A 111742-nucleotide genomic window follows, 5' to 3' on the forward strand; every position below is an offset into this window, starting at 1 on the left:
ATCTGATCGACGGCTCGATGCACCAGGTCCAGCAAGGCCGCAGCCTGGCCGAGCAGGTGCAGGAGACCATGCAGGAGATGGTGCGCAACGCAGGCGACATCTCGCGGATCATCCGGGAGATCACGGAAGCGAATAGCGAACAGAGCGCAGGCATAGACCAGATCAATTCGGCCGTCGGACAGATCGACACGGCCACGCAGCAGAATGCCGCGCTGGTCGAAGAGACGGCGTCGGCTGCCATGTCGCTGCAGGAGCAGGCGCGCACGCAGGCCGATGCGCTGACCTACTTCCGCTTCGACACCACCGATCGCCACGCCGCGCCCATAACGGAAACGGCCGGCAACCGGCCGGCCGGCACGCTGCGCCTGGCATCCGCGTAGCAACACGCGCGCCAGACCGATTCGAAACGGCCCGCTTGCGCGGGCCGTTTCACCTCGTCACGCCAGATCGTAGCGGTCCAGGTTCATCACCTTGGTCCACGCGGCGACGAAGTCACGCACGAACTTCCTCTCGCCGTCGGCGCTGGCATAGACCTCGCCCAGCGCGCGCAGTTGCGCATGCGCGCCGAACACCAGGTCGATGCGCGTGCCGGTCCACTTCTTCTGGCCCGTCTTGCGGTCGAAGCCCTCGAACAGATCGCGCTCGGGCGTCACCGGCTTCCATTCCGTGGCCATGTCCAGCAGGTTGCGGAAGAAGTCGGGCGTCAGCGTTTCGGGGCGGTCGGTGAAGACACCATGTGCGTCCTTGCCCACGCGCACGTTCAGCACGCGCAGGCCGCCCAGCAACACCGTCATCTCGGGCGCGGTCAGCGTCAGCAGTTGCGCCCGGTCCACCAGCAACGCTTCGGCCGGAATGCGGTACTTGGCTTTCGTGTAGTTGCGGAAGCCGTCGGCGAGGGGTTCCAGCGCGTTCACCGAATCCACGTCGGTCTGTTCCTGCGACGCATCCATGCGGCCCGGCGTGAAGGGCACCGTGACGCGATGGCCCGCCTTTTCCGCGGCCTGCTCGATGGCGGCGCTGCCCGCCAGCACGATCAGGTCGGCCAGCGAGATCTTCTTGCCGCCCGACTGCGCGCCGTTGAACTCGGCCTGGATGCCTTCCAGCGCCTTCAGCACCTGCGCCAGCTGCTCGGGCTGGTTCACTTCCCAATCCTTCTGCGGAGCCAGGCGGATGCGCGCGCCGTTGGCGCCGCCACGCTTGTCCGACCCCCGGAAGGTGGAGGCCGAAGCCCAGGCCGTGGACACCAGTTGCGACACGGACAGTCCGGCAGCGGCGATCTTCTGCTTCAGCGCGGCGATGTCCTGCTCATCGACCAGCTTGTGGTCGACGGCGGGAATCGGATCCTGCCAGTCGAATTCCTGGGCCGGCACTTCGGGGCCCAGATAGCGGGCGCGCGGACCCATGTCGCGGTGGGTCAGCTTGAACCAGGCGCGGGCGAAGGCGTCGGCGAATTCCTGCGGATTCTCGTAGAAGCGGCGCGAGATCTTCTCGTAGGCCGGGTCCATGCGCAGCGACAGGTCGGTGGTCAGCATCGTGGGCAGCAGCTTCTTCGATGCATCGTGCGCGTGCGGAATGGTCTCCTTGGCGTCCTTGGCCACCCATTGGTGCGCGCCGGCCGGGCTCTTGGTCAGCTCCCATTCGTATTCGAACAGGTTGGCGAAGAAGCCATTGCCCCATTGGGTGGGCGTGCTGGTCCAGGTCACTTCCAGGCCGCTGGTGATCGTGTCCGCGCCGCGGCCGGTGCCGAATTTGTTGTGCCAGCCCAGGCCCTGGTTCTCCAGGTCGGCGGCTTCGGGCTCGGCGCCCACATTGTCGGCCGGGCCCGCGCCGTGCGTCTTGCCGAAGGTGTGGCCGCCGGCGATCAGCGCCACGGTCTCTTCATCGTCCATCGCCATGCGGGCGAAGGTCTCGCGGATGTCGTGCGCGGCGGCGATGGGATCGGGGTTGCCGTCCGGGCCTTCCGGGTTGACGTAGATCAGGCCCATCTGCACCGCGGCCAGCGGATTCTCGAGACGGCGATCGTCGTTGCGGCTTTCTTCCTGGCCATGCATCTGGGCATCGGCCACCAGCACGCCGTCGTCGCTGCCATCGCGGCCCGCGGCGCCCTTGCCGTAGCGCACGTCGCCGCCCAGCCAGGTCTTCTCGTTGCCCCAGTAGACGTCGTTGTCGGGTTCCCAGGTATCCACGCGGCCGCCGGCAAAACCCAGCGTCTTGAAGCCCATGGTCTCGAGCGCGACGTTGCCGGTGAGGACCAGCAGGTCGGCCCAGGAAAGCTTACAGCCGTACTTCTGCTTGACCGGCCACAGCAGGCGGCGGGCCTTGTCCAGGCTGACGTTGTCGGGCCAGCTGTTGAGCGGCGCGAAACGCTGCTGGCCGCGACCCGCGCCGCCACGGCCGTCGCCGATGCGGTACGTGCCGGCGCTGTGCCAGGCCATGCGGATGAACAGCGGACCGTAGTGGCCGAAGTCGGCCGGCCACCAGTCCTGCGAATCGGTCATCAATGCCGCCAGGTCCTGCTTCACGGCGGCCAGGTCCAGGCTCTTGAAGGCTTCGGCGTAGTCGAAGTCGCGGTCCATCGGATCGGACTTCTCGGAGTGCTGGGCCAGCAGGTCCAGGCGCAGCTGTTGCGGCCACCAATCACGGTTGGTCGTACCGCCGCCGGCGGCATGGTTGAACGGGCATTTCGGGGCATTCGACATGGGACTCTCCTGGCGCAACGGTCGCTTGATCAAGGATGAAGGCGCGTGCGGGCACGGGCTACTCGAGCCTCAGAGCGTAAAACAAAGCCGTCGCAGGGGGAATCAGCCCTTGGTATGGCGAAAGCGCGCAATCGTCTATGAAGACGGGCGTCTTCAATGGCGGCGATAAGAAAATAAAATCGGCGGTCATGGCAATGCCACGGCATCGTCATGTCGGAATCGGCCCGGCATCGGCCTGCTTCCGGCAAGCGCGCGAATACTGGCCTGGAAAGCGGAGCGGCAGCACATCCGCACGCGGCAGGGTTCATCGCCGGCAGGCCGATCATGTCGCGCATGTCACGTCCGCGTCGACTCCCGCTCGACGATCTCGAACCCCACGTCGATCGTGCGTTCGGCGATCTCCTGTCCCGCGAAGCGCGCCATCAACAGTTGCGCGGCCAGTTCGCCAATGCGCGCCCCATCGACGTGGACCGTGGTGAGCGACGGCGCCAGGTGCGCCGAGAAATCCGCGCCGCCGAAGCCGCACACGGCAACGTCTTCCGGCACGCGCCATCCCTGGACCCGCGCCTCGGTCAGCACGCCTTCGGCCAGGCCGTCCGAACTGCAGCAGATCGCCTGCAGACCGGGATGATTCCTCAGCAGTTCCGCGCAGGCGCGGCGGCCCGACGCCACGCTGCTGGGGGCGGGCACCACCGCGGTCGGCACCTCGCGCCCCATCGCCGCGCGGAAGGCGTCGGCGCGCATCACCGCGCGGCGGTCGTCGCCGATGGCCAGGCCCACGCGCGTCCAGCCCTTCCCCAGGAAATACTCGGCCACCGCGCGGCCCACCTGCCGATGCGAGAAGCCCACCACCATGTCCACGGGGTTCTCGACCGACTCCCAGGTCTCGACCACCGGAATGTCCGATTGCCGCAGCCGCTGCGCCGCGGGGGAATCGCCCAGCATGCCCGCCACCACGATGCCGTCGACACGGCGTCCCATCATCGCGTCCAGCAGCGCGGCCTCGCGGGAGCGGTCGTAGCCCGCCTGGCCCAGGATCAGCTGATAGCCCTCGCGGTCCAATGCCGCCGTCAGCGCCTGAATGGTGGGCAGGAACTGCGGCACCGACACGATGGGCATCAGCGCGGCCACGGTGCGGCTGCGGCGCGTCTTCAGGCCGCCGGCCAGCAGGTTGGGCACATAGCCCATCTGCGCGGCGACGGCCTGCACGCGGGCGGCCGTGGCCTGCGACACGCGGCCGGGATTGCCGAGGGCGCGCGAGGCAGTGATCAGCGATACGCCGGCTTCGCGCGCGACGTCGTGCAGGGTGATGGATTTGGGTTTCATGGCGGGCGCACGGCGCGGAGCACGGGTTTTCCCCAGCTTCTCCACGCGAAATGGACAACGTTATCCTTATTCTACCGAGTCAGTTGCGCAAGCGGGCGAGCGTGCCGGATCAACCGGGCGCCTCATCTGCCGCGAACCGGAATTTTCCCTTCGATCGCAGCCGGCCGGTGTTTTTATTTATCCATTATGGATAACGTTGTCCATCCATCCGGATAGGGCCGCGGAGACAACCTGGACGCACCGTCATGATCTCTGATTCCCCCGCCGATCGCATCGCCTGGATGCGGATCTCCTCCTGCTACCTGCCCCTGGCCACCCCCATCAGCGACGCCAAGGTCTTCACCGGCCGCCAGAAGCCGATGACGGAAGTCGCCATGCTGTTCGTCGAACTGCAGACCGAGAACGGCGATGAAGGCCTGGGCCTGAGCTACTCGAAGCGCGCCGGCGGCCCCGGCCAGTTCGCCCATGCCAAGGAGATCGCCCCCACGCTGATCGGCGAGGACCCCAGCGACATCGGCCGCCTGTGGACCAAGCTGTGCTGGGCCGGCGCCTCGGTCGGCCGCAGCGGCCTGTCCACCCAGGCCATCGCCGCCTTCGACGTCGCGCTGTACGACCTGAAGGCGCGCCGCGCCAACCTGCCGCTGGCCAAACTGCTGGGCGCCTACCGCGACTCGGTGGCCTGCTACAACACCTCGGGCGGCTTCCTGCACACCCCGCTGGAGCAGTTGCTGGTCAACGCCAGCGCCTCGCGCGAACGCGGCATCGGCGGCATCAAGCTGAAGGTCGGCCACCCCGATCACCAGCATGACTTGAAGCGCGTGGAAGCCGTGCGCAAGCACCTGGGCGACGACGTGCCGCTGATGGTCGACGCCAACCAGCAATGGAACCGTCCGGCCGCGCAGCGCATGTGCCGCACCTTCGAGCCATTCAACCTGGTCTGGATCGAAGAGCCCCTGGACGCCTACGACCACGAAGGCCACGCCGCCCTGGCCGCCAGCTTCGACACGCCCATCGCCACCGGCGAGATGCTGACCAGCGCGGCCGAGCACTTCGACCTGATCCGCCACCGCGGCGCCGATTTCATCCAGCCCGACGCCCCGCGCGTGGGCGGCATCACGCCGTTCCTGAAGATCCTGGGGCAGGCCGAGCAGGCCGGCTGCATGCTGGCGCCGCACTTCGCCATGGAACTGCACGTGCACCTGGCCGCGGTCTACCCGACCGAGCCGTGGGTCGAGCACTTCGACTGGCTCGAACCGCTGTTCAACGAGCGCCTGGAAATCCGCGACGGCCGCATGCGGGTGCCTTCGCGGCCCGGCCTGGGCATGTCGCTGAGCGAGCAGGCCCGCCGCTGGACCCGCGAGCAGGCCGAGATCGGCAAGCGCGCGTGACCGCCTCATTGCCGGCATGAAGCCGCTTTTCCGGTACCCGCCCCCAACGCCCCGAGCGCGGATACGCCCTCGGGGCGCTGTCGCGGCCGGGCCATGAACCCGGCGGCAGCCTTGCCGCCATCCCGCAGAACCGGCGCACAGACGCCACGACGCACAAGAATGGAGAGACAGATGAAACGCCTGCTGAGCACCCTCGCATTGGGCCTGGCCGCCGCCACGACGGCGCTGCCCGTCCTGGCCCAGAACGCCCCCTGGCCCACCAAGCCCGTCACCTTCCTGGTTCCCTTCCCGCCGGGCGGCTCCACCGACCTGATTTCCCGCACCGTCGGCGCCAAGCTGCAGGAGAAACTGGGCGGCACCTTCGTCACCGAGAACCGTCCGGGCGCCGGCGGCACCGTGGGCACGGCGCAGGCCAAGCGCGCCGCGCCGGACGGCTACACCATCCTGGTGTCGTCGCTGGGCCCCTTCGTCATCGGCCCGCACCTGGTCAAGGACCCCGGCTACGACGCGTTGAAGGACTTCGACTACATCACCGTCGCCGTGCAGGCGCCGAACGTACTGGTGGTCAACGCCAACTCGAAACTGAATTCGGTGCGGGACGTCCTGGCCGCGCTCAAGGGCAAGAACGGCCTGACCTTCGCGTCGGCCGGCAACGGCACGTCGGATCACCTGACGGCCGAACTGTTCTGGCAGGAGACCGGCACCAAGGGCACGCACGTGCCGTACAAGGGCGGCGCGCCGGCCATCATCGACCTGATCGGCGGCCAGGTCGATGCCAGCTTCAGCAACATCAACACCTGCCTGACGCACGTGCAGTCGGGCAAGCTGCGCGCCCTGGCCGTGACCAGCGCCAAGCGTTCGCCGCTGCTGCCCGACGTGCCCACGATGGAAGAGCTGGGCTTCAAGGGCGTGACCGTGACCTCGTGGCAGGCCTTCGCCGCGCCCAAGGGCATTCCCGCGGACATCCGCGACAAGCTGCGCCACGGCATCGTCGACAGCCTGAACGACCCGTCGGTGAAGCCGAAGCTGCTGGAACTGGGCTTCGAGATCGTGGGCAACACGCCTGCTGAATTCACCAGGTTCCAGGCGCAAGAGTTCGCGCGCTGGAAAAAGGTGATCGAAGTGGGGCAGATCACGGCGAATTGATGCCGAGGCGGCGCCGCGGCCGTTGCCAGCCGCGGCGGCCTGCCCCACGCATCCGTGCCGGTGCTGCTCGGCGCGGATGCCCGCCTGCTCGATCAGGCGTGTCCGCTTGGCCACGTCCGCGCGGATATGCCGATCGAAAGCGGCCGCGCGCTGGCGGCCGAAGGGCTGGGCATCGCCATCGTCGAAAGCCTGGGCGCCCACCACGCCAGCAGGCAAGGCTTGGTGACCCGGCAACCTGCCAGGCTGGATGATCCGGTACTGGCATCAGGCCACGTTACGTTCAAGGCAGGCGATCAACGAGGGCCGCCATTTCGCTGGATGCGAACAGGCCCCCAACCAACGTGCCGGCTTCGGGGCCGGCACGCCACCGCGCCTCCTACGCCTTGTCGTATGCCAGATAATCCATATGGATCCCGATATGGTCGGCGATGTACTTCGCGTCGTGCCACACGCCCCAGATGAAAGACGAGGACCGGTTCGTCAGGTTCGGCAGGCCCAGGAAATAGATGCCTTTCTCGGCCGAGATGCCGCGCTTGTGCACCGGGTAGCCGTTGGCGTCGAACGTGTCGATGTCCATCCAGCTGAAGTCCACCTTGAAACCGGTCGCCCATACCACCGACGTGATGCCCGCCTCGGCCAGGTTCAGGCTGAGGATCGGGTTCTTCAGGCATTCGGGATCGTCCAGCAGCTTCCAGGCTTCGGGTTCCGGCGGCAGGTCCAGGCCGTTCTGCTCGATGTAGGCGTCGGCCTCGCGCAGCACCTCGAAATAGTCCTCGTCGCCCTGCGCCACGTTCCTGGCCAGGCCATCCTCGAAGGTGACGGTGCCGTTCTCATAGCCCTGGGTGATGCCGACCAGGGTGATGCCGGCATGCGCCAGGCGGCGGAAGTCGATGGTCTTGCCGCCCTCGTAGCCGCTGACGGCGAAGGCGACGTGCTCGCGCTTGGGTTTCTTTTTCACCTCGTCCCACATGCCCAGCGCGCCCAGCCACCAGCAGTAGTCGCGCTGGCGGTACGAGCGCGGCGGACGGTAGTGCTCGCCCACCGACAGATAGACGCGCTTGCCCGCGCGGCGCAGTTCCTCGGCGATCTGCGAACCGGACGCGCCCGCGCCCACCACCAGCACCGCGCCCTCGGCCAGTTGGCCGGGGTTCTTGTACGCCGAGGAATGCAGTTGCTGCACGCTGCCCTCCGGCAGCAGCTTGGGATAGCTCGGCACCTGGAACGGACCGGTCGCCGCCACCACGTGCTGCGCCTCGATCACGCCCGCCGACGTCGTCACCGTGAAGCCGGGCCGCTTCTCGTTGCGCCTGACGCCCGTGACCTCGACGCCGGTGCGCACCGGCGCCTCGATCATCGCGGCGTAGTCCTCGAAGTACTGGGCCATGCGTTCCTTGGGCGGAAACACCTCGGGACCCACGTCGTCGAATTTCAGGCCGGGAAAGCGGTCATGCCAGGCAGGGCCATTGGCCACCAGCGAGTCCCACCGCTCCGAGCGCCAACGTTCGGCGATGCGCTTGCGCTCCAGCACGATATGGGGAATGCCCATCCGGCCCAGGTGCTCGCTCATCGCGACGCCAGCCTGGCCTGCGCCGATCACCAGCGTATTGGTTTTTTCAACTGACATGTAAGAGTCCTAAGAAGAATCGAGACGTGATCTGTGTGGCGTCCGGCGCGAGGGCGCCGGTGGCGTTCCAGGAAGTCGTCCGAGGGCGCGGACGTGCGCGCCGCTCAGGGATGCGGCGCAGTGTGAGCCGGATTCTTCAAGTTGATAACTTCGATTTTTGGACGCACGGCTTAGGAAAAAGCAAATGACTCGCCGATGCGTATGGCCGGGCGCGCCCTTTCGTTTTTTCCGATGGACCGCATCAATATCCACAAAGCGCCAGCGCGGGACGCTTGCCGTACGCTGCCAAGCATCCCCAGTTCCCAGCTCCGTTGCCAGCCGCCATGCAGAACAGCCACTCGTCCCCGGATTCCACCAGCGCGGTCAGCCTGGAAGGCGTCGTCAAGAAGTACCGCGAGCAGACGGTGCTGCACGAGCTGTCCCTGAAGATCCGCCCTGGCGAATTCCTGACCTTGCTGGGGCCGTCCGGCTGCGGCAAGACCACGCTGCTGAACCTGATCGCGGGCTTCGCCGAGGCGGACAACGGCGAGATCTTCATCGACGGCCAACTGGTCACGGCGCTGCCGCCCTACCAGCGCGAGATCGGCATCGTGTTCCAGAACTACGCGCTGTTCCCGCACATGACGGTGGAACGCAACATCGGCTATGGCCTGCGCATGCGCAAGGTACCGGCGGCCGAAATCGCGCAACGCGTGCAAGACGTGATGGCGCTGGTGAAACTCGACGGCCTGGGCCAGCGCAAGCCCCGCGAACTGTCGGGCGGCCAGCAGCAGCGCGTGGCGCTGGCGCGCGCGCTGGTCATCCGCCCCAAGGTGCTGCTGCTGGACGAGCCGTTCTCCGCGCTGGACAAGGGCCTGCGCGGCGCCATGCAGGTCGAGATCCGCGAAATCCAGCGCCGGCTGGGCGTGACCACTGTGTTCGTCACGCATGACCAGGGCGAAGCCTTGAGCATGTCCGATCGCATCGCGGTGATGTCCGCGGGCGTCATCAAGCAGATCGCCACGCCCGACGAGCTCTACCGCAATCCGCGGGATCCCTTCGTGGCCTCGTTCCTGGGCGACGTCAACATCCTGCCCGCGCACTATCACGGCGCGGATCCGGACGGCATCCAGCTGCGGCTGGGCGCGGGCCTGATCCACGTGCCGCGCGAGCGGCTGGTCGGCGGCTCGCACGAGGGCCGGCGCCTGGACATCTACGTGCGTCCGGAGCAGATCCGGCTGGAGACGCTGCACGGCGGTTCGGTGCTGAGCGGCACGGTGGTCAGCCACGTGTTCCAGGGCGACCACATCGATTCGTACATCGACGTCGACATTCCCGTGGCGGGCAACCAGCGCGTGATGGTGCGCAGCGCGGGCCTGGGCGCCATGCGGCAATGGCCGGTCGGCGCCGTCGCCGGCCTGGCGCTGCCCGACCAGGGCATCAGCGTCTTCAACGCCACGTCCTGATCCCGGCATGCATCCGGCGCGCCAGGCCGTACCGGAGCCCCTGCCCAGGGCCGCGCCCGTGCGCGGCCGTTTCCATTGACCCCCGGCCTTTCCCGACGTCCATGTCTACCCTCCCCTCGACCATGCAAGCCATCATCGCCCGCGAACCGGGCGATGCCAGTGTCCTGACCCTGGCCACGCGGCCCGTGCCCGCGCCGGGCCCCGGCGAAGTGCTGCTGCGGGTGCTGGCCGCCGGCGTCAACCGCCCCGACATCATGCAGCGGCAGGGCCTGGCCAGGCCCGCGGAAGGCGTGACGGACATACTGGGCCTGGAGGCGTGCGGCGAAGTCGTGGCCTGCGGGCCCGGCGTACCCGAATCCCTGCTGGGCCAGCGGCTGATGAGCCTGCTGCCCGGCGGCGGCTACGCCCCCTGGTGCGTGGCGCGCCTCGACCATTCGCTGGCCGTGCCGGCCGAGCTGGACGACGCCGCCGCGGGCGCCTTGCCCGAAGGCCTGTTCACCGTCTGGCACAACCTGTTCGAACTGGGCGGCCTGCGCATGGGCGAGACCGTGCTGATCCACGGCGCGTCCGGCGGCATCGGCACGCTGGCCGTGCGCATGGCGCACGCGGCCGGTGCGCGCGTCATCGCCACGGCCGGGCGCACCGGCCGCCTGGCCGAACTGCGCCGGATGGGCGCCTTCCAGGCGATCTGCTATCGCGACACCGATTTCGTGGCGACATGCCAGGACTACACCGGCCGGCAGGGCGTGGACGTGGTGCTGGACATGGTCGGCGGCGACTACGTGCGCCGCAACCTGCAGGCGCTGGGGTTCGGCGGGCGCCACGTCAGCCTGTCCTTCCTGCAAGGCTCGGCGGTGAACATCGACCTGCTGACCCTGATGCAGAAGCAACTGAGCCTGCATTCCTCCACCATGCGCCCGCAAAAGGCCGAGGAAAAGGCCCGCATGGCCCTCGCGATCGCCAGGCACGTGCTGCCGCTGGTGGCCGACGGCCGCGTCTCGCCGCGCCTGCACGAATGTCTGCCGCTGGCCGAGGCGGCTCGCGCGCACCAGCTGCTGGAAAGCGGCGACGTCTTCGGCAAAGTCGTCCTGCTGCCCTGAACGAGGAGAGAACCGTCATGATGAAACTGCTCTACGCCCCCACGTCTCCGTATGTGCGCAAGGTCATGGCGTGCGCGCACCTGTGCGGCGTGGCCGACCATATCGAATGGCTGGACAGCGCCGCCAACCCGGTGAACCGCGACATGCGCATCGCCGCCCACAATCCGCTGGCCAAGGTGCCCACCCTGATCCTGCAGAACGGCCGGCCGCTCTACGACAGCCGCGTGATCTGCGAGTATCTGGCCGACCTGTCGGGCAACGACCATCTGTTTCCCATCGATGGCGACGCGCGCTGGCAGGCCTTGACGCTGCAAGCGCTGGGCGACGGCATGCTGGACGCCGCCATGCTGGCCCGCTACGAACTGACCGCGCGTCCCGCCCAGTGGCAGTGGCCAGCCTGGCGCGAGGCCCAACTGGTGAAAGTGGCGGCCGGCCTGGATGCCATTGAATCGATGGCCTCGACCCTGGGGGTCGACCATCCCAGCATGGGGGACGTCACGCTGGCCTGCGCGCTGGGCTATCTGGATTTCCGTTTTCCCGAACTCGACTGGCGCGCCAGCCATCCACAGGCCGCGCGATGGAACGCGTCCATCCAGGCCCTGCCCGCCCTGCAGTCCACCATTCCCCACGTCTGAGGTTCCCGACCATGACCGCTTCCTCTGATCGACCCACGCTCTGGTTCCTCAACGGCCCCAACGCCAACCTGTACGGCCTGGACGCCAACCAGGTCTACGGCACGCAGAGCTTTCCCGCGTTGAAGCAGCGCTGCGAAGAGAAGGCCGCCAGCCTGGACCTGAAGCTGAACTTCGTGCAGTCCAACCACGAGGGCCAGTTGATCGACTGGATCCAGGAGGCGCGCGGCCAGTCGCCGGGCATCATCATCAACGCCGCCGGGCTGACCTACTCGTCCGTGCCCATCCTGGATGCGCTGCTGTCCTTCCCCGGCAGGATCATCGAAGTGCACATGAGCAACATCTGGAAGCGCGAGAGCTTCCGGCACCACTCCTACATCTCGAAGGCGGCCCACGGCGTCATCGCCGGCCTGGGCGGCGAGGGTTATGAACTGGCCATCGAAGCCATGTCGCGGCTGATCCGCGGGGCGGATTGACAATGCGCACACAGGATTCGGACATCCCCTCGGGCTCGCTGGTCTTCTACAGCGAGTTCGACGACTACGCCACGTGGAAGCAGGCCCTGCAGGCCCGATTGCCGCAGTTGGACATTCTGCATTCCAGCGAGCTCACCGACCCGTCCCGCGTTCACTATGCCCTGGCCTGGAAGCCGCCCGAAGGCTTCTTCGGCGGCATGCCGGACCTGCGCCTGATCATCAACCTGGGCGCGGGGGTCGACTCGCTGGTCGGACGCCAGGATCTGCCGGCCGGCGTGCCCGTCACGCGCCTGACCGATCCCGACATGGCCCGCATGATGGCGGGCTACGTGCTGTTCGCCACCCTGCGCCACGCGCGCGACATTCCGTATTTCGAGCAGGCACAGCGGCGCGGACAGTGGGCATACCGCCATCCGCGCTCGCCCCAGGACATCCGCGTGGCCGTGCTGGGCCTGGGCGAACTGGGCGCCTGCGCGGCCAGCGAGCTGCAACGCCAGGGGCTGACGGTGCTGGGCTGGTCGCGCAGTGCGCGCGACATCGAAGGCGTGCGGTGCTACTCGGGCATGGACACGCTGGATACCGTGCTGAGCCAGGCCGACATCCTGGTGGTCATGCTGCCGCTCACGCCGCAGACGCGCGGCCTGCTGGACCGCGAACGCCTGCAACGGCTGCCGCGCGGCGCCTCGCTGGTCAACGTGGCGCGCGGCGCGCTGGTCGATCAGGCGGCCATGACGGCACTGCTGCGGGAAGGCCATCTGGGCGCGGCCACGCTGGACGTCTTCGAACGCGAACCGCTGCCCGCGGACGATCCGCTGTGGACGATGGAGAACGTGCTGATCACGCCGCACCTGGCGTCGGTGGCCATTCCATCGTCGGCCGCGGGTCAGATCGCCGACAACATCCTGCGCGTCTCGCGTGGCGAGGCGCCGGCCAACGAAGTGGACCCGGCACGCGGATACTGAAACGCCGGACGGGCGGCCAGCGGCTGCGTCGTGACGGAAAAACCGGGACCCGCCGCATGGCCGGTCCCGATCTTCTTGCACCGGGCAGGCCTAGTGGTTCTCTTCGATGTTGAGCACCTTGCCCAGCCCCAGGAAGTAATTGGCCACCGTCAACAGGGTGGCCGTCACCGCGATGTACACCACCGACAGGGCCGCCAGCGTGGGATCCGCGAACTCGCGCACGTAGTTGTACATCGCCACGGGCAAGGTCTGCGTCGCCTGCGTCGTGATGAACAGCGACGCGGTGAACTCGCTGAAGGACATGATGGCGGCGAACAGCCAGCCGCCGAACAGCCCCGGCGCCAGCAGCGGTACGGTCACCGTGAACAGCACGCGCAGCGGCGAGGCTCCCAGGCTGGCCGCGGCCTGCTCCAGCCGCTCGTCCAGGTTCTCCATCGACACGTAGACGCTGCGCATGACGAAGGGCAGCACCAGCATGACGTGGCACACGATCACGATGGCATAGCCGCGCGCCAGGTCCAACTGCGCCACCAGGATCAGCAAGCCCAGCCCCAGCGTGAAATGCGGAATCACCAGCGGCGACAGCAGGATCGCCTGCAGGGTTTCCTTGCCGGGAAACGCCATGCGCTTGACGGCGATGGCCAGCGCCGTGCCGATGAACAGCGCCAGCAGCGACGACCACAGCGTGACGACCAGGCTGGACTTGAAGCCCTGCTGGAAATCCGAATAGGTGAACACCCGTTCGAACCAGCGCAGCGACCAGCTGTCCGGCGGGAACGTCAGCAGCGCCTTCTCGTTGAACGAGGCCAGCGTCACCACCACCACCGGCAGCAGCAGGAATGCGATGATGGCGATGACCAGCGCGGGGCCGCCCACGCGCAGCGGCAATGGCAGGGAATGTCGGATCTTCATGCTAGTGGCCTCCCAAGGCCTTCAGTCGGCGCGTCGCGCGGCCCAGCAGCGCCAGCGACACCACGGTCAACGCCAGGCCCGCCATGCTCAGGCTGGCCGCCAGCGGGAAATTCATGGACGAGAAGCCCAGTTGATAGACCAGCGTGGACACCGTGGGCACGCGGCCGCCGCCGATCATCTGCGGCGTGGCGAAGGCGCTGAAGGTCCAGGCGAACGAGGTGGTGATGCTGGCGATGATGCCCGGCATCGACAGGGGCAGCGTCACCGTCAGGAACACCCGCACCGGCCCCGCGCCCAGGCTTTGCGCGGCCTTCTCGTAATCGCGGTCGATGTGCGAGATGGCGGTGGCCAGCATCAGCACCACCACGGGTATGGTCACGTGCACCAGCGCCACCAGCACGCCCAGGTGCGTGAACATCAGGTTCAGCGGCCACTCGATCACGCCCAGCCCGCGCAGCACCGTGTTGATGAAACCGTTGCTGCCCAGCACGATGATCCACGAGTAGGTGCGCACGATCTCGCCCAGGAACAGCGGCGTGATCGACACGATCAGGATGAACGACTTCAGGAAGCGGTTGCGCACCCGCACCAGCGCGTATGCCAGCGGATACGCCAGCAGCAGCGAGAAGATCGTCGTCTCGATGCTCAGCAGCAGCGTGTTGGCGAACGCGTTCACGTAGATGGGCTTGTCCAGCCCCGTGAAGTTCGCCAGCGTGAAGCCGCCCACCTCCAGCGACCCGGGAATGAAGGCCCGGACGCTGTACTGCAGCACCGTGACCATCGCCACGCAGATGCACAGCGCAATGAAACTTGCTGGCGAGACCAGCCATCCTCTCAGCCTGGAGCGCGCGTCCATGATGTTCCGTCGTTTGAAGCTAAAGGGAACGCCGGCCTCCCGCGGGCGGGAAGCCGGCGCCTCGGCGATTCGCCGGCAATCAGTTCATGATGTTTTCGGTGAACCACTTGCGCCATTCGGCGGTCTTCTCGGCGCGCAGCTTGTCGTCGATGACGATGGCCTGCTTGTCCCATTGTTCCTTGGTGGTGAACACGCCGGGCAGGGCGGCGTCCTCGGCGGACACCTTGGCGTTGTCGACCACCGGGCTGGCCTTCTTGTAGGCCACGATCTTCGACTGCACCTCGGAGGACAGCGCGATGTTCATGAACTTGTACGCGAGGTCGGCCTTTGTCGTGCCCTTCATGATGCCCATGGTGTCCACCCCCAGCACCGCGCCTTCCTTGGGCATGACGACCTTGATGGGCACGCCCTGGCCGATCATGTAATAGGCGTTCATCGACAGCAGGATCTGCACGGGCGTCTCGCCGGTGGCGATCAGTTGCTGGCTGTTGGCGTCATTGGTGTAGAAGGCCTTGAAATTGGGCTTGAGCGCCTTGAGCTTTTCCTCGCCCTTCTGCCACGTGGCCGCATCGCCACCCGACAGCAGGGCCGCCACGTTGATGATGTGGCTGGGATCGAAGTCGGGTGCCGACAGCTTGCCCTTCAGCGCCGGATTCCACAGATCGTTCCAGCTGTCGAACTTGATGCTCTTCGGCACCAGGTCCGGCCGGTAGCCGATGGTGTAGACATAGGCCCAGCTGCCGATGTGGTAGGGGCTGATCTTGGCGCGGTCGACCAGGTGCGAGTAATTCGGCAGCTTGGCGGTGTCGAGCTTCTCGAACAGGTTGCCGTTGGCGTACAGCCAGCCGATGTGCGAGGTGGTGAAGGTGATGTCGCTTTCGGGCGTGGTGGCCAGCTTGGCCTTGTTCAGGCGGTCGATGGTGCCGCCGGTGATGTACTTGACGGGCACGCCCGTCTGCCTGGTGAATTCCTTGCCGATGTTTTCATCGATCAGGTCGCGGAAGCTGCCGCCCCAGGTACTGATGACCAGCGCATCCTCCGCATGCGCGAAGCTGGCCAGCATCGCAGTGGAAAGAATACCGACCGACACGAGCTTTCGAATCATTGCAAACCCCTTGTGATGTGTTGACGCGCCGGGATCTTCCGACTTGAGCGATGATGATCCGAGAGAGCCCTGGCCGGGCCAAGTCGCCTTTTCCTTAGGCATGGCTCGCATTTCCTGAGGAGCCCGCCGGCCGGGCGCAGCGCCCCGTCGCTCGGAAATTCCGAGACAGTCCCCCGGAAAAAACAAATAGGCGTCGCCACGGGTTCGGCCGAGGATGGCAGCCAGGCATGACGGTGGGCGCGCCCCGGCCACCCGCCCCCCAATTTCTTCCCAGGCAACCATGAAACACACCCGCATCCGCACGTTCAACACCAAGGCCACCTACCCCGAGCAGAACCTGGACAACGACCTGTGCCAGGCCGTCGTCGCACGCGGCAGCACGGTCTTCCTGCGCGGCCAGATCGGCCAGAACCTGGACACCTCCGAGAGCGTGTGCATCGGCGATGCCGCCGGCCAGGCCGAGCAGGCGATGGCCAACATCGCCATGCTGCTGAAGGAAGCGGGCGGCGAGCTGCAAGACATCTGCAAGATCACCATCTACATCATCGACCCGCGCTACCGCGAGGCGGTGTACCGCGTGGTGGGCCGCTGGCTGAAGGGGGTTTACCCGGTGTCCACCGGCATCGTGGTGTCCGCGCTGGCCCGCCCGGAGTGGCTGGTGGAGATCGACGCCACCGCCGTCATTCCCGACTGACGCAAGCAAAGGCCTCGCCATGACCTTCTCCATCATTGCCCGCTGCCCCGAGTCGGGACAGTTCGGCGCCGCCGTCTCGTCCTCGTCGCCGGCCGTCGCCTCGCGCTGCATCCGCGCCCGCGCGGGCGTGGGCGCTGCGGTCAGCCAGAACATCACGGATCCCGCCCTGGGGCCGCTGGCGCTGGATCTCTTGGCGGCCGGCCACACGCCCGAGCAGGCGCTGGCGCAACTGCAACAGCGTCCGTTCATCGACTATCGGCAGTTGATGGCGATCGACGCCGTCCATCCGCCCGCCCTGTTCACCGGCGCCAGCGCCCTGGGCACGCTGGCCAGCGCCGCCGGCACCCACGCGGCCTGCGCCGGCAACATGCTGGCGTCGCTGGACGTGCCCGCCGCCATGCTGGCCGCTTTCGAAGAGGCGCAAGGCCCGTTGGCCGAGCGCCTGATGCAGGCCCTGCTGGCCGGCCAGGCCGCGGGCGGCGAGGAAGGGCCGGTGCACTCGGCCGGCCTGCTGGTGCATGGCGCGCTGGATTGGCCCATCGTGGACTTGCGCCTGGACTGGGTCGAGCACAACCCCGTCGAGGCGCTGTACGAAGTCTGGAAGGTCTACGAGCCCCAGGTCGAGGCCTACATCACCCGCGCCCGCGATCCTCGCGCGGCACCCAGTTTCGGCGTGCCGGGCAACCTCTGAGCCCGTCGCGAATCCCCCGTTGAGCGCCTCCGTCGAACGCCTTGCGCCGTTACATGGGCATAGTGAATACACTGCGGGATCGTGCCTGGCGGATCGAACCGCGGTTTGTCCAGCCCACCGCTGACAGCGCCGCGCCGGTCCGCGGTCCAGCCGATCCTGCTTCCTTTCATCGGACCATGCTCAATCGCATTTCGCTACGCCAGATGGAGTACTTCGTCGCCACTGCCAAGCACGGCAGCATCGCGTCGGCCTCCGCGCAGATCCACATCTCGCCCCCGTCCATTTCCGCCGCCATCGCCCACATCGAGACCGAGCTGGGCGTGCAGCTGTTCGTGCGCCATCCCTCCAAGGGCCTGGCGCTCACGCCCCTGGGCACCCAGGTCATGCAGGAATGCGAGGACGTGCTGGAACGCGCCTCGCGCCTGTACGAGATCGCCTCGGTTTCCAGCGACACCATCCAGGGCGTGCTGCGCGTGGGCTGCTTCCAGCCGCTGGCCGCGATGATCGCCTCGGAAGTCATCTTCGGCTTCTCGCGCGCGTTCGAGAAGGTCGAACTGCACATGATCGAGGGCGACCAGCAGGAACTGATCGACAAGCTGCACACCCTGGAGATCGACGTCGCGCTGACGTACGACCTGCAACTGGGCGAGGAGATCGAGTTCGAGCGGCTTGCGCACCTGCCGCCGCACGTGCTGGTCAGCGAACTGCATCCGCTGGCGCAGCAGTTGGCGGTCACGCTGGACGAACTGGCGCCGCAGCCCATGGTGCTGCTGGACCTGCCCATGAGCCGCGAGTACTTCATGTCGATCTACGCCAAGGCGGGGGTCGAACCCAACATCGTGGCGCGTTCCCGTTCGGAAGACGTGGTGCGTTCCATGGTGGCGAACGGCATCGGCTACGCCCTGTTCAACGTGCGGCCCAAATCCACCCAGTCGCTGGACGGCAAGCGCTTCGTGCGCCTGCGCCTGGCGGGCGAGCATCGTCCCATGCTGCTGGGCCTGGCCACCTACAAGCCCATGAAGCCCTCCCGGCTGGCCCAGGTGTTCATGCAGCGCTGCCGGGCCTATATCTCCGATCAATACATCCCCGGCATGAGCGCGGCGAGCTTCTTCGATCCGTACATGTCCGGCGGGGCGGAAGGCTCGCCGCCTTAGGGCCTGCCAACACGAAAAGGAGCCACTCCATGTCCCATCCCGCGCCCTCCAGCAGCCTGGATCTGCTGCGCGAACTGATCGCCTTTCCGTCGGTCACGCTCACGCCCAACGCCGAGCTGATGGCCCGCGTGCAGGGCCTGCTGGGCGAGGCCGGCATCGAGTCCATGCGGGTGCCCGATCCGCAGGACGCCTCGCGCTGCAACCTGTTCGCCACGGTCGGGCCGCGGGACGTGCCTGGGATCATGCTGTCGGGCCATACCGACGTCGTGCCCGTCGAGGGCCAGCCCTGGAGCTCGCCGCCCTTCGCTCCCACGGAACGCGAGGGCCGCCTCTACGGACGCGGCAGCGCGGACATGAAAGGCTTCGTGGCCTGCGCGGTCACGGCCATGATCGCCGCCGCCGGCAAGCCGCTGAAACGGCCGCTGCAACTGGCGTTGTCGTTCGACGAAGAGATCGGCTGCGTGGGCGTGCGGCACCTGATCCGCGCACTGCGCGACATGCGGCCCGCGCCCATGCTGTGCCTGGTCGGCGAACCCACGCTGATGAAGATCGGCACGGGCCACAAGGGCAAGGCGGCGTACCGTGCGCTGTGCTGCGGGCAGGCCGGCCATTCTGGCCTGGCGCCGCGGTTCGTCAATGCCATCCACACGGCCGCCGACCTGATCGAGGCGTTGCGCGACGTGCAGCAGGACCTGGCGGAGCAGGGCGCGCGCGAAGACGGTTATGCGGTGCCCTACACCACCGTGCATGCCGGCACGATCCGCGGCGGCAAGGCGCTGAACATCGTCCCCGCCGACTGCGAAGTGAGCTTCGAGATCCGCAACGTGTCGGGGGACGATCCCAACGAGATCCTGGACCGCATCCTCGAACGCACCCGGTCGCGCATGCGCGACGACCGCGCGCAGCCGCCCACCGTCGAGCAGGTCAATGCCTATCCCGGATTGACCACCCCGGCGGACGCCCCGGCGGTGCGGCTGCTGGCCTCTCTGCTGCCGCCGGACACCGAGCTGACCAAGGTGGCGTTCGGCACGGAAGGCGGCCTGTTCCACCAGCAATGGAACGAGACGGCCGTGCTGGTGTGCGGACCGGGCAGCATCGAGGTGGCGCACAAGGCCGATGAGTACGTGGAGATCTCGCAGATCGAAGCCTGCGACCGGATGCTGGACAAGCTGACCGATTATCTGTGCCTGGGCTAGGGCCTGTTGACATCAAGGAGCCTCGCACAGCCGGGGAATCGGACGGCAGGCCAGGCGTGCGGGCTGCCGCAGAGAAGGGCCCGCCGCCCGCCTATCCCAGCTTGCCGAGCAATTCGATCAGCTGCCGCCGTTGCGCGGCCGTCAGCCTGGCGCTGACCCGCTGGTCGTGCGCCCGCACCGCCTGCGTGATCTCGGCCAGCGCGAGCTGGCCCGCCGGCGTTGCCCGCAGGGCATAGGCGCGCCTGTCTGACTCGGTATCGCGCCGCTCGACATACCCCAGCGCCTGCAACTGGTCCACGATCTGCACCGCTCCCGATCGTGCGATGCCCAGGGCGCGCGCGACCTCGGTCAGCTTCATCCCCTCGTTCTCGACGACCAGCGTCAGCGCGGAAAAGCGCTGGGGAGTGATGTCCCACGGCTCCAGCGCCGCGAGGAAGTCTTCGTAGATGGATATCTGCGCCCGGCGGATGGCGTAGCCCACCAGGTCGTCCAGCGCGCCGTAGCGCACGCCGGGCACGTGCGGTTCGAAATGCTCGCCGCGCGCGGCGGGGCGGCGAGCCTGCAGGGAAGGAGTACCGGCCATGGGAACGTCGTGGAAAACAGGCGCCTACCCTAACCCGGAAGCCTTCGGCACGCCAGTGATTCGCGGGTAAACCCCCACCATCCGGACGCCGCCATTTAGTTATGATGCATAACAAATAGAATATGCCCCGATCCCGGATCGGGACTGGAGAAGACACATGCACATCGCCATTGCGGGTGCAGGCATCGGCGGGCTCACGCTCGCACTGATGCTGCACCAACGCGGCATCGCCTGCCGCCTCTACGAAAGTGCCCAGGAACTGCGGCCATTGGGCGTGGGCATCAACCTGCTGCCGCACGCGGTCGACGAACTCGAACAGCTCGGCCTGGCCGACGCCGTGCGCGAACGCGCCATCGAAACCACCGCGCTGCACTACTACAACAAGCACGGCCAGGCCATCTGGCAGGAACCGCGCGGCCTGGCCGCGGGCTATCCGGTGCCGCAGTACTCCGTGCATCGCGGCGAGTTCCAGATGCTGCTGGCCGAGGCCGTGATCGAGCGCCTGGGACCGCAGGCCCTGGTCACCGGCACGCCGCTGGAGAGCGCGCGCAACGAAGGCGGCCAGGCCGTCGCCGTGCTGCGCCAGCGCGACGGCCTGGCCACGCAAGAGGTTCGCGCGGACGCGGTGATCGGCGCCGACGGCATCCACTCGGCCCTGCGCCGGCAGATGCATCCCGCAGGCGACGCGTTCCGCTTCTCGGGCCGCATGCTGTGGCGCGCCGTCACCGAAGCCGAACCGTACCTGGACGGCCGCACCATGTTCATGGCGGGCCATCAGGACCAGAAATTCGTCTGCTATCCCATCTCGGAGCCGCTGCGCCGGGCCGGCCGCTCGCGCATCAACTGGATCGCCGAACTGGCCGTCCCCGACGGCACCTTGCCCGCCACGGACTGGAATCGCCGTGTCGACAAGTCGGTGTTCGCCGACCGTTTCGCCGACTGGCGCTGGAGCTGGATCGACATCCCCGCCGTCATCGCGGGCGCCGAGGCCATCTACGAATTCCCGCTGGTCGACCGCGACCCGCTGCCGCGCTGGACCAACGGCCGCCTGACCTTGCTGGGCGATGCCGCGCATCCCATGTACCCCATCGGCTCGAACGGTTCGGCGCAGGCCATCCTGGACGCGCGCTGCCTGGCCGATTGCCTGGCGCAGGCGCAATCCGGCGTACTGCGCTCCCTGGAAACCGCCCTGCTGGAGTACGAGGCGCTGCGCCTGCCGCCCACCGCGGGCATCGTGCTGCGCAACCGCCTGAACGGTCCCGAGCAGGTGATGCAACTGGCCGAGGAGCGCGCGCCGCACGGCTACGCGCACGTCACCGACGTGATCGGCCAGGAAGAGCTGCAGGCCGTCTCGCTGCGCTACAAGCGCCTGGCGGGCTTCGATCCCGCCGCGCTGCGGGCCAGCCGGGAGCAGCGCAAATGAGCGCGCCAAACCAAGCGGACGGTTTCGTCTACGCCGGCCCGACGCCTGCCCTGGAACACCTGGCCACCGTGGTGGTGCAGGTCGATCCCCCTCAGGAAGTGGGCGACACGCCACAGGGCAGGCGCCGCCTGATTCCCATCACGGGCGGCACCGTGCAAGGCGCGCGGCTGCGCGGCCGCATCCTGCCGGGCGGCGCGGACTTCCAGCTGATCCGCAGCGCCACCTTCACCGACATCCATGCGCGCTACCTCATCGAAACCGATGAAGGCCACCGGGTGTACGTCGAGAACACGGGCATCCGCACCGGCTCGGCCGAGGACATCGCCCGGCTGGCCAGCGGCCAGCCGGTGGATCCCGCGCGCATCTATTTCCGCAGCTATCCGCGCTTCGAAACGGCCGAGCCCAGCCTGGCATGGCTGAACGACAGCCTGTTCGTGGGCACCGGCGCGCGCTATCCCGACCGCGTCGAACTGGTGTTCTTCCGCCTGGGCTGACCGCCCCGGCCACGCATGCCCCCCACACTCACCAACAAGAACGATGAACGTTCGAGGAGACAACCATGTCCGCATCGCTGCGCCGCCTGCTGGGCGGCCTGATTTCATCCGTGTCGTTGTGCCTGCCGCTGGTGGCGGGCGCCGCGTCCTATCCGCAAGGCCCCGTGCGTTTGAACGTGGGCTTCCCGCCGGGCACCGGCCCGGACATCGTGGCCCGCACGCTGGCGCAGCACCTGGGCACGCGCCTGGGTGAAAGCGTCGTGGTCGAGAACAAGGTGGGCGCGGGCGGGCAAATCGCCGCGCAGGCCGTGGCGCGCGCCCCCGCCGATGGCCAGACGCTGCTGCTGGGCGAGGTCGGCTCCATCAGCATCGCCCCGGCCACCTATGCCAATCTCAATTACCAGCCCGAACGCGACTTCGCGCCCATCTCGGAAGTGGTGCGCGCCGACTTCGTGCTGGTGGTGCCGGCCAACGCCCCGTATACCGACCTGGCCGGCTTCGTGGCGGCGGGCAAGAAGGCCAGCGACCGCATCAACTTCGCCACCTTCGGCGCGGGCACGCCAGGGCACTTCGGCGCGGAACTGTTCGCGCGCGAGGCGGGGCTGCGCATCGAACCCGTGCACTACCGCTCGACGGGCGACGCGATGACGGCGGTGGGTTCCGGCACCGTGCAGGCGGCCTTCGTCACGACGGCCCTGGCCGCCTCGCAGATCCAGGGCGGCAAGATGCGCGCGCTGGCCACCACGGGCTCGCGCCGCTCCAGCGCCTTGTCCGATGTGCCGACTTTTGCCGAGAAGGGCCTGCCCGCCGTCAATTTCGGCGCCTGGTTCGCGTTGCTGGCGCCCGCCGGCACCCCTGCCGCGGTATTGGACAGGCTGCAGGCGGACAGCGCGGCGGCCCTGCGCGAACCCGCCGCCGCGCGCCTGCTGAATGAAGCCGGCTTCGTCGTGGTGAGCAGCGACCGCGCCGCGATGCGCCAGTTGATGGACCAGGAAACGAAGCGCTGGTCGGAAGTGGTGAAGGCGACGGGATTCAAGGCGAACTGAACCGGCACGTGAAGAAGCCGGGCACATCAGGGGACCGTATCACCCAATGAGGCCAACACCGCCCATGGCGATCGCTTCCGTCGACCTGGCCGCGTCCTCGATCATTGCCTCGGAGGCCGCCGCATCCTTGCGCGCCTCTTCGTCGCCGCGCTCGGTCATCAGCCTGGCCAGGGACAGCAGCGCCTTCAGATCACGGAGCACTTCGCGCAGCGTCCTGGCATCTTCCTCGCGCTGGCGGGCTTGCGCCCGCTGCAGGCTTGCGGCGTCCGTGGCGCCGGCCGGGACAACGTCCTCGTCCGCGGCGCCAGCCCCGGATTTCTCGGACGCCTGCGCGCTGGCGGCGGCACTCCCGGCGCCCTCGGCATCGTCCGTGCCGGACGCCTGCTGCGCGGCCGGGTCGGGCGTCGCGCCCGTTTCCGCACTGACTTTCGCATAGGCCGCAGCCGCCTGCGCGCCCTGGCCCGGTGCGCCGCCCGGGGCATCCGCCTGCTCGCCGCCGCCCGCGCTGGCCTGCGCCGCGTCCGCCGCCGCTTCGCCACCCGGCGTTGACGCCGCCGTTGCCAAGGACGCGGGCATCATGCCCACGCCCGTTGCCGACGAGGGCATGCCGCCCGAGCCTTCCTTCAGCGTTTCCGCCGCCGCCGCCAACTGGCCGGCCAGCTGGCGGATCTCGCGCAGCACGCTCTTGGCCGCGGCCGGTCCCATCATCGCCAGCATTTTCTTGAGCATGGCGATGCGCTTCCTGATCTCTTCGATGCGCGCGCGGGCCAGGTTCTTCTTGGACGCCACCGTCTCGGTGGCCATGCGGGATACCGCCTGGCTGTCATCGAACATCCTCTTCAACGCGTCGTCGCTGAGCGTGACACGCGAGGACAACTGCTGCGGCTCGTCGTCCTGGTCGCCTTGGGACGCGGACGAGGCAATCGCCTTGCCGGCGTCCGCATCCCTGCCGGAAGACTGTGCCGTCGAATTGAATGCGTTCTTCTTGATCGACAAGTCCGACGCCATGTGTGACTCCCTTCCGATTGCGTTGACCGGCCATCCGCGCCGTTGATCCGACGGGCACGAACTTTTCAGCAACTACGGCCGGCCTGCAAATTACTTAAGCCCGGAAGGGGCGCGTGTTCAGCCGATGGGCGCTTCGGGCCAGCGGTGTCTCCAACCGCCACAATCTTGCGAACTATCGCGGAAGATGGACAACCTCTTGACACTTCACACCTAGGCGGTGGAGAGCCTGCCCACGCCCGTCCCGCTCACTGACAGCCGTTGCCATCGCACTCAGCACGGCGGGGGACGCGGATCAGCACTCGACGATGTTCACCGCCAAGCCGCCACGCGCCGTTTCCTTGTACTTGGTCAGCATGTCCGCGCCCGTCTCGCGCATGGTCTTGATGACCTTGTCCAGGCTGACGTGATGCGAGCCGTCGCCATGCAGCGCCATGCGCGCGGCATTGATCGCCTTCACCGACGCGATGGCATTGCGCTCGATGCATGGGATCTGCACCAGGCCGCCCACGGGATCGCACGTCAGGCCCAGGTGGTGCTCCATGCCGATCTCGGCCGCGTTCTCGGCCTGGGCCGGCGTACCGCCCAGCACGGCGCACAGCGCGGCAGCCGCCATCGAACAGGCCACGCCGACCTCGCCCTGGCAACCGACCTCCGCGCCGCTGATCGACGCGTTCTCCTTGTACAGGATGCCGATGGCGCCCGCCGTCAGCAGGAAGTCGACGACGCCTTGTTCATTGGCATGCGCGATGGCGTGCGTGTAGTAATGCAGCACGGCGGGGATGATGCCGGCCGCGCCGTTGGTGGGCGCCGTCACCACGCGGCCGCCCGCGGCGTTCTCTTCGTTCACCGCCATCGCCCACAGATTCACCCAATCGAGCACGCGCAGCGGATCGTCGGGGTGCGGCGAGAACGCCCCCAGCCGCTGGGCCAGGTCGGCCGCCCGGCGCCTCACCTTGAAGCCGCCCGGCAGCACCCCCTGCGTCTTGCTGCCGCGCTGCACACAGGCCTGCATCACGCGCCAGATATTCAGCAGGCCGGAGTCGATCTCGTCATCGCTGCGCCAGTGCTGCTCGTTGCGGCGCATCAGGCCAGCGATGCTCAGGCCATGCAGGCGCGTCAGCCGCAGCAGCTCGTCGCCGTTGCGGAACGCCAGGGGCAACACCGTGACGTCGGGCGCGATGATCTTCTGCCTCTGGCCATCGGCGGCCACCGCATCGCTGACGACGAAGCCGCCGCCCACCGAGTAATAGACGGCCTCGCGCAGCAACGTCCCGTTGGCGTCGAAAGCTTCGAAACGCATGCCGTTGGCGTGGAAGGGCAAGGCCTTGCGGTAGAACAGCAGGTCGCGCTTCTCCTCGAACCCGATCGCGTGGGTATCGCCCAGGCGAATCGACCGCGTGCCGCGGATGGCTTGCAGCAGGGCGGGAATCCGTTCGACGTCTACCGTGTCCGGGCCGTGCCCGGCCAGGCCCAGCAGCACGGCGGTATCGCTGCCATGGCCCTTGCCCGTGGCGCCCAGCGAGCCGTGCAGCGAGACGCGCACCCGGACGACGGCGGGCATTTCGCCGTGGGTATCCAGCGCGCGCGTGAACAGCCGGGCGGCGCGCATCGGTCCGACCGTGTGCGAACTGGACGGACCGATCCCGATCTTGAACAAGTCGAACACGCTGACTGCCATGGCATTGCTTCCTTCCTGATGCGTCGAAAATGCCTGCCGCCGCCGCGGCCGGGCCTATACGCTCATGGTAGGAATGGCTTATCGTCATGTCCACTGATTTAAATTAACGATATTAGTTAGCCAAACTGTTGGATTGCATAAATTTGCGGACATGGATCTGAACCGCTTGCTTACCCTGCGCGAACTGGCGCGCTGCGGCACGATGGCCGCGGCGGCGGAATCGCTGCACCTGAGTCCATCGGCCATCTCCCAGCAGATCGCGCAGTTCGAACGGGAACTGGATACGGCGCTGACCGAGCGCCGTGGACGCGGCGTGGCGTTGACGCCCGCCGGCGAGGCCCTGGTGCGCCATGCCGAACGCATCATGGGCATCGTGGACGAGGCGCGCTCCGAACTGGCGCAATTGCGCGACGACGTCGCGGGCGAACTGCGCGTGGCGGCGTTTCCGTCGGTGGCCGTGGCCGTGCTGGCCCATGCGGTGCAGGCGTTGAAGCTGGAGCATCCGCGCCTGAACGTGGTCGTGCAGGAAATGGAGCCGCAGGAAGGTCTCTCGGCGCTGGGGGCCTGGCACACCGACGTGGCGATCATCGACGACCTGGCGGCCGATCCCAGCGGCCGGCACGATGCCTACGAACTGCTGCCATTGGCGCAGGATGCGATGCATATCCTGGTGCCGGCGGGACATCCGCTGGCGCAACGCCCCTTCCTGCGCGTGGCGGATCTGCGGGATGAATCCTGGGCGCTGGATTCGACCTACAGCTCGTTCGGGGAATTCATCGGGAATCTATGCCGTAGAGCCGGATTCGCGCCACGGATCAATGCGCACTGCACGGGGTTCGAGATGGTCGCGGCGATGGTGGCGTCGGGATGCTCGGTGTCGATCGCGTCGGGCATGCGGATGGTGAGACCGCTGCCCGGCGTGAGGGCCATCAAGATGCGGCCGGAGATACAGCGCAGAATCCTGCTGGCAATCCGAAAGGGCGAGCGGGATCACCCGGCGGTTCAAGCCTGCGTGCAGGCGCTGCAAACCAGCGCGGCGCTTGCCGTGGCAAAGCGGTCGGCCGCGCAGGCCAGCCAGGATCAGGCGCCCGAGTCGCCAGCCCCTTGCCGCGGGCCTGCTCCAGCACGGCGAAGGGCAACGATACGGAAGGCGTTCTCGACATGAAGCCAGCGAGGAGGCATTGGACAGAACACAGCGCGGCGCTACGGCACGGTCAATGTAGGGAACGTGACGTCGAACCGTACGCCACGGCCGCCGAATCCCTCAACTACCGTCACCGTGGCCCGGTGATGGCGGGCGATGCGCCACACCAATGCCAGGCCGATGCCGCTGCCATGGCTGCCGGCGCCAGGCACGCGGTAGAAGGGATCGAAAATCCGCTCTCGCTCCCGCGGATCGATACCGGGACCATTGTCGTTCACCGTCAGGACCACGGCGCCGCCTGTCTGCGCGATGCGCACATTGATCGTGCTGCCCATCCCGCTGTAGCGGCCCGCGTTGTCCACGAGGTTGCGCACCAGGGTGCCCAGCGCATCGATCTGCCCATGCACGCAGCACGGCCGCGCATCGACGATCACGCGCTGGTCCCGCTCATCGAAAGCGGACTGCATGTCGCTCACCACCAGATCGATCACCGCGGAAAGATCCACCAGGCTGAACCTGACCTCGCTCTGGTCGCCTTCCATGCGCGCCAGATCCAGCAACTGCTCGACGATGCGGGAACTGCGCCGGGTGGTGTCTGAAATCTTCTTCAGCAGCAGTTTCGTCTTCTCGTGATCGTGCGTGCGGTAGGCCGTGTCGGCATAGACAGCCAACACCGCCAGTGGCGTGCGCAGCTCATGGGCCGCATCGCCGATGAAACGCCGTTCGTTCATCATCAACGCGCACACCTTGCGCTGCCGGGCGTTGATGGCACGTATCAGCGGCTTGATTTCCTTGGGCACGCGGCTTTCGTCCAGGTCGGAATGATCGCCCGCGCCCCGCATGGAAATGTCCGCGCCGATATGCGACAGGGTGCGCAGCGACCGCCGCACGACCAATACCGTGACCCCGCCGATGCCCATGAACATCAGCAGCGTGACCAGCGCGCCGAGCCGGAACCGCTTGGTGAGCTGCTCGTTGAACTGTTGAACCGGCGTGCCGGCGACGATCTCGAAGCGCGCCGAAGGGTCCAGCCCCGAGTACACGCGCCACAGCTCGCCATCGACCTGGACGGTCGCGAAGCCCGCGATATCGGCGGGTGACAGCCGCCCTTTCGGCGCGGCGCGCGAGGCAAGCACCAGCCTGCCGGCGAACAGATCCCATATCTGGAACTCGGCATAGCTGCCCGCCTGGTGCAGCAGGAAATCCGGCGCGGGACGCTTGCTGCCGATTTCCTGCATGGCCGGCACGAACTCGAGAAAGAAGGCCAGGCTGCCGACCACCGAGCGCAAGCCGTGGTCGCGCACGCCCGACTGTTCACGGGTCACGCTTTCCCAGTACAGGCTGAATTGCAGCAGCCATGAAATCATCAAGACCGTCAGTATTCCCAGCAGGACCCTGGCCCGAAGCGATTTCGCGAGCCACATGATCAGATACGCTTTTTGCGCATGCGATAGCCTTGCCCATGCACGTTCTCTATCGCATCGCCGCCCAGCTTCTTTCTAAGCGAGTGGATGAACACGGCGATGGTGTTGCTCTCGCCGTCATACCCGTCGCCGTATATCTTGGAACGCAGTTCTTCCCGCGACACCAGCCGGTTCGGATGCCGCAGCAGGATCGCCAGCGTCCGGAACTCCTGCTCGGAAAGATGCACTTCGCTGCCATGCACGGACAGCGCGCGGCGCCTCAGGTCGAGCCTGATATGCCGCCAGACCAGCACCTGCGGACCCGCCACGCCGCTGCGGCGCAGCAGCGCACGGATCCTGGCGAACAGTTCGGTGGGCTCGAACGGCTTGATCACATAATCGTCGGCGCCGACGTCCAGGCCCCTGATGCGATCGCTCAGCGAGTCCCGCGCGGTAATGACGATGACGGGCACATCATCATTGCGCGCGCGCAGAAACCGCAGCACGTCCAGCCCAGACCCGCCCCGCAGGCCGATATCCAGCAACACCGTCGAGAACGCGTGTCCAAGCAGCAACACCTTGGCGGCCTCCACCGCCTGAACCAGCGTGACCGTGAAATCCAATTCTTCGAGCGCGAGCGTCAATGCGTCGGCAAACATGGCGTCATCCTCGACCAACAGGATTCGCATCTGAGTCAGAACTCCCCTCAATCGCGCCCAGGCTTCGCACACCGGGCGCACCATCGATTCACGCGATACGTTCCGGCGTCATCATGGCGACAGGCTCGATCTCGCCGGCATCAAGGCTTCTTCAGTTCCAGAAGCCGCATCCGTGCGGCATCCATCAGCGCCAGAAGCGTTTCCAGCGACACGTGAGAGCGCCCGAGGCTTTTTGCAAGCGCGTTGCCGGCCACCGGCCGCATGTCTGCGCCGCAGATGATATCCGCAGCGGTTTGAGCCGAATAGCCGGGCGTGGCGGCAGGGCGACACTCGATCGCCCCCCTTCGCCAGCGCGGTATGCCGCCGTCATCGCGCCCGCCTCAGAGGCTGGGGCCAGCCAGCGCCAGGCGATCGTACCGGCCTGCCTGGGGCACGGAAGCCGATGCGGCGTGGCGCGCGGTCTTGAAGGCCGCAACCGCCCGCAGAAGCTCGCGCGCCTGCGTCGACATCGCACTGGCCGCCGCCGCCGACTCTTCGACCAGCGCCGCATTCTGCTGTGTCATCGCGTCCATCTGCGAGACCGCCACGTTGACCTGTTCGATGCCACTGGTCTGCTCCCGCGATGCCGTGGCGATCTCGACGGTGACCTCTTTCAGCTTGGCCACCGCGGACAGCACCTCGTCCATCCGGCCGCCCGCGTTGGCCACCAGCGCGGTGCCGCCCCGCACGGCCTCCTTGGAGTTCTCGACCAGGCCTTTGATCTCCTTGGCGGCGACGGCGCTGCGCTGGGCCAGCGCGCGGACCTCCGTGGCCACGACGGCGAATCCACGTCCCTGCTCGCCCGCCCGGGCGGCTTCCACGGCCGCGTTCAGGGCCAGGATGTTGGTCTGGAAGGCAATGCTATCGATAACAGCAACGATCTCGCCCACGCGCCCGGCGTCGGAAGAGATGGAAGCCATCGAGTCCACGACCTGCTTGACCACCTGTCCCGCCTGCGCGGTCAGGTTGGAGCAGTCCAACGCCAGTTCGCTGCCGCCGGCGGCGTTGTCCTGGTTCATGCGCACCGTGGAGGTCAATTCCTCGATGCTGGCGGCGGTCTCTTCCAGCGAGGCCGCCTGCTCTTCCGTGCGTTGCGACAGATCGGCATTGCCCTCGGCAATCTGCGCGGCCGCGGTTGAAATGGACTCGGCGGCGGAGATGATCGTGCCGACCGTGGAAGCAAGCTGCCCCCGCATCGCCTCCAGCGAGTACATCAGGCTGGAGGTGTCGCGCGGGTCCAGCGTCAACGCGGTGGTCAGGTCGCCGGACGCGATGGCGCCCGCCAGCCGCTGCGCGTCGGCGGGCTCGCCGCCCAACTGCCTGAGAATGCCGCGGGTGATCAGGACCGCGGCGGCCACGCCGAGCAGCAAGCCGATGACCATGATCGCCACGATACCGGACCGCAGGGCCTGCGCCGTCGCCAAGGCCTGATCCGCCGCCTCGGTGCTGAGTTTCGACTCCAGTTCGGCCAATGCGGAAAGGCTGCTCATCCAGGCACTCTGCTTGGCTCTCAGCTCTTCCCGCAGGATTCTCGCGGCCTCGGCCGGATCGTTCTGGCGGCCGGCCTCCATGGCGCGCGCATAGATCGGCTCGGCGGCGACCCGCGCCTGCCTGGCATCCCGGATCAGCCGGAACTCTTCCTCCGAGGTGGAGGGGTCCGCGGTGAACATCTTGTCCAGCCGCTCGGCGGCTGCGAAATACGCCTTGGACGAGCGGTCCGCCCGCGCGATCTCTTCCGCGACCGCCTGCGGGTCGGTCAGCAAGGCCACGTTGCGCACCGCGATCGCGCGGTCCTGGACCGTATCGCGCATCGTGAACGCCAACTGCAACTGCTGGCTGTTCACCGCGACGATGTCGTAGATCGCTCGATCCAACGCCCTCATGGCATACAACGAAATACCTCCCAGCGCGACCAGCGCCAGGATCAGAGAAAGAAAACCGATCGCGAGGCGGGACCTCACTTTCATCGCTGCCAGACTCATGTTTCGCCTATTTCAATAGCACATCGACAATGGCTGATCCGCCGCATTCACATGGCGGCGCCAGCAGTCCGGGAGAGCCCGTTCTGACCGCCGGCTTCGACTGTACTTCCAAATATTTAACGAATAGTTAATGCATTTCGGTGTGTGGATTTTTCCTGGAAAAAAGCAGCGGAGGCGATGCGAACGCGGAGACCTTAAAGCCTCGGGTTATATGTCAGTGAATACTTGCACTGTTTTCATCTGCCCGGATGCAAGGCCAAACCCGCTCGGATGGCCAGGTCGATTACCTTGGGCCGCGGGAAAGTGGACAAAAGGTTCGGCCACCCGGACTCCAGGCGCAACGCGCCAAATGGACACCGCCGAAATGGCGCGCCAGCGTGTTTACTAGCTGCGAAGACTCCCCGACCGGCAGGCAGTCCGGCGGCAGGACCCAGGCCGGAGAATGCGACGGACCTCGCGGGCGCGCCCATTGGCGGCCGTCGCGGCCCCCCGGGAACGTGAACGTGCAATACGTGCGGAAGAACGCGGGCGAGCCTCATCCAGATGGGGAATTGCGCTGGGCGACGGTCCTGATTTCGGCATTGGCGACGGTCCCGGCCCTGGCTGCCGACGGAAACACGGACCGGAAGTGGTCGAAGAACACCACGATAGGCTGCAGTTCCGTCGCGCCGGCGTGCCAGTCATCGGCGTGGTCGACTACGCATCCCTCAAAGGGTCGCGGAATCCGCCGTTTCCTGCGATCTGGAGATCGGACATGGCGATTCCCCGCATGGTCCCCGAGCGGCCGGCTGGAGCAGTTCCACACGGACCTGCGCTGGCCCGGCGGGCGCGAAGACATCGCGTGGCCGTTGCGCCGGCACCTTTGACCGGGGCATACCGATAATGCCGCCGGACAACAGCCAGCGGCATTATTCATCCATGGTGCGCCATTGAAATAATCGTTGATTATCGAATATCCATTTCATTGCTTTTGTCGCATTAGCATGAAGATCAGTGAAAACCCTAATGCCAAATAAATGTTAATAGATAAGACTAGGCAAGCACCTGAAACAACCGCTTTTCCGTCCATCCGGCCTCCCCAGTCTTCCGTAGCTTTCATCGATCGCAGTCATTAACAAAGCGCTCGGTTCAAGCGGATATCTCGTTTAATCCGGAGCCCCCATGAAACCCGGTGACATTGTCCCCCTTTCGTTCCAAGACGGCCTGCTGCTGCTGTCTTTCGTGATCGCGCTGCTTGGTTCCTACGTCGCCCTGAGCGCCGCCGCCCACATCCGCGACAGCGTGCGCGAAGGCGAATCCTGGCACGGCTACGCCGTGATCGGCGCCCTTTCCATGGGCGGCATCGGCATCTGGGGCATGCACTTCATCGGCATGCAGGCCCAGAACCTGCCCTTCGACGTGGAATACGCGCTGATCCCGACGCTATTCAGTGCCCTGGTCGCCATCGCATTCTCCGGCGTGGCGTTCTGGTATGTCGGCCGACGGCCGTTCTCGCTGTTCCGCTGTGCGGTGGCGGGCCTGCTGGCTGGCCTGGCGGTGGCGGCCATGCACTACATCGGCGTCAGCGCCATGCGCATGCCGGCATTCTTCCAATGGAATGTCGGATTGGTCGTGCTGTCGGTCGTCATCGCGGTCCTGGCCGCCACGGCGGCGGTCTGGCTGGCCTTCAACGTACAGCGCGAATGGCAACGCATCCTGGCGGCGGGCCTGATGGCCATCGCGGTATGCGGCATGCACTACACCGGCGTGGCCGCGGCCGTGGTGGTCTGCACCAGCGCGGTGGGCAGCGAAGGCGGCCTGCGCGTGGGCGGACTGTCGCTGCCTTACGTCGCCTTCATCGGCGCCATCCTGATCCTGATCGCGATGCGCTGGCAGTTGTACCGCAGCTACAAGAAGTACCAACGGCGGCTGGCCAACCGCATGGACATACTGCTGAGCGACGGTCGCACACCGGTGCGCTGAGACTGCGGACATCCGGGCAGCGTGAACCGGCGGGCGGCACCTTGTGCCGCCCGGTTCCGTTTGGCTCTTTCGCATTGTTTGGGCTACGCAAACAGTGCTTGCGCGAACCGCCGGTTTATCCCCGGCCGGCGAAATCCTAAAGTGGCAACGTCTCCAACCACTTCCAAGGAACGCCCATGACTACCCGCGACGCCGTCTTCCCGCCCAACCGTCACGCCCTGTACGAGCAGCACCGCTACTCCCCCGCGATCCGCGCCAACGGCCTGCTGTTCGTCGCCGGCCAGGTCGGCAGCCGTGCCGATGGCACGCCCGAGCCGGACCTCGACGACCAGGTGCGCCTGGCCTTCAAGAATCTCAACGCCATCCTGGCCGCAGCCGGCTGCACCTTCGACGACGTCATCGACGCGACGGTATTCATGGTGGACCCGGACAAGCACTTCGAACGCGCCTGGCAGGTGGCCGCGGAGTATTGGGGCCAGGCGCCGTATCCGGCCGCGACGGCCATCGGCGTGACCTGGCTGTCGGGCTTCCAGTTCGAGATCAAGGTCATCGCCAAACTGCCAGAAACGGCCCTGGCATGACATTGCCCGATGGCCGGCGGTGGCACGGCCCGCCCTTGCGCGGCGCGTTCCCGTCTCTTGAAACGCGGCCCGTCATGCCGGTCCCATGCGCGGCGTGACGGGCCCGGCCACGCCGCATGCGGATCGAAGGGGCTAACGACGCGATTCCACCCGTTCCGCCAGTAATTCGTAGAACAGCTTGGCCACGGGGTTCAGCGTCTTGCCTCTCGGATGGATCAAACCGATCGTGCGCGTGACGGCGGGTTCCCGCAACGCGATGCTGACCAGCGCGCCATGATCGGCGCGCGGCATCGCCAGGCGCGGCACCACGCCGATGCCCAGCCCCGCCTCGACCATGCTGACCAGGGCCGGCACGTGCTGCACCTCGCAGAAATGGCGGGGACGCTCGACGTTCATCGCCAACGCCTGATCGATCAGGAAGCGGTTGCCGCTGCCTTGCGCCAACGAGATGTACGGATAATCGGCCAGGTCCGACCACTTCAACGACCTGCGCCGCGCCAGGGCGTGGCCCCGGCTGACCGCCGCGACGAACGGCTCTTCCAGCAGGGGCTTGAACTCGATCTCGGCATCGTTGGTGCCGATGTAGGTCAGGCCGAAATCGGCATCGCCGCGCGCCACGGCCGTCAGCACCTGCGACGAGGATTCATCGATGATGCGGATGCGGATGCGCGGGTACTGCGCGTGATAGTCGCGGATGACGTCGGGCAGGAAATAGGCCACCGCTGAAGGCACGCAGGCAATGGTCACCATGCCGGACAAGCGTTCGGCCACGTCCTGGATGCCCACCAGCGCGCTTTCCAGCTCGTTCAGCACGTTGCGCGCGCGCGGCACGAAGCCGCGCCCGATGGTCGTCAGCTCGACCTTGCGCGTGGTGCGCGTGAACAGCTGCACGCCCAGCGCCGCCTCGAGTTTGTCGGCGCGACGGGACAGCGCGGATTGCGACAGATGCAGCGCTTCCGACGCCGCGCGAAAGCTTCCCAAGTCCGCCACGGCCAGGAAGGCGCGCAGATCGCCCAGATCGAATTTCATGCGTTTTGAACAAGAATAGATCGAATTTTTGCACTTTACTCGATCCAGCCGCGTGGGCACGATAGCCCGCAGCCGCTCCGAGAGGCGGCGCCCGCTGGATGGCGTCCCATGCCATTCGCCCTGGTGGCGGCCCGGCGGGCTCATACGGAGACCCGATCGATGTCCACGCTTCAAAGCCTGTCCTGGCGGTGCCTGGCCGCCGCCGCCTTCACCGCGCTGGCCGCCAGCGCACCGTTCTCCCCAGCCCTCGCCGCCTGGCCCGAACGCCCCATCCGCCTCCTGGTGCCTTACGGCCCGGGTGGCAGTTCCGACGTGGTCGCCCGCGCCGTCGCCGCCGAGATGTCGCGCGACCTCGGGCAGCAAGTGATCGTGGAGAACAAGGGCGGCGGCCAGGGCACCATCGCCACCACCGAGGTGGCGCGCGCCAACGCCGATGGCTACACCCTGATCCTGGGCCACGTCGGCACGCTGGCCGTGAACCCGGCCATGATGCCCAAACTCAACTACGACGCGCGCCGCGACTTCGCGCCCATCGTGCTGCTGGCCAAGCTGCCCATGGTGTTCGCGGTGGGCGGCAAGGTGCCCGCCAAGACGCTGCCGGAGTTCGTGCAGTTGGCCAAGTCCAAGCCGGGCGAACTGAACTACGGATCGGCCGGCAACGGCAGCGCCGGCCACCTGGCCTTTGAAATGCTGAAGACGGCCGCCGGCATCGACGTGCTGCATGTGCCCTACAAGGGCACCGGCGCGCAGGTCAACGACCTGCTGGCGGGCAACATCGACGCGGCCGCCGCCGGCACGCCGGGCCTGTTGCCGCATGCGCAGGCCGGCAGCATCCGCATCATCGCCGTGGGGTCCGGGAAGCGCCTGCCCGTGCTGCCCGACGTGCCTACCGTGGCGGAACAAGGCTATCCCGGCTTCGAGAGTTCGCAGTGGTTCGGCCTGCTGGCGCCCGCCGGAACCCCCGCCGCCGTGATCGAACGCCTGCACCAGGCCGGCGTCAAGGCGCTGGCCACCGATGCCGTGCGCACCCGCCTGGCGCACGACGCCAGCGAGCCCTCGGGCGCCGGCCCCGCCGAGTTCGCGGCGTTCATCGACGCGGAAGAAAAACGCTGGGGCAAGGTCGTGAAAGACGCCCGGCTCTCCATCGAATGACTTTCCTCAATCCTCATCGGAAGAATCAGCATGGCCAATACCCGTGAAAAAGTCGTCGTCCCGGAAACCCGACTGAAGGCGCTGGGCGTCCAGGCCTTCATGGGCCTGGGCCTGCCGCAGGAAGATGCCACCGACGTGGCCGAGGTGCTGGTGCTGGCCGACCTGTTCGGCCTGTCCACCCACGGCCTGTCTCGTATCGAATCGTATGGCGAGCGCCTGCAAGTGAAGGGCATCAACGCCCGCGCCAACATCCAGGTCGAGAGCCCCGCGCCCGCCATCCGCCTGATCGACGGCGACAATGGCGTGGGCCCGCTGGTCGGCATGCATGCGCTGCGCGCCGCCATGGCCGCGGCCGAGACGAACGGCGTGGGCATCGCCTTGGCCCGCAACAGCAACCACTTCGGTCCCATCTCGCCCTATGGCCTGCTGGCCGCCGAGGCAGGCTTCGCCAGCATCATCGGCAGCAACGCCACCACCACCATCGCGCCCTGGGGCGGCACCGACGCCCGCGTGGGCAACAGCCCCATCGGCTTCGGCGTACCCAACCCGGACGGCAGGCACTTCCTGCTGGACATGGCGATGAGCGTGGTCGCCCGCGCCAAGATCCGCAATGCGTTGAAGGCTGGCACGCGCATTCCGGACTCCTGGGCCACCGACGCGCAGGGGCTGCCCACCACCGATCCCAAACAGGCCCTCGATGGCTTCCTGCAGCCCATCGGCGGCCACAAGGGATATGGCCTGGCCCTGATGGTCGACCTGTTTGCCGGATTGCTGTCCAACGCGGCCTATCTGACCCGCGTGAAGTCGTGGGTCGATGCGCCGGACGAGCCGCAGAACCTGGGCCATTTCTTCCTGCTGATCGATACGCGTCGATTGGGCTCGCCGCAATGGCTGGCGGATCGCATGAACGACTTCGCGGCGATCCTGCATGGCAGCCCGCCGGCCGATGCCTCGCGGCCGGTCATTCAGCCGGGCGAGATCGAGCTGGCGCGCATGGCTGCGCAGCGTGCCGATGGCATTGCCATCGATGCGGACGTGATGGCGTTGCTGGAGCGGCATGCGGGTTGATCGATCAGGCGCGCCCGATGCCGGCGCGGCGGACAGCCCGGCGCGCGCCATGGCGGCGCAGCGTATCGATCCGTGCCGTGCCCCTCAACTGAAACGCTTCAGCGTTTGATCAACAGAGTTTTTAGCCATGACCATTGCATCCGGACTCGCTTCTGCTTTCACGCCCACTGGCACCCTGCGCGCCACCATCAATGTGGGCAATCCCATTCTTGCGCGGCGCGATGCCGATGGCGCGCCGGCTGGCGTGTCGGTGGATCTGGCCCGTGCGTTCGCGCAACGCCTGGGCGCTGCGTTGGAACTGATCGTGCTGGAGAGCGCGGGCGAGGCCGTGGATACGGTCTCGCGGGAAGCCGCGGACGTCGGCTTCTTCGCCATCGATCCCAAGCGCGCGGCCAGCATCACGTTCACCGAAGCGTATGTGCTGATCGAAGGGGCGTATCTGGTGAAGGACGAGTCGCCGCTGCGATCCATGGACGAAGTGGATCGGGCTGGACATCGTGTGACGGTGGGCAAGGGCAGTGCCTACGACCTGTTCCTGACGCGGGAACTGAAGCACGCCACGATCACGCGCGCGGCGACGTCGCCGACGGTGGTGGATACGTTCCTGGCCGACGGCAGCGACGTGGCTGCGGGAGTGAAGCAGCAGTTGGAGATGGATGCACGGCGTCATGCGGGGCTGCGCCTGCTTCCCGGCAGCTTCATGACGATCCGGCAGGCGATGGGATTGTCGAGCGGACGGGGGGCTGCGGCGGCCAAGCTGTTGCACGGCTTCGCCGAGGACATGAAGCGCAGCGGGTTCGTCGCCGAGGCGCTGGCGCGGCACGGTATCGAAGGCGCGGCGGTGGCGCCTTGATGCCTGCCTGTAGGCATCGGCAGACATCCGTGTAACCCGCATGGACCGGCCCGGGCGGCAGGCAAGGCCCGTCCCGGTACCGGCCCCAAGGCTGGCCTCGGGCCCCATCCAGGCCGGCACATAATTCCGTACTATTACTCCTCGGCAAAGCCCGCATGGGCCCCAAGGAGTTCAAGCATGAGTACAGCGCCCCACGGCTCGGAAGCGTCCACCTCCACGGCAGAGACCGCCCCTTACGGCGGCCCCCCCAGCGCCCCAAGAAGAAAGACCACGCCGCTGAAGATCGCAAGGATGCATGCCGAAGGCGAGAAGATCGCGATGATCACCGCCTACGACGCGACCTTCGCGGCCGTCGCCGACGCCGCCGGAATCGACTGCATCCTGGTCGGAGATTCCCTGGGCATGGTGTGCCAGGGCTTGACGACCACCGTGGAGGTCTCGCTGCAAGAGATGAGCTACCACACCCGGTGCGTGGCCGAAGGCGTGCGCCGCGCGGGCGGCACCGCCCTGGTGATCGCGGACCTTCCGTTCGGCAGCTACCAGCAGTCCCGGGAGCAAGCCCTGGCATCCGCGATCCAGTTGATGCAATCGGGCGCTGAAATGGTGAAACTCGAAGGCGGCGGATGGACGGCCGACACCACGCGCTTCCTGGTGGAGCGTGGCGTGCCTGTCTGCGCGCACCTGGGACTCACGCCGCAAACCGTTTCGTCCCTGGGCGGGTTTCGTGTTCAAGGCAGAACGGATGAGGAAGCCCGGCGCCTGCGCACGGACAGCCTGGCGCTCCAGGATGCCGGCGCCACGATGGTGGTGTTCGAGATGGTTCCCGCCGCATTGGCCGCGGCACTTTCCCAGGAACTGACGAACTGCGCCACCATCGGTATCGGCGCGGGACGCGGGACGGCGGGTCAGGTGCTGGTGCTGCACGACATGCTGGGCATGAACCTGGGCCGGGTGCCGAAGTTCGTGCGCGACTTCATGGATGGCGCGGCGAGCATCCAGGGGGCCATGGAAAACTATGTCCGCGCCGTCAAGGACGGGACATTTCCGGACGACGCCCGGCACGCCTGGTAGGGTCGCGGGCTGCGGGGATCAGCCATGAGACCGCGCGCAATGACAGACATGCCGGGAACCGAGGAATGAAGCGCGCCGAACCTCATTGAAGTGTCTACTGAACCTTGATGTGCCGCTCCTTCACCAGCACCGCCCACTGCGCGGTCTCCTTGGCGAGATGATCACGCAGCTCGCCGGGGCTGCCACCGATGGGTTCGGCGCCGATCGAGGCCATGGCGTCCTTGACTTTGGGATCGGCCAGCGCCTTGCGCATCGAGCTGTTCAGCCGCGCCACGATATCCGGCGGCGTGCCCGCGGGCGCGAAGGCCGCGAACCACGGCATCAGTTCGTAGCCGGGCAGGCCTGCTTCGGCGACGGTGGGCACGTCGGGCAGGGCGGACGAACGTTTGGCGGTGGTCACGGCCAACGCGCGCAGCTTGCCAGCCTGGATGTGCGGCTTGGCCGAGGTGATGCTGTCGAACATGTAGTCGACCTGGCCGCCAAGCAGGTCGGCGATGGCGGGACCGCTGCCTTTGTAGGGCACGTGCAGCATGTCGACCTGCGCCAACGACACGAACAGCTCGCCCGCCAGGTGGATCGAGGTGCCCACGCCCGCAGAGGCGTAGGTGTAATGACCGGGCTTGGCCTTGGCCTGCGAGATCACGTCCTGCACGCTCCTGGCGGTCGTGCGGTCAGGGTTGGCGACCAGCACGTTGGGCACGACGGCCAGCAGCGAGATCGGCGCGAAGTCCTTTTGCGGGTCGTAGTTCATGTCGCGATAGAGGGCGGGATTCACGGCCATGCCGTTGGCCGCGATCATGATCGTGTAGCCGTCGGGCGCCGAGCGGGCAACCGTGGCCGCACCGATGTTGCCACCCGCGCCGGCACGGTTCTCCACGACGAACGTGGTGCCGAGTTCGCGGCCCATCGCTTCGCCCAGCGTGCGGGCGATGCTGTCCATGGCCCCGCCCGGCGGGAACGGCACCACCCATTTGATGGGACGATCGGGGTAGCCGGCGGCCTGCGCGGCCAGGGCGGCGGCGCACAGCGTGAGGCCGGTGGCCAGGCGCACGAGGGTTTGCTTGATCTGCATGGTTTGTCTCCTGTGTTTATCGTGGCCCGCGCCGCGGCGTGCGCGTCGCCGCCGTGACCGCTGCGGGGGCGTTCAGTCTTTGCGGCGATAGAACGCCAGTTTCTCTTCGTCCAGCACGATGCCCAGGCCCGGGCCCGGCGGCACATGCATGACGAAATCGGTGAAGGTGGGCGGCGTCGTGACAATATCGTCTTTCAGCAGCAGCGGGCCGAACAGCTCGGTGCCCCAGGCCATGGTGGGCAGCGCGCAAAAGGCGTGGGCCGACGCGATGGAACCCACCGAGCCCTCGAGCATGGTGCCGCCGTAGAGCGCCATGCCGGCGGCGTCGCCGACCGCGGCCACCCGAGCGACACCCGTGAGGCCGCCGGACTTGGCGATCTTCAGCGCCAGCACATCGGCCGCGCCCAGGCGTGCAAGCTCAAGCGCGTCCTCCGGCGTGCACACGGCCTCGTCGGCCATGATGGGCACCACGAAGCGCGCGGCCAGCCGTGCCATGCCGGCGCGATTGTCGCGGGCGATGGGCTGTTCGATCAGGTCGACGCCGGCGTCTTCGAGCTTCGCGATCGCGACCGCTGCGTCTGCTTCGTTCCAGGCCTGGTTCACGTCGACAGTCACGCGGGCCCGGTCACCCAGCGCGCGCTTGATCTCGGCCACGTGCCGCACATCGTCGGCGACCGCGCGGCGCCCGACCTTGAGCTTGAACGTGTTGTGCCGGCGCGCTTCGAGCAGGGCCTGGGCTTCGTCGATGTCGCGCGCGGTATCGCCGCTGGCGAGCGTCCACAGCACGGGCAGCGAGCTGCGCACTGCGCCGCCCAGCAGGGTGCTCACGGGCACGCCGAGGCGTTTTCCCTGCGCATCCAGCAGCGCGGTTTCGAGGGCGGACTTGGCGCAACGATTGCCCCGCGCGATCTTGTCGAGCCGGCGCATCGCGGCGTTGATGTTGGTCGGGTCCTCGCCGATCAGCGCCGGCGCCAGGTAGGTGTCGATCGCCAGCTTCATGCCTTCGGGGCTTTCTTCGCCGTAGGCCAGGCCACCGATGGTGGTCGCCTCGCCGATGCCTTCGATGCCGTCGCTGCCGCGCACGCGCACGATCACCATCGTCTGGCGCTGCATCACGGCCATGGCGAGCTGATGCGCCCGGATGGTGGGCAGGTCGACCAGCAGGGTTTCGACGGAATCTAGGGTGATGGCAGCCATACCTGAAACGGTAAAAAGTGGATGACCGCCAGTATCACCACGCACGACGAGGCCGTCCAAGACTATATTGATCTCTATCCATACCTTTAAGGTATCCATTGATGGAACTTCGTCATCTGCGTTATTTCCAGGCCGTGGCGCGCGAAGGCAGTTTCACGCGCGCGGCCGCCACGCTGCACATCGCGCAGCCTCCCCTATCGCGCCAGATCCGTCAGCTCGAAGAAGAATTGGGCGTCGTGCTGTTCGAGCGCGCCCCGCGCGCCCTGCGGCTTACCGAGGCCGGGCGCTATTTCTACGAACATTCGTTGCAGCTCACGGCGCGTCTCGATGACGTGGTGGCCGGCACGCGCAGGCTGGGCGCGCAGGCCACGCGCTGGTTCGGGATCGGCTTCGTGCCTTCGTCGCTCTATGGTTTCGTGCCGGAGCTGATCCGGCAGGTGCGTCAGGCCGATGCCCGGGTCGAGGTCGGCCTGACCGAGATGACCTCGCTGCCGCAGATCGAAGCCCTCAAGCGCGGTCATATCGACCTGGGCATCGGGCGCATCGCGTTCGATGACCCTGACATCGAGCGCCGCGTGCTGGCGAACGAGCCGCTCGTGGCGGCGCTGCCGATGGCGCACCGGCTGGCGGGCCGCACCCGTGTGGCGGTAGCTGCGCTCGCGGCCGAGCCGTTCGTGCTCTATCCAGCCCGGCCGCGGCCCAACTACGCCGACCACGTACTGGGCCTGTTCCGCGAGGCCGGGCACGCGCCGCAGGTGGTACTGGAAGCGAATGAGCTGCAGACTGCGCTCGGCTTGGTGGCGGCAGGGATTGGCGTCACCGTCGTGCCGGCCTCGGTGCAGCGCGCGCATCGCGCCGATGTGCGCTACGTGCCCATCGCGGCAGCGCGCTTCACCTCGCCGGTGATCGTGAGCTATCGAAAGGACGACCGTTCGGCCTTCCTGATGCGTGCGGTAGCCACCGCCGAGCGGCTGGCGCGAGGGGATTGACGCGCTGCCAGCCTGCGTGAGATCCGCCCGGGCAGGACCGCCGTCTCCATCGAAAACCTACGCTTTTTAGCGTCAGCCGCCGAGGTCGAAGCACCTGGGCCTGACCCACTGCGGAGCCCCTGCCATCCCCGAAGACCGGGCTGCTCCACCCTGCTGATCCTCTGGCGCTAACCTGCCAGTTTGTCGGCGGCCTCTTGAAGGCCGTTGAGGATGCAGTCGGCCACGTGCATGGGGAATCCAGCCGGCAGTAGCGCGCGGACGGTCTTCACGGCTGCGGGCGTGCGCGCCACCAGGTCGTCGAGGACGTGCTCCACCCCCTGACCGTTTTGATCCACTACGCCATGCTCGGTGCCCATGGCAATCCAGTGCCGACGCAGGATGTCGCGCATGACCCAGTGGGGGTTTTTCGAGCGCACGGCCATGGCCATCTTGGCGTCGTACGGAGACAGCCGATTCGCACCCTTGCCGATGATGGGGTAAGCGGAAAGCACGTCGTACAGCGGGGTGAGTTCGTAGGTGCCGCCCTGGCGCAGGAAAATGCTGAAGTTCTTCGCGTGACCATCCGTGGCGCGCAGCATCCAGAAGAGGACCTGGGCCTGGAAGAACGTGCGGCGGTCACGGTCGGGAGCGCGCGACGTGGCCAACAGCCTCATGATTTGGCGCACACCCGGCCCGCCGTCGGACTCGTACTTCAAATGCGGCGGGGTTCCCGTCGCCTGGCACATGTCTTCCTGCGGCAGCCGGATGAGCCAGCGCCTGCCCTCCGGGTTCTCCCACCACATCCGGTCGAAGCGCTCGACCGCCAGCACCTTCATGTCCTCGAACATCAGGGGCGCGGTGCGCGCCACCGGCATTTGGTAGGCACGCAGGACTTCGGAGCACAGCCACTCGTTTTCGACCGAATCGCTCATGTCGAACTTCATGTTTGCGACCAGGCCCAGTGGCAGCTTGAAGATGTGAGTGGTCGGTGTCGCGCCATGCGGCCGGCACCATCGCCCGTCGTACCAGAGCATGGCCGACTTTTCCTGTGCTCCGGCAATGGAGATGCGGAAGGCTTCATCCTCGGCGGCGTCCCGGCCCAGGGGGCCTGGCGTCAAGGTGTTGCGAAGCAGTTGGGCAATCTCGGCGTCGGTCATCGGAACCGCGTTCACCTCTTGAACGCCGTCCGGCGCCTCGGGGCCCGGCACCACCTGCAGCGCGCCGGCGCAGTCCCGGCCGACTTCAGCCAGCAGGGCGAACGCGTGGGTCGAACCGGCTTGATACCGACGTGCAACGCGCTCGCGGATTTCCTTGCTGTCCGGCAGCAGGTTTTCGAAGTAGGTGCGCACGGCTTCGCCACGGTGCGGCGGGTTGCCCGGGGTGAAAGGGAGGGACAGCGACAGCGGGCGCCCCTGGCCGGAAGCCACCCAGGCGTCGGCATACTGCAGGACTTCTCCGGCATGCGGTTGCACGCTCCAGGTGCCGACGAATTCGCCATTCATCCAGAGATTCAGGGTGCGGGTGTGCGAACGCCGACCCATGGGTTCACCAGTTGGGGCCCACCGACGCCTTGGGCGACGGCGATTCGCTGGTCTTGCGCAGCACGAGCTCGACGCCCAGGATGCTCAGAAGCTCCAGCAGGCGATCGGCGCTGACCTTGTCGGCATGGCGCTCGAGATTGGACAGGGCCTGCTGGCTGACGCCCAGGCGCTTGGCCGTATCCGCTTGGGTCAGGCCGGACTGTTTGCGAAAACCCCGGAGCAGTGCTGGCAGCTGCTCCGCCGTACGGACGGTGAAGTCGGGCATACAAGTCTCGGGTTGTTTTTTCTATTTACAAATTCTACTCAGTAAAATTGAAATACGCAATTAGAGTTGTAAAGCAAGAATACAACTTTAAAGTTGTATTCTTGCTTTTACAATTCATGAGTTGTGAAAGACCCAACACGTTGCGCGCGACGGTCTTCAGTGCACTGGCCGTTGGCGCCGTGGCCGCAATGCCATTCAAGGCCGTGTCATCAGCCGGGCATTGCCAGAAACGCGGATACCTTCGCCGCTTGCCGCGCCGATGTCGGCACGAATACGGCAGGGCACGCCCATGTCGTCGCCTTGATCAATACGGATGCTTGCCCCATGAGGCCAGCCGATATCACGCAAATAGCCGCCCAGCGCGGCGGCGGCGGCGCCGGTGGCAGGGTCTTCAAACACGCCGCCCAGCGGGAACGGATTGCGCACATGAAAGTGTTGATCCTGTTCGGCGTAGACCAGGCAAAACGTAGTCAGGTCTTCACGGCTGGCCAAGGCTTGGCCTTGCGCGATGTCGTAGTTCATACGCCTTAGCGCGTCGCGCGACCGTAAGGCCAGAACAAGATGGTTGGCACCGGCATGGGCCAGCGCGGGCGGTATCCGTGGATCAAGGTCGGCTTGATGCAGTTTGAAGAGCGCCAGGGCCTCTTGCAGCAAGGGCTGCGGTGCGCCGCCGCTTCGCGTGGGAGGCGACCGAAACGATGCGCTCCACCCCGCCTGCGAGTCGTATCCATCAACGGTGATTTCCGCCTGATTGAGTTGAAGCGCGAACGTGCCCGAACCCTGTCGTTTCGCCAACGCCGCGCCCAGCGCGATCGTGGCGTGCCCACAAAAGTCCACCTCGACCAGCGGCGAGAAGTAGCGCACCCGCCACCCGTCTTGCAGCGGCGCCGCAAACACGGTTTCCGAATAACCGACCTGCTGGGCAACGCGCTGCATTTCATCCGCCGGGGGCAACGTTTCGCAAATAACGACCCCTGCGGGGTTGCCGCCGGACGATGCGGCTGAGAATGCCGCAATATGCTGAACGTCCATGTCTTTCCTTTGTGTCATACGGCCACGAGCACCGCCAGGCGCTTGCATCGTCTCGATCGGATACGGCTGGCGCCCAGGCTTGCCTGCCTGCGGGTAATGTTTGGCGATCTCGCCTGCAAGATAGTCCCACGGCACCGTACGCTCCATCTCGCCCAGAAACTTCTCGCGCCGCGTCTGCTTGCGCTTGCCGCTGAACTCCGCTTCCGAAAAACTCAGTTGGCTCATGACTGACTCTTCAAAGACTGGTGCCTGAATTATGGCTCACGGGCAGCGTTATTCAGAGCGTCCTTAAAGATGAACTGGCACAGGCATGCCGAAAAGCATTCACCGGATTTGAAAAGAACGACCGTTTGGAACTGGTCGCGGCACTTGCCGAAGATGTTGTGTTTGAATTTTCTGATTCCTTGCCCTACGGCGGAAGCTACAAGGGCAAGAAACAGTTTCTCCAATTTTGGGCGAATGTGTATAGCAAGTATGAGTACTTCAACTACGATGCACACGCCGTCTTGGTCGCTGAAGACTACATCATCGTTCCTGTCGAGGCGCGCGCGAAGACGAAAACCGGCTTCTCGATGAACAATGAGCATTGCTTTTTGTTTCGCGTCAAGGACGGCCAAATTGTCTATGGGCGCATCTACGCAGACACGGCGCGAGGGCGCGATGTGCTAGAGGGTCGAGAACCCCGACGTTACCCCCAGATGGATCTGGGCTAAGCCGCCATCGCCGTGCCTCGCCAGGCGCGTCTTGCCGCTCCACGCCACAATTCGGGATATTGAAGGGTCGCCTGCGTCCGGCCGTAGCTCGCGCCTAAACGCAGGCGAGTGACCTGCCGCGTTACACCGTGCCTAGAGCCGGTGATCCGGTGGCTGCGCGATCCAAGTGCCGGCCCACGCACATCGAAGGCCAGCGTGGCCTTTTCGGCGCACCGCGTGTTCTTGCATCAAGACATCGAGGAGGTAGGGGTCAACGCGGGAATCCGGGAAAACACTTCCGCAATGAAATCCATGAACACGATCGCACGAGTCGGCAGCAACCTGCTCGCCACATAGACGATCTGTACAGGGACAGAGGGTGGAACGTGCGCGGTAAGAATGCGTCGCAGGCGACCGCTCTTGAGCCCGTCCTCGAACAGCCAGGCCGGACCGTGCGCAATCCCAAGCCCTCCAACGGCCGCCACGCTGGCCGCGGACGGCGAATTCACTTTTATCCTGCCGGATACCGGAATGTCGACGTCGCGCAGTCGCCACGTCGCGCCGGACGATAGCAGCGTGTAAATCACGCAGTCGTGATCGCGCAGGTCGTCTGGCGTTTCCGGCACGCCGCGCCTGGCCAGATAGTCCTCGCTGGCCACGAACACGCGTTCGTATGACCCTATGGGCCGGGCGCGCAACGAACTGTCTTGCAGGTGTCCGATCCGGATAGCCAGTTCGCTCCCTTCATCGACAAGATCCACATAGCGATCATTGAGTTGCAGATCCAACGTCAGCCCCGGATACTGCTGAAGGAATGCCGGCACGTGGGGCATGACGAATGCATGACCGAGCGCCGTCGGGCACGCAACGCGTAAAAGTCCTGAAGGCTCGGTGCCATCCCGGAACGAGGATTCCGATTCGTCTACCGCATCCAGAATTCGCCGAATATCGGCGTAGTAGCGTTCTCCTTCCGGCGTAAGAGACAGCTTGCGTGTGGAGCGGTGAAGCAGCCTTGCCTGCAGGTGATCTTCCAACGCCGCCACATATCGGCTCACATTGGGTTGGCCCAGACCGAGATCGCGTCCGGCAGCAGAGAAGCTTCCCGTCTCCACGGCGCGCGCAAAGCAGGTCATCAATAGAAATCGATCCATAAGCCCATCCCGAGATTCATGCCTTTATTGCATGAAACGTATTCAAAATATCCATCTTATCGAACATTCAGCATGAACATACATTTCTTCTGGTGGACCGATAGCGGTCAATATTCACGGAGAAAAGTATGTCGCGCTTGCAAGGTAAACGTACGCTCATCACGGGCGGCACCAGTGGTATCGGCCTGGAAACGGCCAAGCAGTTCCTGGCCGAAGGCGCTCGCGTCATCGTCACAGGCGTCAACCCCGATTCGATCGCCAGGGCGCAGGCCGAACTCGGTTCGGACGTGCCGGTACTGCGCGCGGACTCGGCCAGCGTCGCCGCCCAGAAGGAACTGGCACAGGCGGTCAAGGATCGCTATGGGCAACTCGACGTGGCTTTTCTGAATGCTGGGGTTTCAGTCTGGTTGCCGATCGAGGAATGGACGGAAGAGATGTTCGATCGTTCCTTCGACATCAACGTCAAGGGCCCGTATTTCTTGATGCAAGCCTTGCTGCCCGTGTTTGCGAACCCGGCATCCGTCGTCCTCACCACGTCGGTCAGCGCCCATGCCGGGTCGGACCGCTCGTCCGTGTACGCCGCCACGAAAGCCGCGTTTCTGAACATGTCAAAAACGCTTTCCACCGAGCTGTTGGCACGGGGCATCCGAGTTAACGCGGTGAGCCCGGGACCGGTCCAGACGCCCCTCTACGACAAGCTCGGCATTCCCGCCGCCTACCGTGAGCAGGTCAACAAAGAGATCGCCGCGAGCATTCCGCTTGGCCGGTTCGGCACCGCCGAGGAGGTCGCCAAGGCCGTCCTTTATCTCGCTTCCGATGAGTCGCAGTGGACCCTCGGATCGGAAATTGTTCTGGACGGTGGGCGCTTGCTCAACCGCTGAACCCTCTGCGGACGCAGCCCCTTTTGAGATCAGACATTGCGAGCGGGACGCGCGTCCTGCGCCCGCTCCGCAATGCAGACAAAGAACGTGATGAACTCGCTCATCTTAATCAGTCACCCTCTCTGCCCATTTGTTCAGCGTGCCGCCATTGTGCTGCTGGAAAAACAGGTGCCATTCGAACGCATCAACGTGAATCTGCGTGACAAGCCCGCGTGGTTCCTCGAGCTGTCCCCGAGTGGCAAGGTGCCGCTCCTCCAGGTGCGTCGCCCAGACGGAACGACGGTCGTCCTGTTTGAGAGCATGGCGATCTGCGAGTATCTGCTTGAGACGCAACCTGGTCCGAGCCTTTATCCGGATGACGCATTACTGCGCGCCATGAATCGCGCATGGATCGAGCTGAGCACCACAACGCTCGGAGATGCTTGGGCGTTCTTGAATGCAAAGGATGCTCAGGCCGCCAACGCTTGGGCGATCTCGTTGGAAAAGAAATTGGCTCAGTATGAACGGGTGCTGGAACACGGCCCTTTCTTCAACGGGGACCGGTTTGGCATGGTGGACGTGGCAATGGCCCCGGTGTTCCGCTACTTTGACGTTTTGCAGCCAGCCAGCTGGGCACCACTATTGACCCGATACCCTCGCATCGACGCTTGGCGCCGAGCCATCCTGAGCCGGCCCAGTGTCATCGCGGCGGTCACGCCTGATTATTCGAGGCTTCTGCGCGCACACTTCAAAGAAGCAATTAAAAGCACCTGACCATAGCCGCCACCCGTGCTGCTATGGTTCGCAAGGCAACAGCCAACACGCCCCCCGGCTGATCCGTCGAGCCGATCACTTTGCTTAGTCCATAAAGACAGGGCCGCATCCGCGGCCCTGACAAAACACAGATTTAGCAAACCTTTCAGCAAAAATAGCAGGCTTTGACCGAAATTGTCGCCGTACCGACTTTATTCCTAAATACAGACTTTATCTATCGTTTTCAAGCCTCCGCGATACCCGGGGCGGTTCACTCCACCGTCACGCTCTTCGCCAGATTCCGCGGCTTGTCCACATCCGTCCCGCGCGCGCATGCCGTGTGATACGACAGCAACTGCAGCGGCACCGTATGCAGGATCGGCGACAGCAGGCCATAGTGCTCCGGCATGCGGATCACGTGCATCCCTTCCGCATTCGCAATCTTGCTGTCCGCATCCGCGAACACATACAGCTCCCCCCCCCGTGCCCGCACTTCCTGCATGTTGGACTTCAGCTTCTCCAGCAGCGCATCGTTCGGTGCAATCGTCACCACCGGCATATGCTCGGTCACCAGGGCCAGCGGGCCATGCTTCAGCTCACCGGCCGGATACGCCTCGGCGTGGATGTAGCTGATTTCCTTCAGCTTCAACGCCCCTTCCAACGCGATCGGATAGTGCATGCCGCGGCCCAGGAACAGCGCGTTTTCCTTCGAGGCGAAACGATCCGCCCACGCCATGATCTGCGGCTCCAGCGCCAGCACCGAGCCAATCGCCGACGGCAGATGGCGCAGCGCCTTCAGCCCCTCGGCCTCCTTCTCGGCCGTCAGCAACCCACGCGTCTGCGCCAGCGTCAGCGTCAGCAGGAACAGCGCCGTCAGCTGCGTGGTGAACGCCTTGGTCGACGCCACGCCGATCTCGACGCCGGCACGCGTGATGTAGGCCAGTTCGCATTCGCGCACCATGGCGCTGGTGGACACGTTGCACACGGTCAGCGTGTGCTTCATGCCCATTTCGCGCGCATGCTTCAGCGCGGCCAGGGTATCGGCGGTTTCGCCGGATTGCGAGATCGTCACCACCAGGGACTTGGGATTCGGCACGCTGTCGCGGTAGCGGTACTCGCTGGCGATTTCAACGGACACCGGAATCTTGGCCACGGACTCGATCCAGTACTTGGCGGTCAGGCCGGCGTAGTAGCTGGTGCCGCACGCCAGGATCAGCAGCGAATCGATGTCCTTGAAGATCTTGTGAGCCTTGTCGCCGAACAGTTCCGGCGTGATGGACTCGATGTCCTGCAACGTGTCGCCCACGGCGCGCGGCTGCTCGAAGATCTCTTTCTGCATGAAGTGGCGGTACGGGCCCAGCTCGGCTTCGCCGGTATGGACCTGCACCGTGTGCACTTTGCGCTCGACGCGCTTGCCTTTGCCATCGACCACCCACACGCGGGCCAGTTGCAGGTCGACGACGTCGCCGTCCTCCAGGTACAGGATCTGGTCGGTGGTGCCGGCCAGGGCCAACGCGTCCGAGGCCAGGAAGTTCTCGTTTTGGCCCACGCCCACCACGAGCGGCGAGCCCTGGCGTGCGCCGACCACACGGTGCGGCTCGTCGCGGCAGAACACGGCGATGGCGTAGGCGCCCTGCAGGCGGCGCACGGCCTGCTGCACGGCGTCGAACAGGTCACCCTGGTACAGGTGGTTGACCAGGTGGGCGATGACTTCGGTGTCGGTCTGGCTTTCGAAGACGAAGCCCGCGCCCTGCAGCTCCTGGCGCAGCTCGTCGTGGTTCTCGATGATGCCGTTGTGGACCAGGGCGATGCGCGGCTCGTCCTTGCCGATGGCGGAGAAGTGCGGGTGCGCGTTGTGCGTGGCCGGGGCGCCGTGGGTAGCCCAGCGGGTGTGGGCGATGCCGGTGAAGCCGGACAGCTTGTCTTGCGCGGCCTGGTCAGCCAGCTCGGCCACGCGCTGGGTACTGCGCGTGCGGCGCAGATGGCCGTCCATGTACAGCGCGACGCCGCAGGAGTCGTAGCCACGATACTCCAGGCGCTTGAGGCCTTCGATGAGAATGGGGGTGATGTCGCGTTGCGCGACGGCGCCGACGATGCCGCACATAGAGGGTTCTCCTTAAAGGGCTTGCCGCATTGTGCCTGCCATGCAAAGAAATTGGATTTCTTTATCTACTTAGTTATGTAATTTTATTTACTTACAAAAACGTGATTAAATATTCTTCCATTTCAAATCAAAAAATGGACGAATCATGCAAGAAATGGCCGCTTCTTTCGTTCTGGACGACCTGGACCTGCGCATCCTGGAATTGATGCAGCAGGACAGCTCGCTGACCAACCAGGAATTGGCCGCGCGGGTGCATGCCTCGCCGCCCACTTGCCTGCGCCGGGTGCGGCGCCTGGTGGAGTCCGGGGTGATCACCCGCCAGGTGGCCATCGTCGACCCGGCCCGGTTGGGCACGACCTTGACGGCCATCGTCGAGATCACGCTGGACGTGCAGGCGGCCGAAGCCATGGATGCCTTCGAGCAACTGGCGCAGGCCGAGCCCGCGGTGCTGCAGTGCTACCGCGTCTCGCCGGGGCCGGATTTCGTGTTGATCGTGCAGGTGGCGGACATGCCCGCCTACCATGCGCTGGCGCACCGGGTGTTCACCGGGCACGCCAACGTGCGCAATGTGCGCACGTTCTTCTCGGTGCACCGCGCGAAGTTCGAGACGTGCGTAGCGACGCGGGTACCGACACGGGTACCGACGCGCACACCGATGGCCTGATGCCTATTGGTCCGGCCCGCCGCGCCGTTGCAAGGACAGCAGCTTGATGTACCGGAAGAAGCTGCCCGACGCCCCCGCGCAGGCCACGATCAGGCCCTGGCTGCCGTCCAGGAAGCCACGGCGCATGAGGTAGATGCGCACGAAGGTCCAGAAGCCATGTCCCAGCGCGCCCAATGCGGTGGTGCGCTTGCCGCGCCGGTACATCATCAAGGCCGCATCGGACGAATAGCGGTTCACCTTGGTCAGCAGGGCTTCGATGTTGGCGTACGGGAAGTGCAGCAGGTAGCCGCGCAGCGTGCCGACCTCGCCTTCGGCCTGCACTTTCTCATGCACGGCGGCATCGGAAAAGCGTGCGCTGCCGCGCTTGAACAGCCGCAGCACGTGGTCGGGCCACCAGCCCGTGTGCCGCATCTGCCGGCCTTCGAATTCGGACAGGCGCGCCACGCGATAGGCCTGCTGCGTGGGCGCCGCCAGCAAAGCCTGGATCTCGGCGGCCAGTTCCGGCGTGACGCGTTCGTCGGCATCGAGGGACAGCACCCAGTCGCCCGTGGCGCGATCCAGCGCACGGTTCTTCTGCGGCCCGAAGCCGGGCCAGTCGGCGGTGACGTGCACCTGGGCGCCGCGCGCGCGCGCGATGTCGCAGGTGCCGTCGGTGCTGCCCGAATCGACGATGATGATTTCGTCGGCGAACGCCACGGAGTCGAGGCATGCGGCGATGTGGCGCGACTCGTTCATGGTGATGATGATGACCGACAGCTTCGGCCGGGCGGTATCAACGCTTGCCATGACGCTCCAGCAGTTCCTTGTAAAGCGACAGATACCGCAGGCCCATCTCGCGGATGCCATGCTCGCGCCGCGCATAGTCGCGTCCCCGGCGCGCGGTGTCGCGGCGCAGGGTTTCGTCGCCCAGCATGCGGTCCAGCCCGGCGGCCACGGCCTCGTGGTCGCCGATGGGGCACAGGATGCCGCGGCCATCGGCCAGGCTTTCCTTCTGGCCGCCGGCATCGGTGGACACCACCGGCACCTCGCGCAGGAAGGCATCGAGCACGCTGGTGCTCAGGCCCTCGAGCCGGGACGTGAGCACGAACACGTCGGCCAGCGGATACAGGCCCTCGGGCTGATCCTGGAAGCCCACGTAGCGGTAGTACGGTTGCAGGCCATGCGACTGGACCAGGCTTTCCACGGCGGGCCGCGACGGACCGTCGGCGCCCATGTGGACCAGGACGAAGTCCTGCCGGCGCTGCGCCAGCGCGGCCACGGCACGCAGCAGCGTCTCGGGATCTTTCTCGCGCGTCATCGATGCGGCGGTCATGATGACGCGCCGGCCTTGCAGGCCGTGCTCGGCGGCGAAGGCCGCCAGGCGCGCCGGGTCGGCCGGCTGCGGATCGGGCACGGCGCTGTGCACCACGATGGGATGCGAACCCAGGCGGCGCGGCTCGTCGGCGGCGCTTTCGCTCACGGCGCACAACAGGTCGGCATGACGCCATTTGAACGCCGTGGCGCGTTCGCGGCGCGTCACCGGCATGGCGGTACGGCGGGTGACCACCAGCGGACGGCGATACAGCCACTTTGCGCCGACCGCCCAGCTCAGCGTGTTGGCCGTCTGGCAGTGGATGATGTCGTAATGGCCGCCATGCAGCGCCAGGAAGGCGCCCATGGCCCCGGGCTGCTGCCGTGCGTGCACGGTGAAGCCTTCGGCCGCGGCCCGCTCGGCCAGGGGAAAGCCCTCACGGGCCAACAGCTCGACCTGGTGGCCTTCCTGGCGGAAGACCCGCATGCAGAACATGGTCTGGCGCTCGCCGCCGCGCCAATCGCGCTCGAAATTGAGCTGCAGAATCTTCATGCGCGGCCGATACCCTGGTATTCGAAGCCTTGTTCGGCCATGTCCAGCGGTTCGTACAGGTTGCGGCCGTCGAAGATCACGGGGGCTTTCAGCAGGCTCTTGACGCGGTCGAGGTCGGGCGCGCGGAACAGCTTCCATTCGGTGAGAATGAGCAGCGCATCGGCGCCATCGAGCGCCTGGTACATGTCTTCCACGAGCTTGACCGACGCATTGCCCTCGATGGCGCGGGCAGCCTGCGACATGGCGACCGGATCGTAGGCCAGCACCCGCGCGCCGCGCGCGGTCAGATCGGCGATGGCGGCCAGGCTGGGCGCCTCGCGCATGTCGTCGGTGTTGGGCTTGAAGGCCAGGCCCCACACCGCGAACGTACGGCCGGTGAGATCCTCGCCGAAACGCTTGACGACCTTCCCGGACAGCCGCAGCTTCTGCGCGCCATTGGCCTCTTCCACGGCGTGGATCACGCGCATGGGCATGCCGTGTTCCGCCGCCATGCGTTCCAGCGCCTGCACGTCCTTGGGAAAGCACGAGCCTCCGTAGCCCACGCCGGGATACAGGAAGTGATAGCCGATGCGCGGATCCGCGCCGATGCCGCGGCGCACGTGCTCGATGTCGGCGCCCAGCACTTCGGCCAGGTTCGCCATCTCGTTCATGAACGAGATGCGCGTGGCCAGCATGGCGTTGGCCGCGTACTTGGTCAGTTCGGCGGAGCGGACATCCATGACCATCAGGCGCTCGTGCGTGCGCTGGAAGGGCGCATACAAGCGGCGCATGACGCCGATGGTGTGTTCGTCGTCGGCGCCGACCACGATGCGGTCGGGCCCCATGAAATCCTTGATGGCGGCGCCTTCCTTCAGGAACTCGGGGTTCGAGGCCACGCTGAAGGGAATGTCGACGCCGCGCTCGGCCAGCACGGCGGTGATGGCCGCGCGCACCTTGTCGCCCGTGCCCACCGGCACGGTGGACTTGTCGATGACGACCTTGCGGCTGGTCATGTGGCGCGCGATGTTGCGCGCCGCGGCCAGCACGTAGGAAAGATCGGCGGAGCCATCTTCGCCCGGCGGCGTGCCCACCGCAATGAACTGCAGGTCGCCGAATGCCACGCTTTCCTCGACGTCGTCGGTGAAGCGCAGGCGGTTGCCCGAGGCATTGCGGGTGACCAGTTCGTCCAGGCCCGGCTCGTAGATGGGGATTCCCCCTTGGCGCAGCATGGCGACTTTGGCGGAGTCGGTATCCAGGCAAAGAACCTGGTTGCCCATTTCAGCCAGGCAGGCCCCGGTTACCAAGCCGACGTAACCGGTACCGATGACGGTAATTTTCATGCGACGAACGCCCTTGATTCCGGCGGAACCACATGCCCCGCCGCAGTGCCGCCGATTATAGAAGCCTGTCTCTACGGATCCATTTCAGGCCGAACGGGCCGAACGAACGGTATTGACGGCCACCGCCGCCGCCGCGCAGACCGCCGCCAGCACCAGGGCCACGGTCGGCCCCTGGCTGGGAATGACCCCGAAGGCCACCGCCACCAGCGCGGTGCCGAAGCTCTGGCCGAAGACCCGCGTGGTGGCCTGCAACCCGCCCGCGGCGCCGCTGCGCTGCCGAGGCGCGGCCCCCAGCATGGCACGGTTGTTGGGCGTCTGGAACAGGCCGAAGCCCACGCCGGCCAGGAACATGCCGGCCATGATCCAGGTGTTGGACGCATCCAGCGGCAACGCCGCCAGCCAGATCAGGCCCAGCACCATCGCGCCCGCCCCCGTGCCGCTGAGCGCAGCCGCGGAATAGCGGTCGGAGATACGGCCGGCCACCGGCGCGATCAGCGCGGTGCCGACCGGCCACGCGGCCATCAGCAGGCCGACCTGCAGGTGCGGCCGGCCCAGCACCTGCTGGAAGTAGAAAGGCAGCGTGACGTAGGACGCCATCTGCGCGGCGAAGGTCGCCGCCGACGCGGCCACCGCGAAGGCGATGCCGCGCACGCGCAGCAGGTCGACCGGCACCAGCGGCGCCTGTTGCCCGCGCGCGCGGCGCAGCAGCAGCAGGCCCGCCACGCAGGCGATCGACACCAGGCCGATGCCGCCCAGGATGTCCTGCCCCAGATAATCGATGCCGGTGATGAAGACGCCCAGGGCGATCATCACCAGCGCCACGCTGAGCCAATCCATGGGCGCGCGCGTGCGCGGTATTTCGGGCAGGAAGCGCAGGCCGAACATGATGGCGATGCCGATGGGCAGGTTGACCGCGAAGATCCAGCGCCAATCGGCCACCGACAGGATCAGCGATCCGATGGTGGGCCCCAGGACCGACATCACGGCCACGGTAGTGGCGTTCAGGCTGATGCCGCGCCCCAGCAGCCGCAGGGGGTAGATGTTGCGCACCATGCCGCCGACCAGGGACATCAGCGCGGCCGCGCCGACGCCCTGCGCCACCCGCGCCAGGCTGAGCTGCCACAACGAGCCCGACAGGGCACAGGCCACCGAGGCCAGCGTGAACAGCGTCAGGCCGAAGGTGAACATGCGCCGGATGCCGACCCGCTCGGCCAGGGCGGAGATCGGCAGCAGCATCACCACGATGGCCACGCTGTAGGCGTTGCTGACCCAGACCGCGCGCGATGCCGGGGCGTCCAGGTCGAGGGCGATGGAGGGCAATGCCACGTTGACGATGGTGGCGTCCAGCACCGCCAGGCTGATGCTGAACAGGACGGTGGCGGCCGCCCAGTAGCGTTGCGGCGTGGGCAGCCCGTCCGAGGGTTCCTGGCGAGGTGGTGGCGTATCAGCGGCGTTCAAGGAGGTGCCTTCGTGCTTCTTTCCCCGCGACGCGTCCTGGAAATGGCGCGGCAGGGTACGGGTTCCCCTGCGCGCCGCGGACATGGCCGTCCGCCCCCGGGGACCGCGGATCCGGCGCACGCGAGGGGCGCGGCCGGCCCCCGGTCCATGGGAGACCTTACTTCTTCTGTTTGACCGGGCGCTGCCAGCCTTCGATGGTGGCCTGGCGAGCGCGAGATAGGGTCAGCTGGCCCGCGGGTGCGTCCTTGGTCAGCGTGGTGCCCGCGCCCAGGGTGGCGCCCCTGCCCACGCGCACCGGCGCCACCAGTTGGGAATCGGAGCCGATGAACGCGTCGTCCTCGATGACCGTGCGGAACTTGTTGGCGCCGTCGTAGTTGCAGGTGATGGTGCCCGCGCCGATGTTGACGCGCTCGCCCACGTCGGCGTCGCCCACATAGGCCAGGTGGTTGGCCTTGCTGTCGGCGGCCAGCACGCTGTTCTTCACTTCGACGAAGTTGCCGATGTGCACCCGGTCGGCGAGCTTGGCGCCGGGCCGCAGGCGCGCATACGGGCCGATGCGCGCATCCGCGCCCACCGTGGCCTCGGCCAGATGGCTGTAGGCCTCGATCTGGGTGCCCGCCTGCACGGCGACGTCGCGCAGCACGCAGTACGGGCCGACGCGCACGCCGTCGGCCAGTTCGACCTTGCCCTCGAACACGCAGCCCACGTCGATGAACACGTCGCGGCCGCATTGCAGCGAGCCACGCACGTCGAAGCGTTCGGGATCGGCCAGCGTGACGCCGGCTTCCAGATGGCGGCGGGCCTGCTCGCGCTGCCAGCTGCGCTCCAGCGCGGCCTGCTGCACGCGGCTGTTCACGCCCAGCGTCTCCCAGGAGGCCTCCGGCTGAGCCGCGCCGACCGCCACGCCATCGGCCACGGCCAGGCCGACCACGTCGGTCAGGTAGTACTCGCCTTGCGCGTTCTTGTTGTCGATGCGGTTCAGCCAATCCTTCAGGCGCGCGGTGGGCGCGACGAGGATGCCCGTGTTGACCTCGCGGATCGCGCGCTGTTCCTGGCTGGCGTCCTTGTGCTCGACGATGCTGGCGACGTTGCCCTTCGCGTCGCGCACGATGCGGCCGTAGCCGGTGGCGTCTTCCAGCACTTCGGTCAGCACCGCCGCGCCCTGGCCTCGCGCCTGCAGCAGGCGCTTCAGCGTCTCGGGCTGCACCAGCGGCACGTCGCCGTACAACACCAGCGTGACGTCATCGGCGCCATCGCCTTCCAGCAATTGCGGCACGGCCTGTTGCACCGCGTGGCCGGTGCCATGCTGCGGATCCTGCAGCGCAAAAGCCAGTCCGTCCAGGCCTTCGAAGGCGCCGCGCACACGCTCGGCTCCGTGGCCGACGACGACGATGATGCGGGCGGGATCGAGCTGGCGGGCGCTGTCCAGCACATGGGACAGCATCGGCTTGCCAGCCAGCGAGTGCAGGACCTTGGGCAGGTCGGACTGCATGCGTTTGCCTTTTCCGGCGGCGAGAATGACTACGTTGAGCATGGGTGGAATTCAGTCAGAAAGGCGTGCGGCCGCCTTGTGGGCGACCGCGCGGCCGGGATGGAGGGATCTCAGGTCTTGTCGGCCGCGGGCTTGGCGGCCGTCTTGCGCGGCGCGGCCTTCCTGGCCGGCGTCTTGCGTGCCGCCGTCTTCTTCGCGGCGGGCTTGGCCGTCTTCGCTGCCGTTGCCTCGGCGGCACGGGGCGCGCCGCCGGCAGGCACGGACGGCGCGCCTTCGGCCGAAGCCTGCGGCGCCGTGGCGTCGGGAGCGGACGCCATGCTGGACATGCTGGCCACGGTGGCCTGGGCGATGTTGTTGAACTGCTGCTGCATCAAGCTCCACCATGCCTGCGACGCCGAGCGCGCCGCGCTGTCCAGCGCTTCCGGACCCGGCGCGGCCTGGTCGCCGGCCTGCGCCTCGGGGCTGCTGGCGGCAGGAGCGGCCTTGTCCTGGGGCGCGGGCTTGATGCCCAACACGATCTCGAGGGGGGTCGGTTGGCCGGGAGCGGGCGCGGAACCGGTATCGATGGAGGCGGCGCTGTCGATGAACGAGCGCAGCGTGGCGATGGTGGCGCGCTGCACCTCCATGCCCTGGATGGTGCTGCCCAGCATCGACAGGTTCATGCGCAGCCATCCCTCGACGGCGCGCAGATCGGCGATGCGGCGCTCGAGCTCCTCGACGTTCATGGGCGCGGTCATGGGCAAGGCCTGCGCGAGGCCGCCAGGCCCCGTCAGGCCGGCCCAGGCCTGCTTCATCATCTCCATGCTGGCCAACAGCGGATTGCCGGAGAGGTTGGAACTCTGGCCCATGCCGGGCAGGATGAACGGATTGGTGCTCGAATCGGTCATGCGGTCTCCTGGAGGCGTGTCGTCAGAGCGGCAGCAACTGATTGTTCTCGACCCGCACGGGGGCGCCGGACGCATAAGGGAAGGGTTGGGCGCTACGGAACGAACGCGCGCTGCCATCGCTCATGCGAACGGTAAGCTCGTAGTGTGTCACCGTCTGTTGCGCCCTGATATTACGCTCGATTTCATGGCCGGCAAAAGCGCCGCCCACGGCGCCGAGCACCGTCGCCGCATCACGGCCGCGGCCGCCGCCGATCTGGTTGCCGACCACGCCCCCCACCACACCGCCGGCCACGGTGCCGACGATGTTGTTGCTGTTGTTGCGCACGGGCACCTGCACGGTGCGCACGGATTCGACGGTGCCGCAGGCGGCGCACGCGGGCGGCTGCGCGGCGGCGGCCCGGGCGGGCGTCTTGCCCTGCGCCTGGCCCTTCGCGGGCTGCTGCGGCCCGGGTTGCGGCGGCTGGCCGGGTTCCCGCAGGGCGGCCTGCTCGGCGGGCGAACGGTCGGCCGATGATCCCGGCAGCCATCCGGCGATGGCGGCGACGGCCACGGCGCACAGCACGATGACGGACACCGCCGCGGTGGCGATCAGGGGATGCAGGCCGCGGCGCGGCTCGGAACGATGGGCGCTCGAAGGCGAGACGTTCATGATGGGTCTCCCAAGTACGTACGGGAAAACGGTATAGCACCCAGGCGCCATTTCGGCGTGTTGCGATAGTGACCCTTTGCAAGACCGACCGGCCACGGGCGGGTTCTGGGACAATGGAGCCTATGGATCAGCTCATCTGCCTGCCGGATCTGGAAGACGCCATCAACTACTGGCGCGCCCGCTTGCCCTCGCAAGGCGAGGAGGCGCGCCTGTGCGCGCAAGCCGCGGCATTGGCCCGGCCCTATGCGTTGATGATCCTCGCGCATCGCCACGACATCGCCCCGGACGACCTGAGCCCCGAGGCGCTGGACGCCTACCGGCAATGGCGCAAGGCAAAAGCCGCCTGAACGGCGGCCTGGCGGCGAAGCACTTGGAAACCGCCGCAACGACTTGCAGCAGCATAAGGCCAGGCGGCGCCCCGCGGGACGCCGCCCCGGGGCGTGCCTAGAACAGCGCCTTGATGTCGTGCGCCAGGGCCTCGGCGCCGATATTGTTGTTGGCCAGCACGCGGGCATCGCCCTTGCCGTCGATCAGGTAGAAGGCGGCCGTGTGGTCCATGGTGTAGTCGCCATCCTTGCGCGGCACCTTGGCGTAATAGGCCTTGAACGAGGCCGCCGCCTTGCGGATCTGCTCGGCATTGCCCGTCAGGGCCAGGAAGCGGGGATCGAACGACGTGACGTATTGCTTGAGGACCTCGGGCGTGTCGCGCTCGGGGTCCACCGTGATCAGCAGCACCTGCACGCGGTCGGCATCGGGCCCCAGGCGCTTCATGACGTCGGCCAGCTCGACCAGCGAGGTGGGGCACACGTCGGGGCACTGCGTGAAGCCGAAGAACACGACCTTGACCTTGCCCTCGAAGTCTTTCAGCGTGCGCGCGGTGCCGTTGTGGTCGGTCAGCGCAAGGTCTTTACCCAGCTTCGTGCCGGTGATGTCGCTGCCCTTGAACGACGGCTTGCCTTCGCCGCAAGCCCCCAGGGCGATGGCGACCGCGCCGGCGGCGCAGGCTTGCAACAGGCGACGACGAGCAGCGGACGCGAACATGAGGCGGGAGTCTCCGGTGGGGGCCAACGGGCCGATGGGTCTGGCTGCGGCCGACGATCAGGCCAGCAGGCCGATCCAGTGGTCCACCAGCAACGCGGCGAACAGCAGCGACAGATAGAGAATGGAAAAGCGGAACATGCGGCGCGCCAGCTCGTCGCTGTAGTGGCGGTACAGGCGCCAGGCGTACGACAGGAACATGCCGCCCAGCACCAGGGCGCTGGCCAGGTACACCAGGCCGCTCATGCGGATGGCGTACGGAATGATGGTGCAGCCCAGCAGCGCCACGCTGTACAGCAGGATCTGCAACTGCGTGAAGGCGCGGCCATGCGTGACGGGCAGCATGGGCAGGCCGGACTTGGCGTAGTCGTTGGTGCGGTAGAGCGCCAGCGCCCAGAAATGCGGCGGCGTCCAGATGAAGATGATCAGTACCAGCGCCCAGGCCTCGGCCGGCACGGCATTGGCGACGGCGGCCCAGCCCAGCGCCGGCGGCATCGCGCCGGACAGGCCGCCGATGACGATGTTCTGCGGCGTGCGCGGCTTGAGGATGACGGTGTAGATGATGGCGTAGCCGACGAAGGTGGCGAAGGTCAGCCACATCGTCAGGGGATTGACCAGGTGGTACAGCACGAGCATGCCCGCGCCGCCCAGCAGGCCCGACAGGCCCAGCACCTGCGTGGAAGAGATGGTGCCCTGCGCGGTGGCGCGGCGCGCCGTGCGCGTCATGCGCGCGTCGACTTCCTGCTCGATCAGGCAGTTGATGGCGAAGGCGGCGGCGGCCAGCAGCCAGATGCCCAGCGTGGCGAACACCACGCGATCCATCGGCGGCACGCCCGGCGTAGCCAGGAACATGCCGATGACCGCACAGAAGACGGCCAGCTGCGTGACCCTCGGCTTGGTCAGCACGAGGTATTGACGCAGAAGTCCGGAGGAAGAAGCGACGGCAGTACTCATAACCTGATCATTTTACCCGCCGATGCCGGAACAGGGTGCGACTTAGGGTCGCAGGCAGGCCATTCTCCCTCTCAGGCGGGCTGTACCGGCCGTTGTCCGGCCGAGGCCAACCGTACCAAAATGACCACACTGGCCAGTGTCAGGCCAGCCGCGCCGCCATTGTGTAACACGGCGATCAGCAGGGGCCACTGGAAGAAAATGGTGGTCAGGCCCGTCAACAGCTGCGCCAGCAGCAGGCCCAGCAGCAGGGTGGCCGGCGTCCGGATGCCCGGCTCGGTGCGCAGCCGGAACCCCAGCACGCCCAGGTAGGCAAACACCACGAAGGCGAAATTGCGGTGCACCCAATGGATGGCCGTCAGCGCGGACTGCGAGATCATTTCCCCGGAAGGCAGTTCGCCCAGCCCCCGGATGATGGAAAAGCCGCCCTGGAAATCCATCTCGGGCACCCAGGCGCCGTGGCAGGTGGGGAAGTCCATGCAGGCCAGCGCGGCATAGTTGGTGCTGACCCAGCCACCCAGGGTCACCTGTATCAGCAGCAGCAACAGCCCGCCCCGCATCCACGGCCGCCAGCGCGCGGCCGCCGCCGACAGCGCCAGGTGCGGCTGCTCGCGCGCCGCCAGCCAGGTCATCAGCGACAGCAGCAGCAGGCCCAGCACCAGGTGCGAGGTGACCACCGCCGGCATCAGCTTGTGCGTGACGGTCCAGGCGCCGAACGCCCCCTGCACGCACACGGCCACCAGCGTGACCGTCGCCAGCAGCGGCGAGCGGCCCAATCGGGCACGATGGCGCCAGGCCATGACCACGATGGCGATGATGAGCAGGCCCAGCGTGGCGCCCACGTAGCGGTGGATCATCTCGATCCAGGCCTTGGACAGCGTGACCGGGCCGAACGGCATCGCCTGCGAGGCCGCGTCGATGTGATGCATGGCGCCGATCGGCGTGACGCTGGCATAGCAGCCGGGCCAGTCGGGACAGCCCAGGCCGGAATCGGTCAGGCGCACGAAGGCGCCGAACATGATCAGGTCCAGCGTCAGGAACCAGGTAAAGAAAACGAGTTTGCGGTAGCGCAGTTTGATGCGATCGTGTTCCATCTTCAGCCGATGCGCGAGTGGTAGAGAAGTTTGCTCAGGTCCTTGCGAACCCGGACGCCGTCGGCCTCGGCCGGGAATTGCATCATCAGGTTGCCCAGCGGGTCCATCAGCCAGATGGGCGCCCGCAGCGATTCGGCGCCGCCGCCCGGGCCTTGCAGGAAGGGACGCAACTGGTCGGCGCGGGCCCGCACCATCACCGTGCCCTTGTAGGCCTCTAGCACCTTGTCGGGGACCGGGGCGTCGTCGGTGATGAACCAGACCCGCGCGACGCGATCCACGTTCTTGCCCTGGCTGGCGTGGCTGTTGCGGGCCACGAACAGCTTGCGCGCGCACGACTCCGGGCATGCGGCCTGGTCCGTGCTGATCAGCACCCACTTGCCGCGCAGGCTGCGCAGGTCGAACGGCTGGCCGTCCAGCGTGGTCAGCGCCAGGGCATCCGGAGCGGGCGCCGCGCGCTGCGGCTGGATCAAGGCGCCGTAGTTGCTCGAATCCTCGGGCCACCATTGCGGGTTGTAGTAGACGACGAAGGCCGCCACGATGGGCGCCAGCGCGCACAGGAACACCAGCACCAGCGGCATCAGGGAACGCTTGGCTGGCGGACGGGACGGGACGGAAGGCGTGGTCATGGGCGAGGTGCGAGCGTTACGAACCGGTGCGCCGCGCACGCCGCCAGGCGCGCACCGCCACGGCCAGCCACGCGATCGCCGCGATGCCCGCGAACGAAAACCACTGCATGGCATAGCCCAGGTTCTGGTTGTAGTCGACGGAAGGTTGGGGCCAATCGCGCACCAGCGCATCGTCCCCGCGCGTCTGCATCAGCACGGTGGGCAGCAGGGCAAGGCCCGTTGCCCGTGCGTAATCGGCGAGATCCAGGTTCTGCACGGCAGGCATGGCGCCGCTGGCGGGCAAGCGGGCCGGCAACGCCGCGCGCGGCTGGCCGAAGGACCAGAGCTCGAACACGCGAGGCACGCGCACCGCCAGTTCGCCGGTCACGTCCTGTTCGCCGGCGGCAGCGGCCGGTACGGCGGGGGGCGTGCCGTCCAGCGTGCGTGGCAGCCAGCCGCGCAGCACCAGCACGGCCTGGCGCCGGGCGGGCTCCAGCAGCAAGGGCGTGGCCAGCCAATAGCCCGGACGGCCATCCTGGTTGCGGTTCTCCAGCAGCACGCTCAGCGCGGGCAGCCATTGGCCATGCCCCTGCGCGGGACGCCAGGCGCGCAGTTCGCTGGCCGGCATGCCGGCCGCCAGCGTCACCGGCGGCTGCGCACGGCCGGCCTCGATGGCCGCCAGCGTGGCACGGCGCTGGTCGGCGCGGTGCAATTGCCAGCGCCCCAGCGACGCGAGGATCGCGGCGGCCAGCGCCAGCAGCAGCAAGGCCGCCACGGTCAGCCGAAAGGAATGCGGTCGCGCCATGTCTGCAATAATTTCCGTTCCACGCAGGAGGAGACCCAAAAATGCGAATTATCGTCGTGGTGGCCTTCATCGGCATCCTGGTCAGCCTGGGTTCGGCCCTGGTTTACCTGATGAAGGACAAGGGAGGCACCAACAGGACGGTCAATGCCCTGACCGTGCGTATCGGGCTGTCCGTGGCCCTGTTCCTGTTCGTGCTGTTCGCCCATCACATGGGCTGGATCGAAAGTACCGGGATCAGATGAAGACACGGAGCCGAAGTTCCGGGCCGGCGCCTGGCCGTTCCAACAAGGCAATGCCCCCGAAACGGGGGCATTGTCGCATGCGGTCCTGACGATACACCCACGTCCGGACGCGCAAGGGCGGTGGCCGATGGCCCGCCTACATCCAATACACGAACAGGTACAGGCCCAGCCACACCACGTCGACGAAGTGCCAATACCAGGCGGCGCCCTCGAACCCGAAGTGATGGTTGGCCGTGAAGTGGCCGCGCAGCAGGCGGAAGAAGATCACCGTCAGCATCGTGGCGCCCATGATGACGTGGAACCCGTGGAACCCCGTCAGCATGTAGAACAGCGAGCCGTACGCCCCCGAGTCGAAGCGCAGGTTCAGCTCGGTATACGCGTGGTGGTATTCGAGGGCCTGGCAGGCCACGAAGATGAAGCCCAGGATGACGGTGGCGGCCAGCCAGACCAGCGTCTTGGTGCGATGGTCCTCGCGCAGCGCGTGGTGGGCGATGGTCAGCGTGACGCCCGAGGACAGCAGCAGCGCCGTGTTGATGGTGGGCAGCCAGAACGGGCCGACGGTCTGGAAGTGCTCCACCACGCCCGCCGGACCGAAGTTGGGCCACACCGCCTGGAAATCGGGCCACAGCATCAGGCGGTGATCCAGGTCGCCCAGCCACGGCGTGGTGACGGTGCGCGTATACCAGAGCGCGCCGAAGAAGCCGGCGAAGAACATGACCTCGGAGAAGATGAACCAGCTCATGGCCCAGCGGTAGGACAGGTCGATCTTCTTGCTGTTCAGGCCGCCTTCGGATTCGCGGATGGCGTCGCCGAACCACTGGAACATCACGAAGATCAGCCCGATCAGGCCGACCAGCACGGCCCACTTTCCCCAGCCGACGCTGTTGACCCACGTGGCCGCGCCCACGCCCATGAACAGCAACGCGACCGCCATGCGCACCGGGTGCCTGGAATCGGCCGGGACGTAGTAGTACGGCGCCTCATTGCCTTGATGAACCGAGTGGCTTGCACTCATGGACTTCTCCCTGGTACTTGCGAATTCTGATTTGTCGGACGATTGCTTCGATACAACGACTTCAGGTCAGGAACTTGCCACCACCCAGCGCACGATCGAGATCAACCCGATGACGAACAGCGCCGCCGCCAATATGCCCGCGACGATGACGTGCACCGGGTTCAGGCGCGCGGCATCTTCCTGGTACCCCGTTCCGCGCCGCACGCCCAGGAACGCCCACAGCACCGCCCGCATCGTCTGCAGGAAACCGGCCTTGCGCGGCGGCGACGGCTGCGGCTCGGTCATTGCTTATCCCAGCTTGCCGGCCAGCAGCACGGCGCCGCGGAAGATCGTCCAGGCGAACACCGCCAGCACGAACAGCAGCAGGACGAGACCGGCCTTGCGGTTGCGGCGGCTTTGCTCGGGCGTGGCCATGGCGATGCTCCTGGCGCGTGGCGCTTACTTGACCTCGGGCGGCGTTTCGAAGGTATGGAAGGGCGCCGGCGACGGCACGGTCCATTCCAGGCCTTCGGCGCCTTCCCATGGCTTGGCCGGCGCGGGTTCGCCCTTTCCGGCGAAGCTGCGGACGGCCACATACAGCAGGATGAGCTGCGACAACCCGAACCAGAATGCGCCGATCGTGGCGATCTGGTGGAAGGTGGTGAACTGGGCCGCATAGTCGGCGTAACGGCGCGGCATGCCGGCCAGGCCCAGGAAGTGCATGGGGAAGAAGGTGACGTTGAACGAGATCATCGACGACCAGAAATGCAGCTTGCCGAGCTTCTCGTTGTACATCACGCCCGTCCACTTGGGCAGCCAGTAGTAGGCGCCCGCGAACAGGGCGAACAGCGAGCCCGCCACCAGCACGTAATGGAAGTGCGCCACCACGTAATACGTGTCGTGGACCTGGATGTCGATGGGCGCCACCGACAGGATCAACCCCGTGAAACCGCCCATGGTGAACACGAAGATGAAGCCGATCGAGAACAGCATGGGCGTCTCGAACGTCATCGAACCGCGCCACATGGTGGCCACCCAGTTGAAGATCTTCACCCCCGTGGGAATGGAGATCAGCATGGTGGCGTACATGAAGTACAGCTGCGCCGTCACCGGCATGCCGGTGGTGAACATGTGGTGCGCCCACACGATGAAGGACAGCACGGCGATGGCGGCGGTGGCGTACACCATCGAGGCATAGCCGAACAGTCGCTTGCGGGCAAAGGCCGGCACGATGGCCGACACGATGCCGAACGCCGGCAGGATCATGATGTAGACCTCGGGGTGCCCGAAGAACCAGAACACGTGCTGGTACAGCACCGGGTCGCCGCCCGCGGCCGCGTTGAAGAAGCCGGTGCCGAAGTGGCGGTCGGTCAGCACCATGGTGACGGCGGCCGCCAGCACGGGCATCACGGCGATCAGCAGGAAGGCGGTGATCAGCCAGGTCCAGCAGAACAGCGGCATCTTCATCAGGGTCATGCCGGGCGCGCGCATGTTCAGGATGGTGACGATGATGTTGATGGCGCCCATGATGGACGAGGCGCCCATGATGTGCACGGCGAAGATGGCCAGGTCCATGCCCGGGCCCATCTGTCCCGACAGCGGCGCGTACAGCGTCCAGCCCGCGGCGGTGGCGCCGCCGGGCACGAAGAACGAGCCCGTCAGCATCAGGCCGGCCACCGGCAGCAGCCAGAAGCTGAAGTTGTTCATGCGCGCGAACGCCATGTCGGAGGCGCCGATCTGCAGCGGGATCATCCAGTTGGCGAAGCCCACGAAGGCCGGCATGATCGCGCCGAACACCATGATCAGGCCATGCATGGTGGTGAACTGGTTGAACAGCTCGGGCTGGAAGAACTGCAGGCCCGGCTCGAACAGCTCGGTGCGCAGCAGCAAGGCCAGCGTGCCGCCCTCGAGCAGCATGACGAACGAGAAGATGAGGTACATCGTCCCGATGTCCTTGTGGTTGGTCGCGAACAGCCAGCGACGCCAACCCGTCGGGATGGGATGGTGGTGATCATCGTGACCGTGGCCGTGATGGCCGGGCGACACGTGGTCTGCGGTGACGCTGCTCATGGTGGACTCCTTCCTGCTGATCGCCGGGCTCGGTCCAGAGGCCCGGCGGCGTGTTTCTGTCTCGGGAAACTGTGTTCTTGCCAGGAAAGCGCGGTGCTCAGCGCCCCGCCGTGACGTCCTTCGGCTGCACCACCGGATCCTGCCCCTTGCCTGCATTGCCCCAGGCGTGGCGGGTGTAGGTGATGACCGAGGCGATCTCGACGTCATTCAGTTGCGGACCGAAGGCCGGCATGGCGGTGCCGGGACGGCCCTTCAGCACGGTCTCGATCTGCTTGGCCTTGGGCCCCATGACGGTGGGGTCGCCATCGAGCGCGGGGAACGAGCCCGGCACGCCCTTGCCGGTAGCCTGGTGACAGGCCACGCAGTTGGCGGTGTAGACCTTTTCACCCCGGGCCATCAGTTCGGCCTGAGTCCATTCCTTGGTGGGATCGTCGGCGTTGGCGGCCAGCTTCTTCTTCTGCTCGGCCGCCCAGGCATCGTAGTCCGCCTGCGACTTCACCTCGACCACGATGGGCATGAAGGCGTGGTCCTTGCCACAGAGCTCGGCGCATTGCCCGCGGTAGGTGCCGGTTTTCTCGGCGCGGAACCAGGTGTCGCGCAGGAAGCCGGGGATGGCGTCCTGCTTGACGCCGAAGTCCGGCACCATCCACGAATGGATGACGTCGCCGGCGGTGAGGACGATGCGCACCTTCTTGTCCACGGGCACCACCAGATGATTGTCGACTTCCATCAGGTAGAACTGCCCCTTGGGTTCGCGGCCTTCGATCTGCGCGCGAGGGGTGGACAGGTTGGAGAGGAACTTGACGCCGGCGGCGTCGCCATCGAGGTACTCGTAGCCCCACTTCCATTGGTAGCCGGTGACCTTGACGGTGAGATCGGCGCTGGAAGTGTCTTTCATGGCGACGACCGCGCGCGTGGCCGGCAGGGCCATGGCGATGACGATGATGAAAGGAATGACCGTCCAGGCAACCTCGACGCCGAGGTGCTCGTGGAAAGTGGCTGGCTGGTGGCCGCGCGATTTGCGATGCGCCCAGATGGAATAGAACATCACGCCGAACACACCGACGAAGATCACGATACAGATCGTGAGCATCATCCAGTGCAACCACATCACGTCGCGGGTCATCTGTGTGACACCTTCGTGCAGGTTCAGCTGATTGACCTTCGGCCCCCCCGGCATGTCCTGCACCTGCGCGCTTGCGGCGGTGCAAAGAAGCATGGCACAGGCGCCCAGGAACCTCCCTCTCCACTTCTTCATGCTTACCTCGTGATACGGCGCGCAGTTGTCCGGTATCTCCTGTTCAGCCGCAAAGCGGCTGCCGGCACTGTTTTTCGCGCACTGTTATTAGACGTCGGGTACTCGCCGGGGTTAAGACTACCCCATCGACTCCGCGCGAGTTCACAAGAAAACCGCGAAATTATAGCGGACACCTCCGGCCGTGGGCTGTCGAGGGGCCGGATCGCGTCTCGGCGAAAACCCCATGTCAGCCTGCTGCACTAAAATCCGCGCCATGCAGAACACCGCCATCCAGGACCCGACCGAGCAAGCTTCGCGCCTGGCCCAACTGTACGATCGGCTGGGCGCGCGCGCCCATGAACTGCCGCCGCAACTGGCGCGTCCGCTCTATATCGCCGGCCATTGCTGTGGCTGGGCGACGCACGCGGCATGCGATGCGCTGCGCGGAACCGGCCTGGCCGCCATCGAGTCCGACGCGCTGAGGCTGGGTCCCGGACTGGATCCCGGGCCCGGGCTGGACGCCGTGCTGGCGCAGGTGGCGCAGACCCTGCGCGACGCCAACTGCCTGCGCGGCTGGCGCGACGAACTGCTGGACGTGACGGCGGGGGACGTGCGCCTGGGGGTCATCGAACGCGCCGCCATGCGGCCCCTGGGCCTGCCGACCCGGGCCGTGCATCTCAGCGCCTGGACGCCCGATGGCCGCATGTGGGTGGCGCGCCGCGCGCTCAGCAAGTCCACCGACCCCGGCATGTGGGACAGCCTGGTGGGCGGCCTGGCCGGCGCGGGCGAAGACATGGAACGGGCGCTGGAACGCGAATGCGGCGAAGAGGCGGGACTGGACCCGCACCACCTGCGCGGCCGCGAACCGCTGCGCACCATCCTGCGCATGCACCGCCGCCTGCCCGAGGGCTACCAGGTGGAAGACCTGCTGGTCAGCACCTGTGTGCTGGAGGATGGCGTGCAGCCCGCCAACCGGGACGGCGAGGTGATGGAGATCGCCGCCCTGCCGGTGGAAGACGTGCTGCAACGCGTCGAGGCCGGCGAATTCACGCTGGAAGCGGCGCTGGTCATCGTCGAGGACATCATCCAGCAACGCGCGCGGGGCCGCATCCGCTGAATGCGCCCGCCCGGCCGCGGCGTTCAATGCGAATGCCGCGGATCGCCGCGCGTTTCCACCACCCGCAGGTACAGCGTGGCCGGCTCCAGGCAGGCGCCGGTCGACAACTGGCCCACCATGGTCCGGTAGATCTCCTGCCACGGCGTCTGCGACTCGGGCGCCACGGTGCGCATGGTGGCCGCGCGGCGCTTCAGCTCATCTTCGTCCACCCGCACCGTGACGCTGCGCTGGTTCAGGTCCACGCGCAGGACGTCGCCCGTCTTCAGCAGCGCCAGGCCGCCGCCCACCGCCGCCTCGGGCGACATGTTCAGGATGGACGGACTGGCCGAGGTGCCGCTCTGCCGGCCATCGCCCAGGCAGGGCAGGGAATCCACCCCGCGCTTGATCAACGCCGCGGGCGGCGCCATGTTGACCACCTCCGCGCTGCCCGGATAGCCCACCGGACCGCAGCCGCGTATCACCAGGATGCAATGCTCGTCGATCCGCAATGCGGGATCGTCGATGCGGGCATGGTAATCCTCGGGGCCCTCGAACACGATGGCGCGCGCCTCGAAGGCATTTTCATCGCCGGGCTCGGACAGGTAGGTGCGGCGGAACGCCTCGCCGACCACCGACATCTTCATCACCGCGCTGTCGAAGAAATTGCCCGACAGCACGATGTAGCCGGCATGCGGCATGAGCGGCGCCTCGTAGGCACGGATCACCTGCCGGTCGTGCGCGGGCGAGGCACGCGCGATCTCGCCGATGCGCCGGCCCGACACCGTCATGCAGTCCTCATGCAGGCGCCCGGCGGCGCACAGCTCGTGCAGCACGGCGGGCACGCCGCCCGCGCGGTGGAAACCCTCGCCCAGGTACTCGCCCGCGGGCACGCAGTTCACCAGCAGCGGCACGTCCTCGCCCACCTGCTGCCAGTCTTCCGTCGTCAGGGCCACGCCCATGTGGCGCGCGATCGCCACCAGGTGCCACGGGCAATTGCTGGAGGCGCCCAGCGCGGACGCCGCGACGATGGCGTTCTCGAAGGCCTCGCGCGTCAGGATGTGCGACGGCCGCAGGTCTTCATGCACCATGTCGCAGATGCGCTTGCCGGTGGCATAGGCCATCTGGCCGCGCTCGCGGTAGGGTGCCGGAATGCTGGCGCAGCCCGACAGCGACATGCCCAGCGCCTCGGCCAGGCAATTCATCGACAGCGCCGTGCCCATGGTGTTGCAGTGGCCCACCGACGGCGACGAGGCCGTGGCCAGTTCCATGAAGCCTTCATAATCCAGCTTGCCCGCGGCCATCAGGTTGCGGGCCTGCCAGATCACCGTGCCGGAGCCCACGCGCTGGCCCTCGTGCCAGCCATCGAGCATGGGGCCGCCCGACAGCACGATGGCGGGAATGTCGACCGTGGCGGCCGCCATCAGGCACGCCGGCGTGGTCTTGTCGCAACCGGTGGTCAGCACCACGCCGTCCAGGGGGTAGCCGTGCAGGATCTCGACCAGCCCCAGGTAGGCCAGGTTGCGGTCCAGCGCGGCGGTTGGCCGGCGCCCCTGCTCGGCCAGCGGATGTACCGGAAACTCCATGGGAATGCCGCCCGCGTCGCGTATGCCTTCCTTCACGCGTTTCGCCAGTTCGATGTGATGGCGGTTACAGGGCGCCAGATCGCTGCCCGTCTGGGCAATGCCGATGATGGGGCGGCCTGACTGCAACTCGCCGCGCGTCAGGCCGTAGTTGAGATAGCGCTCGACATAGATGGCGGTCATGTCGGCGTGCGTGGGGTCGTCGAACCACTTCTGGCTGCGCAGCCGACGATTGGAATCGGACATAGTCACCTCTCTCGTTGGGAACGAAGAGGCGCCGGCAATCGGCCCGCCGCAACCTGTTTTTCTGGGCCGGCACCTGCCTCGAGTGTACACACCGGGCCCGGGGGCTGAAGTTAGCGATAACAGCGGCGCTTTTGTAACGTGGCTGTCGCGGCCAGCGACACGTAGGATATGCTGACGTCATAACGACTCTACTGATTCCGCGCCAAGCCGCAGCACCCAGCATGCCCCCCAGGAAGCCCCGCAGTACCCGCAATGGCCGTGTAACGATGCAGGACGTGGCCACGCGTGCCGGCGTTAGCGCAATCACCGTTTCCCGTGCGCTGCGTACCCCCCACAAGGTCACCCCCCTGCTGCGCGAGCGCATCCAGCAACTGTGCCGCGAGATGGGGTATGTGCTGAACCACGCCGCCAGCGCGCTGGCGTCGGCCCGCTCGCACGCCATCGTGGTGCTGATCCCCTCGCTGTCGAACGAGGTGTTCATCGACATCATCGCCGGCCTCAAGGAGGTGCTCGAGGTGCGTGGCTATCACATGCTGCTGGCCGTCACCGGCTACGGCGCGCAGGCCGAGGAAACCATGCTGCGCACCTATCTGCAGCATGCGCCCGACGGCGCGATCCTGACCGGCATCGACCACAGCGACGGCACGTGGAAGCTGCTGCGCACGCATCGCGTGCCGGCGGTGCACACCATCGACCTCCTGCCGGCCGAACACGCCGGGATGAGCGTGGGATTCTCGCAATTCGACGCGGGCTACGCGGCCGGCCGCCATCTGGCCGAGCACGGCTACCGCCGCATCGGCATCGCCTGCGCGCATCCCGACCCACGCTCGGTACGCCGCCGCGAAGGCTGCCGCCAGGCCCTGCGCGACGCCGGCCTGTACGATCCCGCGCTGGAAGTCGGCAGCCCCGAGGACACCTCGATCGCCCTGGGCGCGCGCTTGCTGACGCAGTTGCGCGAGGCGCATCCGGATTGCGATGGGCTGTTCCTGTGCAACGATGATCTGGCGCAAGGCGCGCTGTTCCAGTGCGCGCGCCTGGGCATCGCCGTGCCGCAATCGATGGGGCTGGTGGGCTTTCACGATCTGGCCGGCAGCGCCTGGACCATGCCGCCGCTGTCGACCATCACCACGCCGCGGCGGCAGATCGGCGCCACGGCCGCGCACATGCTGCTGCAGCATCTGGCGGACGAGCCGCCGCCGCAACGGCACGTGGACCTGGGATTCGAGCTGAGGCGGCGCGAGACGACCTGACTCCGTCCGCGCGTGCCGCAGCGCTCATCCATGCACGAATGTTGTCGGCGACCGGACGTCCAGGCCATCCCGCGATGGCGCGGCACCGCCGGCGCAACCGGCATGAACCCCGGTCAAGGCAGCTGCTGCGCCATCTCCTGGTGCTGCTTCCACACTTCGATGGCGCGCATGCGCTGCCTGGCCACCGTCTGGATACGTTCGCGCAAGGATTCGTCCCGCGCCAGCAGTGCATGGAAATCCCGCGCCGACAGCATCAGCAGCTTGCTGTAGCCCAATGAGGTCACATCGGGATTGACCTGCTTCTCGCCCAGCAAGGCCAGCTCGCCGAAGAACTCGCCGCTGCCCAGTTCGATGGTGGTGCCGTCCGGCAAGTGCACGGCCACGGCGCCCGAGGCCACGATGCACATTTCCTCGCCATGGCGGGTGTTGGCGCCCAGCACGGGCTGGTCGGGCAACGCCAGGCGCGGCCGCAGCAGGCGGCAGATGGCGCGCAGCGAATCGGCGCTGAGCCCCTCGAACAGGGGCACGCGCTTGACCAGCTCGGCCGCCCCCATCTCCATGTCCAGGCCGGAATGATGGTCGATGTGTTTCCAGCGGTCCTTCAACTGCGCCATCAGATCCGCATAGACCTCGCCGCTGATCAGGAACTGGTCGAGCATGCCGCGATAGCGCATGCGCTCGAGTTCGCGCGCGACGCGGCCCAGATAGCTTTCCTGCAGCCACAGCGCATACGAGGGGTACTGCAGGTTGAGCGCCTGCAGGGCGTTCTCGATCAGGTCCAGCCGGCGCTGGTGCGCCCCCACGATGCGCTGCGCGGCATCCTCGCCCAGCAAGGGCGCGATCTGTTCGCGAGAGAACTGCATCAGCCGCTGCGCCACCGAGCGCTTGGTCATCAGGTTGGAGAAACGATGCGCCAGTTCGCGCGCCAGCCACGACTTGAAGCCGAAGGTGTAGTGCAGCCGCAGCGCCATGCGAAAGCCCGGCGAGTGGCGCACGTCGGCCTCGATGGCCGATTCGAATCCTTCCAGTCCGCCCACGCGGATGGCGTCCTCGAGCCGCTCGGCGCGCGCCAGCAGGGTCTCGGCCATGCGCCAGTCGACGATCTGCGCCTTCAGGATGTCGAAGAACATTTCCTCTTCGCGCCGCGCCACGATGCCCAGGCCCACCGCCACGCGCTGCTCCAGGCTCATCTTGTTGACCTGGCTGTCGTGCACGCTGGCCAGGCTGGCATCGAACACCGCATGGATGCGCTCGCTGGCCTCGGGGCTGATGTGATCGGTCTTGGCGATCTCGTCGGCCTTCTCCTGAAGATCTTCCAGGGCGATGGACAGCGCCTGGTTGCGGATGGTGCGCTCGACGGGCGACAACTGGTTCAGCCCCAGCATGCGGATCAGCGGACGCAGGCTGATGCCGTTGATGAACAGCGTCATCAGCACGAAGCCCGTGGTGGCCACGGCGACGAACTGGCGGGCCTCCTCGGGCACGGCCGCCTGCTCGGTCACCGCCAGCGCCAGCGCCAGCGACACGGCGCCACGCAGGCCGCCCCACAACATCACGGTTTTGTAGGGATTGCTGACCTTGGTGCCCAGCCGCGTCAGCCCGAGCATGGGCAACAATCCGAACACCACGATCGCACGCGCCACCAGCGTCGCCACGAACAGCAGCGCCACCAGCAGCAGTTCCTGCCAGTCGGCCGCTTCCATCAGGCGCGGAATCAGCATGGAGGCAAACAGGAAGATCAGCGAGTTGGCCCAGAAACCGAACTGCTCCCAGGCGCTGGACAGGTGCTCGAACGTGGCCGGCGACATGCGCGTGCGGCCCGTCGAGCCCACCACCAGGCCCGAGATGACCGTGGCCACCACGCCCGACACGCCCAGGTAGTGCTCGGAGATGAAGAAGGACAGATACGCCAGCGTGAGGGTGAGCGTGATCTCGGCCGTGGGAAAGCCGCGCAGCCACACGAACAGGTAGCAGGCGCCGCGCCCCATCAGGTAACCGGCGACGCCACCGCCGATGAAGGTGCGCAGGAAATCGCCGACCACGTCGCCGACGCCGACCTTGCCCGACCCGCTGGCCAGCGCGGCCAGCAGCACCGAATACAGCGCGATCGACGCCGCGTCGTTGAACAGGCTCTCGCCTTCGACCAGCGTGGTCAGGCGCTTGGGCGCGCCCACTTCGCGGAAGATGCCGACCACCGCCACCGGATCGGTGGTGGCCACGATGGCGCCCAGCAGCAGGCACACGATCAGGCCGTACGAGGACACCGCGTTCATCGTGAAGCCCACGAAGATGGTGCACACCACCACCGCCACGATGGCCATCATCAGGATGGGCCCGATGTCGTCCATCAGGCGCCGCACGTTCATGGCCAGCGAGGTCTCGAACAGCAGCACGGGCAGGAACACCATCAGGAAGGTCTCAGACGAGATCTCGAAGCGCTCGATGCTGTCCAGCATGTCGCCCAGCATCGGCGGCGCCCAGCCGTGCACGTGCACCGCGATCCCCAGCAAACATCCGACGATGGCCAGCAACACCGAGTAGGGCAGCTTCAGGCGGCCCGCCAGCGGCGGCATGAAGCACACCAGCGTCAGCAGACCTGCCAAACCGAAGACGATGAGACCGACATCCATGTGTAAATTCTTTTCCGGGAAAGGCGCGTGCGTCGGTAAAGGATAGCGGTTTTTTGTTCGCGAACCGCCCGTTCGAGGCGAATGGCAGGGGCATTGCGCGGCGACCTTTGGTTACGGCTGCGCACACAGCAAGACCTCTTTGCCGCGCTTTCTGGCTAATGTGCCAGGATCAAACCCATCCCGCCGGAGAGGCCATGTCCGCCGCCCACGTCACCCCGATCGATGAACAACCCGCGCTGCTGATTCAACTGACAGACATGCATCTGATGGACGAGCCGCACGCGGAAATGCTGGGCGTCGACACCGAGGCGAGCCTGAAGGCCGTGCTGCGCCAGGCCATGCGCGAGATGCCCGATGCGCAGTTGGTGCTGGCCACCGGCGATGTGGCGCAGGACGGCAGCCGCGGGGCCTACAGGCGCCTGCGCGGCCTGTTGGGCCAGTTGGGCACCACCGTGCGCTGCCTGCCCGGCAATCATGACGACGCCGCCGCCATGCACGCCGTGCTGCCCGACTGGACCACGCCGATCACCGACGTCGGCGCATGGCGCGTGGTGATGCTGGACTCGACCGTGCGCGGCTCGGACGCCGGCCATCTGGACGACCGCCAGCTCGACCTGCTGGACCAGGCCGCAGCCACCGCGGACGATCGCCACATACTGGTGGCGCTGCATCACAACCCCGTGCAGATGGACAGCGACCGGCACGACACGATGATGGTCGACAACCCGATGGCGCTGTTCCAGCGCCTGGCCGACATCCCCCAGGCGCGCGTGGTGCTGTGGGGCCATGTGCACCGCCAGTTCGACCGCCGCCGCCACAATCTGCGCCTGCTGGCCTCGCCGTCGACGTGCTTCCAGTTCGCCGTGCACAACGGCCGGCACACGCTGGATGGCGCCGCGCCGGGCTATCGCTGGCTGAAGCTGTACCGCGACGGTTCGCTGGCCACCGGCGTGCGGCGCCTGCATCCCGCCACCTGGCACGCGCTGTGCAATGCGGCACAACCACGCGCGGCATGACGCCCATGTCGTAGCGTGCCGTTGTCGCAGGACTATCTGAAAATCTGTTTTGCAAAAGCCGAGGCCCGCATTATCGCGGGCCTTCTGCTGTTTATTGCCTGGACACGCTGGCAATAGAGAATGCAATGCTCCCCGCGCTGCGTAGGCGCTTTGTTGCCTTGCAACGGCGTGGCGATAAAAAACGGGGCATCGGAATACCGATGCCCCGCAAGCATCCGTCTCATAGGGGAGGGGAAAGAGGAGAAGCCGAGACGGACGACAAGACTGCCGACAGGGATTGCTCCCAACTCATGCGGTCTACGGTGGTTAGTCCGTGCCGGTGCGGCAAAGTTTCCAGGTTCGATAAAAAAATCATCGCTGATTTTGTATCAATCCTTTAGCCCGGAAAATGCGCCGCCCCCTCTTCTTTATGCCGCTTGCAGCGTGCCGCGCATTTTCTTCAGCGCGGCGGTTTCGATCTGGCGGATGCGCTCGGCCGACACGCCGAACTCGGCGGCCAGTTCGTGCAGCGTGGAACCGCCCTCGTCCTGGAGCCAGCGCGCCTCGATGATGCGGCGCGAACGCGGGTCGAGCGCTTCCAGCGCGCTGGCCAGGCCGGCGCCCTGCATGTCGTCGTGGGCCATTCGGGCCAGCACGCGCGAGGGTTCCTGGCGGCCTTCGTCGGACAGGTACGAAATCGGCGCGAAGCTGTCGTCGTCATCGTCCTGGTTTTCCAGCGACACGTCGCGGCCACTGAGGCGCACTTCCATTTCGCTGACGTCTTCCCGGCGCACGTTCAGTTCGCTGGCGATGTGATCCACCTGATCCGGATCGAGCGAATGACCGTCGGGACGCATGCTGCGCAGATTGAAGAACAGCTTGCGCTGCGCCTTGGTGGTGGCCACCTTGACCAGGCGCCAGTTGCGGATGACGTATTCGTGGATCTCGGCCTTGATCCAGTGCACCGCGAACGACACCAGGCGCACGCCGCGCTCGGGGTCGAAACGCTTGACGGCCTTCATGAGGCCGACGTTGCCTTCCTGGATGAGATCGGCGTGCGGCAGGCCATAGCCCAGGTACTGGCGCGCGACAGACACCACCAGGCGCAGGTGCGACAGCACCAGCTCGCGGGCGGCTTCCAGGTCGTCGTGGTCGTGCAGACGGCGGGCGAGTTCGTGTTCGCGCTCGGGCGTCAGCACCGGCAGGCGGTTGACCGTGGAGATGTAGGCATCGATGGTGCCGAGCGCGCCCGGATTGGCAATCGCCAACGCCAGGGCGTTGCCGGAGGGGGCCAACGAACTACTGGGTTGCTTCATGATTGCGGCCTCCAGAGGAAGGTGGATACGGACAAGGGATGTTAGCACTCTCGTTTGTCGAGTGCTAATTCGACCGTACAATCTGTAGGGAGTTCCGGAAAACGGCCTTGCGACCTCTGGATTTATGCGTCCCCATTTACCAGCCCTGCTGCTTCAGGCCCGCCTCGGTCGCGGCATCGGCGGGGCGGATGAACAGCGCGCCGCGCGGATCCAGATAGACCTCGTAGCGCGCCCCGTCGAACATGGGCATGTAGGCCGCGCTGCCGAACTGCACGTCCACGAAGGGCAGCCAGTTGGGAAACGTGCGCTTGAGCTCGCCCAGGTCGGGGGCGGGCCAGTCGTCCAGGCTATGGACCGAGCGCGGCGCGGAGCGTTCCTTGTTCGGGTCGCCGTAGCGGCCCGACAGGCGTTCCAGCCGGTAAAGCGGCTCGGCGCCCGCCAGCATGGCGGGCAGGCGCCAGCGCACCACGCGGGCGTCGATCTGCCACTGGTCGCCATACAAGGTGTATTCGCTGGGCTCGCCCCCCTGGGGCTGCATGCTGACCAGGAAGGTCTGCTCGTTCTGCCGCACCATCTTCACCGCGGCGACCGGCTTGTCGGCCGTCAGGCGGTAGAACTGCACCAGGGATACGGCCAGCAGGCCAGACACGCAGGCCAGGGCCACGAGCAACAGGCCGAACAGCCGGCGCACCGGCCGCAGGCGGAAGACCTTGCGGCCCATGTCGTCACGCGGGCCGCCGCAGCCCAGCAGCATGCCCAGGCCGATGAGCAAGGCAAGGATGGCGCCCAGCGCGAACCAGGCAAAAGGGGCGAAATCGATCACGGGGCGCAAGCTCCTTGTACCGCGGCAAGCCGGGTCCAGCCGCCACGGGCCTCAGTATAAGAAGAGGTCCGCCATGCGAACGTTATCCGAGACGCTCGGCGTGAAACCGGATGTGATCCTCGATGAAGGTCGAGATGAAGTAGTAGCCGTGATCGTAGCCCTCGTGGCGGCGCAGTGTCAGCGGCTGGCCGGCCTGCTGGCAGGCGGCCTCGAAAGCCTCGGGATGCAGTTGCTCGGCCAGGAAGTTGTCGGCCAGGCCCTGGTCGACCAGGATGCCCGCCGGGAAGGGCGCCTTCAGGCCCTTCATCAGTTCGGTGGCGTCGTACGCGGCCCATTGGGCCCGGTCTTCGCCGAGATATCCGCCGAACGCCTTGTGGCCCCAGGGACACTGCGAGGGGGCGGCGATGGGCGCGAAGGCCGACACCGAACGGAATTTTTCAGGGTTGCGCAGCGCCAGGACCAGCGCGCCGTGGCCGCCCATCGAGTGGCCGAAGAGGCCGGCGCGGGCCGGATCGCCAGGCAGCTCGCCGCAGGCGATGCCGTGCAATTCCTCGACCACGTAGCTGTACATCCGGTAATGGGTTTTCCAGGGTTCGGCGGTGGCGTCCAGGTAGAAGCCCGCTCCCGTGCCGAAGTCCCAGTCGGCGTCCTCCCCCGCCACGCCCGCGCCGCGCGGGCTGGTGTCGGGCGCCACCAGCATCAGGCCGTGCCGCGCCGCGAAACGCTGCGCGCCCGCCTTGACCATGAAGGTTTCCTCGGTGCAGGTCAGGCCCGCAAGGAAAAACAAGACCGGCACGCGCCCGGCGTCGGCCTGCTCGGGCACGAACACCGAGAAGCGCATCGGCAGGCCGATCCGGGCCGATTGGTGGCGGTAATAGCGCTGCCAGCCGCCGAAGCAGCGATGTTGCGAAACCAGTTCCAGGGAGGTCGTCATGTCGGTTCTGCCGGGTGGCGTCAGGGATCAACGTCCAGCGATGGGCTGGCCGTGCATCGTTCGGTCTTCATGCAAGGGCCCCGCCGTAGGTATATCTGCGGGGTACTGCATCCCAGCGCGGAATGTTAACCTGCCCCCATGCCCGCCGCGCCGCCCTGGCCACCGGCTGTCGCATGCTGCTACCGCGCTTGACCGTCGGCAACGACACTATTTAGATAGTGCAAGTAGCCGGCAACCTATATATAGTCAACGAACAGCAACCGTTCTTGCGTTCATCGCAAGCCCAGAGCTATGGCCCGTCTGCCTCGCCTGTACGCCCCCGGGCTGCCCCAACTGGTGCAGGCCAATTTCGTTCAGCCGCTTGCCGCGCCGTCCCAACCTGCGCCGCAGGACATCCTGAATCAGCTGGCCACATGGCTGGGTGATTCCGCCCAGCGCCACCGCGTGGCGGTGCATGGCTGGGTGCTGGCCACCGACCGTATCCTGCTGCTGGCCACTCCCGCTGACGAAGACGGCCTGCCCAGGCTGATGCAGACCCTGGGCCGCAACCTGGCCGCCCGCCTGCGCGGCGGCCGTGTGTTCGCCGGCCGCTACCGATCGGCCCTGCTCGAGCCGGGCGCCTGGGTGCTCAAGGCCCTGATCTGGCTCGAGACCTACCCCGTGCGCAGCGGCAATGCCACCGAACCCGACGGCTGGCCCTGGTCCTCCGCGGGCAGCCACACCGGCAACACCCGCGCCCAACCGGCCCAATGGCAATCCGACCACGCCGACTACTGGGCGTGTGGCAACACGCCGTTCGACCGCCAGGCCAACTACCGCCGCCGGCTGCACGATGGCCTGTCGCGCGACGAATCCTTGCGTATCGAACAGGCCGTGTCCGGCCAGTGGGCGCTCGGCGGCCCCACGTTCATCTCGGGCCTGGCCCACACCGCCAGCCGCCGCGTCGCGCCGGGCCAGCGTGGACGCCCGCGCAAGAAGCCCGCTTCGCCCGTGGCCGCCACGCCCCCCGCGGACCCCACCCAGACCCCTTGACGCCTTGGCGCAACGCCAGACGCCGGCAGGTTCCGGCGCATGCCCGTGCCCGCTGAAAATAAAGGGACGCATCAAGGCGGCCTGCCATCGGCATGGGTTGAACCGGCGGGCCAGTGGAAACGCGGTCTGATGGCGGCCTCGCAAATACGTCCCCAATATATCTCAGAGTGAAAACGTAGGGTTTTATTTGGGGACGCACCCCTATTGTTCTTATTGCGTCCCTCCCCACTCCGCAGTATTGTCGCCTCCTGCACTGCAACAATTCGACGCAGACCCCTGCGGAGCGCGCCATGTCCCAAATCTCTTCCTCCGAATCCTGTCGTCCCGCTGCCAAGGCGGTGACCATCGACGCCACCCGCATCGGCATCCCCGCGGCCCAGGGCATGTACCACCCCACCAACGAACACGATGCCTGTGGCGTCGGTTTCGTTGCCCACATCAAGGGCCGCAAAAGCCACTCGATCATCCAGCAGGGCCTGAAGATCCTGGAGAACCTGGATCACCGGGGCGCGGTCGGCGCCGACAAGCTGATGGGCGACGGCGCGGGCATCCTCATCCAGATCCCCGACGCGCTGTACCGCGACCAGATGGCGCAGCAAGGCATCGTCCTGCCCCCGCCCGGCGAATACGGCGTGGCCATGGTGTTCCTGCCCAAGGAAACCGCCTCGCGCCTGGCCTGCGAACAGGAGCTGGAACGCGCCGTGCGCGCAGAAGGCCAGATCGTGCTGGGCTGGCGCGACGTGCCGGTGGACGTCGACATGCCGATGTCGCCCACCGTGCGTTCGGTCGAACCCGTCATCCGCCAGCTGTTCATCGGCCGCGGCCCCGACGTCATGGTTCCCGACGCGCTCGAACGCAAGCTGTACGTCATCCGCAAGACCGCCAGCCACGCCATCCAGCACATGCAGCTGGCGCACGGCAAGGAATACTTCGTGCCCTCGGCCTCGGTGCGCACCGTGGTCTACAAGGGCCTGCTGCTGGCCGACCAGGTGGGCCGCTACTACCGCGACCTGGCCGACACCCGCACGGTGTCCGCCCTGGCGCTGGTGCACCAGCGCTTCTCCACCAATACCTTCCCGGCCTGGCCGCTGGCCCACCCCTACCGCATGATCGCCCACAACGGCGAAATCAATACGGTCAAGGGCAACTTCAACTGGCTGCGCGCCCGCGAAGGCATGATGCAGTCGGCCGTGCTGGGCAACGACCTGCCCAAGCTGTACCCCATCGTCTACGAAGGCCAGTCCGACACGGCAACGTTCGACAATTGCCTGGAACTGCTGGTCAACTCAGGCTATTCGCTGTCGCACGCCATGATGATGATGATCCCCGAGGCGTGGGAACAGCATACCCAGATGGACGAGAGCCGCCGCGCTTTCTACGAATACCACGCCGCCATGATGGAACCGTGGGACGGCCCGGCCGCCGTGGCCTTCACCGACGGCCGCCAGATCGGCGCCACGCTCGACCGCAACGGCCTGCGCCCGGCGCGCTACCTGATCACCGACGACGACATGGTCATCATGGCGTCCGAGGCCGGCACGCTGCCCATCCCCGAAAACCGCATCGTCAAGAAGTGGCGCCTGCAACCCGGCAAGATGTTCCTGATCGACCTCGAACAAGGCCGCATCATCGACGACGCCGAGATCAAGTCGCAACTGTCCAACAGCCGCCCGTACCGCCAGTGGATCTCGCGCCTGCAGGTCAAGCTGGAATCGCTGCCCGCGCCGTCCACCGCCTCGCCCGCCGCCCAATCGCCCGTGCCTTTGCTGGACCGCCAGCAGGCCTTCGGCTGGACCCAGGAAGACTACAAGTTCATCCTGGAACCCATGGCCACCAGCGGCGAGGAAGTCATCGGCTCGATGGGCAACGACGCCCCGCTGGCCGTGCTGTCCAATCGCGCCAAGCCATTCTACAACTACTTCCGCCAGTTGTTCGCGCAGGTCACCAACCCGCCGATCGACCCGATCCGCGAACAGATGGTGATGTCGCTGGTGTCCTTCATCGGACCCAAGCCCAACCTGCTGGACATCAACAACGTCAACCCGCCGCTGCGCCTGGAAGTGACGCAGCCCGTGCTCGACTTCGCCGCCATGGCGCAGATCCGCGACATCGAGCAGGTCACGTCGCTGAAGTTCCGCAGTTGCGAGCTGGACATCACGTATCCGGCCGCCTGGGGTCCGGAAGGCATCGAAGCCCATGTGGCCGCCCTGTGCGCCCGCGCCGTCGACGCCGTCAAGAGCGGCTACAACATCCTGATCGTGTCCGACCGCCTGGTCGACAGCGACCGCGTGGCCATCCCCGCGCTGCTGGCCACCTCGGCCGTGCACCAGCACCTGATCCGCGCCGGCCTGCGCACCAACACCGGCCTGGTGGTGGAAACCGGCTCGGCCCGTGAAGTGCACCATTTCGCCCTGCTGGGCGGCTACGGCGCCGAAGCGATCCACCCGTACCTGGCGCTGGAATCGCTGGGCCGCATGGCCGACCCCGAGAAGGCCATCAAGAACTTCGTGAAGGCCATCGGCAAGGGCCTGAACAAGGTCATGTCCAAGATGGGCATCTCGACCTACATGTCGTACTGCGGCGCGCAGATCTTCGAAGCCGTCGGCCTGCAACGCGAACTGGTGCAGAAGTACTTCACCGGCACCGCCACCAACATCGAAGGCATCGGCATCTTCCAGGTCGCGGAAGAAGCCCTGCGCATGCACCGCGCGGCGTTCGGCGCCGACCCCGTGCTGGCCAACGACCTGGAAGCGGGCGGCGAGTACGCCTTCCGCATCCGTGGCGAAGAGCACATGTGGACGCCGGATTCCATCGCGAAGCTGCAGCACGCCTCGCGCGCCAACAACTACCGCACCTACAAGGAATACGCGCAGATCATCAACGACCAGAGCCGCCGCCACATGACGCTGCGCGGCCTGTTCGAGTTCAAGGTCGATCCCAGCCGCGCCATTCCCCTGGACGAAGTCGAACCCGCCAAGGAAATCGTCAAGCGTTTCGCCACCGGCGCCATGTCGCTGGGCTCCATCTCGACCGAAGCCCACTCGGTGCTGGCCGTGGCCATGAACCGCATCGGCGGCAAGTCGAACACCGGCGAGGGCGGTGAGGACGAACTGCGCTACCGCGAGGAAATGCGCAACGGCAGCAGCGGCATCAAGGACGGCGACACGCTGGCCTCGGTGCTGGGCGAGGAACGCATCGCCGCCGACGTCGCGCTGAAGGCCGGCGACTCGCTGCGCTCGAAGATCAAGCAGGTCGCCTCGGGCCGCTTCGGCGTGTCCGCCGAGTACCTGTCCTCGGCCGACCAGATCCAGATCAAGATGGCGCAGGGCGCCAAGCCCGGCGAGGGCGGCCAGTTGCCCGGCCACAAGGTCACCGACTACATCGCCAAGCTGCGCTATTCGGTGCCGGGCGTGGGCCTGATCTCGCCCCCGCCGCACCACGACATCTACTCCATCGAAGACCTGGCCCAGCTCATCCACGACCTGAAGAACGTCAACAGCCGTTCGTCGATCTCGGTCAAGCTGGTGTCGGAAGTCGGCGTGGGCACCGTGGCGGCCGGCGTGGCCAAGGCCAAGGCCGACCACGTCGTGATCGCCGGCCATGACGGCGGCACCGGCGCCTCGCCCGTGTCGTCGATCAAGCATTGCGGCACGCCGTGGGAACTGGGCCTGGCCGAAACGCAGCAGACCCTGGTGCTGAACCGCCTGCGCAGCCGCATCCGCGTGCAGGCCGACGGCCAGATGAAGACCGGCCGCGACGTCGTCATCGGCGCGCTGCTGGGCGCCGACGAATTCGGCTTCGCCACCGCGCCGCTGGTGGTCGAGGGCTGCATCATGATGCGCAAGTGCCACCTGAACACCTGCCCGGTGGGCGTGGCCACGCAGGATCCGGAACTGCGCAAGAAGTTCCAGGGCAAGCCCGAGCACGTCGTCAACTTCTTCTTCTTCGTCGCCGACGAAGTGCGCGAGATCATGGCCCAGTTGGGCATCCGCCGCTTCGACGACCTGATCGGCCGTACCGACCTGCTGGACATGCGCGCCGGCATCGAACACTGGAAGGCCAGCGGGCTCGACTACTCGCGCATCTTCCACCGCGTGCAAAGCGATGCCGACGTGCGCCAGACCGAGACGCAGGACCACGGCCTGGCCGGCGCGCTGGACCACCAGTTGATCGAGCGCAGCAAGCCCGCGCTGGAGCGCGGCGAGAAAGTCTCGTTCATCACGCCGGTGCGCAACCGCAACCGCACCATCGGCGCCATGCTGTCGGGTGCGGTGGCCGCGCGCTACGGCCATGAGGGCCTGCCCGACGACACCATCCATATCCAGTGCAACGGCACGGCCGGCCAGAGCTTCGGCGCCTTCCTGGCGCACGGCATCACGCTGGACCTGGTCGGCGAAGGCAACGACTACGTCGGCAAGGGCCTGTCGGGCGGCCGCATCGTGGTGCGCTCGCCCAACGACTTCCGCGGCTTCGGCCCCGACCACATCATCGCCGGCAACACGGTGATGTACGGCGCGCTGGCCGGCGAGGCGTTCTTCAACGGCGTGGCCGGCGAACGCTTCGCGGTGCGCAACTCGGGCGCGGCCACCGTCGTCGAAGGCACCGGCGACCACGGCTGCGAATACATGACCGGCGGCACCGTCGTGGTGCTGGGCGACACGGGCCGCAACTTCGCGGCGGGCATGTCGGGCGGCGTGGCGTATGTGTGGGATCCGGACCGCTCGTTCAAGCACCGCTGCAACCTGTCGATGGTCGAACTCGAACCGGTCGCGCCCCATGCCGAGCAGGCATCGCAGGACAAGGACACTTGGCACAGCGCCCAGCGTGGCGGTGAGCGCGATACCGACGAGGCCATCCTGCGCCGCCTGGTCGAGGATCACTTCCGCTACACCGGCAGCTTCCGCGCCCGTGAGATCCTGGGCGACTGGGAAGCCTCGCGCGGCAAGTTCATCAAAGTCATGCCCACGGAATACCGCCGGGCCCTGCGTGAAATGTGGCGCGCCGCCAACCCGCAACAGCTGGCCGCCTGAGGACGAAGAACATGGGAAAGATCACTGGCTTCATGGAATACGAACGCCTGCAGGAGGCCGCCGAGGCCCCGCAGAAGCGTCTGAAGCACTGGCGCGAGTTCGTGCTGCACCTGAGCGACGACCAGGCCAAGCAGCAGGCCGCGCGCTGCATGGACTGCGGCATCCCGTTCTGCAACAACGGCTGCCCGGTCAACAACATTATCCCCGACTGGAATGACCTGGTGTTCAAGCAGGACTGGCGCCGCGCGCTGGACGTCCTGCACTCCACCAACAACTTCCCCGAGTTCACGGGCCGCATCTGCCCGGCGCCGTGCGAAGCCGCCTGTACCCTCAACATCAACAGCGATGCGGTGGGCATCAAGTCGATCGAGCACGCCATCATCGACAAGGGCTGGTCCGAAGGCTGGGTGGTGCCGCAACTGCCCGCCCGCAAGACGGGCAAGAAGGTCGCCGTGGTGGGCTCCGGCCCCGCCGGCCTGGCCTGCGCCCAGCAGTTGGCGCGCGCCGGCCACGCGGTCACGCTGTTCGAGAAAAGCGACCGCATCGGCGGCCTGCTGCGCTACGGCATCCCCGACTTCAAGCTGGAAAAGTCGCAGATCGACCGCCGCATCTCGCAGATGGAGGCCGAGGGCGTCGAGTTCGCGCCATCCACCTACATCGGCCGTCCCACGGACGACGCCGCGGACGGCCTGACCGTGCGCACCCCGGAATCGCTGAAGGCCGAGTTCGACGCCATCGTCATGACCGGCGGCTCGGAAACCCCGCGCGACCTGCCGGTTCCCGGCCGCGAGCTGGACGGCGTGGCTTTCGCCATGGACTTCCTGCGTCCGCAGAACAAGGCCGTGGCGGGCGACCGCCTGAAGGACCAGCTCAGCGCCCGCGGCAAGCACGTCGTGGTCATCGGCGGCGGCGACACCGGCTCCGACTGCGTGGGCACCAGCAACCGCCACGGCGCGGCCTCGGTCACCCAGTTCGAACTGATGCCCCAACCGCCGGAAAGCGAGAACAAGCCCATGGTGTGGCCGTACTGGCCGCTGAAGATGCGCACCTCTTCGTCGCACGACGAAGGCTGCGAGCGCGACTGGTCCATCACCACCAAGGCGCTGGTCGGCACCGACGGCAAGGTGCAGAAGCTGATCGGCGCACGCGTCGAATGGGTCAAGGACGACGCCACTGGCCAGATGAAGATGCACGAGGTCGAGGGCTCGGAATTCGAGATCAAGGCCGACCTGGTGCTGCTGGCCATGGGCTTCGTCTCGCCCACCGCGACCGTGCTGGACGCCTTTGGCGTGGATCGCGACGCTCGCGGCAACGTGCGCGCGAACACCGACGACTACCGCACCAGCGTGGACAAGATCTTCGCCGCCGGCGACATGCGCCGGGGTCAGTCGCTGGTGGTCTGGGCCATCCGCGAAGGACGCCAGTGCGCCCGTTCGGTGGATGAATTCCTGATGGGCGCCAGCGAACTGCCGCGCTGAGCCTCGGCAGGATTCAAAGGGCGCGCCAACCGGCGCGCCCTTTGCTTTTCATCCGCCCAGGGCGGCAATGACCGCCGCATTGAAGGCGGGGATGTCGTCGGGCATGCGGCTGGTGATCAGATTGCCGTCCACGACCACGGCCTCATCCACCACGGTCGCACCGGCATTCTCCATGTCCTTGCGCACCGAGTACCAGCCGGTGGCACGGCGTCCACGCAGCAGATCCGCCTCGATCAGCAGCCAGGGCGCATGGCAGATGGCCGCCACCGGCTTGCCCTGCCGGGCGAACGCCGCGATGAGGGCAATCGCCTTGGGCTGCATGCGCATCTTGTCCGGATTGACCAGGCCGCCCGGCAGGACGATGGCATCGAACCCCTCCGCGTCGACCTCGTCCAGCGCCAGGTCGGGCGTGATGGATTTCTTCGACTCGGGCGACTTGGTGGTGACGGGATCGTAGACCACGCCAACGATGGGGCGGGTGTCGACGGACGCCAGCACCACCTGCGCGCCGGCATCGAGCAGCGCCTGGCGCGGCGCGAACAGTTCCACTTCCTCGTAGCCGTCGGTGGCGATCATCAGAACGCGGGTGTTGGTGAGCTTGGTCATGGCGGACTCCTTGCGTAGGGGGTAAGGGGATGGCCGCTTCGGCAGCGGGCCAGACGAACTCTACGGACGCGGCCGGCTTCTGTGCAGCACCGAAGGAAGCAAATCAATAACAACCAGAAGTTGCTTATCTCGTTCCCTCGCCGCACCCGGCCCAGGCCATTGCGGCAGGGCACACAAACAACTTCCAGTTGGTACTGATATCACCCCTTGCTTACTACCGAGCGTGCTTTCCCCTCCCTACAGTGGAGCCCGTCGACTCCCCGACGCCCCCTTCAAGGAGAACCACGATGTCCCTCGATCCCGTCCACACCCCCCATTTCGACAAGAACCTGCAAGGCCGCGTCGCGGTCGTCACCGGCGCGTCCAGCGGCATGGGCCGGGCCACGGCGCTGCTGCTGGCCGCCCGCGGCGCCAAGGTCGCCCTGCTGGCGCGCCGGCAGGCGCAACTGGAGGACGTCGCCGCCGAGATCCGCCGCGCAGGTGGCGACGCCCTGGTGATCGCCTCGGACGTCACGGACCAGGCCTCCATGCAGGCGGCCGCCGCCACCGTCCGCGACACATACGGCGATGCCGACCTGCTGTTCAACAACGCCGGCCTGATGCTGCCGGGCGCCATCGGCCAACAGCCCCAGCGAGAATGGGAATCGCAGATCGACCTGAACGTGACCGGCGCGATGCGCGTCATCCAGGCGTTCATCCCGCAACTGGAAGCCGCCGCCGCGCAGGGCCGGACCGTTGACCTCGTCAACACGTCGTCGATCGCCAGCCAGTACGTGTACGGCTACTTTGCGGTCTACTCGGCCACCAAGGCGTTCGTCAGCCACCTGGTGCGCCACCTGCGCCTGGAGCTGGGCCCCAGGAACATCCGGGTGTCGGTCGTCGAACCGGGCATCACGGAGACGGAACTGCAAGGCCACTTCACTTTCCAGGGCGCCATCGACTGGATCGCGAACGCCGCGGCATCCATCGAATTCCTGAAGGCCGAGGACATCGCGGCAACCGTGGGATTCATCGTGTCGCAGCCGAAGCACGTGAACCTGCAGCAGGTCGTCATCATGCCGACCAAGGAAGGCATCTGACCCGGTCCACCGTTCAACCGCCTGGCTGCTGCGCGCCCCTGGACCGGGCGCGCAATTCCGTCACCGGCACATGGAAGGCCTGGGTGGCATGCAAGCGGTGCGCCACGAAATCGATGAAGCGCCGCACCCGCGAGGGCATGTCGCTTCTTTGCGCGTAGAACAGGTGCAGTCCCATGCGGTCGCTGGTGTGCCGCACCAGCAGCGGCACCAGGGCCCCCGACCGGATGGGCTCAGTGGCGTTGATGCTGTCGATCTGGCCGATGCCCAGGCCGTTGATGACCGCGTGCATCTCCGCCTCGGGATCGCTGCAGCACACCTTGTAGTTCAGGGTCCGGTAGACGGTTTCACCCTGTACCTGGAACTCCCAGGGCATCGGCCGGGGCGCGCCGGGCTGCCGGTATCCCACGCAACGGTGATTGGCGAGATCGTCGATGCCGTCCGGCACCCCGTGTTGCGCTAGGTATTCCGGCGTCGCGCAGACGATGAGCTGGATCGGGAAGAGCCGCCGCGAAACGACCTGGGCCGTCGGCGGGTTGCCCGCCTTGAAACCGAGGTCGATGCGCTCGCCCACCGTGTCGGTCGCGCGGTCTTCCAGCACCAGGTCGAAGGCCACGGCGGCATGCGCCCGGCCGAATTCCGCCAGCAGCGGCATGAGGACCTTGCGGCCTACCGCCCCGCCGGCGCTGATGCGGATCAGGCCCTCGTCCTCCCGGGCGGCGCTCTTGACCTGATTGAGCGCATCGGCCACGCCCTCCAGGCTTTGGCGCACCGAGCCGAACAGGCGCTGGCCCTCTTCGGTCAACGCGCTTTTACGCGTGGTGCGATGGAACAGCCGCACGCCCAGGTGGTGTTCGAGCTGTCGGATGTTCTTGCTGACGGCTTGAGGGGTCGTGCCCTGGGCCTGGGCGGCCTTGTTGAAGCTGCCGAGTTCGGCGGCCCTGATGAAGGTGGAGAGTGCGCGAAGTTCGTCCAAGGTCGCTCGGAATAGGTCACCTGCGTTGATAATGACGTCCATGCCGCCTGCCTGCGCGGATTTTACCGGCCCGACGGTCTGTCGGCGCACGGCGGACCGCGGCGGACCGCATCCAAGACCAACCAAAGGAGACCCTGAATGCACGCGCCTCGCTTCATCCTGGCCGGCCTACTGGCCGCCACCTCGCTGCTGGCTGCCGCCGCCCACGGCCAGCCCGCAGGCAATTGGCCCGCCAAGCCCATCACCATGATCGTGCCCTACGCCCCCGGGGGCTTTGCCGACACGCGGGTGCGCCTGCTGGCGCGCAAGCTGGGCGATTCGCTGGGCCAGCCCATCGTCATCGAGAACAAGGCCGGCGCGGGCGGCGTGATCGGCACCAACCTGATCGCCAAGGCCGCGCCCGACGGCTACACCATCGGCACGGGCAACCTGGCGCCCATGGCCGTCAACCCCACGCTGATGCGCGACATGCCGTACGACCCGCGCAAGGATCTGGCCCCCATCATCCTGATCGAGACCAGCCCGCTGGTGCTCAGCGTGAACAACACGCTGAAGGTCAACAACCTGCGGGAACTGATCGCGCTGGCCAAGAAGGAGCCAGGCAAGCTCAACTTCGGCTCGTCCGGCGTGGGCGGCGCCCACCACCTGTCGGGCGAGATGTTCCGGGAGCAGGCCGGCATCGACATCGTCCACGTCCCCTACAAAGGGGGCAACCTGGCCGCCACCGACCTGATGGGCGGGCACCTGACCATGATGTTCGAGATGGGCTACTCGGCGCTGCCCGCCATCCAGGGCAAGAAGATCCACCCCATCGCCGTGACGTCCGCCAAGCGCCTGGACGTGCTGCCCGACCTGCCGACCATGGCCGAATCCGGCCTGCCGGGCTTCGAGTCGTACAACTGGCAGGGCATCGTGGCCCCGGCCGGGACGCCCGCGCCCATCATTGCCAGGCTGAATGCCGAGTTCAACCGCATCCTGCAGGAACCCGACGTGAAGAAGGCGATTGCCGATACCGGCAGCCAGGCCGGTGGAGGGACCCCCGAAGCATTCGGGACCTTCATCGCCGCGGAAACCGAGAAATGGGCCAAGGTCATCCGCGCCGGCAATATCACCCTGCAATAAATAAGGCGTCCGGGCGCTGCGGGGGCCGGCCACCGGCCCCTTTTAAACCCGTCTTAAAGCGCGTGTCCTACGCTTTGGAGGCCGATGGGCGCCACGCTGCCGCAATCCTGGCCGTACGCAATTTGTCACTGTTCCATTACCGCGGCTTTCCCCAGAGCTTCCTGGGCGACCAGCTACAATGGTAAATGCTGTCGCCGGGCACGCGCCGTGCGTGCGCCCCGCAGAACCCACATTACCTTATGCCCCCTTCCAATCGCTCGGAACTCGTCCTGTCCCTGAAAAACGTGGACCTGGGATACGGAGATTTCACTGTGCTCCGCGGCATCGGCATGGACATCCATGCCGGTCAGGTCGTGGCCATCATGGGCGGGTCGGGCTCGGGCAAGACCACGCTGCTGCGCGCCGCCACGGGCCAGATCGCCGCCCAGGCCGGCTCCGTGCAGGTGTTCGGCCAGGAACTGGCCGGCCTGCCGGCCTCGGGCCTGCAGGCGCTGCGCAAGCGCATGGGCGTGCTGTTCCAGCAGGGCGCGCTGTTCACCGACCTCGATGTCTTCGAGAACGTCGCCTTTCCGCTGCGTGAGCATACCCGCCTGGACGAGCGCGAGATCCTGGAACGCGCGCTGGACAAGCTGGACGCCGTGGGCCTGCGCGCCGCGGCCCACCTGAAGGTTTCCGAGATTTCCGGCGGCATGGCGCGGCGCGTGGCGCTGGCCCGCGCCGTGGTGCTCGAACCCGAGCTCATCCTGTACGACGAGCCCTTCGCCGGCCTGGATCCGATCTCGCTGGGCATCACCGCCCGGCTGATCCGCGACCTGTCCGACCGGCTGGGCTGCGCCTCGGTGCTGATCACCCACGACATCCACGAGTCCTTCGCCATTGCCGACCAGGTCTACCTGGTCGGACAGGGCCACCTGGCCGCCTCGGGATCGCCGCAGACGCTGGCCGAATCGCAAGACCCCTACGTGCGCCAGTTCCTGGACGGCGCCCCCGACGGTCCCGTCGCGTTCCAGTATCCGGACACGCCCGCCTTCCAGACATGGCTGGCCAAGCAGCCGGGGCACAAATAATGAGCAATCCCATCACCGCCGTCGGCAGTTGGACCCGCGAGCGTGTCAGCGGCGTCGGTTTCTTCGCCCGTTTCCTGGGCGCCCTGGTGGCGCGCAGCGGCATCGCGCTGCGCCGCCCCCGCCTGGTGTCGCAGCAGGTACATTTCATCGGCAACTATTCTCTGCTGATCATCGCGGTGTCCGGCATGTTCGTCGGCTTCGTGCTGGGCCTGCAGGGGTACTACACCCTGAACCGGTACGGCTCCGAAGAGGCGCTGGGCCTGCTGGTGGCCCTGTCGCTGGTGCGTGAACTGGGGCCGGTGGTGACCGCGCTGCTGTTCGCGGGCCGCGCCGGTACCTCGCTGACGGCCGAGATCGGCCTGATGAAGGCCGGCGAACAGATTTCCGCCATGGAGGTCATGGCCGTCGACCCCGTGCGGCGCGTGCTGGTGCCGCGCTTCTGGGGCGGCATCATCGCCATGCCGGTGCTGGCGGCGGTGTTTTCCATGGTGGGCATCCTGGGCGGCTGGCTGGTCGGCGTGGTGCTGATCGGCGTCGATTCGGGCGCCTTCTGGTCGCAGATGCAAAACGGCGTCGACGTCTGGAAGGACGTGGCCAACGGCGTCGTCAAGAGCCTGGTGTTCGGCGTCACGGTCACCCTGATCGCCCTGTACGAGGGCTGGCAGGCCCGCCCCACGCCCGAGGGCGTGGCGCGCGCCACCACCCGTACCGTGGTGGCGGGCTCGCTGGCCGTGCTGGGCCTCGATTTCCTGCTTACCGCCCTGATGTTTGGCAATTGAACTTACGGATTCCTCGATCATGTCCCGTGCAAGAACCGATTTCTGGGTAGGATTGTTCGTGCTGCTGGGCGCGGCCGCGCTGGTCTTCCTGGCCCTGCGCGCCGGCAATCTCAGCACCTTCTCGTTCACCCCCAGCTACCATCTGACCGCCAATTTCGACAACATCGGCGGCCTGAAGGTGCGCGCGCCCGTCAAGAGCGCGGGCGTGGTGGTGGGCCGCGTGGCCAGCATCCGCTTCGACAACCAGACCTTCCAGGCCGTGGTCACGCTGGACATGGACACGGGCTTCGAATTCCCCACGGACTCGTCCGCGTCGATCCTCACGTCGGGCCTGCTGGGCGAGCAATACCTGGGCATCGTCCCCGGCGCCGAGGAAGAGAATTTTGCGGATGGCGGCAAAATCCGCTATACACAAAGCGCCGTCGTCCTGGAACAGTTGATCAGCAAGTTCCTGTACGGCACCGCCGAAAAGCAAGGCTCCTCCACCGAAGGCGGTTCCGCGCCCGCTCCGGCCGCACCGCGGAACTGACGAGTACGGCAGCGCCCGCCGCCGCAACCGCGGGCCATCGACCTCCAAGAACACCATGAACATAACCGTCAATCCCCGCTTCGCCGCCGCCGCCCTGGCTACCGCCATGCTGGCAGGCTGCGCCACTGTCCAGAATCCGAGCCCGAGCGATCCTTGGGAAGGCTTCAACCGCGGCGTGTACAAGTTCAACGACACGGTCGACCGTGGCCTGTTCAAGCCGGTCGCGCAAGCCTACGACTACGTCATGCCCGATCCGGTGCAGAACTGCGTGCACAACATGTTCAGCAACCTGGGCGACGTCTGGGGCGCGGCCAACAGCATGCTGCAGGGCCGCGGCCACGACGCCGTCAACACGTTCGGCCGCTTCCTGTTCAACACCACCATGGGCCTGGGCGGCTGCATCGACGTCGCCACCATGAACGGCGCGAACAAGATCCCCAACGACTTCGGCACGACGCTGGGCGTGTGGGGCCTCGGGCAGGGCCCGTACGTGGTGCTGCCGCTGCTGGGCCCCAGCACGGTACGCGACACCGCCGGCCGCTTCGGCGACTGGGCCGGCAACGTGGTGTCGGTACGCGAGATCGACAACGTCCGGCTGCGCAATTCGCTGTGGGGCCTGGAAGTGATCGATACGCGCGCCAGCCTGCTGGACGCCACCGATACCGTCGACCGCGTGGCGCTGGACCCCTACAGCTTCGTGCGCGATGCCTATCTGCAGCGCCGCGCGGCAATGGTTCGTGGAGGCCAGCCGGGCAGCGAGGCCAACCTGCCCGACTACAGCCTCGACGAAGAAGCCGACGCGCCCGCCGCCGCCCCGGTGCCCGCGCCTGCCAAGTAACACCGGGCGGTTCGCCGCCCGCAACCAGGAGTCTTCATGTCGTATTTCGTTTCCCGCCTGATGCAACGCCTGTTCCTGGCCTGCAGCCTGATGGCCGCTGCCGCCGCCGTGCAAGCCCAGGGCGCCAAGCCGAACCCGAACGGTCCTCCCGACCAGTTCGTGTTGGCCGCCGCCAATGAAACACTGGCCGTGCTGCGCGCCGACGACACCATCAAGTCCGGCGACCTGAACCGCATCAACCAGGTGGTCGACCAGCACATCCTGCCGTACGTGGACTTCACCAAGACCACCCGCCTGGCCGCCGGCCGCTATTGGCGCCAGGCCACGCCGCAGCAACGCACCGCGTTGGCCGAAGCCTTCCGCGGCACGCTGATCCGCACCTACAGCGGCGCGCTGGCCAAGGCCGACAGCTCCACCGCCGTGAAGCTGCTGCCGTTCCGCGGCGACGCCAAGGCCGACGACGTGGTGGTGCGCTCGACCATCACCCAGTCCAACAACACCCCCGTGCAGGTCGATTACCGGCTGGGCAAGGAAGGCGGCAAGGGCTGGCGTATCTATGACCTGAACGTCGAAGGCATCTGGCTGATCGAGAACTACCGCAACCAGTTCGCCCAGCAGATCAACCAGAACGGCATCGACGGCCTGATCGCCGCGCTGAACCAGCGCAATCAGTAACGACTCGCGCACGGGCGCGACGGCGGTGGCGTAAGGGCCTGCCGCCCCAAGGCAAAAAGCGCCCCCTCGGGGGGCAGCAAGCCGAAGGTGCAGCGTGGGGGCCTTGCCTTGCGACGCCTTATATAATGGTCGGCCCGTTCGGCCTGCCCTCTGGCAGGCCGCCCTCTCCGGGCCACCTCCCGCCTTATGTCCGCCGTCAGCCTCGAACACGTCTCCAAGATCTACGCCGCGCGCCAGCCCGGGTGGAAAAAACTGCTGGGCCGCCCCCCCGCGGGCAAGGACTTCCAAGCCCTGAACGACGTCAGCCTGCAGGTCGGGCACGGCGAGTTCTTCGGCCTGCTCGGCCCCAACGGCGCGGGCAAGACCACCATGATCTCCATCCTGGCCGGCCTGGCGCATGCCACGCAAGGCAAGGCCAGCGTCTGCGGCTACGACGTCATCGCCGACTACAAGTCGGCGCGCCGCTCGCTGGGCGTGGTGCCGCAGGAATTGGTATACGACCCCTTTTTCACCGTGCGTGAAACGCTGCGCATCCAGTCCGGCTATTTCGGCCTGCGCCGCAATGACGACTGGATCGACGAAATCCTGCATAACCTGGGCCTGGCGGACAAGGCCGACACCAACATGCGCGCCCTGTCCGGCGGCATGAAGCGGCGCGTGCTGGTGGCGCAGGCCCTGGTGCACCGTCCTCCGGTCATCGTGCTGGACGAGCCCACCGCCGGGGTCGACGTCGACCTGCGCCGCACGCTGTGGGAGTTCATCTCGCGCCTGAACCGCGCCGGCCACACCATCATGCTGACCACGCACTACCTCGAAGAAGCCGAGGCGCTGTGCAACCGCATCGCCATGCTCAAGGGCGGCCGCATCGTCGCCCTGGACACCACGCAGGCCCTGCTGGCCCGCGTGGGCGGGGTCGACCTGGAAGACGCGTTCGTGCGCATCATGCACCAGGACGATCCGGTCACGGCCCTGAAAACCGAAGGACTCACGACGTGACCGTTCCGTCCCAACCCCTGGTCCAGCCCAAGCTGGACGCCGGCTCGGGCTTCCCGACCCTGCTGCGCAAGGAATTGCTGCGTTTCTGGAAGGTCAGCTTCCAGACCATCCTGGCGCCCGTCATCACCGCGCTGCTGTACCTGCTGGTGTTCGCCCACGTGCTCGAAGACCGCGTGGTGGTCTACGGCACCGTGCCGTACACGGCCTTCCTCATCCCCGGGCTGATGATGATGAGCATGCTCCAGAACGCCTTCGCCAACCCGTCCTCGTCGCTCATCCAGAGCCGCATCACCGGCAACCTGGTGTTCGTGCTGCTGCCGCCGCTGTCGCACCGCGAGATCTTCGCGGCCTACATGCTGGCCGCCGTGGCGCGCGGCCTGGCGGTCGGCCTGTGCGTGTGGCTGGTGGCGCTGTGCTTCGTGCGCCTGGTGCCGGCACACCCGTTGTGGGTATTGGCGTTCGCGGTGATGGCCTGCGGCATCATGGGCGTGCTGGGCCTGGTGGCGGGCCTGTGGTCCGAGAAATTCGACCAGTTGGCCGCCTTCCAGAACTTCCTGATCATGCCGGCCACCTTCCTTTCCGGCGTGTTCTACTCCATCCATACGCTGCCGCCTTTCTGGCAGGCCGTGTCGCACTGGAATCCCATCTTCTACACCATCGACGGCTTCCGCTACGGCTTCTTCTCCGTCTCCGACGTCTCGCCCTGGCACAGCCTGGCGGTCGTGGCGGCGGTGTTCGCGGCGCTGTCGCTGTACGCGCTGCGCCTGTTGGCCAGCGGCTACAAACTCAGGAATTGATCGCATGCTTCCCACCCCGCAACAGGTGCGCGACTACATCGCCCAGGGCCTGCCCTGTGAGCATCTCGACGTGCAGGGCGACGGCCAGCATTTCGATGCGGTGATCGTCAGCGCGTCCTTCGAAGGCAAGCGCCTGATCGCGCGCCACCAACTGGTCTATGCGGCGCTGGGCGACCGCATGAAGGCCGAGATCCACGCGCTGTCGATGCGCACCCTTACCCCCGGCGAATACGCCAAGGCAGGCGCCTGATGGACAAGCTACGCATCACCGGCGGCAATCCGCTGAACGGCGAGATCGCCATCTCCGGCGCCAAGAACGCGGCGCTGCCGATCCTGTGCGCGGGCCTGCTGACGGCCGACGCGGTGCAACTGCACAACGTGCCGCGCCTGAACGACATCCACACCACCCTGAAACTGTTGCGCCTGATGGGCGTGCGCGCCGAACGCGACGACAACGGCGGCGCGGTGGTGCAGGCCGACAAGGTCGACAAGGTCGAAGCGCCCTATGAACTGGTCAAGACCATGCGCGCCTCGGTACTGGTGCTGGGGCCGCTGCTGGCGCGCTTCGGCGAGGCCCGCGTCAGCCTGCCGGGCGGTTGCGGCATAGGCCAGCGTCCGGTCGACCAGCACATCAAGGGCATGGCGGCGCTGGGCGCCGACATCAGCATCGAGCACGGTTTCGTCGTGGCGCGCGCCAAGCGCCTGAAGGGCGCCTCGATCCGGACCGACATGGTCACCGTCACCGGCACCGAGAACCTGCTGATGGCCGCCGTGCTGGCCGAAGGCCGCACCGTGCTCGAGAACGCCGCGCGCGAACCCGAGGTCGTCGACCTGGCCGAGCTGCTGATCAAGATGGGCGCCCGGATCCAAGGCCACGGCACCGACCGCATCGTGATCGACGGCGTCGACCGCCTGCACGGCGCCGAGCACAGCGTCATTCCCGACCGCATCGAGGCCGGCACCTTCCTGTGCGCGGTGGGCGCCACCGGCGGCGACATCATGCTGCGCAACGTCGCCCCCGGCACCATGGGCGCCACGCTGGACAAGCTGGCCGAGGCCGGTGTGCGGCTGGAAATCGGCGACGGCTGGATCCGCGGCAAGATGACGGGCCGCCCGCGCGCCGTGGGCTTCCGCACCCACGAGTACCCCGGTTTCGCCACCGACATGCAGGCGCAGCTGATGGCGCTGGACACGGTTGCCGAAGGCACCGCGGTCATCGTCGAGAACATCTTCGAGAACCGCTTCATGCACGTGCAGGAACTGGCCCGCATGGGCGCGGACATCGACATCGACGGCCACACCGCCGTGGTGCGCGGCGTCAAGCGCCTGTCGGGTGCGTCCGTCATGGCCACGGACCTGCGCGCATCGGCCAGCCTGGTCATCGCCGGCCTGGCCGCCGAGGGCGACACCGTGGTCGACCGGGTCTACCACCTGGATCGCGGCTACGACCGCATGGAAGTCAAACTGCGCGCCCTGGGCGCGACGATCGAACGCCTGGACGGGAAGGAACAGAAATGAGCACGCAGGGCCGCCCCGAGGGCGAATTCCCCCAAGAGGGGACGGCGCACAGCGCCAAGGGGGCGAATAGCGTGGCCGGCTCGCCCCTGACCCTGGCGCTGTCCAAGGGCCGCATTTTCGAGGAAACCCTGCCGCTGCTGGCCGAAGCCGGCATCGAGGTGCCCGAGAACCCCGAAAGCTCGCGCAAGCTGATCCTGCCCACCAGCGATCCCGGCTTGCGACTGATCATCGTGCGCGCCACCGACGTGCCGACGTACGTGCAGTATGGCGCTGCCGACCTCGGCATCGCCGGCAGGGACGTGCTGATCGAGCACGCCGACCAGCAGCCCGGCCGCCTTTACCAGCCGATCGACCTGGACATCGCCCGCTGCCGCCTGTGCGTGGCCGTGCGCAACGGTTTCGATTACCAGGCCGCCGTGCGGCAGGGCGCCCGCCTGCGCGTGGCGACCAAATACGTGCGCGCGGCGCGCGAGCACTTCGCCAGCAAGGGCGTATACGCCGACATCATCAAGCTGTATGGCTCGATGGAACTGGCGCCGCTGGTCGGCCTGGCCGACTGCATCGTCGACCTGGTCTCCACCGGCGGCACGCTGCGCGCCAACGACCTGGTGGCCGTGGAAGACATCATGCCGATCTCGTCGCGCCTGATCGTCAACCAGGCTTCGCTCAAGACGCGCGGCGAGCGGCTGCAACCGTTGCTGGACGCCTTCGAACGGGCCTGCGCACGCAGCGCCTGAAATCCTTCGGGGCCGGGCGAGGGGCCCCGACAGGCGTGCATCGCGGGATAGGGGGCCGGGCACTGGCCTCACCCTACGTATTTCCGGCAGTCGCAGTATCCGCAATCGCAGTATCCGCAGTCGTATCCATACCTAGCCCCCGGATGGTCCGGGGCCTGTTTGCATTACCATGACGCCATGGCTTTGATCAATCGTCTCGACTCCCGCGACCCTGGGTTCGCTTCCGCACTGTCCAAGCTGCTGGCCTTCGAAGCCGGCGAGGACGAGTCCATCGACCGTGCCGCCGCCGGCATCCTGGCCGACGTGCGCACGCGCGGCGACGCCGCGCTGCTGGAGTACACCCATCGATTCGACCGCGTGCCGGCCGAATCGGTCCAAGCCCTGGAAATCCCCAAATCCGAGTGGCAAGCGGCCCTGGCCTCGCTGCCCGCGGCCCAGCGCAATGCGCTGGAAGCCGCCGCCGACCGCGTGCGCGCCTACCACGAGCGCCAGCGCGGCGAGACCTGGACCTACACCGAAGCCGACGGCACCCTGCTGGGCCAGCAGATCACCCCCCTCGACCGCGTGGGCCTGTACGTGCCCGGCGGCAAGGCGGCGTATCCCTCCTCGGTATTGATGAATGCCATTCCCGCCAAGGTCGCCGGCGTACCCGAAGTGATCATGGTCACGCCCACGCCCGACGGCGTGCGCAACCCCATCGTGCTGGCCGCGGCCGCCATCAGCGGCGTCGACCGGGCCTTCGCCATCGGCGGCGCGCAGGCCGTCGGCGCGTTGGCCTACGGCACCGCCACCGTGCCTTCCGTGGACAAGATCGTCGGCCCGGGCAACGCCTACGTCGCTGCCGCCAAGCGCCGCGTGTTCGGCGTGGTCGGCATCGACATGATCGCCGGCCCCAGCGAAATCCTGGTCATCTGCGACGGCAAGACGCCCGCCGATTGGATCGCCATGGACCTGTTCTCGCAGGCCGAGCACGACGAGTTGGCCCAGTCCATCCTGCTGTGCCCCGACGCCGCCTTCATCGAAGAGGTCGAGGCCGCCATCGCCCGCCTGTTGCCCACCCTGCCGCGCGTGGACATCCTGCGCGCCAGCCTGGCCAACCGCGGCGCGCTCATCCTGGTGCGCGACCTGGAAGAAGCCTGTGCCATCGCCAACGACATCGCGCCCGAGCACCTGGAAATCTCCACCGAGCAGCCCGAAGTCTGGACGGCCAGGATCCGCCACGCCGGCGCCATCTTCATGGGCCGCTACAGCTCCGAGTCGCTGGGCGACTACTGCGCCGGCCCCAACCACGTCCTGCCCACGTCCCGTACCGCGCGCTTCTCGTCGCCGCTGGGCGTGTACGATTTCCAGAAGCGTTCCAGCCTGATCCAGGTGTCGCACCAGGGCGCGCAGACGCTGGGCAGGATCGCGGCCGAACTCGCGCTGGGCGAAGGCCTGCAGGCGCACGCCGCCAGCGCGCAATACCGGCTCGACAAGGCATGACCTCCGATCCGGTTTCCGGGCGTATCGCCGACACGATACGCGCCGGCATCCGCGCCCAGCAGGCCTATCCGGTCCCCCACGCCACGGGCTTCATCAAGCTCGACGCGATGGAGTCGCCCTATGCGCTGCCCGCGGCCGTGCGCGCCGAAGTGGCCGCCGCCGTCGCCGCCGCGCCGCTGAACCGCTATCCCGAAGGCGACCTGTCCGCGCTGGCGCAACAGGTGCGCCAGGCCTTCGGCGTGCCCGAAGCAGCCGGCCTGCTGTTCGGCAATGGCTCCGACGAACTGATCCATCTGGTCATCCAGGCGTGCTGCGAACCCGGCGACGTCGTGCTGTCGCCCTGGCCCTCGTTCGTGTATTTCGACATCGCGGCGCGCCTGTCGCATGCCCGTTTCGTCGGCGTGCCGCTGACGGCCGACTTGCGGCTCGATCTGCCCGCCATGCTGGCCGCCATCGCCGAACATCGCCCCAAGGTGGTGTTCCTGGCATTGCCCAACAACCCCACCGGCGGCCTGTGGCGCGCATCCGACGTGCAGGCCATCCTGGATGCCGCGCCCGGCCTGGTGGTGCTGGACGAGGCCTACCAACCGTTCGCCGGCAGCACCTGGATGCCGCGCGCCGCCGAACTGCCCAACGCCGTCGTGCTGCGCACGGTCTCCAAGATCGGCCTTGCGGGACTGCGTTTCGGTTACCTGGCCGGCCATCCCGCCTGGACCACCCAGATCGACAAGGTGCGCCCGCCCTACAACCTGGGCGTGCTGGTGCAGGCCGCGTTGCGCGCCGTGCTGCCGCACAAGGCGCTGCTGGACGAGCAGGCCGCCCGCCTGCGCGCCGACCGCCAGCCCCTGGCCAACGCCCTGGCCGAGCTGCCCGGCGTACAGGTGTACGACAGCGCCGCAAACTTCCTTCTTGCGCGCTTTTCCGGCAAGAAAGACGCAAACGCCGTGCATCTCGAACTGAAAACGCGCAATATACTGGTAAAGAACTTCTCGTCGGCCCATCCGCTGCTCAACGGATGCCTGCGCATCTCGGTAGGCGCTCCCGACGAGAACGCGGCCTTGCTGGCCGCCCTGCAAGACATCCTGAGTCCCTGACATGCGCACCGCAGAAATCACCCGCAATACCAACGAGACCCGCATCCGCGTCGCGATCGACCTGGACGGCACGGGCAAGCAGAGCATCGCCACCGGCGTGCCCTTCCTGGACCACATGCTCGACCAGATCGCGCGCCATGGCCTCATCGACATGGACATCCAGTGCGAGGGCGACCTGCACATCGACGACCACCACACCGTCGAGGACGTCGGCATCACGCTGGGCATGGCCATCGCCCAGGCCATCGGCGACAAGAAGGGCCTGCGCCGCTACGGCCACGCCTACGTGCCGCTGGACGAAGCCCTGTCGCGCGTGGTCATCGACTTCTCCGGCCGTCCCGGCCTGGAATATCACATCGACTTCACGCGCGCGCGCATCGGCAACTTCGACGTCGACCTCACGCGTGAATTCTTCCAGGGCCTGGTCAACCATGCCCTGATGACGCTGCACATCGACAACCTGCGCGGCTTCAACGCGCACCATCAGTGCGAAACCGTCTTCAAGGCCTTCGGCCGCGCGCTGCGGATGGCCGCCGAGGTCGACCCGCGCATGGCCGGCGTCGTGCCGTCCACCAAGGGCGTGCTGTAAGCGCGCCGCGCGGCTCCCTTCTTCCACCTACGTACGCACTCGAACCCGTGAGCACTATCGCCATCGTCGACTATGGAATGGGCAACTTCCATTCCGTCGCGCGCGCCCTGAAATTCGCCGCCCCCGACGCCGACATCCGCATCTGCAACCAGGCCAGCGACATCGACGCGGCCGACCGTGTCGTCTTTCCCGGCCAGGGCGCCATGCCCGACTGCATGCGCACGCTGAACCAGTCCGGCCTGCGCGAGGCGGTACTGCGCGCCGCGCGCAACAAGCCCCTGCTGGGCGTGTGCGTGGGCGAACAGATGCTGTTCGACCTGAGCGAGGAAGGCGACACGCCTTGCCTGTCGGTGTTTCCCGGCTCGGTGCGCCGCTTCGCGGGCGAACAATTCGCGGCGCCGGTCTGCGGCGAAGGCGAGGGCGCCGTGCCCGCCGACATGCAAGAGCGCCTGAAAGTGCCTCACATGGGCTGGAACCAAGTCCGCCAGACGCGCTCTCATGCCCTGTGGTCCGGCATTCCCGACCACACGCACTTCTACTTCGTCCACAGCTATTACGCGGCCCCGGCCGATCCGGCACTGACCGTGGGCGAAAGCGACTATGGCCTTGCCTTTACCTGCGCCGTGGCCGCCGCTAACATTTTCGCGGTGCAGTTCCACCCCGAGAAGAGCGCCGAGCACGGTTTGCGGCTGTATCGCAATTTTGTAGACTGGAATCCCTGAACCGGCCCGGACGCCGGCCTCGCAAAGCCCCGGTCAGGACCTCTCAACCGCTTTTCAAGCTCGCACATACAATCACGACCATGCTGCTGATCCCCGCCATCGATCTCAAAGACGGGCGCTGCGTGCGCCTCCGCCAGGGCGACCTGGACGATGCTACGGTGTTCTCCGAAGACCCCGCCGCCATGGCCAGACTATGGCTCGAAAGCGGTGCCCGGCGCCTGCATCTGGTGGACCTGAACGGCGCCGTCGCCGGCAAGCCTGCCAACGAGGCGCCCATCAAGGCCATCCTCGAAGCCATCGACGGTGAAATCCCCGTCCAGATCGGCGGCGGCATCCGCGACCTCGACACCATCGAGCGCTACCTCGACGCCGGCATCTCGTACGTCATCATCGGCACCGCCGCGGTCAAGAATCCCGGCTTCCTGCACGACGCCTGCGGCGCGTTCCCGGGCAACATCATCGTCGGCCTGGATGCGCGCGACGGCAAGATCGCCACCGACGGCTGGAGCAAGCTCACCCGCCACGACGTGCTCGACCTGGCCAAGAAGTTCGAGGACTACGGCTGTGAAGCCATCATCTACACCGACATCGGCCGTGACGGCATGCTGTCGGGCGTCAACGTCGAGGCCACGGTCCGCCTGGCCCAGCACGTCCGCATCCCCGTGTACGCATCGGGCGGCATCGCCGGCATCCAGGACATCGAGGCGCTGTGCGCGGTCGAGTCCGAAGGTGTCGAAGGCGCCATCCTGGGCCGCAGCATCTACGAAGGCACGCTCGACTTCCAGGCCGCGCAGGCCCGGGCCGACGAACTCACGCAATGAGCACCGCCAACGCGCTGACGCGCCGCATCATTCCTTGCCTGGACGTCACCGCGGGACGCGTGGTCAAGGGCGTCAACTTCGTCAACCTGCTGGACGCGGGCGATCCGGTCGAGATCGCCCGGCGCTACGACGAGCAGGGCGCCGATGAACTGACGTTCCTGGACATCACCGCCACCAGCGACGGCCGCGACCTGATCCTGCCCATCATCGAGCAGGTCGCGTCGCAGGTCTTCATTCCGCTGACGGTGGGCGGCGGCGTGCGCCAGGTATCCGACGTGCAGCGCCTGCTCAATGCCGGCGCCGACAAGATCAGCATCAACAGCGCCGCCGTGGCCAACCCCGAACTGGTGCGCGCCGCGGCCGATTACCACGGTTCGCAATGCATCGTGGTGGCCATCGACGCCCGCCAGGTGCCCGGCGCCGAGGGCGAACCGCCCCGCTGGGAAGTCTTCACGCACGGCGGCCGCAAGGCCACCGGCCTGGACGCCGTGGCCTGGGCGCGCCGCATGGCCGCCTATGGCGCCGGCGAAATCCTGCTGACCAGCATGGATCGCGACGGCACCAAGTCCGGCTTCGACCTGGCGCTCACCCGCGCGGTGTCCGACGCCGTGCCGGTCCCCGTCATCGCCTCTGGCGGCGTGGGCAACCTCGAACACCTGGCCGCCGGCGTCACCACCGGCCGCGCCAGCGCGGTGCTGGCCGCCAGCATCTTCCACTTCGGCCAGCACACCGTGGGCGAGTGCAAGCGGTTCATGGCCGAACGCGGCATCACTGTCCGACTGGATCAACAATGAGCATCGCCACCGACCCCTCGTGGATGTCCGAAGTCGTCTTCGACGACAAGGGCCTGATTCCCGCCATCGCCCAGGACGCCGACAACGGCCAGATCCTGATGGTGGCCTGGATGAATCGCGAATCCCTGGCGGAAACCGCCGCCACCGGACGCGCCGTGTACTGGTCGCGTTCGCGCAACCGCCTGTGGCGCAAGGGCGAAGAGTCCGGCCACATGCAGCACGTGCACGAACTGCGCCTGGACTGCGACGGCGACGTGGTGCTGCTGAAGGTCCACCAGGACGGCGGCATCGCCTGCCACACCGGCCGCGCCAGCTGCTTCTACCGCCGCCTGGAAGGCACGGCCGACCAGGCCGAATGGAGCACCGTCGATCCCGTCCTGAAAGACCCCGAGCTCATCTACAAATGACCGACGCCCTGAATTCCGCCGACATCCTGGCGCGCCTGGCCGAAACCGTCGCCTCGCGCCATCCCGACCGCGGCGGCGATCCGGCCACGTCCTACGTGGCCAAGCTGCTGAAAAAAGGGCCCGACTCGTTCCTGAAGAAGATCGGAGAAGAAGCGACCGAACTGGTCATGGCCGCCAAGGACGGCGTGCCCGACCGTATCATTAACGAGACAGCCGACCTCTGGTTTCACAGCGTGGTCATGCTCGCTTACTACAATCTGAGCCCCGAGGACGTACTGGCCGAATTGGCCCGCCGCGAAGGCCTTTCGGGCCTGGAAGAAAAAGCGCGGCGTCCGGCCGACTGAACGGTCACTTGATGAGCGACACCTGTATTTTCTGCAAGATCGTGCGTGGCGAGATCCCGGCGAAACGTGTCTACGAAGACGACGATTTCGTCGCCTTCCACGACATTTCCCCCGCGGCGCCCGTGCACTTGCTGTTGATTCCGCGCCGCCACCGGGTTTCCCTGCAGGACGCCGGCCCCGACGACGCCGGCTGGTTGGGTAAAATGGTCGCATTGGCCCCCCGGCTGGCAGCTGAGAACGGCTGCAGGCCCGGCCCAGAAGGCGGGTTCCGGCTGGTGGCCAATTCCGGCGTGGACGGAGGCCAGGAAGTCCCCCATCTGCATTTCCACATCATCGGTGGTCCGCGGCCCTGGCACGGGCGTGTGGCCGTCAACGCCTAATTCACGGAGAACTTCCATGGGCAGCTTTAGCATCTGGCATTGGTTGATCGTTCTGGTCATCGTCGCGCTCGTTTTCGGCACGAAGAAACTGCGCAACATCGGTGGCGACCTGGGCGGCGCCGTCAAGGGCTTCAAGGACGGCATGAAGGAAGCCTCCAGCGAACCCACGGCGCAAGAGAAGGTCGCCCAGAACCGCGTTGCCGATGACACCATCGACGTCGACGCCCGCGAAAAGACGCGTTCCTGATCCCAGCGGCCCGTCTTCCTGACGGCCGGGCGTCCGAGCCTGGCCGTTCCCGTTTTCTTTTTCAATCGGCTGCCGCATGTTTGATGTGAGCTTCACCGAGCTGCTGATCATCGGCGTGGTCGCGCTGGTGGTGATCGGCCCCGAGCGCCTGCCCAAGGTGGCGCGCACTGTCGGCCACCTGCTGGGCCGCGCGCAGCGCTACGTCAACGACGTCAAGTCCGACATCCAGCGCGAAATCGAACTCGACGAGCTGCGCAAGTTCAAGGAGAACATGGACGCGGCCGCCAGCGACATGCAGAACACGCTGCGCGACACCGAGAATTCGCTGCGCAGCGCCGAGCAAAGCATCCGCGCCGACCTCGGCACCACCTCGCAAGAGGTCAAGGAAGCCGCGGCCGCCACCCTCCAGGAAGCCAAGGCCTCGGTCTCCAGCGCCGCCCAGGAAGTGAAGGAAGCGCTCGACTCCGACAAGCCGGCCAACGAGCCGGCCACCGAACCTGCGCCGTCCCCCTCTGGCGCCGCCGCGCCGGCGGCCGAAGCCGTCATCACGGCCGCCGCGCCAGGGTCCACGCCGGCTGCCACGCCCGTGCAGACGGCAGCGGCCGCCTCCGTGGCGGCGCCAGTCCCGGCGCCCGTTGCCCCGGCCCCCATCGCGCCGCATGACGGCCAGGCCGTCCGCCCCCCCCCGACGCCCGCCCCCGAGCCGGCCCCCAAGAATCCACCGCCTACCGGTACCCCCACGTGAGCCAGCACGCCCCCAACGCAGACCAAGAGCAGCCCGAGGAAAGCTTCATTTCCCATCTGGTCGAGCTGCGCACACGGCTGATCCGCGCAGGCGGTAGCGTGCTCGCGGTGTTCATCGTGCTGTTCCTGTACCCCGGCGCCTCGGCCATCTACGACGTGCTGGCCCAGCCCATGCTGGCGTCGCTGCCGCAAGGCACCACCATGATCGCCACGGGCGTCATCACGCCGTTCATGGTGCCGATAAAGGTCACGATGATGGCGGCCTTCGTCATCGCGCTGCCGATCGTGCTGTACCAAGCCTGGGCCTTCGTCGCCCCCGGCCTGTATCGCCACGAGAAACAGCTGGCCCTGCCGCTGATCGTCTCCAGCACGCTGCTGTTCATTCTGGGGATGATGTTCTGCTATTTCTTCGTGTTCCGCACGGTGTTTCACTTCATCGCGACCTTCGCGCCGAAGTCGATCACGCCCGCGCCGGACATCGAGGCCTATCTCAGCTTCGTCATGACCATGTTCATGGCGTTCGGCATCACCTTCGAGGTGCCGGTGGCCGTCGTGCTGCTGGTCAAGATGGGCATCGTCGAACTGAAGAAGCTGCGCACCATGCGCGGCTACGTGGTGGTCGGCGCCTTCATCATCGCCGCCGTGGTCACGCCGCCCGACGTGGTCAGCCAGTTCATGCTGGCCGTGCCGCTGTGCATCCTGTTCGAGGTGGGGTTGTTATGCGCCCGACTGGTCACGCCACGAGAATCGGAGGGCGAGGAGAAGGACGGCAGCAACGCGATCAGCGAACGCAACTGATCTTGCCTTGCTCAGACGACGATGGCGGCCATATGGCCGCCATCGTCGTCTGGAGGACCTCAAGAAGAACGCCGCCACGGGCCAGCGCGTCCTATGTAAATCTGGGACTTATTCACCCTTGTCGCCCCTTACCTGCAACCGTACATTGCATGGATGTCGCTCGCCTACCGCCTGCGCGCCCAGATGCGATGGCGCGGAATCAAAAGCCAGACCCAGCTGGCACGCATCTCCGGCGTGGGCCAACCCACGATCCATCGCATTCTCAAGTGCGACGACAGCTACATGCCAGCGCGCATCACCATCCAGCGCCTGGCCAAAGCCCTGGAAATCACGCCGGCCTGGCTCGAAGGCAACATCGGTCTCGGCCCGCCGCACACGTCGCGCCCGCCCACGGACGGCTACGACGACGAGATCAAGGTATTGATGGCGCGCCTGCCCACGGACGCGCGCAAGAAGATCGTCGCGGTGGTGCGCTTGATCGCCCAGGAACAGGCCCCGCGTGGCCAACCCCCCGGCCCGGCGCCGGAAAGCGCGCCAGGCGCTTCCCAGGCCCCTTAGCGCGGCCGTGTCGGCCGCGTACCCACCTTCACCTTCACGGACACCGACTTGCCGCCGCGCAGCACGTCCAGCGTGGAAGTCTCGCCCGGAGGCAGCGCGGCGATCATCGCCAGCATGGTGGTGGTGTCCGCCACCTGCGTGCCGTCGATGCGGCGCACGATGTCGCCCACGCGCAGCCCGCCGCGGCCCGCGGGCCCATTGCGCTGTACCCCCGCGATGATCACCCCCCGCGTATCACGCGGCAGGTTGAAAGCCTTTGCCAGGTCAGGCGTGATGTCCTGCGGCTCGACGCCCAGCCAGCCGCGCTTGACGGCGCCGGTCTGGATGATCTCGTCCATCACGCGCCGCGCGCCCTCGATGGGAATGGCAAAACCAATGCCCAGCGACCCGCCCGTCTCGGAATAGATCGCGGTGTTGATGCCCACCAGATTGCCCTGCGCGTCGATCAGCGCGCCGCCCGAGTTGCCCGGGTTGATCGCCGCGTCGGTCTGGATGAAATTCTCGTAGGTGTTGATGCCCAGGCCGTTGCGCCCCAGCGCCGACACGATGCCCTGCGTGGTGGTCTGGCCCACCCCGAAGGGGTTGCCGATGGCCAGCACCACGTCGCCCACGCGCAGCGGGACGTTCTCGGCCATCTCGGCCACGGGCAGTTCGCCCAGGTTGGCGCCGACCTTGAGCACCGCCAGGTCGGTATCCGGGTCCGCGCCCACCACCTTGGCGGCCGCCTTGCGGCCGTCGGACAGCGCCACTTCGATGGCGTCGGCCGCTTCCACCACGTGATAGTTGGTCAGCACATAGCCGCCCGAACTGACGATCACGCCCGAGCCCAGGCTGGAGGCGGCCTGGCGCCGGCTCATGCCGGGCACCTGGCCGAAGAACTGGCGCAGCACCGGATCGTCCGGCATCGGCATCAGCGGCACGTCGATGTGCTTGGCGGTGTAGACATTCACCACCCAGGGCGTGGCGCGCGCCACCGCGTCCGCATAGGAAAACGCGGACACCTTCGGCGGCATCACCGGCGGCGGGGTGGAAACGGCCACCGGCGCGACCGGCAAGGGCGCGGCAGGCGACGAACCCAGCCGTACCCAGTCGGGCCGCAGCGTGGTGACGACGAATAAAATGGCCAGGCTGACGGTGACAGCCTGGGCGAATATCAGCCAAAGGCGACGCATGATCCCCACAGGAACGACATGACGACTACGATCGAGACCCGCGAACTGGCCGCCTGGCTGGACGGCACGCTGCAGGCGGCGCGCTTCAAAGACTACTGCCCCAACGGCCTGCAGGTCGAGGGCCGCGAATGCATAGGCCACATTATCACCGGCGTCACGGCCTCCGAGGCGCTGTTACGCGCCGCGATCGAACGCAATGCCGACGCGGTGCTGGTGCACCACGGGTGGTTCTGGAAGAACGAAGACCCTCGCGTGCGCGGTCCGCGCCGTACCCGCCTGGCCCTGACGCTGGCGCACGGCCTGAACCTGCTCGCCTACCACCTGCCGCTGGACGCCCACCCGCAACTGGGCAACAACGCCCAGTTGGCGCGCGTGCTGGGCCTGGAACCCGAACTGGCCAGCGACCAACCCATTACCTGTGGCCACGACGGCCTGATCTGGCTGGGCCGCGCGCCCGGGCTGAGCACGCTGGGCGAGCTGTCCGCCCGCGTGGCCGAACGCCTGAACCGCGCCCCCCTGACCGTGGGCGACGCGCAACAGCCATTGGGCCGCATTGCGTGGTGCACCGGCGGCGCGCAAGGCATGATGGCGGACGCCGTCGATGCAGGCGCTACCGTCTACATCACCGGCGAAGCCTCGGAACCCACCGTGCACCTGGCGCGCGAGACCGGCACCGGCTTCATCGGGGCGGGCCACCACGCCACGGAACGCTATGGCGTGCAGGCCCTCGGGGAAGCCGTCGCGCGGCAGTTCGGCATCCGCGTCGAATTCGTCGATATCGACAATCCCGTCTGACGCGGCCGCCGGCCGCACCAGCCTTTATTTCCTGAGCAGATCGCGGATCTCGCGCAGCAGCGCGACGTCCTCGGGCGGCGGCACGGGCTTGGCGGGGGCCGGCGCTTCTTCGTGGCGGCGGCGCGCGGCGTTGATGCCGCGGACCATCAGGAAGATCACGAAGGCCAGCAGGATGAAGTTGATGAGGATGGTGAGGAAATTACCCCACGCCAGCACGGTGGCGCCCGCCTTGGTCAGGTCGGCGTAGGTCTGCGGGCCGGTATAGCCCGCCGGCTGGGACAGCACCAGGAACTTGTTCGTGAAGTCGACGGAGCCGCCGACCAAAAAGTTCACCAGCGGCATGATGATGTCTTTCACCATCGAGTCGACGATCTTGCTGAACGCCGCGCCGATGATCACGCCGACCGCGAGGTCGACAACACTGCCCTTGACGGCGAATTCGCGGAATTCGTGGAAAAACCCTTTGGACGAACTCATGCCTGCTCCTAGAGATGACGTGCCTGGAAATGGTACTTCCGGGTTGGCCCAGCAAAGCCCGTGCCTGCCGCGTGAGCGCTTGCCGCCGCATTGTGCTGGATACTGACCCCCCAAAACATATAATATGCGGTTGCTATGGTGTAACACGTGCCAGTACCTAAGTTTGCTGCAAGCCTGATCCAAGTAGAAGAACAGGCGCATCCACGAGGAAGGGAAGACAATGAGTCAGGACACGTTGGTGCACGATGACAACGGCGCAGTGGATCCCACGCTGCCGCCCGACCCATCGCGTCGCTTTTGGGTAACAACCGCCTGTGCGGCCGGCGGCGCCGCCGGCGTCGCCGTCGCCATACCGTTCGTCAGCACATTCGCTCCGTCCGAGCGGGCGCGCGCGGCGGGCGCTCCGGTGGAGGTCGATATCGCGGATCTGGCGCCCGGCCAGATGCGCACGGTCGAATGGCGCGGCAAACCGGTGTGGATCATCCGCCGCACCGAAGACCAGATCAAGGGTCTCGCGTCGCAGGACAGCCTGCTGGCCGATCCCAATTCGGATCGTCCGGGTTTCACCCCCGAATACGCCAAGAACGAAACCCGCTCGCGCAAGCCCGAGCTGTTCGTCTGCGTGGGCATCTGCACCCACCTCGGCTGTTCGCCCACTCCCCACTTCGAAACCGGCGGCGGCGCCGGCATGCCCAGCAGTTGGGAAGGCGGGTTCCTCTGCCCCTGCCATGGTTCGACCTTCGACCTGGCCGGGCGCGTCTATCGCAACAAGCCAGCTCCAGACAATCTGGAAGTTCCCCCTTATCAGTACATGAGCGACACCCGCATCATCGTTGGCGTGGACGAAGAGAACAAGGCGTAGCGCACGGCGCCGTCCCCATCGTCCCCCCCAACGAAAGCATCGCAGTACGCCACGTATAAAAAGGAGCCGTCATGGCTGGCGATAAGATTGTCGAGACAACAGGTTTGCTGGGTTGGATGGACCGGCGCTTTCCGGTCACCGCCACCTGGAAGGCGCATCTTTCCGAGTACTACGCGCCCAAGAATTTCAACTTCTGGTACTTCTTCGGATCGCTGGCGCTGCTGGTGCTGGTCATCCAGATCCTCACCGGCATCTTCCTGGTGATGCACTACAAGCCGGACGCGGCACGCGCATTCGAGTCCGTCGAGTACATCATGCGCGAAGTGCCGTGGGGCTGGCTGGTGCGCTACATGCACTCCACCGGCGCCTCCATGTTCTTCGTGGTGGTCTACCTGCACATGCTGCGCGGCCTGTTCTATGGCTCCTACCGCAAGCCGCGCGAACTGGTCTGGATCTTCGGCGTGGCGATCTTCCTGTGCCTGATGGGCGAAGCGTTCTTCGGCTACCTGCTGCCCTGGGGCCAGATGTCCTACTGGGGCGCGCAGGTCATCGTTAACCTGTTCTCGGCCATCCCCTTCATCGGGCCCGAGCTGTCCATCTGGATCCGCGGCGACTACGTGGTGTCCGACGCCACGCTCAACCGTTTCTTCTCGTTCCACGTCATCGCCATTCCGCTGGTGCTGGTGGGCCTGGTGGCGGCCCACCTGGTGGCGCTGCACGAAGTCGGTTCCAACAATCCCGACGGCGTCGAGATCAAGGACGGGCCGAAGGACAAGTACGGCCGCCCGGCCGACGGCATCCCGTTCCACCCGTTCTACACGGTGCATGACATCATGGGCGTGGCGGGCTTCCTGATCATCTTCGCCGCCATCGTGTTCTTCGCTCCCGAGATGGGCGGGTACTTCCTCGAGTTCAACAACTTCATCCCCGCCGACGCGCTGAAGACCCCGCCGCACATCGCGCCGGTCTGGTACTTCACGCCGTTCTACTCGATGCTGCGCGCCACCACCGACGAGTTCACGTGGGTGCTGGCGGGCGCCGCGGTGCTGGCCGCCGTGGCGCTGTTCGTGCGCGGCGGACTGAAAGGGCTCTGGCGCGTCGCGATCCCGGCCGTCCTGATCGTGGTCGCGGTCCTGCTGCGCGTCATCGACGCCAAGTTCTGGGGCGTGGTGGCCATGGGTGGCGCGGTCGTGATCCTGTTCTTCCTGCCGTGGCTGGATCACTCGCCGGTCAAGTCGATCCGCTACCGCCCCACGTGGCACAAGTGCTTCTACGGGGTGTTCATCGTCAACTTCCTGATCATGGGATACCTGGGCACGCAGCCGCCCAGCGACGCGTTCAACCTGATGTCGCAAGCCGGCACGCTGATCTACCTGGGCTTCTTCCTGCTGATGCCCGTGTGGAGCCGCATGGGCACCTTCAAGCCCGTGCCCGCGCGCGTCACCTTCCACGCCCACTGAGCCCACGACAGGACGAAACGACCATGATCAAGAAGCTGATCGGTGCCGTCGCGTTGATGCTGACGTGCACCGCCCCCTACGCCGCCCAAAGCGGCTATCACCTGGAGAAGGCGCCGGATCGCATCAACGACCTGGCCGCCCTGCAGAACGGCGCCAAGCTGTTCGTCAACTACTGCCTGAACTGCCATAGCGCGAACTCCATGCGCTACAACAAGCTGACGGAAATCGGACTGACCGACGAACAGATCAAGGCCAACCTGCTGTTCACCGGCGATAAGGTCGGCGACCTGATGCACATCGCCATGA

At 66.8% G+C, this 111742-nt stretch carries 110 protein-coding genes and 1 pseudogene (2 of these 111 running past the window's edge); 64 read left to right on the forward strand and 47 right to left on the reverse strand.

From position 1 onward, the window contains the following. Positions 1-380, forward strand: partial view of a methyl-accepting chemotaxis protein gene (locus A6745_RS04145; RefSeq protein WP_156513280.1) — the 3' portion only. It extends 1267 nt beyond the left edge of the window; the window shows 380 of its 1647 coding nt (coding positions 1268-1647); its start codon lies off the left edge, out of view; its stop codon occupies positions 378-380. Positions 381-437: 57 nt separating this feature from the next. Here A6745_RS04145 and katG read toward each other — a convergent pair whose 3' ends face one another. Next, positions 438-2699 (reverse strand): catalase/peroxidase HPI, encoded by a 2262-nt coding sequence (gene katG, locus A6745_RS04150; RefSeq protein ID WP_066124108.1) that lies wholly within the window; start codon positions 2697-2699, stop codon positions 438-440. A 336-nt stretch (positions 2700-3035) separates the two neighbouring features. After that, entirely contained in the window at positions 3036-4025 is a 990-nt protein-coding gene (locus tag A6745_RS04155; RefSeq protein ID WP_066124109.1) for a LacI family DNA-binding transcriptional regulator, read from the reverse strand. A gap of 245 nt (positions 4026-4270) precedes the next feature. Between A6745_RS04155 and A6745_RS04160 the strand changes: the two genes are divergently transcribed. Both A6745_RS04160 and A6745_RS04165 read left to right on the forward strand, forming a co-directional pair. Then, complete coding sequence (locus A6745_RS04160) at positions 4271-5413, forward strand: L-talarate/galactarate dehydratase (protein WP_066124111.1); 1143 nt, start codon at positions 4271-4273, stop codon at positions 5411-5413. 171 nt (positions 5414-5584) lie between these two features. Continuing rightward, positions 5585-6559 (forward strand): Bug family tripartite tricarboxylate transporter substrate binding protein, encoded by a 975-nt coding sequence (locus tag A6745_RS04165; RefSeq protein WP_066124113.1) that lies wholly within the window; start codon positions 5585-5587, stop codon positions 6557-6559. 376 nt (positions 6560-6935) lie between these two features. On the opposite strand, the gene A6745_RS04170 is transcribed toward A6745_RS04165, so the two are convergent. Next, positions 6936-8183: a flavin-containing monooxygenase gene (locus A6745_RS04170; protein ID WP_066124114.1), complete on the reverse strand. Its 1248-nt coding sequence runs from the start codon at positions 8181-8183 to the stop codon at positions 6936-6938. Between the two features lie 323 nt (positions 8184-8506). On the opposite strand from A6745_RS04170, the gene A6745_RS04175 reads away from it, so the two are divergent. The 5 genes from A6745_RS04175 to A6745_RS04195 all read left to right on the forward strand — a co-directional run bounded on the left by A6745_RS04175 (position 8507) and on the right by A6745_RS04195 (position 12798). Beyond that, on the forward strand, positions 8507-9628 hold the full coding sequence (locus A6745_RS04175) for an ABC transporter ATP-binding protein (protein WP_066124116.1): 1122 nt from the start codon (positions 8507-8509) through the stop codon (positions 9626-9628). Between the two features lie 101 nt (positions 9629-9729). Then, positions 9730-10728: an NAD(P)H-quinone oxidoreductase gene (locus A6745_RS04180; RefSeq protein WP_066124118.1), complete on the forward strand. Its 999-nt coding sequence runs from the start codon at positions 9730-9732 to the stop codon at positions 10726-10728. 20 nt (positions 10729-10748) lie between these two features. Then, positions 10749-11363, forward strand: coding sequence for a glutathione S-transferase (locus A6745_RS04185; protein WP_066125731.1), 615 nt, complete (start codon positions 10749-10751; stop codon positions 11361-11363). A gap of 11 nt (positions 11364-11374) precedes the next feature. After that, positions 11375-11836 carry a type II 3-dehydroquinate dehydratase gene (locus A6745_RS04190; protein WP_066124121.1) on the forward strand — a complete coding sequence of 154 codons (462 nt, stop codon included), beginning with the start codon at positions 11375-11377 and terminating at the stop codon, positions 11834-11836. A 2-nt stretch (positions 11837-11838) separates the two neighbouring features. Further along, complete coding sequence (locus A6745_RS04195; RefSeq protein WP_066124124.1) at positions 11839-12798, forward strand: 2-hydroxyacid dehydrogenase; 960 nt, start codon at positions 11839-11841, stop codon at positions 12796-12798. A gap of 90 nt (positions 12799-12888) precedes the next feature. On the opposite strand, the gene A6745_RS04200 is transcribed toward A6745_RS04195, so the two are convergent. The 3 genes from A6745_RS04200 to A6745_RS04210 form a co-directional block, all read right to left on the reverse strand. Beyond that, positions 12889-13710, reverse strand: a complete 822-nt coding sequence (locus A6745_RS04200; RefSeq protein ID WP_066124127.1) for an ABC transporter permease — start codon at positions 13708-13710, stop codon at positions 12889-12891. Position 13711: 1 nt separating this feature from the next. Continuing rightward, entirely contained in the window at positions 13712-14566 is an 855-nt protein-coding gene (locus A6745_RS04205; protein ID WP_066124128.1) for an ABC transporter permease, read from the reverse strand. A 79-nt stretch (positions 14567-14645) separates the two neighbouring features. After that, on the reverse strand, positions 14646-15671 hold the full coding sequence (locus A6745_RS04210; protein WP_066124130.1) for an ABC transporter substrate-binding protein: 1026 nt from the start codon (positions 15669-15671) through the stop codon (positions 14646-14648). A 280-nt stretch (positions 15672-15951) separates the two neighbouring features. Here A6745_RS04210 and A6745_RS04215 point away from each other — a divergent pair, with 280 nt between their 5' ends. The 4 genes from A6745_RS04215 (at position 15952) to argE (ending at position 19406) form a co-directional block, all read left to right on the forward strand. Then, positions 15952-16365, forward strand: coding sequence for a RidA family protein (locus tag A6745_RS04215; protein WP_066124132.1), 414 nt, complete (start codon positions 15952-15954; stop codon positions 16363-16365). Between the two features lie 19 nt (positions 16366-16384). Further along, positions 16385-17056 (forward strand): DUF1028 domain-containing protein, encoded by a 672-nt coding sequence (locus A6745_RS04220; RefSeq protein WP_066124134.1) that lies wholly within the window; start codon positions 16385-16387, stop codon positions 17054-17056. A 176-nt stretch (positions 17057-17232) separates the two neighbouring features. Then, positions 17233-18210: a LysR substrate-binding domain-containing protein gene (locus tag A6745_RS04225; RefSeq protein ID WP_066124136.1), complete on the forward strand. Its 978-nt coding sequence runs from the start codon at positions 17233-17235 to the stop codon at positions 18208-18210. A gap of 29 nt (positions 18211-18239) precedes the next feature. Further along, entirely contained in the window at positions 18240-19406 is a 1167-nt protein-coding gene (gene argE, locus A6745_RS04230; RefSeq protein WP_066124137.1) for an acetylornithine deacetylase, read from the forward strand. A gap of 91 nt (positions 19407-19497) precedes the next feature. Here argE and A6745_RS04235 read toward each other — a convergent pair whose 3' ends face one another. After that, on the reverse strand, positions 19498-19989 hold the full coding sequence (locus tag A6745_RS04235) for a MarR family winged helix-turn-helix transcriptional regulator (protein ID WP_066124138.1): 492 nt from the start codon (positions 19987-19989) through the stop codon (positions 19498-19500). 157 nt (positions 19990-20146) lie between these two features. Here A6745_RS04235 and A6745_RS04240 point away from each other — a divergent pair, with 157 nt between their 5' ends. The 3 genes from A6745_RS04240 to A6745_RS04250 all read left to right on the forward strand — a co-directional run bounded on the left by A6745_RS04240 (position 20147) and on the right by A6745_RS04250 (position 22952). Continuing rightward, positions 20147-21412 carry a flavin-dependent oxidoreductase gene (locus A6745_RS04240; protein WP_066124139.1) on the forward strand — a complete coding sequence of 422 codons (1266 nt, stop codon included), beginning with the start codon at positions 20147-20149 and terminating at the stop codon, positions 21410-21412. Further along, entirely contained in the window at positions 21409-21906 is a 498-nt protein-coding gene (locus tag A6745_RS04245; RefSeq protein ID WP_066124141.1) for a DUF3237 domain-containing protein, read from the forward strand. The genes A6745_RS04240 and A6745_RS04245 overlap by 4 nt, the downstream gene beginning before the upstream one ends. Before the next feature lie 65 nt (positions 21907-21971). Further along, positions 21972-22952: a Bug family tripartite tricarboxylate transporter substrate binding protein gene (locus A6745_RS04250; RefSeq protein WP_066124143.1), complete on the forward strand. Its 981-nt coding sequence runs from the start codon at positions 21972-21974 to the stop codon at positions 22950-22952. A gap of 39 nt (positions 22953-22991) precedes the next feature. On the opposite strand, the gene A6745_RS04255 is transcribed toward A6745_RS04250, so the two are convergent. Together A6745_RS04255 and A6745_RS04260 are read right to left on the reverse strand one after the other, a co-directional pair. Next, complete coding sequence (locus tag A6745_RS04255; RefSeq protein ID WP_066124145.1) at positions 22992-23960, reverse strand: hypothetical protein; 969 nt, start codon at positions 23958-23960, stop codon at positions 22992-22994. Positions 23961-24252: 292 nt separating this feature from the next. Beyond that, positions 24253-25638: an L-serine ammonia-lyase gene (locus tag A6745_RS04260; protein ID WP_066124147.1), complete on the reverse strand. Its 1386-nt coding sequence runs from the start codon at positions 25636-25638 to the stop codon at positions 24253-24255. A 151-nt stretch (positions 25639-25789) separates the two neighbouring features. Between A6745_RS04260 and A6745_RS04265 the strand changes: the two genes are divergently transcribed. After that, positions 25790-26803, forward strand: a complete 1014-nt coding sequence (locus A6745_RS04265; protein ID WP_082852885.1) for a LysR family transcriptional regulator — start codon at positions 25790-25792, stop codon at positions 26801-26803. 38 nt (positions 26804-26841) lie between these two features. Here the strand turns inward: A6745_RS04265 and A6745_RS04270 are convergent, their stop codons facing one another. The 4 genes from A6745_RS04270 to A6745_RS29515 all read right to left on the reverse strand — a co-directional run bounded on the left by A6745_RS04270 (position 26842) and on the right by A6745_RS29515 (position 30850). Continuing rightward, positions 26842-28206, reverse strand: coding sequence for a sensor histidine kinase (locus A6745_RS04270; protein WP_066124149.1), 1365 nt, complete (start codon positions 28204-28206; stop codon positions 26842-26844). A gap of 2 nt (positions 28207-28208) precedes the next feature. After that, positions 28209-28928: a response regulator transcription factor gene (locus tag A6745_RS04275; protein WP_231885903.1), complete on the reverse strand. Its 720-nt coding sequence runs from the start codon at positions 28926-28928 to the stop codon at positions 28209-28211. A gap of 56 nt (positions 28929-28984) precedes the next feature. Further along, the gene (locus A6745_RS29510; RefSeq protein ID WP_269148883.1) at positions 28985-29107 is read right to left on the reverse strand and encodes a hypothetical protein; all 123 of its coding nucleotides are present in this window, start codon (positions 29105-29107) and stop codon (positions 28985-28987) included. 117 nt (positions 29108-29224) lie between these two features. Then, positions 29225-30850 carry a methyl-accepting chemotaxis protein gene (locus A6745_RS29515; protein WP_066124152.1) on the reverse strand — a complete coding sequence of 542 codons (1626 nt, stop codon included), beginning with the start codon at positions 30848-30850 and terminating at the stop codon, positions 29225-29227. Between the two features lie 1176 nt (positions 30851-32026). Between A6745_RS29515 and A6745_RS04285 the strand changes: the two genes are divergently transcribed. Beyond that, entirely contained in the window at positions 32027-32827 is an 801-nt protein-coding gene (locus tag A6745_RS04285; RefSeq protein ID WP_066124154.1) for an MHYT domain-containing protein, read from the forward strand. A 176-nt stretch (positions 32828-33003) separates the two neighbouring features. After that, positions 33004-33408, forward strand: coding sequence for a RidA family protein (locus tag A6745_RS04290; protein WP_066124155.1), 405 nt, complete (start codon positions 33004-33006; stop codon positions 33406-33408). Between the two features lie 132 nt (positions 33409-33540). On the opposite strand, the gene A6745_RS04295 is transcribed toward A6745_RS04290, so the two are convergent. Continuing rightward, positions 33541-34437, reverse strand: a complete 897-nt coding sequence (locus A6745_RS04295) for a LysR family transcriptional regulator (protein WP_066124157.1) — start codon at positions 34435-34437, stop codon at positions 33541-33543. 159 nt (positions 34438-34596) lie between these two features. On the opposite strand from A6745_RS04295, the gene A6745_RS04300 reads away from it, so the two are divergent. The 4 genes from A6745_RS04300 to panB all read left to right on the forward strand — a co-directional run bounded on the left by A6745_RS04300 (position 34597) and on the right by panB (position 38581). Beyond that, positions 34597-35589, forward strand: coding sequence for a Bug family tripartite tricarboxylate transporter substrate binding protein (locus A6745_RS04300; protein WP_066124159.1), 993 nt, complete (start codon positions 34597-34599; stop codon positions 35587-35589). Positions 35590-35619: 30 nt separating this feature from the next. Continuing rightward, a complete protein-coding gene (locus A6745_RS04305; protein WP_066124161.1) occupies positions 35620-36657 on the forward strand; it encodes an Ldh family oxidoreductase in 1038 nt (345 codons plus the stop codon). A 127-nt stretch (positions 36658-36784) separates the two neighbouring features. Next, positions 36785-37510, forward strand: coding sequence for a transporter substrate-binding domain-containing protein (locus tag A6745_RS04310; RefSeq protein WP_066124162.1), 726 nt, complete (start codon positions 36785-36787; stop codon positions 37508-37510). Between the two features lie 177 nt (positions 37511-37687). After that, on the forward strand, positions 37688-38581 hold the full coding sequence (gene panB, locus A6745_RS04315; protein WP_066124164.1) for a 3-methyl-2-oxobutanoate hydroxymethyltransferase: 894 nt from the start codon (positions 37688-37690) through the stop codon (positions 38579-38581). 94 nt (positions 38582-38675) lie between these two features. Here the strand turns inward: panB and A6745_RS04320 are convergent, their stop codons facing one another. After that, a complete protein-coding gene (locus A6745_RS04320) occupies positions 38676-39653 on the reverse strand; it encodes a tripartite tricarboxylate transporter substrate binding protein (RefSeq protein ID WP_066124167.1) in 978 nt (325 codons plus the stop codon). Between the two features lie 72 nt (positions 39654-39725). Continuing rightward, positions 39726-40850, reverse strand: a complete 1125-nt coding sequence (locus A6745_RS04325) for a muconate/chloromuconate family cycloisomerase (RefSeq protein ID WP_066124169.1) — start codon at positions 40848-40850, stop codon at positions 39726-39728. 101 nt (positions 40851-40951) lie between these two features. Here A6745_RS04325 and A6745_RS04330 point away from each other — a divergent pair, with 101 nt between their 5' ends. Continuing rightward, complete coding sequence (locus A6745_RS04330; RefSeq protein ID WP_066124171.1) at positions 40952-41839, forward strand: LysR family transcriptional regulator; 888 nt, start codon at positions 40952-40954, stop codon at positions 41837-41839. 167 nt (positions 41840-42006) lie between these two features. On the opposite strand, the gene A6745_RS04335 is transcribed toward A6745_RS04330, so the two are convergent. The 3 genes from A6745_RS04335 to A6745_RS04345 all read right to left on the reverse strand — a co-directional run bounded on the left by A6745_RS04335 (position 42007) and on the right by A6745_RS04345 (position 44881). Continuing rightward, positions 42007-43359, reverse strand: coding sequence for a type II toxin-antitoxin system HipA family toxin (locus A6745_RS04335; protein WP_066124173.1), 1353 nt, complete (start codon positions 43357-43359; stop codon positions 42007-42009). 4 nt (positions 43360-43363) lie between these two features. Continuing rightward, positions 43364-43624: a helix-turn-helix domain-containing protein gene (locus A6745_RS04340; RefSeq protein ID WP_066124174.1), complete on the reverse strand. Its 261-nt coding sequence runs from the start codon at positions 43622-43624 to the stop codon at positions 43364-43366. Between the two features lie 195 nt (positions 43625-43819). Further along, positions 43820-44881 (reverse strand): PhzF family phenazine biosynthesis protein, encoded by a 1062-nt coding sequence (locus A6745_RS04345; protein WP_330999991.1) that lies wholly within the window; start codon positions 44879-44881, stop codon positions 43820-43822. 20 nt (positions 44882-44901) lie between these two features. Here A6745_RS04345 and A6745_RS04350 point away from each other — a divergent pair, with 20 nt between their 5' ends. Next, positions 44902-45369 (forward strand): nuclear transport factor 2 family protein, encoded by a 468-nt coding sequence (locus A6745_RS04350; protein ID WP_231885905.1) that lies wholly within the window; start codon positions 44902-44904, stop codon positions 45367-45369. A 227-nt stretch (positions 45370-45596) separates the two neighbouring features. On the opposite strand, the gene A6745_RS04355 is transcribed toward A6745_RS04350, so the two are convergent. Further along, positions 45597-46499 carry a LysR family transcriptional regulator gene (locus tag A6745_RS04355; RefSeq protein WP_066124176.1) on the reverse strand — a complete coding sequence of 301 codons (903 nt, stop codon included), beginning with the start codon at positions 46497-46499 and terminating at the stop codon, positions 45597-45599. A gap of 128 nt (positions 46500-46627) precedes the next feature. On the opposite strand from A6745_RS04355, the gene A6745_RS04360 reads away from it, so the two are divergent. Then, on the forward strand, positions 46628-47380 hold the full coding sequence (locus tag A6745_RS04360) for an SDR family oxidoreductase (RefSeq protein WP_066124178.1): 753 nt from the start codon (positions 46628-46630) through the stop codon (positions 47378-47380). A 90-nt stretch (positions 47381-47470) separates the two neighbouring features. Beyond that, on the forward strand, positions 47471-48133 hold the full coding sequence (locus A6745_RS04365; protein ID WP_066125738.1) for a glutathione S-transferase family protein: 663 nt from the start codon (positions 47471-47473) through the stop codon (positions 48131-48133). Between the two features lie 250 nt (positions 48134-48383). On the opposite strand, the gene glmS is transcribed toward A6745_RS04365, so the two are convergent. Beyond that, on the reverse strand, positions 48384-50216 hold the full coding sequence (gene glmS, locus A6745_RS04370) for a glutamine--fructose-6-phosphate transaminase (isomerizing) (protein WP_066124179.1): 1833 nt from the start codon (positions 50214-50216) through the stop codon (positions 48384-48386). A 145-nt stretch (positions 50217-50361) separates the two neighbouring features. Here glmS and A6745_RS04375 point away from each other — a divergent pair, with 145 nt between their 5' ends. Continuing rightward, positions 50362-50880, forward strand: coding sequence for an Lrp/AsnC family transcriptional regulator (locus A6745_RS04375; protein WP_066124181.1), 519 nt, complete (start codon positions 50362-50364; stop codon positions 50878-50880). Positions 50881-50883: 3 nt separating this feature from the next. Here the strand turns inward: A6745_RS04375 and A6745_RS04380 are convergent, their stop codons facing one another. From A6745_RS04380 to A6745_RS04410, 7 genes and pseudogenes are all read right to left on the reverse strand, one after another. Further along, a complete protein-coding gene (locus A6745_RS04380; RefSeq protein ID WP_066124183.1) occupies positions 50884-51666 on the reverse strand; it encodes a glycosyltransferase family 2 protein in 783 nt (260 codons plus the stop codon). Next, positions 51653-52723: a glycosyltransferase family 4 protein gene (locus tag A6745_RS04385; protein ID WP_066124185.1), complete on the reverse strand. Its 1071-nt coding sequence runs from the start codon at positions 52721-52723 to the stop codon at positions 51653-51655. Before A6745_RS04385 ends, A6745_RS04380 begins: the two co-directional genes overlap by 14 nt. Further along, positions 52720-54087, reverse strand: a pseudogene (locus A6745_RS04390) (UDP-glucose dehydrogenase family protein); the annotation flags it as partial. The pseudogene A6745_RS04390 and the gene A6745_RS04385, both read right to left, overlap by 4 nt. Before the next feature lie 39 nt (positions 54088-54126). Further along, positions 54127-55500: an MFS transporter gene (locus tag A6745_RS04395; protein ID WP_066125740.1), complete on the reverse strand. Its 1374-nt coding sequence runs from the start codon at positions 55498-55500 to the stop codon at positions 54127-54129. A 157-nt stretch (positions 55501-55657) separates the two neighbouring features. After that, entirely contained in the window at positions 55658-57034 is a 1377-nt protein-coding gene (gene glmU, locus A6745_RS04400; RefSeq protein ID WP_066124188.1) for a bifunctional UDP-N-acetylglucosamine diphosphorylase/glucosamine-1-phosphate N-acetyltransferase GlmU, read from the reverse strand. Positions 57035-57102: 68 nt separating this feature from the next. Then, positions 57103-57879, reverse strand: coding sequence for a PhaM family polyhydroxyalkanoate granule multifunctional regulatory protein (locus tag A6745_RS04405; RefSeq protein ID WP_066124190.1), 777 nt, complete (start codon positions 57877-57879; stop codon positions 57103-57105). A gap of 22 nt (positions 57880-57901) precedes the next feature. Then, complete coding sequence (locus A6745_RS04410; RefSeq protein WP_066124192.1) at positions 57902-58528, reverse strand: glycine zipper 2TM domain-containing protein; 627 nt, start codon at positions 58526-58528, stop codon at positions 57902-57904. Positions 58529-58650: 122 nt separating this feature from the next. On the opposite strand from A6745_RS04410, the gene A6745_RS04415 reads away from it, so the two are divergent. Continuing rightward, on the forward strand, positions 58651-58875 hold the full coding sequence (locus A6745_RS04415; protein ID WP_066124194.1) for a DUF3717 domain-containing protein: 225 nt from the start codon (positions 58651-58653) through the stop codon (positions 58873-58875). 97 nt (positions 58876-58972) lie between these two features. On the opposite strand, the gene A6745_RS04420 is transcribed toward A6745_RS04415, so the two are convergent. The 5 genes from A6745_RS04420 to A6745_RS04440 all read right to left on the reverse strand — a co-directional run bounded on the left by A6745_RS04420 (position 58973) and on the right by A6745_RS04440 (position 63021). Continuing rightward, positions 58973-59569 carry an SCO family protein gene (locus A6745_RS04420; protein ID WP_066124195.1) on the reverse strand — a complete coding sequence of 199 codons (597 nt, stop codon included), beginning with the start codon at positions 59567-59569 and terminating at the stop codon, positions 58973-58975. A 57-nt stretch (positions 59570-59626) separates the two neighbouring features. Then, on the reverse strand, positions 59627-60520 hold the full coding sequence (gene cyoE / locus A6745_RS04425; protein WP_066124197.1) for a heme o synthase: 894 nt from the start codon (positions 60518-60520) through the stop codon (positions 59627-59629). A gap of 71 nt (positions 60521-60591) precedes the next feature. Then, a complete protein-coding gene (locus A6745_RS04430; protein ID WP_066124199.1) occupies positions 60592-61611 on the reverse strand; it encodes a COX15/CtaA family protein in 1020 nt (339 codons plus the stop codon). A 2-nt stretch (positions 61612-61613) separates the two neighbouring features. Beyond that, a complete protein-coding gene (locus A6745_RS04435; RefSeq protein ID WP_066124201.1) occupies positions 61614-62237 on the reverse strand; it encodes an SCO family protein in 624 nt (207 codons plus the stop codon). A gap of 16 nt (positions 62238-62253) precedes the next feature. Then, positions 62254-63021, reverse strand: a complete 768-nt coding sequence (locus tag A6745_RS04440; protein ID WP_066124204.1) for an SURF1 family protein — start codon at positions 63019-63021, stop codon at positions 62254-62256. A gap of 41 nt (positions 63022-63062) precedes the next feature. On the opposite strand from A6745_RS04440, the gene A6745_RS04445 reads away from it, so the two are divergent. Beyond that, positions 63063-63263 (forward strand): twin transmembrane helix small protein, encoded by a 201-nt coding sequence (locus A6745_RS04445; protein WP_066124206.1) that lies wholly within the window; start codon positions 63063-63065, stop codon positions 63261-63263. A gap of 136 nt (positions 63264-63399) precedes the next feature. Here A6745_RS04445 and A6745_RS04450 read toward each other — a convergent pair whose 3' ends face one another. From A6745_RS04450 to coxB, 5 genes are all read right to left on the reverse strand, one after another. After that, complete coding sequence (locus tag A6745_RS04450) at positions 63400-64278, reverse strand: cytochrome c oxidase subunit 3 (protein WP_066124208.1); 879 nt, start codon at positions 64276-64278, stop codon at positions 63400-63402. 66 nt (positions 64279-64344) lie between these two features. Then, a complete protein-coding gene (locus A6745_RS04455; protein WP_066124210.1) occupies positions 64345-64563 on the reverse strand; it encodes a DUF2970 domain-containing protein in 219 nt (72 codons plus the stop codon). Positions 64564-64566: 3 nt separating this feature from the next. Beyond that, positions 64567-64692, reverse strand: a complete 126-nt coding sequence (locus A6745_RS29205) for a cytochrome oxidase small assembly protein (protein WP_231885906.1) — start codon at positions 64690-64692, stop codon at positions 64567-64569. 24 nt (positions 64693-64716) lie between these two features. Continuing rightward, on the reverse strand, positions 64717-66327 hold the full coding sequence (gene ctaD, locus A6745_RS04460; protein ID WP_066124212.1) for a cytochrome c oxidase subunit I: 1611 nt from the start codon (positions 66325-66327) through the stop codon (positions 64717-64719). A 97-nt stretch (positions 66328-66424) separates the two neighbouring features. Next, a complete protein-coding gene (coxB, locus tag A6745_RS04465) occupies positions 66425-67585 on the reverse strand; it encodes a cytochrome c oxidase subunit II (RefSeq protein WP_066124214.1) in 1161 nt (386 codons plus the stop codon). A 253-nt stretch (positions 67586-67838) separates the two neighbouring features. Here coxB and A6745_RS04470 point away from each other — a divergent pair, with 253 nt between their 5' ends. Beyond that, a complete protein-coding gene (locus A6745_RS04470) occupies positions 67839-68681 on the forward strand; it encodes an NUDIX hydrolase (RefSeq protein ID WP_082852888.1) in 843 nt (280 codons plus the stop codon). Positions 68682-68704: 23 nt separating this feature from the next. Here the strand turns inward: A6745_RS04470 and A6745_RS04475 are convergent, their stop codons facing one another. Then, positions 68705-70486 carry an IlvD/Edd family dehydratase gene (locus A6745_RS04475; protein WP_066124216.1) on the reverse strand — a complete coding sequence of 594 codons (1782 nt, stop codon included), beginning with the start codon at positions 70484-70486 and terminating at the stop codon, positions 68705-68707. Between the two features lie 221 nt (positions 70487-70707). On the opposite strand from A6745_RS04475, the gene gntR reads away from it, so the two are divergent. Continuing rightward, positions 70708-71736, forward strand: coding sequence for an HTH-type transcriptional regulator GntR (gntR, locus tag A6745_RS04480; RefSeq protein WP_066124218.1), 1029 nt, complete (start codon positions 70708-70710; stop codon positions 71734-71736). Between the two features lie 113 nt (positions 71737-71849). Here the strand turns inward: gntR and A6745_RS04485 are convergent, their stop codons facing one another. Further along, positions 71850-74366 carry a cation:proton antiporter gene (locus A6745_RS04485; protein ID WP_066124219.1) on the reverse strand — a complete coding sequence of 839 codons (2517 nt, stop codon included), beginning with the start codon at positions 74364-74366 and terminating at the stop codon, positions 71850-71852. 194 nt (positions 74367-74560) lie between these two features. On the opposite strand from A6745_RS04485, the gene A6745_RS04490 reads away from it, so the two are divergent. After that, positions 74561-75382 (forward strand): metallophosphoesterase, encoded by an 822-nt coding sequence (locus A6745_RS04490; protein ID WP_066124221.1) that lies wholly within the window; start codon positions 74561-74563, stop codon positions 75380-75382. Positions 75383-75789: 407 nt separating this feature from the next. Here the strand turns inward: A6745_RS04490 and rpoH are convergent, their stop codons facing one another. From rpoH to fghA, 3 genes are all read right to left on the reverse strand, one after another. Beyond that, positions 75790-76677 carry an RNA polymerase sigma factor RpoH gene (rpoH, locus tag A6745_RS04495; protein ID WP_066124226.1) on the reverse strand — a complete coding sequence of 296 codons (888 nt, stop codon included), beginning with the start codon at positions 76675-76677 and terminating at the stop codon, positions 75790-75792. Positions 76678-76813: 136 nt separating this feature from the next. Next, positions 76814-77500 (reverse strand): hypothetical protein, encoded by a 687-nt coding sequence (locus A6745_RS04500; protein ID WP_066124231.1) that lies wholly within the window; start codon positions 77498-77500, stop codon positions 76814-76816. Positions 77501-77582: 82 nt separating this feature from the next. Beyond that, positions 77583-78434 (reverse strand): S-formylglutathione hydrolase, encoded by an 852-nt coding sequence (gene fghA, locus A6745_RS04505; RefSeq protein WP_082852889.1) that lies wholly within the window; start codon positions 78432-78434, stop codon positions 77583-77585. A gap of 291 nt (positions 78435-78725) precedes the next feature. Between fghA and A6745_RS04510 the strand changes: the two genes are divergently transcribed. The 3 genes from A6745_RS04510 to A6745_RS04520 all read left to right on the forward strand — a co-directional run bounded on the left by A6745_RS04510 (position 78726) and on the right by A6745_RS04520 (position 85974). Then, positions 78726-79466 carry a hypothetical protein gene (locus A6745_RS04510; protein ID WP_066124233.1) on the forward strand — a complete coding sequence of 247 codons (741 nt, stop codon included), beginning with the start codon at positions 78726-78728 and terminating at the stop codon, positions 79464-79466. 290 nt (positions 79467-79756) lie between these two features. Further along, complete coding sequence (locus tag A6745_RS04515) at positions 79757-84496, forward strand: glutamate synthase-related protein (protein ID WP_066124235.1); 4740 nt, start codon at positions 79757-79759, stop codon at positions 84494-84496. A gap of 11 nt (positions 84497-84507) precedes the next feature. Next, positions 84508-85974, forward strand: coding sequence for a glutamate synthase subunit beta (locus A6745_RS04520; RefSeq protein ID WP_066124236.1), 1467 nt, complete (start codon positions 84508-84510; stop codon positions 85972-85974). Positions 85975-86022: 48 nt separating this feature from the next. Here A6745_RS04520 and A6745_RS04525 read toward each other — a convergent pair whose 3' ends face one another. Beyond that, entirely contained in the window at positions 86023-86580 is a 558-nt protein-coding gene (locus A6745_RS04525; protein ID WP_066124238.1) for a type 1 glutamine amidotransferase domain-containing protein, read from the reverse strand. Between the two features lie 287 nt (positions 86581-86867). Here A6745_RS04525 and A6745_RS04530 point away from each other — a divergent pair, with 287 nt between their 5' ends. Then, complete coding sequence (locus A6745_RS04530) at positions 86868-87659, forward strand: SDR family oxidoreductase (RefSeq protein WP_066124242.1); 792 nt, start codon at positions 86868-86870, stop codon at positions 87657-87659. Positions 87660-87672: 13 nt separating this feature from the next. Here the strand turns inward: A6745_RS04530 and A6745_RS04535 are convergent, their stop codons facing one another. Continuing rightward, the gene (locus A6745_RS04535; protein ID WP_066124243.1) at positions 87673-88632 is read right to left on the reverse strand and encodes a LysR family transcriptional regulator; all 960 of its coding nucleotides are present in this window, start codon (positions 88630-88632) and stop codon (positions 87673-87675) included. Positions 88633-88770: 138 nt separating this feature from the next. Here A6745_RS04535 and A6745_RS04540 point away from each other — a divergent pair, with 138 nt between their 5' ends. From A6745_RS04540 to A6745_RS04655, 24 genes are all read left to right on the forward strand, one after another. Further along, positions 88771-89754 (forward strand): tripartite tricarboxylate transporter substrate binding protein, encoded by a 984-nt coding sequence (locus A6745_RS04540; protein ID WP_066124244.1) that lies wholly within the window; start codon positions 88771-88773, stop codon positions 89752-89754. 239 nt (positions 89755-89993) lie between these two features. Next, positions 89994-90821 (forward strand): ABC transporter ATP-binding protein, encoded by an 828-nt coding sequence (locus tag A6745_RS04545; protein ID WP_066124246.1) that lies wholly within the window; start codon positions 89994-89996, stop codon positions 90819-90821. Further along, a complete protein-coding gene (gene mlaE / locus A6745_RS04550) occupies positions 90821-91600 on the forward strand; it encodes a lipid asymmetry maintenance ABC transporter permease subunit MlaE (protein WP_156513284.1) in 780 nt (259 codons plus the stop codon). Before A6745_RS04545 ends, mlaE begins: the two co-directional genes overlap by 1 nt. 19 nt (positions 91601-91619) lie before the next feature. After that, positions 91620-92129 carry an outer membrane lipid asymmetry maintenance protein MlaD gene (gene mlaD, locus A6745_RS04555; protein ID WP_066124250.1) on the forward strand — a complete coding sequence of 170 codons (510 nt, stop codon included), beginning with the start codon at positions 91620-91622 and terminating at the stop codon, positions 92127-92129. A gap of 55 nt (positions 92130-92184) precedes the next feature. After that, positions 92185-92967, forward strand: a complete 783-nt coding sequence (locus A6745_RS04560; protein ID WP_066124252.1) for an MlaA family lipoprotein — start codon at positions 92185-92187, stop codon at positions 92965-92967. A gap of 36 nt (positions 92968-93003) precedes the next feature. After that, positions 93004-93642: an MlaC/ttg2D family ABC transporter substrate-binding protein gene (locus tag A6745_RS04565; RefSeq protein ID WP_066124254.1), complete on the forward strand. Its 639-nt coding sequence runs from the start codon at positions 93004-93006 to the stop codon at positions 93640-93642. 186 nt (positions 93643-93828) lie between these two features. After that, positions 93829-94638 (forward strand): ABC transporter ATP-binding protein, encoded by an 810-nt coding sequence (locus A6745_RS04570; RefSeq protein ID WP_066124256.1) that lies wholly within the window; start codon positions 93829-93831, stop codon positions 94636-94638. After that, positions 94635-95435, forward strand: coding sequence for an ABC transporter permease (locus A6745_RS04575; protein WP_066124257.1), 801 nt, complete (start codon positions 94635-94637; stop codon positions 95433-95435). Before A6745_RS04570 ends, A6745_RS04575 begins: the two co-directional genes overlap by 4 nt. A 4-nt stretch (positions 95436-95439) precedes the next feature. After that, a complete protein-coding gene (locus A6745_RS04580; RefSeq protein ID WP_066124259.1) occupies positions 95440-95685 on the forward strand; it encodes a BolA family protein in 246 nt (81 codons plus the stop codon). Further along, positions 95685-96953, forward strand: coding sequence for a UDP-N-acetylglucosamine 1-carboxyvinyltransferase (gene murA, locus A6745_RS04585; RefSeq protein WP_066124262.1), 1269 nt, complete (start codon positions 95685-95687; stop codon positions 96951-96953). Before A6745_RS04580 ends, murA begins: the two co-directional genes overlap by 1 nt. Positions 96954-97039: 86 nt before the next feature. Next, a complete protein-coding gene (gene hisG, locus A6745_RS04590; protein WP_231885938.1) occupies positions 97040-97690 on the forward strand; it encodes an ATP phosphoribosyltransferase in 651 nt (216 codons plus the stop codon). 177 nt (positions 97691-97867) lie between these two features. Continuing rightward, on the forward strand, positions 97868-99172 hold the full coding sequence (hisD, locus tag A6745_RS04595) for a histidinol dehydrogenase (protein ID WP_066124268.1): 1305 nt from the start codon (positions 97868-97870) through the stop codon (positions 99170-99172). Continuing rightward, complete coding sequence (gene hisC / locus A6745_RS04600) at positions 99169-100266, forward strand: histidinol-phosphate transaminase (RefSeq protein WP_066124269.1); 1098 nt, start codon at positions 99169-99171, stop codon at positions 100264-100266. Before hisD ends, hisC begins: the two co-directional genes overlap by 4 nt. A gap of 1 nt (position 100267) precedes the next feature. Continuing rightward, positions 100268-100855, forward strand: a complete 588-nt coding sequence (gene hisB / locus A6745_RS04605; RefSeq protein ID WP_066124271.1) for an imidazoleglycerol-phosphate dehydratase HisB — start codon at positions 100268-100270, stop codon at positions 100853-100855. A 47-nt stretch (positions 100856-100902) separates the two neighbouring features. Next, positions 100903-101577: an imidazole glycerol phosphate synthase subunit HisH gene (gene hisH / locus A6745_RS04610; RefSeq protein WP_066124273.1), complete on the forward strand. Its 675-nt coding sequence runs from the start codon at positions 100903-100905 to the stop codon at positions 101575-101577. A gap of 80 nt (positions 101578-101657) precedes the next feature. Then, positions 101658-102398 (forward strand): 1-(5-phosphoribosyl)-5-[(5-phosphoribosylamino)methylideneamino]imidazole-4-carboxamide isomerase, encoded by a 741-nt coding sequence (gene hisA / locus A6745_RS04615; RefSeq protein WP_066124275.1) that lies wholly within the window; start codon positions 101658-101660, stop codon positions 102396-102398. Next, positions 102395-103192, forward strand: a complete 798-nt coding sequence (gene hisF / locus A6745_RS04620; protein WP_066124276.1) for an imidazole glycerol phosphate synthase subunit HisF — start codon at positions 102395-102397, stop codon at positions 103190-103192. Before hisA ends, hisF begins: the two co-directional genes overlap by 4 nt. Before the next feature lie 2 nt (positions 103193-103194). Next, on the forward strand, positions 103195-103599 hold the full coding sequence (gene hisI, locus A6745_RS04625; RefSeq protein ID WP_066125750.1) for a phosphoribosyl-AMP cyclohydrolase: 405 nt from the start codon (positions 103195-103197) through the stop codon (positions 103597-103599). Continuing rightward, positions 103596-103943, forward strand: coding sequence for a phosphoribosyl-ATP diphosphatase (locus A6745_RS04630; RefSeq protein ID WP_066124278.1), 348 nt, complete (start codon positions 103596-103598; stop codon positions 103941-103943). The genes hisI and A6745_RS04630 overlap by 4 nt, the downstream gene beginning before the upstream one ends. An 11-nt stretch (positions 103944-103954) precedes the next feature. Then, entirely contained in the window at positions 103955-104323 is a 369-nt protein-coding gene (locus A6745_RS04635; RefSeq protein ID WP_066124280.1) for a histidine triad nucleotide-binding protein, read from the forward strand. A gap of 16 nt (positions 104324-104339) precedes the next feature. Continuing rightward, complete coding sequence (gene tatA, locus A6745_RS04640; RefSeq protein WP_066124282.1) at positions 104340-104570, forward strand: Sec-independent protein translocase subunit TatA; 231 nt, start codon at positions 104340-104342, stop codon at positions 104568-104570. A gap of 76 nt (positions 104571-104646) precedes the next feature. Continuing rightward, positions 104647-105315 (forward strand): Sec-independent protein translocase protein TatB, encoded by a 669-nt coding sequence (gene tatB / locus A6745_RS27635; protein ID WP_082852890.1) that lies wholly within the window; start codon positions 104647-104649, stop codon positions 105313-105315. After that, the gene (gene tatC, locus A6745_RS04650) at positions 105312-106112 is read left to right on the forward strand and encodes a twin-arginine translocase subunit TatC (protein WP_066124284.1); all 801 of its coding nucleotides are present in this window, start codon (positions 105312-105314) and stop codon (positions 106110-106112) included. The genes tatB and tatC overlap by 4 nt, the downstream gene beginning before the upstream one ends. A gap of 153 nt (positions 106113-106265) precedes the next feature. Further along, positions 106266-106670, forward strand: coding sequence for a helix-turn-helix domain-containing protein (locus A6745_RS04655; RefSeq protein ID WP_066124285.1), 405 nt, complete (start codon positions 106266-106268; stop codon positions 106668-106670). Here A6745_RS04655 and A6745_RS04660 read toward each other — a convergent pair. After that, positions 106667-107842 (reverse strand): trypsin-like peptidase domain-containing protein, encoded by a 1176-nt coding sequence (locus A6745_RS04660; RefSeq protein ID WP_066124287.1) that lies wholly within the window; start codon positions 107840-107842, stop codon positions 106667-106669. The genes A6745_RS04655 and A6745_RS04660 overlap by 4 nt on opposite strands. 18 nt (positions 107843-107860) lie before the next feature. Between A6745_RS04660 and A6745_RS04665 the strand changes: the two genes are divergently transcribed. Then, positions 107861-108637 carry a Nif3-like dinuclear metal center hexameric protein gene (locus tag A6745_RS04665; protein ID WP_066124291.1) on the forward strand — a complete coding sequence of 259 codons (777 nt, stop codon included), beginning with the start codon at positions 107861-107863 and terminating at the stop codon, positions 108635-108637. Positions 108638-108661: 24 nt separating this feature from the next. On the opposite strand, the gene mscL is transcribed toward A6745_RS04665, so the two are convergent. After that, the gene (gene mscL / locus A6745_RS04670) at positions 108662-109114 is read right to left on the reverse strand and encodes a large conductance mechanosensitive channel protein MscL (RefSeq protein WP_066124294.1); all 453 of its coding nucleotides are present in this window, start codon (positions 109112-109114) and stop codon (positions 108662-108664) included. Positions 109115-109334: 220 nt separating this feature from the next. Between mscL and petA the strand changes: the two genes are divergently transcribed. From petA to A6745_RS04685, 3 genes are all read left to right on the forward strand, one after another. Further along, positions 109335-109976: a ubiquinol-cytochrome c reductase iron-sulfur subunit gene (petA, locus tag A6745_RS04675; protein ID WP_066124298.1), complete on the forward strand. Its 642-nt coding sequence runs from the start codon at positions 109335-109337 to the stop codon at positions 109974-109976. A 71-nt stretch (positions 109977-110047) separates the two neighbouring features. Beyond that, a complete protein-coding gene (locus A6745_RS04680; RefSeq protein ID WP_066124300.1) occupies positions 110048-111436 on the forward strand; it encodes a cytochrome b in 1389 nt (462 codons plus the stop codon). A 23-nt stretch (positions 111437-111459) separates the two neighbouring features. After that, a protein-coding gene (locus A6745_RS04685) for a cytochrome c1 (RefSeq protein ID WP_066124302.1) crosses the window boundary here: on the forward strand, positions 111460-111742 show its 5' end (the start). 566 nt of this gene lie beyond the right edge of the window; the window shows 283 of its 849 coding nt (coding positions 1-283); the start codon lies at positions 111460-111462; its stop codon lies off the right edge, out of view.

Source organism: Bordetella ansorpii (assembly GCF_900078705.1).
Taxonomy (GTDB): domain Bacteria; phylum Pseudomonadota; class Gammaproteobacteria; order Burkholderiales; family Burkholderiaceae_B; genus Bordetella; species Bordetella ansorpii_A.

Excerpts from the sequence above, each read along its gene's own strand:
- hisF (WP_066124276.1), top strand. The coding sequence starts at position 102,395 with ATGAGCACCGCCAACGCGCTGACGCGCCGCATCATTCCTTGCCTGGAC.
- rpoH (WP_066124226.1), bottom strand. The coding sequence starts at position 76,677 with ATGAAGCAACCCAGTAGTTCGTTGGCCCCCTCCGGCAACGCCCTGGCG.
- A6745_RS04540 (WP_066124244.1), top strand. The coding sequence starts at position 88,771 with ATGCACGCGCCTCGCTTCATCCTGGCCGGCCTACTGGCCGCCACCTCG.
- A6745_RS04560 (WP_066124252.1), top strand. The coding sequence starts at position 92,185 with ATGAACATAACCGTCAATCCCCGCTTCGCCGCCGCCGCCCTGGCTACC.
- A6745_RS04510 (WP_066124233.1), top strand. The coding sequence starts at position 78,726 with ATGGCCCGTCTGCCTCGCCTGTACGCCCCCGGGCTGCCCCAACTGGTG.
- A6745_RS04235 (WP_066124138.1), bottom strand. The coding sequence starts at position 19,989 with ATGGCCGGTACTCCTTCCCTGCAGGCTCGCCGCCCCGCCGCGCGCGGC.
- A6745_RS04475 (WP_066124216.1), bottom strand. The coding sequence starts at position 70,486 with ATGTCCGATTCCAATCGTCGGCTGCGCAGCCAGAAGTGGTTCGACGAC.
- A6745_RS04305 (WP_066124161.1), top strand. The coding sequence starts at position 35,620 with ATGGCCAATACCCGTGAAAAAGTCGTCGTCCCGGAAACCCGACTGAAG.
- A6745_RS04375 (WP_066124181.1), top strand. The coding sequence starts at position 50,362 with ATGCAAGAAATGGCCGCTTCTTTCGTTCTGGACGACCTGGACCTGCGC.
- A6745_RS04580 (WP_066124259.1), top strand. The coding sequence starts at position 95,440 with ATGCTTCCCACCCCGCAACAGGTGCGCGACTACATCGCCCAGGGCCTG.
- A6745_RS04450 (WP_066124208.1), bottom strand. The coding sequence starts at position 64,278 with ATGAGTGCAAGCCACTCGGTTCATCAAGGCAATGAGGCGCCGTACTAC.
- A6745_RS04490 (WP_066124221.1), top strand. The coding sequence starts at position 74,561 with ATGTCCGCCGCCCACGTCACCCCGATCGATGAACAACCCGCGCTGCTG.
- A6745_RS04310 (WP_066124162.1), top strand. The coding sequence starts at position 36,785 with ATGACCATTGCATCCGGACTCGCTTCTGCTTTCACGCCCACTGGCACC.
- A6745_RS04365 (WP_066125738.1), top strand. The coding sequence starts at position 47,471 with ATGAACTCGCTCATCTTAATCAGTCACCCTCTCTGCCCATTTGTTCAG.
- A6745_RS04345 (WP_330999991.1), bottom strand. The coding sequence starts at position 44,881 with ATGAGCCAACTGAGTTTTTCGGAAGCGGAGTTCAGCGGCAAGCGCAAG.
- A6745_RS04405 (WP_066124190.1), bottom strand. The coding sequence starts at position 57,879 with ATGACCGATTCGAGCACCAATCCGTTCATCCTGCCCGGCATGGGCCAG.
- A6745_RS04630 (WP_066124278.1), top strand. The coding sequence starts at position 103,596 with ATGACCGACGCCCTGAATTCCGCCGACATCCTGGCGCGCCTGGCCGAA.
- A6745_RS04455 (WP_066124210.1), bottom strand. The coding sequence starts at position 64,563 with ATGACCGAGCCGCAGCCGTCGCCGCCGCGCAAGGCCGGTTTCCTGCAG.
- A6745_RS04570 (WP_066124256.1), top strand. The coding sequence starts at position 93,829 with ATGTCCGCCGTCAGCCTCGAACACGTCTCCAAGATCTACGCCGCGCGC.
- A6745_RS04155 (WP_066124109.1), bottom strand. The coding sequence starts at position 4,025 with ATGAAACCCAAATCCATCACCCTGCACGACGTCGCGCGCGAAGCCGGC.
- A6745_RS04360 (WP_066124178.1), top strand. The coding sequence starts at position 46,628 with ATGTCGCGCTTGCAAGGTAAACGTACGCTCATCACGGGCGGCACCAGT.
- hisA (WP_066124275.1), top strand. The coding sequence starts at position 101,658 with ATGCTGCTGATCCCCGCCATCGATCTCAAAGACGGGCGCTGCGTGCGC.
- A6745_RS04410 (WP_066124192.1), bottom strand. The coding sequence starts at position 58,528 with ATGAACGTCTCGCCTTCGAGCGCCCATCGTTCCGAGCCGCGCCGCGGC.
- A6745_RS04165 (WP_066124113.1), top strand. The coding sequence starts at position 5,585 with ATGAAACGCCTGCTGAGCACCCTCGCATTGGGCCTGGCCGCCGCCACG.
- glmS (WP_066124179.1), bottom strand. The coding sequence starts at position 50,216 with ATGTGCGGCATCGTCGGCGCCGTCGCGCAACGCGACATCACCCCCATT.
- A6745_RS04245 (WP_066124141.1), top strand. The coding sequence starts at position 21,409 with ATGAGCGCGCCAAACCAAGCGGACGGTTTCGTCTACGCCGGCCCGACG.
- A6745_RS04190 (WP_066124121.1), top strand. The coding sequence starts at position 11,375 with ATGACCGCTTCCTCTGATCGACCCACGCTCTGGTTCCTCAACGGCCCC.
- A6745_RS04530 (WP_066124242.1), top strand. The coding sequence starts at position 86,868 with ATGTCCCTCGATCCCGTCCACACCCCCCATTTCGACAAGAACCTGCAA.
- mlaE (WP_156513284.1), top strand. The coding sequence starts at position 90,821 with ATGAGCAATCCCATCACCGCCGTCGGCAGTTGGACCCGCGAGCGTGTC.
- mscL (WP_066124294.1), bottom strand. The coding sequence starts at position 109,114 with ATGAGTTCGTCCAAAGGGTTTTTCCACGAATTCCGCGAATTCGCCGTC.
- A6745_RS04355 (WP_066124176.1), bottom strand. The coding sequence starts at position 46,499 with ATGGATCGATTTCTATTGATGACCTGCTTTGCGCGCGCCGTGGAGACG.
- A6745_RS04170 (WP_066124114.1), bottom strand. The coding sequence starts at position 8,183 with ATGTCAGTTGAAAAAACCAATACGCTGGTGATCGGCGCAGGCCAGGCT.
- A6745_RS04380 (WP_066124183.1), bottom strand. The coding sequence starts at position 51,666 with ATGGCAAGCGTTGATACCGCCCGGCCGAAGCTGTCGGTCATCATCATC.
- A6745_RS04210 (WP_066124130.1), bottom strand. The coding sequence starts at position 15,671 with ATGATTCGAAAGCTCGTGTCGGTCGGTATTCTTTCCACTGCGATGCTG.
- tatB (WP_082852890.1), top strand. The coding sequence starts at position 104,647 with ATGTTTGATGTGAGCTTCACCGAGCTGCTGATCATCGGCGTGGTCGCG.
- hisC (WP_066124269.1), top strand. The coding sequence starts at position 99,169 with ATGACCTCCGATCCGGTTTCCGGGCGTATCGCCGACACGATACGCGCC.
- A6745_RS04185 (WP_066125731.1), top strand. The coding sequence starts at position 10,749 with ATGAAACTGCTCTACGCCCCCACGTCTCCGTATGTGCGCAAGGTCATG.
- A6745_RS04255 (WP_066124145.1), bottom strand. The coding sequence starts at position 23,960 with ATGGCGTCGGACTTGTCGATCAAGAAGAACGCATTCAATTCGACGGCA.
- gntR (WP_066124218.1), top strand. The coding sequence starts at position 70,708 with ATGCCCCCCAGGAAGCCCCGCAGTACCCGCAATGGCCGTGTAACGATG.
- A6745_RS04385 (WP_066124185.1), bottom strand. The coding sequence starts at position 52,723 with ATGAAGATTCTGCAGCTCAATTTCGAGCGCGATTGGCGCGGCGGCGAG.
- A6745_RS04445 (WP_066124206.1), top strand. The coding sequence starts at position 63,063 with ATGCGAATTATCGTCGTGGTGGCCTTCATCGGCATCCTGGTCAGCCTG.
- A6745_RS04215 (WP_066124132.1), top strand. The coding sequence starts at position 15,952 with ATGAAACACACCCGCATCCGCACGTTCAACACCAAGGCCACCTACCCC.
- fghA (WP_082852889.1), bottom strand. The coding sequence starts at position 78,434 with ATGACGACCTCCCTGGAACTGGTTTCGCAACATCGCTGCTTCGGCGGC.
- A6745_RS04325 (WP_066124169.1), bottom strand. The coding sequence starts at position 40,850 with ATGGCTGCCATCACCCTAGATTCCGTCGAAACCCTGCTGGTCGACCTG.
- A6745_RS04260 (WP_066124147.1), bottom strand. The coding sequence starts at position 25,638 with ATGGCAGTCAGCGTGTTCGACTTGTTCAAGATCGGGATCGGTCCGTCC.
- A6745_RS04470 (WP_082852888.1), top strand. The coding sequence starts at position 67,839 with ATGCAGAACACCGCCATCCAGGACCCGACCGAGCAAGCTTCGCGCCTG.
- mlaD (WP_066124250.1), top strand. The coding sequence starts at position 91,620 with ATGTCCCGTGCAAGAACCGATTTCTGGGTAGGATTGTTCGTGCTGCTG.
- A6745_RS04250 (WP_066124143.1), top strand. The coding sequence starts at position 21,972 with ATGTCCGCATCGCTGCGCCGCCTGCTGGGCGGCCTGATTTCATCCGTG.
- petA (WP_066124298.1), top strand. The coding sequence starts at position 109,335 with ATGAGTCAGGACACGTTGGTGCACGATGACAACGGCGCAGTGGATCCC.
- argE (WP_066124137.1), top strand. The coding sequence starts at position 18,240 with ATGTCCCATCCCGCGCCCTCCAGCAGCCTGGATCTGCTGCGCGAACTG.
- A6745_RS04175 (WP_066124116.1), top strand. The coding sequence starts at position 8,507 with ATGCAGAACAGCCACTCGTCCCCGGATTCCACCAGCGCGGTCAGCCTG.
- A6745_RS04565 (WP_066124254.1), top strand. The coding sequence starts at position 93,004 with ATGTCGTATTTCGTTTCCCGCCTGATGCAACGCCTGTTCCTGGCCTGC.
- tatA (WP_066124282.1), top strand. The coding sequence starts at position 104,340 with ATGGGCAGCTTTAGCATCTGGCATTGGTTGATCGTTCTGGTCATCGTC.
- A6745_RS04430 (WP_066124199.1), bottom strand. The coding sequence starts at position 61,611 with ATGGAACACGATCGCATCAAACTGCGCTACCGCAAACTCGTTTTCTTT.
- A6745_RS04335 (WP_066124173.1), bottom strand. The coding sequence starts at position 43,359 with ATGGGTCGGCGTTCGCACACCCGCACCCTGAATCTCTGGATGAATGGC.
- cyoE (WP_066124197.1), bottom strand. The coding sequence starts at position 60,520 with ATGAGTACTGCCGTCGCTTCTTCCTCCGGACTTCTGCGTCAATACCTC.
- A6745_RS04635 (WP_066124280.1), top strand. The coding sequence starts at position 103,955 with ATGAGCGACACCTGTATTTTCTGCAAGATCGTGCGTGGCGAGATCCCG.
- A6745_RS04340 (WP_066124174.1), bottom strand. The coding sequence starts at position 43,624 with ATGCCCGACTTCACCGTCCGTACGGCGGAGCAGCTGCCAGCACTGCTC.
- A6745_RS04525 (WP_066124238.1), bottom strand. The coding sequence starts at position 86,580 with ATGACCAAGCTCACCAACACCCGCGTTCTGATGATCGCCACCGACGGC.
- A6745_RS04320 (WP_066124167.1), bottom strand. The coding sequence starts at position 39,653 with ATGCAGATCAAGCAAACCCTCGTGCGCCTGGCCACCGGCCTCACGCTG.
- A6745_RS04520 (WP_066124236.1), top strand. The coding sequence starts at position 84,508 with ATGGGAAAGATCACTGGCTTCATGGAATACGAACGCCTGCAGGAGGCC.
- A6745_RS04680 (WP_066124300.1), top strand. The coding sequence starts at position 110,048 with ATGGCTGGCGATAAGATTGTCGAGACAACAGGTTTGCTGGGTTGGATG.
- A6745_RS04415 (WP_066124194.1), top strand. The coding sequence starts at position 58,651 with ATGGATCAGCTCATCTGCCTGCCGGATCTGGAAGACGCCATCAACTAC.
- A6745_RS04435 (WP_066124201.1), bottom strand. The coding sequence starts at position 62,237 with ATGACCACGCCTTCCGTCCCGTCCCGTCCGCCAGCCAAGCGTTCCCTG.
- A6745_RS04660 (WP_066124287.1), bottom strand. The coding sequence starts at position 107,842 with ATGCGTCGCCTTTGGCTGATATTCGCCCAGGCTGTCACCGTCAGCCTG.
- A6745_RS04545 (WP_066124246.1), top strand. The coding sequence starts at position 89,994 with ATGCCCCCTTCCAATCGCTCGGAACTCGTCCTGTCCCTGAAAAACGTG.
- A6745_RS04195 (WP_066124124.1), top strand. The coding sequence starts at position 11,839 with ATGCGCACACAGGATTCGGACATCCCCTCGGGCTCGCTGGTCTTCTAC.
- coxB (WP_066124214.1), bottom strand. The coding sequence starts at position 67,585 with ATGAAGAAGTGGAGAGGGAGGTTCCTGGGCGCCTGTGCCATGCTTCTT.
- hisB (WP_066124271.1), top strand. The coding sequence starts at position 100,268 with ATGCGCACCGCAGAAATCACCCGCAATACCAACGAGACCCGCATCCGC.
- A6745_RS29515 (WP_066124152.1), bottom strand. The coding sequence starts at position 30,850 with ATGAAAGTGAGGTCCCGCCTCGCGATCGGTTTTCTTTCTCTGATCCTG.
- A6745_RS04515 (WP_066124235.1), top strand. The coding sequence starts at position 79,757 with ATGTCCCAAATCTCTTCCTCCGAATCCTGTCGTCCCGCTGCCAAGGCG.
- A6745_RS04655 (WP_066124285.1), top strand. The coding sequence starts at position 106,266 with ATGTCGCTCGCCTACCGCCTGCGCGCCCAGATGCGATGGCGCGGAATC.
- A6745_RS04485 (WP_066124219.1), bottom strand. The coding sequence starts at position 74,366 with ATGGATGTCGGTCTCATCGTCTTCGGTTTGGCAGGTCTGCTGACGCTG.
- A6745_RS04440 (WP_066124204.1), bottom strand. The coding sequence starts at position 63,021 with ATGGCGCGACCGCATTCCTTTCGGCTGACCGTGGCGGCCTTGCTGCTG.
- A6745_RS04270 (WP_066124149.1), bottom strand. The coding sequence starts at position 28,206 with ATGTGGCTCGCGAAATCGCTTCGGGCCAGGGTCCTGCTGGGAATACTG.
- ctaD (WP_066124212.1), bottom strand. The coding sequence starts at position 66,327 with ATGAGCAGCGTCACCGCAGACCACGTGTCGCCCGGCCATCACGGCCAC.
- A6745_RS04225 (WP_066124136.1), top strand. The coding sequence starts at position 17,233 with ATGCTCAATCGCATTTCGCTACGCCAGATGGAGTACTTCGTCGCCACT.
- A6745_RS04275 (WP_231885903.1), bottom strand. The coding sequence starts at position 28,928 with ATGGTGCGCCCGGTGTGCGAAGCCTGGGCGCGATTGAGGGGAGTTCTG.
- A6745_RS29205 (WP_231885906.1), bottom strand. The coding sequence starts at position 64,692 with ATGGCCACGCCCGAGCAAAGCCGCCGCAACCGCAAGGCCGGTCTCGTC.
- A6745_RS29510 (WP_269148883.1), bottom strand. The coding sequence starts at position 29,107 with ATGCGGCCGGTGGCCGGCAACGCGCTTGCAAAAAGCCTCGGGCGCTCT.
- A6745_RS04285 (WP_066124154.1), top strand. The coding sequence starts at position 32,027 with ATGAAACCCGGTGACATTGTCCCCCTTTCGTTCCAAGACGGCCTGCTG.
- hisD (WP_066124268.1), top strand. The coding sequence starts at position 97,868 with ATGGCTTTGATCAATCGTCTCGACTCCCGCGACCCTGGGTTCGCTTCC.
- A6745_RS04265 (WP_082852885.1), top strand. The coding sequence starts at position 25,790 with ATGGATCTGAACCGCTTGCTTACCCTGCGCGAACTGGCGCGCTGCGGC.
- A6745_RS04420 (WP_066124195.1), bottom strand. The coding sequence starts at position 59,569 with ATGTTCGCGTCCGCTGCTCGTCGTCGCCTGTTGCAAGCCTGCGCCGCC.
- A6745_RS04200 (WP_066124127.1), bottom strand. The coding sequence starts at position 13,710 with ATGAAGATCCGACATTCCCTGCCATTGCCGCTGCGCGTGGGCGGCCCC.
- A6745_RS04180 (WP_066124118.1), top strand. The coding sequence starts at position 9,730 with ATGTCTACCCTCCCCTCGACCATGCAAGCCATCATCGCCCGCGAACCG.
- A6745_RS04160 (WP_066124111.1), top strand. The coding sequence starts at position 4,271 with ATGATCTCTGATTCCCCCGCCGATCGCATCGCCTGGATGCGGATCTCC.
- A6745_RS04290 (WP_066124155.1), top strand. The coding sequence starts at position 33,004 with ATGACTACCCGCGACGCCGTCTTCCCGCCCAACCGTCACGCCCTGTAC.
- A6745_RS04330 (WP_066124171.1), top strand. The coding sequence starts at position 40,952 with ATGGAACTTCGTCATCTGCGTTATTTCCAGGCCGTGGCGCGCGAAGGC.
- katG (WP_066124108.1), bottom strand. The coding sequence starts at position 2,699 with ATGTCGAATGCCCCGAAATGCCCGTTCAACCATGCCGCCGGCGGCGGT.
- A6745_RS04295 (WP_066124157.1), bottom strand. The coding sequence starts at position 34,437 with ATGAAATTCGATCTGGGCGATCTGCGCGCCTTCCTGGCCGTGGCGGAC.
- A6745_RS04205 (WP_066124128.1), bottom strand. The coding sequence starts at position 14,566 with ATGGACGCGCGCTCCAGGCTGAGAGGATGGCTGGTCTCGCCAGCAAGT.
- glmU (WP_066124188.1), bottom strand. The coding sequence starts at position 57,034 with ATGCTCAACGTAGTCATTCTCGCCGCCGGAAAAGGCAAACGCATGCAG.
- A6745_RS04240 (WP_066124139.1), top strand. The coding sequence starts at position 20,147 with ATGCACATCGCCATTGCGGGTGCAGGCATCGGCGGGCTCACGCTCGCA.
- A6745_RS04220 (WP_066124134.1), top strand. The coding sequence starts at position 16,385 with ATGACCTTCTCCATCATTGCCCGCTGCCCCGAGTCGGGACAGTTCGGC.
- panB (WP_066124164.1), top strand. The coding sequence starts at position 37,688 with ATGAGTACAGCGCCCCACGGCTCGGAAGCGTCCACCTCCACGGCAGAG.
- A6745_RS04665 (WP_066124291.1), top strand. The coding sequence starts at position 107,861 with ATGACGACTACGATCGAGACCCGCGAACTGGCCGCCTGGCTGGACGGC.
- A6745_RS04300 (WP_066124159.1), top strand. The coding sequence starts at position 34,597 with ATGTCCACGCTTCAAAGCCTGTCCTGGCGGTGCCTGGCCGCCGCCGCC.
- murA (WP_066124262.1), top strand. The coding sequence starts at position 95,685 with ATGGACAAGCTACGCATCACCGGCGGCAATCCGCTGAACGGCGAGATC.